General features: G+C 72.1%; 99 protein-coding genes and 1 rRNA gene. 66 read left to right on the plus strand and 34 right to left on the minus strand.

The genetic code is table 11. The annotated features are described in order from the left end of the window. The 3 genes from rrf to AB0I82_RS18930 form a co-directional block, all read left to right on the plus strand. Window positions 1–92: ribosomal RNA gene (gene rrf, locus AB0I82_RS18920) — 5S ribosomal RNA — on the plus strand; the annotation flags it as partial. Window positions 93–365: 273 nt separating this feature from the next. Then, a complete protein-coding gene (locus AB0I82_RS18925) occupies window positions 366–1,571 on the plus strand; it encodes a hypothetical protein (RefSeq protein WP_363259096.1) in 1,206 nt (401 codons plus the stop codon). Continuing rightward, window positions 1,508–2,266 (plus strand): hypothetical protein, encoded by a 759-nt coding sequence (locus AB0I82_RS18930; protein WP_363259057.1) that lies wholly within the window; start codon window positions 1,508–1,510, stop codon window positions 2,264–2,266. Before AB0I82_RS18925 ends, AB0I82_RS18930 begins: the two co-directional genes overlap by 64 nt. Window positions 2,267–2,476: 210 nt before the next feature. Here the strand turns inward: AB0I82_RS18930 and AB0I82_RS18935 are convergent, their stop codons facing one another. The 5 genes from AB0I82_RS18935 to AB0I82_RS18955 all read right to left on the minus strand — a co-directional run bounded on the left by AB0I82_RS18935 (window position 2,477) and on the right by AB0I82_RS18955 (window position 9,117). Further along, window positions 2,477–4,282: an IucA/IucC family siderophore biosynthesis protein gene (locus AB0I82_RS18935; protein ID WP_363258432.1), complete on the minus strand. Its 1,806-nt coding sequence runs from the start codon at window positions 4,280–4,282 to the stop codon at window positions 2,477–2,479. Continuing rightward, entirely contained in the window at window positions 4,279–4,869 is a 591-nt protein-coding gene (locus tag AB0I82_RS18940) for a GNAT family N-acetyltransferase (protein WP_363258433.1), read from the minus strand. Before AB0I82_RS18940 ends, AB0I82_RS18935 begins: the two co-directional genes overlap by 4 nt. Beyond that, window positions 4,866–6,188: a SidA/IucD/PvdA family monooxygenase gene (locus tag AB0I82_RS18945; protein ID WP_363258434.1), complete on the minus strand. Its 1,323-nt coding sequence runs from the start codon at window positions 6,186–6,188 to the stop codon at window positions 4,866–4,868. Before AB0I82_RS18945 ends, AB0I82_RS18940 begins: the two co-directional genes overlap by 4 nt. Window positions 6,189–6,208: 20 nt before the next feature. Next, on the minus strand, window positions 6,209–7,717 hold the full coding sequence (locus AB0I82_RS18950) for an aspartate aminotransferase family protein (protein WP_363258435.1): 1,509 nt from the start codon (window positions 7,715–7,717) through the stop codon (window positions 6,209–6,211). Window positions 7,718–7,857: 140 nt separating this feature from the next. Beyond that, a complete protein-coding gene (locus tag AB0I82_RS18955; protein WP_363258436.1) occupies window positions 7,858–9,117 on the minus strand; it encodes a DUF1015 domain-containing protein in 1,260 nt (419 codons plus the stop codon). 109 nt (window positions 9,118–9,226) lie between these two features. Between AB0I82_RS18955 and AB0I82_RS18960 the strand changes: the two genes are divergently transcribed. Then, complete coding sequence (locus AB0I82_RS18960) at window positions 9,227–10,252, plus strand: HAD-IIA family hydrolase (protein ID WP_363258437.1); 1,026 nt, start codon at window positions 9,227–9,229, stop codon at window positions 10,250–10,252. Between the two features lie 78 nt (window positions 10,253–10,330). Here the strand turns inward: AB0I82_RS18960 and AB0I82_RS18965 are convergent, their stop codons facing one another. Together AB0I82_RS18965 and AB0I82_RS18970 are read right to left on the minus strand one after the other, a co-directional pair. Further along, entirely contained in the window at window positions 10,331–11,200 is an 870-nt protein-coding gene (locus AB0I82_RS18965; RefSeq protein ID WP_363258438.1) for a siderophore-interacting protein, read from the minus strand. A 73-nt stretch (window positions 11,201–11,273) separates the two neighbouring features. Then, a complete protein-coding gene (locus AB0I82_RS18970; RefSeq protein ID WP_363258439.1) occupies window positions 11,274–12,302 on the minus strand; it encodes an ABC transporter substrate-binding protein in 1,029 nt (342 codons plus the stop codon). A gap of 65 nt (window positions 12,303–12,367) precedes the next feature. Between AB0I82_RS18970 and AB0I82_RS18975 the strand changes: the two genes are divergently transcribed. The 3 genes from AB0I82_RS18975 (at window position 12,368) to AB0I82_RS18985 (ending at window position 15,350) form a co-directional block, all read left to right on the plus strand. After that, window positions 12,368–13,411, plus strand: coding sequence for an iron chelate uptake ABC transporter family permease subunit (locus AB0I82_RS18975; protein ID WP_363258441.1), 1,044 nt, complete (start codon window positions 12,368–12,370; stop codon window positions 13,409–13,411). An 8-nt stretch (window positions 13,412–13,419) separates the two neighbouring features. Next, a complete protein-coding gene (locus AB0I82_RS18980; RefSeq protein WP_363259058.1) occupies window positions 13,420–14,472 on the plus strand; it encodes an iron chelate uptake ABC transporter family permease subunit in 1,053 nt (350 codons plus the stop codon). 74 nt (window positions 14,473–14,546) lie between these two features. Beyond that, window positions 14,547–15,350, plus strand: coding sequence for an ABC transporter ATP-binding protein (locus tag AB0I82_RS18985; protein WP_363259059.1), 804 nt, complete (start codon window positions 14,547–14,549; stop codon window positions 15,348–15,350). Window positions 15,351–15,380: 30 nt separating this feature from the next. Here the strand turns inward: AB0I82_RS18985 and AB0I82_RS18990 are convergent, their stop codons facing one another. Further along, window positions 15,381–15,731: a sterol-binding protein gene (locus AB0I82_RS18990; RefSeq protein ID WP_363258443.1), complete on the minus strand. Its 351-nt coding sequence runs from the start codon at window positions 15,729–15,731 to the stop codon at window positions 15,381–15,383. A gap of 71 nt (window positions 15,732–15,802) precedes the next feature. Here AB0I82_RS18990 and AB0I82_RS18995 point away from each other — a divergent pair, with 71 nt between their 5' ends. From AB0I82_RS18995 to AB0I82_RS19020, 6 genes are all read left to right on the plus strand, one after another. Then, window positions 15,803–16,123 (plus strand): hypothetical protein, encoded by a 321-nt coding sequence (locus tag AB0I82_RS18995; protein ID WP_363258445.1) that lies wholly within the window; start codon window positions 15,803–15,805, stop codon window positions 16,121–16,123. A gap of 6 nt (window positions 16,124–16,129) precedes the next feature. Continuing rightward, a complete protein-coding gene (locus AB0I82_RS19000; RefSeq protein WP_363258447.1) occupies window positions 16,130–16,945 on the plus strand; it encodes a TlyA family RNA methyltransferase in 816 nt (271 codons plus the stop codon). Window positions 16,946–17,019: 74 nt separating this feature from the next. After that, window positions 17,020–17,925, plus strand: a complete 906-nt coding sequence (locus tag AB0I82_RS19005) for an NAD kinase (RefSeq protein WP_363259060.1) — start codon at window positions 17,020–17,022, stop codon at window positions 17,923–17,925. A 185-nt stretch (window positions 17,926–18,110) separates the two neighbouring features. Further along, the gene (recN, locus tag AB0I82_RS19010) at window positions 18,111–19,862 is read left to right on the plus strand and encodes a DNA repair protein RecN (protein ID WP_363258448.1); all 1,752 of its coding nucleotides are present in this window, start codon (window positions 18,111–18,113) and stop codon (window positions 19,860–19,862) included. After that, on the plus strand, window positions 19,859–20,644 hold the full coding sequence (locus AB0I82_RS19015) for a hypothetical protein (RefSeq protein WP_363258449.1): 786 nt from the start codon (window positions 19,859–19,861) through the stop codon (window positions 20,642–20,644). Before recN ends, AB0I82_RS19015 begins: the two co-directional genes overlap by 4 nt. Window positions 20,645–20,833: 189 nt before the next feature. After that, the gene (locus AB0I82_RS19020; RefSeq protein WP_363258450.1) at window positions 20,834–21,961 is read left to right on the plus strand and encodes a glycosyltransferase family 4 protein; all 1,128 of its coding nucleotides are present in this window, start codon (window positions 20,834–20,836) and stop codon (window positions 21,959–21,961) included. A 17-nt stretch (window positions 21,962–21,978) separates the two neighbouring features. On the opposite strand, the gene AB0I82_RS19025 is transcribed toward AB0I82_RS19020, so the two are convergent. After that, on the minus strand, window positions 21,979–22,377 hold the full coding sequence (locus AB0I82_RS19025) for an Lrp/AsnC family transcriptional regulator (protein ID WP_363258451.1): 399 nt from the start codon (window positions 22,375–22,377) through the stop codon (window positions 21,979–21,981). A gap of 13 nt (window positions 22,378–22,390) precedes the next feature. Between AB0I82_RS19025 and AB0I82_RS19030 the strand changes: the two genes are divergently transcribed. Then, window positions 22,391–23,038, plus strand: coding sequence for an AzlC family ABC transporter permease (locus AB0I82_RS19030; protein WP_363258452.1), 648 nt, complete (start codon window positions 22,391–22,393; stop codon window positions 23,036–23,038). Further along, entirely contained in the window at window positions 23,031–23,357 is a 327-nt protein-coding gene (locus AB0I82_RS19035; RefSeq protein ID WP_363258453.1) for an AzlD domain-containing protein, read from the plus strand. The genes AB0I82_RS19030 and AB0I82_RS19035 overlap by 8 nt, the downstream gene beginning before the upstream one ends. Window positions 23,358–23,382: 25 nt before the next feature. On the opposite strand, the gene AB0I82_RS19040 is transcribed toward AB0I82_RS19035, so the two are convergent. Next, window positions 23,383–25,008 carry a PucR family transcriptional regulator gene (locus AB0I82_RS19040; RefSeq protein WP_363258454.1) on the minus strand — a complete coding sequence of 542 codons (1,626 nt, stop codon included), beginning with the start codon at window positions 25,006–25,008 and terminating at the stop codon, window positions 23,383–23,385. Window positions 25,009–25,244: 236 nt separating this feature from the next. Here AB0I82_RS19040 and AB0I82_RS19045 point away from each other — a divergent pair, with 236 nt between their 5' ends. Beyond that, a complete protein-coding gene (locus tag AB0I82_RS19045; RefSeq protein ID WP_363258455.1) occupies window positions 25,245–26,762 on the plus strand; it encodes an APC family permease in 1,518 nt (505 codons plus the stop codon). A 12-nt stretch (window positions 26,763–26,774) separates the two neighbouring features. Then, entirely contained in the window at window positions 26,775–28,400 is a 1,626-nt protein-coding gene (locus tag AB0I82_RS19050; protein ID WP_363258456.1) for an NAD(P)/FAD-dependent oxidoreductase, read from the plus strand. Window positions 28,401–28,448: 48 nt separating this feature from the next. Here the strand turns inward: AB0I82_RS19050 and AB0I82_RS19055 are convergent, their stop codons facing one another. Further along, complete coding sequence (locus AB0I82_RS19055) at window positions 28,449–29,498, minus strand: LacI family DNA-binding transcriptional regulator (protein WP_363258457.1); 1,050 nt, start codon at window positions 29,496–29,498, stop codon at window positions 28,449–28,451. Between the two features lie 111 nt (window positions 29,499–29,609). Here AB0I82_RS19055 and AB0I82_RS19060 point away from each other — a divergent pair, with 111 nt between their 5' ends. Further along, window positions 29,610–30,770, plus strand: coding sequence for a beta-1,3-glucanase family protein (locus AB0I82_RS19060; RefSeq protein WP_363258458.1), 1,161 nt, complete (start codon window positions 29,610–29,612; stop codon window positions 30,768–30,770). A gap of 36 nt (window positions 30,771–30,806) precedes the next feature. On the opposite strand, the gene AB0I82_RS19065 is transcribed toward AB0I82_RS19060, so the two are convergent. Continuing rightward, window positions 30,807–32,627 (minus strand): glycoside hydrolase family 15 protein, encoded by a 1,821-nt coding sequence (locus tag AB0I82_RS19065; protein ID WP_363258459.1) that lies wholly within the window; start codon window positions 32,625–32,627, stop codon window positions 30,807–30,809. Window positions 32,628–33,056: 429 nt separating this feature from the next. Here AB0I82_RS19065 and AB0I82_RS19070 point away from each other — a divergent pair, with 429 nt between their 5' ends. The 15 genes from AB0I82_RS19070 (at window position 33,057) to der (ending at window position 49,866) form a co-directional block, all read left to right on the plus strand. After that, a complete protein-coding gene (locus AB0I82_RS19070) occupies window positions 33,057–34,718 on the plus strand; it encodes a CTP synthase (RefSeq protein ID WP_363258460.1) in 1,662 nt (553 codons plus the stop codon). 81 nt (window positions 34,719–34,799) lie between these two features. Continuing rightward, the gene (locus AB0I82_RS19075; RefSeq protein WP_363258461.1) at window positions 34,800–35,426 is read left to right on the plus strand and encodes an NUDIX hydrolase; all 627 of its coding nucleotides are present in this window, start codon (window positions 34,800–34,802) and stop codon (window positions 35,424–35,426) included. Window positions 35,427–35,605: 179 nt separating this feature from the next. After that, complete coding sequence (locus AB0I82_RS19080; RefSeq protein WP_363258462.1) at window positions 35,606–37,705, plus strand: tetratricopeptide repeat protein; 2,100 nt, start codon at window positions 35,606–35,608, stop codon at window positions 37,703–37,705. A gap of 167 nt (window positions 37,706–37,872) precedes the next feature. Beyond that, the gene (gene ald, locus AB0I82_RS19085; protein ID WP_363259061.1) at window positions 37,873–38,988 is read left to right on the plus strand and encodes an alanine dehydrogenase; all 1,116 of its coding nucleotides are present in this window, start codon (window positions 37,873–37,875) and stop codon (window positions 38,986–38,988) included. 354 nt (window positions 38,989–39,342) lie between these two features. Continuing rightward, window positions 39,343–40,506, plus strand: a complete 1,164-nt coding sequence (locus AB0I82_RS19090) for a ParA family protein (RefSeq protein WP_078601149.1) — start codon at window positions 39,343–39,345, stop codon at window positions 40,504–40,506. Further along, complete coding sequence (locus AB0I82_RS19095; protein ID WP_363259062.1) at window positions 40,503–41,081, plus strand: hypothetical protein; 579 nt, start codon at window positions 40,503–40,505, stop codon at window positions 41,079–41,081. The genes AB0I82_RS19090 and AB0I82_RS19095 overlap by 4 nt, the downstream gene beginning before the upstream one ends. A 184-nt stretch (window positions 41,082–41,265) precedes the next feature. Beyond that, window positions 41,266–42,324 carry a segregation/condensation protein A gene (locus tag AB0I82_RS19100; RefSeq protein ID WP_363258464.1) on the plus strand — a complete coding sequence of 353 codons (1,059 nt, stop codon included), beginning with the start codon at window positions 41,266–41,268 and terminating at the stop codon, window positions 42,322–42,324. Between the two features lie 95 nt (window positions 42,325–42,419). Then, window positions 42,420–43,016, plus strand: coding sequence for an SMC-Scp complex subunit ScpB (gene scpB, locus AB0I82_RS19105; protein ID WP_363259063.1), 597 nt, complete (start codon window positions 42,420–42,422; stop codon window positions 43,014–43,016). An 11-nt stretch (window positions 43,017–43,027) separates the two neighbouring features. After that, complete coding sequence (locus AB0I82_RS19110) at window positions 43,028–44,119, plus strand: pseudouridine synthase (protein WP_363258465.1); 1,092 nt, start codon at window positions 43,028–43,030, stop codon at window positions 44,117–44,119. A gap of 92 nt (window positions 44,120–44,211) precedes the next feature. Then, on the plus strand, window positions 44,212–45,219 hold the full coding sequence (locus AB0I82_RS19115; protein ID WP_363258466.1) for an ADP-ribosylglycohydrolase family protein: 1,008 nt from the start codon (window positions 44,212–44,214) through the stop codon (window positions 45,217–45,219). Window positions 45,220–45,329: 110 nt separating this feature from the next. Continuing rightward, entirely contained in the window at window positions 45,330–45,692 is a 363-nt protein-coding gene (aroH, locus tag AB0I82_RS19120; RefSeq protein WP_030266891.1) for a chorismate mutase, read from the plus strand. Continuing rightward, window positions 45,689–46,774: a prephenate dehydrogenase gene (locus tag AB0I82_RS19125; protein ID WP_363258467.1), complete on the plus strand. Its 1,086-nt coding sequence runs from the start codon at window positions 45,689–45,691 to the stop codon at window positions 46,772–46,774. The genes aroH and AB0I82_RS19125 overlap by 4 nt, the downstream gene beginning before the upstream one ends. A 144-nt stretch (window positions 46,775–46,918) precedes the next feature. Beyond that, window positions 46,919–47,644 carry a (d)CMP kinase gene (gene cmk / locus AB0I82_RS19130; RefSeq protein ID WP_363258468.1) on the plus strand — a complete coding sequence of 242 codons (726 nt, stop codon included), beginning with the start codon at window positions 46,919–46,921 and terminating at the stop codon, window positions 47,642–47,644. Further along, a complete protein-coding gene (locus tag AB0I82_RS19135; RefSeq protein ID WP_363258469.1) occupies window positions 47,641–48,333 on the plus strand; it encodes a lysophospholipid acyltransferase family protein in 693 nt (230 codons plus the stop codon). Before cmk ends, AB0I82_RS19135 begins: the two co-directional genes overlap by 4 nt. Window positions 48,334–48,396: 63 nt before the next feature. Beyond that, a complete protein-coding gene (der, locus tag AB0I82_RS19140) occupies window positions 48,397–49,866 on the plus strand; it encodes a ribosome biogenesis GTPase Der (protein ID WP_030266879.1) in 1,470 nt (489 codons plus the stop codon). A 60-nt stretch (window positions 49,867–49,926) separates the two neighbouring features. On the opposite strand, the gene AB0I82_RS19145 is transcribed toward der, so the two are convergent. After that, window positions 49,927–50,211: a hypothetical protein gene (locus tag AB0I82_RS19145; protein WP_363258470.1), complete on the minus strand. Its 285-nt coding sequence runs from the start codon at window positions 50,209–50,211 to the stop codon at window positions 49,927–49,929. 259 nt (window positions 50,212–50,470) lie between these two features. Further along, window positions 50,471–51,286 (minus strand): hypothetical protein, encoded by an 816-nt coding sequence (locus AB0I82_RS19150; RefSeq protein ID WP_363258471.1) that lies wholly within the window; start codon window positions 51,284–51,286, stop codon window positions 50,471–50,473. Between the two features lie 521 nt (window positions 51,287–51,807). On the opposite strand from AB0I82_RS19150, the gene AB0I82_RS19155 reads away from it, so the two are divergent. The 6 genes from AB0I82_RS19155 to AB0I82_RS19180 all read left to right on the plus strand — a co-directional run bounded on the left by AB0I82_RS19155 (window position 51,808) and on the right by AB0I82_RS19180 (window position 56,737). Then, on the plus strand, window positions 51,808–52,425 hold the full coding sequence (locus AB0I82_RS19155; RefSeq protein WP_363258472.1) for a transglycosylase family protein: 618 nt from the start codon (window positions 51,808–51,810) through the stop codon (window positions 52,423–52,425). 145 nt (window positions 52,426–52,570) lie between these two features. Further along, entirely contained in the window at window positions 52,571–53,128 is a 558-nt protein-coding gene (locus AB0I82_RS19160; RefSeq protein WP_363258473.1) for a transglycosylase family protein, read from the plus strand. Between the two features lie 164 nt (window positions 53,129–53,292). Continuing rightward, a complete protein-coding gene (locus AB0I82_RS19165; protein ID WP_363258474.1) occupies window positions 53,293–54,555 on the plus strand; it encodes a glycosyltransferase family 4 protein in 1,263 nt (420 codons plus the stop codon). Continuing rightward, window positions 54,552–55,433: a hypothetical protein gene (locus tag AB0I82_RS19170; protein ID WP_363258475.1), complete on the plus strand. Its 882-nt coding sequence runs from the start codon at window positions 54,552–54,554 to the stop codon at window positions 55,431–55,433. The genes AB0I82_RS19165 and AB0I82_RS19170 overlap by 4 nt, the downstream gene beginning before the upstream one ends. Window positions 55,434–55,523: 90 nt before the next feature. Then, on the plus strand, window positions 55,524–55,694 hold the full coding sequence (locus AB0I82_RS19175; RefSeq protein ID WP_030624574.1) for a hypothetical protein: 171 nt from the start codon (window positions 55,524–55,526) through the stop codon (window positions 55,692–55,694). 86 nt (window positions 55,695–55,780) lie between these two features. Continuing rightward, window positions 55,781–56,737, plus strand: a complete 957-nt coding sequence (locus AB0I82_RS19180; RefSeq protein WP_363258476.1) for a YafY family protein — start codon at window positions 55,781–55,783, stop codon at window positions 56,735–56,737. On the opposite strand, the gene ctaD is transcribed toward AB0I82_RS19180, so the two are convergent. Then, a complete protein-coding gene (gene ctaD, locus AB0I82_RS19185; protein ID WP_363258477.1) occupies window positions 56,706–58,403 on the minus strand; it encodes a cytochrome c oxidase subunit I in 1,698 nt (565 codons plus the stop codon). The genes AB0I82_RS19180 and ctaD overlap by 32 nt on opposite strands. Window positions 58,404–58,847: 444 nt before the next feature. On the opposite strand from ctaD, the gene AB0I82_RS19190 reads away from it, so the two are divergent. Further along, complete coding sequence (locus AB0I82_RS19190; RefSeq protein WP_363258478.1) at window positions 58,848–59,063, plus strand: I78 family peptidase inhibitor; 216 nt, start codon at window positions 58,848–58,850, stop codon at window positions 59,061–59,063. A 128-nt stretch (window positions 59,064–59,191) separates the two neighbouring features. Here AB0I82_RS19190 and AB0I82_RS19195 read toward each other — a convergent pair whose 3' ends face one another. Both AB0I82_RS19195 and AB0I82_RS19200 read right to left on the minus strand, forming a co-directional pair. After that, window positions 59,192–60,223, minus strand: a complete 1,032-nt coding sequence (locus tag AB0I82_RS19195) for a phosphatase PAP2 family protein (RefSeq protein WP_363258479.1) — start codon at window positions 60,221–60,223, stop codon at window positions 59,192–59,194. Between the two features lie 242 nt (window positions 60,224–60,465). After that, on the minus strand, window positions 60,466–61,650 hold the full coding sequence (locus AB0I82_RS19200; protein WP_363258480.1) for a glycosyltransferase family 39 protein: 1,185 nt from the start codon (window positions 61,648–61,650) through the stop codon (window positions 60,466–60,468). Between the two features lie 364 nt (window positions 61,651–62,014). On the opposite strand from AB0I82_RS19200, the gene AB0I82_RS19205 reads away from it, so the two are divergent. Further along, on the plus strand, window positions 62,015–63,640 hold the full coding sequence (locus tag AB0I82_RS19205; RefSeq protein ID WP_363258481.1) for an MFS transporter: 1,626 nt from the start codon (window positions 62,015–62,017) through the stop codon (window positions 63,638–63,640). A 129-nt stretch (window positions 63,641–63,769) separates the two neighbouring features. Beyond that, window positions 63,770–64,957, plus strand: a complete 1,188-nt coding sequence (locus AB0I82_RS19210; protein WP_363258482.1) for an acyl-CoA dehydrogenase family protein — start codon at window positions 63,770–63,772, stop codon at window positions 64,955–64,957. A gap of 52 nt (window positions 64,958–65,009) precedes the next feature. Here the strand turns inward: AB0I82_RS19210 and AB0I82_RS19215 are convergent, their stop codons facing one another. The 3 genes from AB0I82_RS19215 to AB0I82_RS19225 form a co-directional block, all read right to left on the minus strand. After that, complete coding sequence (locus AB0I82_RS19215; RefSeq protein ID WP_363258483.1) at window positions 65,010–65,465, minus strand: cell division protein SepF; 456 nt, start codon at window positions 65,463–65,465, stop codon at window positions 65,010–65,012. Window positions 65,466–65,781: 316 nt separating this feature from the next. After that, complete coding sequence (locus tag AB0I82_RS19220; RefSeq protein ID WP_363258484.1) at window positions 65,782–66,708, minus strand: ABC transporter substrate-binding protein; 927 nt, start codon at window positions 66,706–66,708, stop codon at window positions 65,782–65,784. Further along, on the minus strand, window positions 66,705–67,175 hold the full coding sequence (locus AB0I82_RS19225) for a GNAT family N-acetyltransferase (protein WP_363258485.1): 471 nt from the start codon (window positions 67,173–67,175) through the stop codon (window positions 66,705–66,707). The genes AB0I82_RS19220 and AB0I82_RS19225 overlap by 4 nt, the downstream gene beginning before the upstream one ends. Before the next feature lie 450 nt (window positions 67,176–67,625). Between AB0I82_RS19225 and AB0I82_RS19230 the strand changes: the two genes are divergently transcribed. From AB0I82_RS19230 to AB0I82_RS19280, 11 genes are all read left to right on the plus strand, one after another. Continuing rightward, window positions 67,626–68,498 carry an amino acid ABC transporter permease gene (locus tag AB0I82_RS19230; RefSeq protein ID WP_363258486.1) on the plus strand — a complete coding sequence of 291 codons (873 nt, stop codon included), beginning with the start codon at window positions 67,626–67,628 and terminating at the stop codon, window positions 68,496–68,498. Beyond that, window positions 68,495–70,372, plus strand: a complete 1,878-nt coding sequence (locus tag AB0I82_RS19235) for an FAD/NAD(P)-binding protein (RefSeq protein ID WP_363258487.1) — start codon at window positions 68,495–68,497, stop codon at window positions 70,370–70,372. Before AB0I82_RS19230 ends, AB0I82_RS19235 begins: the two co-directional genes overlap by 4 nt. Continuing rightward, a complete protein-coding gene (locus AB0I82_RS19240; protein WP_363258488.1) occupies window positions 70,356–71,246 on the plus strand; it encodes an amino acid ABC transporter permease in 891 nt (296 codons plus the stop codon). Before AB0I82_RS19235 ends, AB0I82_RS19240 begins: the two co-directional genes overlap by 17 nt. Beyond that, window positions 71,243–72,004 (plus strand): amino acid ABC transporter ATP-binding protein, encoded by a 762-nt coding sequence (locus tag AB0I82_RS19245; protein ID WP_363258489.1) that lies wholly within the window; start codon window positions 71,243–71,245, stop codon window positions 72,002–72,004. Before AB0I82_RS19240 ends, AB0I82_RS19245 begins: the two co-directional genes overlap by 4 nt. Beyond that, complete coding sequence (locus AB0I82_RS19250) at window positions 72,004–73,008, plus strand: ABC transporter substrate-binding protein (protein WP_363258490.1); 1,005 nt, start codon at window positions 72,004–72,006, stop codon at window positions 73,006–73,008. The genes AB0I82_RS19245 and AB0I82_RS19250 overlap by 1 nt, the downstream gene beginning before the upstream one ends. 35 nt (window positions 73,009–73,043) lie before the next feature. After that, entirely contained in the window at window positions 73,044–74,081 is a 1,038-nt protein-coding gene (locus tag AB0I82_RS19255) for an LLM class flavin-dependent oxidoreductase (protein ID WP_363258491.1), read from the plus strand. After that, window positions 74,081–75,394, plus strand: a complete 1,314-nt coding sequence (locus tag AB0I82_RS19260) for an NtaA/DmoA family FMN-dependent monooxygenase (RefSeq protein WP_363258492.1) — start codon at window positions 74,081–74,083, stop codon at window positions 75,392–75,394. The genes AB0I82_RS19255 and AB0I82_RS19260 overlap by 1 nt, the downstream gene beginning before the upstream one ends. A gap of 5 nt (window positions 75,395–75,399) precedes the next feature. Beyond that, window positions 75,400–76,185 (plus strand): DUF1684 domain-containing protein, encoded by a 786-nt coding sequence (locus AB0I82_RS19265; protein WP_363258493.1) that lies wholly within the window; start codon window positions 75,400–75,402, stop codon window positions 76,183–76,185. 297 nt (window positions 76,186–76,482) lie between these two features. After that, window positions 76,483–77,382: a S1 family peptidase gene (locus AB0I82_RS19270; protein WP_363258494.1), complete on the plus strand. Its 900-nt coding sequence runs from the start codon at window positions 76,483–76,485 to the stop codon at window positions 77,380–77,382. Between the two features lie 236 nt (window positions 77,383–77,618). After that, entirely contained in the window at window positions 77,619–78,662 is a 1,044-nt protein-coding gene (locus AB0I82_RS19275; protein WP_363258495.1) for a slipin family protein, read from the plus strand. A 310-nt stretch (window positions 78,663–78,972) separates the two neighbouring features. Continuing rightward, complete coding sequence (locus AB0I82_RS19280) at window positions 78,973–80,040, plus strand: S1 family peptidase (RefSeq protein ID WP_363258496.1); 1,068 nt, start codon at window positions 78,973–78,975, stop codon at window positions 80,038–80,040. Between the two features lie 74 nt (window positions 80,041–80,114). On the opposite strand, the gene AB0I82_RS19285 is transcribed toward AB0I82_RS19280, so the two are convergent. Next, window positions 80,115–80,879: a metallophosphoesterase family protein gene (locus AB0I82_RS19285; protein WP_363258497.1), complete on the minus strand. Its 765-nt coding sequence runs from the start codon at window positions 80,877–80,879 to the stop codon at window positions 80,115–80,117. A 136-nt stretch (window positions 80,880–81,015) separates the two neighbouring features. Then, window positions 81,016–81,609, minus strand: a complete 594-nt coding sequence (locus AB0I82_RS19290; RefSeq protein WP_363258498.1) for a TetR/AcrR family transcriptional regulator — start codon at window positions 81,607–81,609, stop codon at window positions 81,016–81,018. A gap of 176 nt (window positions 81,610–81,785) precedes the next feature. On the opposite strand from AB0I82_RS19290, the gene AB0I82_RS19295 reads away from it, so the two are divergent. Further along, the gene (locus AB0I82_RS19295; protein WP_363258499.1) at window positions 81,786–83,432 is read left to right on the plus strand and encodes an amidohydrolase; all 1,647 of its coding nucleotides are present in this window, start codon (window positions 81,786–81,788) and stop codon (window positions 83,430–83,432) included. On the opposite strand, the gene AB0I82_RS19300 is transcribed toward AB0I82_RS19295, so the two are convergent. Continuing rightward, window positions 83,429–84,070, minus strand: a complete 642-nt coding sequence (locus AB0I82_RS19300; RefSeq protein WP_363258501.1) for a TetR family transcriptional regulator — start codon at window positions 84,068–84,070, stop codon at window positions 83,429–83,431. The genes AB0I82_RS19295 and AB0I82_RS19300 overlap by 4 nt on opposite strands. Window positions 84,071–84,225: 155 nt before the next feature. Here AB0I82_RS19300 and AB0I82_RS19305 point away from each other — a divergent pair, with 155 nt between their 5' ends. Continuing rightward, entirely contained in the window at window positions 84,226–84,996 is a 771-nt protein-coding gene (locus tag AB0I82_RS19305) for an SDR family oxidoreductase (protein ID WP_363258502.1), read from the plus strand. 39 nt (window positions 84,997–85,035) lie between these two features. Here the strand turns inward: AB0I82_RS19305 and AB0I82_RS19310 are convergent, their stop codons facing one another. Continuing rightward, window positions 85,036–86,091 (minus strand): DUF3533 domain-containing protein, encoded by a 1,056-nt coding sequence (locus AB0I82_RS19310; protein ID WP_363258503.1) that lies wholly within the window; start codon window positions 86,089–86,091, stop codon window positions 85,036–85,038. Between the two features lie 204 nt (window positions 86,092–86,295). Between AB0I82_RS19310 and dnaE the strand changes: the two genes are divergently transcribed. After that, window positions 86,296–90,636 (plus strand): DNA polymerase III subunit alpha, encoded by a 4,341-nt coding sequence (gene dnaE, locus AB0I82_RS19315; RefSeq protein ID WP_363258504.1) that lies wholly within the window; start codon window positions 86,296–86,298, stop codon window positions 90,634–90,636. Between the two features lie 77 nt (window positions 90,637–90,713). Beyond that, a complete protein-coding gene (locus tag AB0I82_RS19320; RefSeq protein WP_363258505.1) occupies window positions 90,714–91,811 on the plus strand; it encodes a helix-hairpin-helix domain-containing protein in 1,098 nt (365 codons plus the stop codon). On the opposite strand, the gene AB0I82_RS19325 is transcribed toward AB0I82_RS19320, so the two are convergent. Further along, window positions 91,787–92,449, minus strand: a complete 663-nt coding sequence (locus tag AB0I82_RS19325; RefSeq protein WP_363258506.1) for a pyridoxamine 5'-phosphate oxidase family protein — start codon at window positions 92,447–92,449, stop codon at window positions 91,787–91,789. The two genes, AB0I82_RS19320 and AB0I82_RS19325, sit on opposite strands and share 25 nt — an antisense overlap. Before the next feature lie 281 nt (window positions 92,450–92,730). On the opposite strand from AB0I82_RS19325, the gene AB0I82_RS19330 reads away from it, so the two are divergent. After that, on the plus strand, window positions 92,731–93,633 hold the full coding sequence (locus AB0I82_RS19330) for an alpha/beta fold hydrolase (protein ID WP_363258507.1): 903 nt from the start codon (window positions 92,731–92,733) through the stop codon (window positions 93,631–93,633). A gap of 71 nt (window positions 93,634–93,704) precedes the next feature. On the opposite strand, the gene AB0I82_RS19335 is transcribed toward AB0I82_RS19330, so the two are convergent. After that, window positions 93,705–94,706: a lytic polysaccharide monooxygenase gene (locus tag AB0I82_RS19335; protein ID WP_363258509.1), complete on the minus strand. Its 1,002-nt coding sequence runs from the start codon at window positions 94,704–94,706 to the stop codon at window positions 93,705–93,707. Between the two features lie 136 nt (window positions 94,707–94,842). Continuing rightward, entirely contained in the window at window positions 94,843–95,538 is a 696-nt protein-coding gene (locus AB0I82_RS19340) for a response regulator (RefSeq protein WP_363258510.1), read from the minus strand. Between the two features lie 154 nt (window positions 95,539–95,692). Between AB0I82_RS19340 and AB0I82_RS19345 the strand changes: the two genes are divergently transcribed. From AB0I82_RS19345 to AB0I82_RS19375, 7 genes are all read left to right on the plus strand, one after another. After that, window positions 95,693–96,676 (plus strand): tripartite tricarboxylate transporter substrate binding protein, encoded by a 984-nt coding sequence (locus AB0I82_RS19345; protein WP_363259064.1) that lies wholly within the window; start codon window positions 95,693–95,695, stop codon window positions 96,674–96,676. Continuing rightward, the gene (locus AB0I82_RS19350) at window positions 96,673–97,212 is read left to right on the plus strand and encodes a tripartite tricarboxylate transporter TctB family protein (protein WP_363258511.1); all 540 of its coding nucleotides are present in this window, start codon (window positions 96,673–96,675) and stop codon (window positions 97,210–97,212) included. Before AB0I82_RS19345 ends, AB0I82_RS19350 begins: the two co-directional genes overlap by 4 nt. 3 nt (window positions 97,213–97,215) lie before the next feature. Beyond that, window positions 97,216–98,718 carry a tripartite tricarboxylate transporter permease gene (locus AB0I82_RS19355; RefSeq protein WP_363258512.1) on the plus strand — a complete coding sequence of 501 codons (1,503 nt, stop codon included), beginning with the start codon at window positions 97,216–97,218 and terminating at the stop codon, window positions 98,716–98,718. Between the two features lie 142 nt (window positions 98,719–98,860). After that, window positions 98,861–100,027, plus strand: a complete 1,167-nt coding sequence (locus AB0I82_RS19360) for a methyltransferase domain-containing protein (protein WP_363258513.1) — start codon at window positions 98,861–98,863, stop codon at window positions 100,025–100,027. Between the two features lie 332 nt (window positions 100,028–100,359). Further along, entirely contained in the window at window positions 100,360–100,749 is a 390-nt protein-coding gene (locus AB0I82_RS19365) for a GntR family transcriptional regulator (protein ID WP_363258515.1), read from the plus strand. 194 nt (window positions 100,750–100,943) lie between these two features. Next, window positions 100,944–101,726: a dimethylargininase gene (gene ddaH, locus AB0I82_RS19370; protein WP_363258516.1), complete on the plus strand. Its 783-nt coding sequence runs from the start codon at window positions 100,944–100,946 to the stop codon at window positions 101,724–101,726. A gap of 18 nt (window positions 101,727–101,744) precedes the next feature. Further along, window positions 101,745–102,707 (plus strand): pirin family protein, encoded by a 963-nt coding sequence (locus AB0I82_RS19375; RefSeq protein WP_363258517.1) that lies wholly within the window; start codon window positions 101,745–101,747, stop codon window positions 102,705–102,707. Between the two features lie 189 nt (window positions 102,708–102,896). Here the strand turns inward: AB0I82_RS19375 and AB0I82_RS19380 are convergent, their stop codons facing one another. Then, on the minus strand, window positions 102,897–104,009 hold the full coding sequence (locus AB0I82_RS19380; protein ID WP_363258518.1) for a DUF5925 domain-containing protein: 1,113 nt from the start codon (window positions 104,007–104,009) through the stop codon (window positions 102,897–102,899). A 359-nt stretch (window positions 104,010–104,368) separates the two neighbouring features. On the opposite strand from AB0I82_RS19380, the gene AB0I82_RS19385 reads away from it, so the two are divergent. Then, window positions 104,369–105,577, plus strand: a complete 1,209-nt coding sequence (locus AB0I82_RS19385; RefSeq protein ID WP_363258519.1) for a xylan 1,4-beta-xylosidase — start codon at window positions 104,369–104,371, stop codon at window positions 105,575–105,577. A 61-nt stretch (window positions 105,578–105,638) separates the two neighbouring features. Here the strand turns inward: AB0I82_RS19385 and AB0I82_RS19390 are convergent, their stop codons facing one another. The 6 genes from AB0I82_RS19390 to AB0I82_RS19415 form a co-directional block, all read right to left on the minus strand. Then, a complete protein-coding gene (locus AB0I82_RS19390; protein ID WP_363258520.1) occupies window positions 105,639–109,514 on the minus strand; it encodes a lipopolysaccharide biosynthesis protein in 3,876 nt (1,291 codons plus the stop codon). Between the two features lie 88 nt (window positions 109,515–109,602). Then, window positions 109,603–110,433: a polysaccharide deacetylase family protein gene (locus AB0I82_RS19395; RefSeq protein ID WP_363258521.1), complete on the minus strand. Its 831-nt coding sequence runs from the start codon at window positions 110,431–110,433 to the stop codon at window positions 109,603–109,605. Next, window positions 110,430–111,527, minus strand: coding sequence for a glycosyltransferase family 2 protein (locus tag AB0I82_RS19400; RefSeq protein WP_363258522.1), 1,098 nt, complete (start codon window positions 111,525–111,527; stop codon window positions 110,430–110,432). The genes AB0I82_RS19395 and AB0I82_RS19400 overlap by 4 nt, the downstream gene beginning before the upstream one ends. After that, the gene (locus AB0I82_RS19405) at window positions 111,524–112,336 is read right to left on the minus strand and encodes a glycosyltransferase family 2 protein (RefSeq protein ID WP_363258524.1); all 813 of its coding nucleotides are present in this window, start codon (window positions 112,334–112,336) and stop codon (window positions 111,524–111,526) included. The genes AB0I82_RS19400 and AB0I82_RS19405 overlap by 4 nt, the downstream gene beginning before the upstream one ends. 314 nt (window positions 112,337–112,650) lie before the next feature. After that, window positions 112,651–113,793, minus strand: coding sequence for a GNAT family N-acetyltransferase (locus AB0I82_RS19410; protein WP_363258525.1), 1,143 nt, complete (start codon window positions 113,791–113,793; stop codon window positions 112,651–112,653). Window position 113,794: 1 nt separating this feature from the next. Next, the gene (locus AB0I82_RS19415; protein WP_363258526.1) at window positions 113,795–114,208 is read right to left on the minus strand and encodes a hypothetical protein; all 414 of its coding nucleotides are present in this window, start codon (window positions 114,206–114,208) and stop codon (window positions 113,795–113,797) included. Window positions 114,209–114,287 lie beyond the last annotated feature (79 nt).

Raw genomic sequence — 114,287 nt, forward strand, 5'->3', positions numbered from 1 at the left:
CGCCCGGTTACATTCCGAACCCGGAAGCTAAGCCTTTCCGCGCCGATGGTACTGCAGGGGGGACCCTGTGGGAGAGTAGGACGCCGCCGAACAATCTTTCAGGACCCTTGGTCCCAGCGTGCATGCTGGGACCAAGGGTCCTTTTTGTTTTGCCGAAGCGCGCCGAACTGGTCGGTGCGTGAGAATGACTTGCAGTACCGAAGACAGGAGTCCGTCGATGTCCACCAACTCTCCCGACGACCGATCTGAACGCCGGCCGCGGGGTGGCGGCTACCGCCGCGAGGACCGACGGGACGACCGTCCGCGCGGCCCGCGGGAGGGCGGCGAGCGGGGCGGCTTCCGCCGCGATGACCGCGGTGGCGACCGTGGGGGGTTCCGCCGGGACGACCGGCGTGACGACCGCGGTGGCGAGCGCGGCGGGTTCCGCCGTGATGACCGTGGCGACCGGCGCGACGACCGCCCGCGTGGGCCCCGTCGTGAGGACGACCGCGGGGGCTTCCGGCGGGATGATCGCCGTGATGACCGTGGTGGCGAGCGGGGCGGCTTCCGCCGCGATGACCGTGGGGACCGTGGCGGTTTCCGGGGCGATGACCGTGGCGGCGAGCGCGGCGGCTTCCGTCGGGACGACCGTGGGGACCGTGGCGGTTTCCGGCGGGACGACCGTGGTGGGGACCGGCCGGGCTTCCGGCGCGATGACCGTCGCGACGATCGTCCGCGTGGTCCGCGTCGGGATGACGAGCGCGGGGGTTTCCGGCGTGACGACCGCCGGGACGGCGACCGTGGCGGCTTCCGTCGCGATGACCGTGGCGGCGAGCGCGGCGGGTTCCGTCGGGACGACCGTCCGAGTGGGCCCCGTCGTGAGGACGAGCGGGGTGGCTTCCGGCGCGATGACCGGCGTGACGATCGCGGTGGCGAGCGTGGTGGCTTCCGGCGGGACGACCGTGGCGACCGTGGTGAGCGGCGTGATGATCGGCCGCGTGGCCCGCGTCGTGAGGATGACCGTGGCGGGTTCCGTCGGGAGGGCGGCGAGCGCCCCGGGTTCCGGCGGGACGACCGTCGGGATGACCGGCCGCGTGGGCCGCGTCGCGAGGATGACCGTGGTGGCGAGCGTGGCGGGTTCCGTCGCGATGACCGGCGCGATGATCGCGGTGGCGACCGCGGTGGGTTCCGTCGGGACGACCGTGGCGGGGACCGTGGTGGCTTCCGGCGCGATGACCGGCGTGACGACCGTGGTGGCGACCGCGGGGGCTTCCGCCGCGATGACCGCCGTGATGATCGTGGCGGCGAGCGTGGTGGGTTCCGTCGGGATGACCGTGGCGGGGACCGTGGTGGCTTCCGGCGCGATGACCGGCGTGACGACCGTGGTGGCGACCGCGGGGGCTTCCGCCGCGATGACCGTGGTGGTGAGCGGGGCGGCTTCCGCCGTGACGACCGCCGGGACGACCGTGGCGGTTTCCGGCGGGACGACCGCCGGGATGACCGGCGGGAGCGGGAGCCGATCAAGCGGCTGCCGATTCCGGATGATGTCACCGGTGACGAGATCGACAAGGACGTGCGGCAGGAGCTGCTGAGCCTGCCGAAGACGCTCGCCGAGGACGTCGCGCGCAACCTCGTGATGGTGGCGAAGCTGCTGGACGAGGACCCCGAGCGGGCGTACGGATACTCCCGCGTGGCCCTGCGGCTCGCGTCCCGCGTCGCCGCCGTTCGCGAGGCGGCCGGTTTCGCCGCGTACGCCTTCGGCAAGTACAGCGAGGCGCTGGCGGAGTTCCGGGCGTCGCGCCGGATGACGGGCAGCGCGGAGCTGTGGCCCGTGATGGCCGACTGCGAGCGTGGCATGGGCCGGCCCGAGAAGGCCCTCGCCATGGCCGGCGAGCCCGAGGTGCAGCGGCTGGACAAGGCCGGGCAGGTCGAGATGCGGCTGGTCGCGGCGGGTGCGCGGCGTGACATGGGGCAGGCGGATGCCGCGGTTGTGACGCTGCAGAGTCCTGAGCTGGCGTCGAACGCGGTGCATCCGTGGACTGCGCGGCTGCGGTATGCGTATGCCGATGCGCTGCTGGAGGTTGGGCGCGAGGAAGACGCGCGCGAGTGGTTCGCGAAGGCGCTGGAGGCGGATCAGGGGGGTACGACGGACGCCTCGGATCGGTTGGCGGAGCTGGATGGCGTGGAGTTTACGGACGCGCTGGCGGACGACGCGGAGGATGAGGACGAGGGTGGCGACGAGGGCGTGGCCGAGGCCTCGGACGAGTCGGCCGACGAGGACAAGTAAGCGCCGCGCCGTGGGGGGCTGAGGTGCGGGGGCGGCTTCCCGCCGTGGGGGGTGCCGCTGCGCCCACCCGTGCCGCCCTGCGGCACGATTGCCCGCAGCTGGGTGGAGAAAGCGCTGCCCGCAGCTAAGTTAAAAAGATCGCCCGCCCTGGACCGTCAGGGCGGGCGATCTGCTTTTGGGGCGCCGGGTTCAGGCGGCTGTCGGGCTCTCTCAGGCGGCAGCCGGCTTCGGTGCGTACGGGGCGATGGGGTTCTTCAGGTTGCCGATCAGTTGGAGGGCGCCGGCTGGGTCCTGGAGGTTGACCATCTCCTTGTTGTTGCGCAGCTGGAGGCGGTTCAGGCAGGAGAGGGCGAACTCCTCGGCGAACATGTCGTACTGGGCGAACTTGTCCGCGAGTTGGGGGGCCGACTCCTGGTACTCCGTCACGCACTCGGCGACCGTGCGCCAGAAGGTTTCCTCGTCGACCAGGCCCTCGGTGACGAGGATGCCGTTGAGGAAGCGGAAGAAGCAGTCGAAGACGTCGGTGAAGATGGAGAGGAGCTTTTTGTCCTCGGGGACCTCGGCGCGGATGCGTTCTACGGCCGGGGGGAGGACCGCGTCGGGGTCCATGACCGCGATCTCCTCGGCGATGTCCTTGTAGATCGCGCGCTGCACGACGCCGTTCTCGATGACGAGGATGACGTTCTCGCCGTGCGGCATGAAGACCAGGTCGTAGGCGTAGAAGCTGTGGAGGAGGGGCGTGAAGTACGCCTTCAAATAGCGGCGCAGCCACTCCACGGCGCTCAGGCCGGACTCGCGCATCAGCGCGCCTGCGAAGGAGGCGCCGTCGCGGTCGGTGTGCAGCAGGGAGGCCATGGTGGCGAGGCGCTGGCCCGGTTCGAGGGACGGGACCGGGGACTCGCGCCAGAGGGCGGCGAGCATCTTGCGGTACGGGGAGCCCTTGGTGGTGGCCTCTTCGTACTGGCGGTGGTGGTAGCCGATGGCGGCGCGCTCGCGGATGATCGTCAGGCCGGTTTGCCGCAGGACCGGGTCGCTGTCGATGAGGCCGGCCAGCCAGTCGTTGATGGCCGGGGTGGCCTCCATGTACGCGGCGGAGAGGCCGCGCATGAAGCCCATGTTGAGGACCGAGAGGGCCGTTTTGACGTAGTGGCGCTCGGGGTTGCTCGTGTTGAAGAAGGTCCGGATGGACTGCTGCGCGAGGTACTCGTCGTCGCCGGGGCCGAGGCACACCAGGCGCTGCTGGGCGACCTCGGCGGCGAAGGTGACGGAGAGTTTGTTCCACCACTGCCAGGGGTGGACCGGGAGGAGCAGGTACTCGGCCAGGTCCAGGCCCTGGGAGGACATCATCGATGCGAAGCGGGAGAGCGTCTCCTCGCCGAGCTCCGCGTGCATCAGCGCCTCGTAGTCCAGGCCCGCGCCGGCGGTGAAGGTGGCGCGGTCGCGGCGGGCGGCGAGCCAGATGAGCTGGATCGGGGCCGCGGCCTCGGGGGCGTACGCGCGGTACTCGTGGATGCCGAAGCCGAGGCGGCCGTTGTTGGCCACGAAGCACGGGTGGCCCTCGGTCATGCCGGTCTCGATGTCCTGGAAGCCGGACTTGGCGAGCTCGTCGGCCGGGATGTGGTCCTTGGTGAGCTTGTACGCCGTGCCGGAGAGGGTAGAGCTGATCTCCTCCAGGTAGACGGGGAGGATCTCGTCGCTGAGGCCGAGGGCGTCGCGCAGTTCGATGAAGAACTCGACGGCGTCGAGGGGGAGGTCGGTGTCCTCGCGGTGGCGGGTGATCGAGTCGGCGTCGATCTGCCAGTGGTCGAGGGTGAGGACCTGGGCGGCGAAGCGGTACTCCACGGTGCCGTCGTCGCTGCGGACGGAGTAGCGGCCGTCCAGCATCGGGCGGGGGGTGAGGAGACGCTCGTGGGTGAACTCGGCCAGCGCCTTGCGGATGAGGAGGCGGCCGGCCCGGTCCCACAATTCGGGGGTGAGGTGGGCTACGGCGTCGCTGGGGGTGGTGGCGGCGTTCATCGGGTGGTCACTCCTATCGCCGCAAGGTACTGCTCGCGGGTGCAGGTGCTGAGGTAGGCGTCCTTCTCCGGCTTGGCGATCTGCCGGACGATTTCGAAGCCGACGGCTTCGTTGAGGGCGTGGACGGCCTTGTTGTTCACATCGGGCTCGACGACGACGCGGGCGGTGGCCGGGTCCTCGAAGAGCATCGCCATGACGGTGGTGATGACGGCTCGGGTGAAGCCGTGTACGGGGGTGTCGCTGGGCGCGGTCAGGAAGTGCATGCCGACGTCGCCGGGCTGGGGGTCGTAGAGGCCGACCAGTTCGACGTGGGCCGGGTCGTACCGCTCCATGAGGAAGGCGGGGCGGCCGTTGTGCAGTCCGATGAAGGCGTCGTGGTGCTCGGCGGCGGCGATGCCCATGTACTCGCGCTCCACGTCGGGGAGCGTGGCGTCCTGCATCATCCAGAAGGACGCTTTGGGGTGGGTCACCCAGCCGTGCAGCAGCTCGGTGTCCTTGAGGGGGTCGAGCGTGCGGACGGCGAATTCGCCGAGTGCGGGGTCGGTGCGGGTGAAGAGAATTTCAGTGGCGCTGTTCTTGTCGCTCATCGGACGATGCCTTCCGGTGCTCCGAATTCCTGGAATGCGATGGTCTTCTCGACCGCGTACGGCTGTCGGCCGAGCATCTCGGCGATGATGTACGCGTTGCGGTAGGGGCCCATGCCCAGGTCGGGCGAGGTGATGCTGTGCGTGTGCACGCCGGCGTTCTGCAGGAAAATGCCCTGGCCGCTGTGGTCGACGCTGTAATTGCGGGCGAGGTCGAAGCGGCCCTGGCCGTCCAGGCGGATGCGGTCCTTGACCGGCGTGAGGAAGTCCGGGGTGGTGTAGCGGTAGCCGGTGGCGAGGATCAGGCCCTGGGTCTCCAGGGCGAAGTCCTTCTCCTGCTCCTCGTGGCGCAGGCCCAGCGTGTAGGTGCCGGTGGCCTCGTCGTACGACGCGTCGTTCAGCGCAGTGTTGGTGAACAGCCGGGTCTGGACCGGGCCCTTGAGGTTCTTCTGGTAGAGCAGGTCGAAGATCGCGTCGATGAGTTCGCCGTCGATGCCCTTGAAGAGGCCCTTCTGCTGGGACTCCAGGCGGTAGCGGGTGGCCTCGGGGAGCGCGTGGAAGTAGTCCACGTACTCGGGGGAGGTCATCTCCAGCGTGAGCTTGGTGTACTCCAGCGGGAAGAAGCGCGGGGAGCGGGTGACCCAGTTGAGCTTGTAGCCGTGGACGTCGATCTCGGAGAGCAGGTCGTAGTAGATCTCCGCGGCGCTCTGGCCGCTGCCGACCAGGGTGAGGGAGTCCTTGGCCTGGAGCGCTTCCTTGTTCGGTAGGTAGCGCGAGTTGTGGATCAGGTCGCCGCCCAGGTCCCGGCAGGAGTCGGGGAGGTAGGGCGGGGTGCCGGTGCCCAGCACGAGGCGGCGGGCGCGGTCGGTGCGCCGCTCGCCGGTGGTCACATCGGTGCCGTGGACGAGGTACAGCTCGGCGCTCTCGTCGTACTCGACGGAGGTGACCCGGTAGCCGAAGCGGACGCTGGAGAGCTTTGCGGCGGCCCAGCGGCAGTAGTCGTTGTACTCCTCGCGCAGCGGATAGAAGTTCTCGCGGATGTAGAAGGAGTACAGCCGGCCCGATTCCTTCAGGTAGTTGAGGAAGGAGTACTCGGAGGTGGGGTCGGCGAGGGTGACCAGGTCGGCCATGAACGGCGTCTGGAGGTGGGCGCCTTCGAGGAACATCCCCGAGTGCCACTCGAAGTCGGGCTTGGACTCCAGGAAGAGGCCGTCGAGCTCGTCGAGGGGTTCGGTCAGGCAGGCCAGGCCGAGGTTGAACGGTCCGAGGCCGATGGCGATGAAGTCGTGTGCGGGTGTGGCGTGCGGGGGGTTGGTAGGCACGAGGTCTCCGGTGAGGGCGGTCAGTGAGCGCTGGTGAGTTCCGGCGTGGCCTCTTCGGCGAGGCGGGAACCGGCGTGCTCGGCGATCAGATCGAGGACCGCGGCGATGTCGCCGAGGGTGGTCTCGGGGTTGAGCAGGGTGAACTTGAGGTAGTGGCGGCCGTCGACGACGGTGGAGGCGATGACGGCCTCGCCGGAGGCGGCGAGCGCTTCGCGGGCGTAGAGGTTGATGCGGTCGACGCGCTCGGGGTCCGCGTCCCGGTCCGGTGCGTAGCGGAAGACCAGGGTGCTGAGGGTGGGGCGGGTGACGACCTCGTAGCGGTCGTCCATGTCCAGGAGGCGCCAGCCGTCGGCGGCGCGGTCCACGACGTCGTCGAAGAGCTCGCCGAGCTGGTCGGCGCCCATGATGCGCAGGGTCATCCAGAGCTTGAGCGCGTCGAAGCGGCGGGTGGTCTGGAGCGATTTGTCGACCTGGTTGGGGATGCGCTTCTTCGCCATCCGCTCCGGGTTGAGGTAGTCGGCGTGGTACGTGACGTGCCGCAGGGTGGTGCGGTCGCGGACGATGACGGCGCTGGAACTGACCGGCTGGAAGAAGGACTTGTGGTAGTCCACGGTGACCGAGTCGGCGTTCTCGATGCCGTCGAGGAGGCCGCGGCGCTTCGATACCAGCAGGCCGCAGCCGTACGCGGCGTCGACGTGCAGCCAGACGCCTTCGCGGGCGCAGAGCGCGGCGATCTCGGGGAGCGGGTCGATGGAGCCGAAGTCGGTGGTGCCGGCGGTGCCGACGACGGCCATCGGTATGAGGCCCTCCTCGGCGCAGCGGGTGAGCTCCTTCTCCAGGGCGTCGGTGCGCAGCCGCTTCTCGTCGTCGACGGGGATCGCGATGACGGCTTCGGGGGTGAGGCCGAGGAGGGTGGCGGCCTTCTCGATGCTGAAGTGGCTGACCTGGGAGGTGAGGATGCGCAGGCGGGTGCGGATCTCGGTGTCGTCCAGGTGCGGGTGCTGCTCGCGGGCGAGGCGGCGGGCCTCGTCGCGGGCGAGCAGCATGGCCTGGAGGTTGGACTGGGTGCCGCCGCTGGTGAAGACGCCGTCGGCGTCGTCGCCGAAGCCGATGCGGCCCGCGGTCCATTCGATGAGGCGCTGCTCGATGAGGGTGCCGCCGGCGCTCTGGTCCCAGGTGTCCAGGGAGGAGTTGACGGCGGACAGTACGGCCTCGGCGACCACGGCGGGGATGACCACCGGGCAGTTGAGGTGGGCGAGGTAGCGCGGGTGGTGGAAGTAGACCGCGTCGCGGAGGTAGATGTCCTCCAGCTCGTCCAGGGCGGCTGCGGTGTCGCCGAGCGGGCGCTCCAGGTCGACCTGGTGGACCTCGGGGGCGAGCCGGTCGGCCGTCATGCCGGTGAACGGGCGCTCCGTGGCGGCGAGTTTGGCTGCCACCCGGTCGACTCCGTCGCGTACCGCCTCGCGGTAGTGCTGGAACGTGGCGTCGTTGAGCAAGTGGCTCCGGCTGGCCCTGGCGGGGGCTGTCATGAAGGTGTCCTCCCATATGCGGACATGTCCGCGGTACGGGTGGGGAAATGTCACCACCCGTCGAGCTGGTTAGGTAAGCCTATCCTAAGTTACTCGACGGGTGGCATGGGGGTGCCGGGGCGCGTGGTGAGAGGGGTGTGTCAGACCTCTTCGTCGAGCGTGCGCAGCACGAGCCCTGTCGCCGGCTTCGGGCCGAACGAGGTGGACTTGCGGGGCATCGTCACGCCCTGGGCGGCCAGTTGACGGACCGTCTCCTCGTCGACGGCCCGCATCAGGACCGCCGTACCGCCGTGCTTCGCGGCCCATTCGAGCGCCGCGTCCGTGTCGTGGATGTAGCGGATGCCGTCCGGGTGGTCCGGAATCCGCCACACCTCGTCCAGCAGAACGGAGTGCAGAACGGTGGCATCCAGCCGCCGCCACGCCTCCGGCCGGTCCGTACGGATCGCCCGCTCCAGCAGCTCCGGATCGGGGCTGTCCAGCAGCCGGAAGGAGTCCGGGCCCGAGGCGAGCAGGAAGGCGCTGCCCTGCGCCGCCTCCAGCGCCTCCAGCGCCGCGGACAACGGCCCGGGCACCTCGCGCACCCGGAAGGCGCCGCCCAGCTCCGCCAGCGCCCGCTCCAGCGGCAGATGCGGCAGTACGCGGTGAATGGCCCGCACCCGCAGCGGATAGCGGGCGGTGTCGACCAGCAGCACCAGGCCGCGCGACCAGGGCGAGCCGGCCCCGGCGCTCTGCTCCTCGGCGAGCCGCTGGTACGTCGCCCAGCGGTGATGTCCGTCCGCGATCAGCGCCTGCCGGGCCGAGAGATCCGCGTCCACGGCCGCCAGTTCGGCCGGGTCGGTCACCGCCCACAGCCGGTGCGCGAAGCCGTCCTCGGTCGTGGTGGCCAGCAGCGGCGGCAGCTGCGTGGTGCGTTCGATCACCGCGGTGGCGCCGCTCGCCGTCCCCTCGCCCCGGTACGACAGCAAAAGCGGCTCGAAGTTTGCGGCCGCGGTACGCATCAGCGCGGCCCGGTCCTCGACCACCTCGGCGATCACGTCCTCGTGCGGCAGTACCGGCCCGTCCAGCCCCAGCGCACCGATGATGCCGCGCTGCAGCACATCGCCCCTGCGCTGCTCGTACACGTACAGCGCGGGCTGCGCATCGGGCGCGAGGACGCCCTCGGCGCGCCAGCGGGCGAGCGTGTCGGCGGCCTTGCGGTGCCGGGTCGCCGGGTCCGCGGCGTGCGGCAGGATCAGCCGGACGATGTTGTAAGGATCGGCGGTCTCCAGGTGCCGGACGCCGTCCGGCCGGACCACCACGTCGTACGGGGGCGAGGTGACCGCGGTGAGACTGCTCACCCGGTGGGGTGCGTAGCGCAGTCCGCGAAAGGTGTCCAGGCGCAGGCCGTCGGTGCTGGTCATTGGCAAATGCTATGCCGCACGGGGCGGTGAGGGATGATCGGGGGAGAAGCGCAATGCGGCGGGAAAAGGCCGTTTGCGCGCGATATGGATGGTTAAGGAGCTGGACGGCATGGACGAGCGGGTGCGGACGCGGCCGGAGGGCAGCGCCCGGACGCTGAGCGAGGCGTACGACACGGCACTGCTGGACCTGGACGGCGTCGTGTACGCGGGCGGGTCCGCCGTGCCGCACGCGGTGGAGTCGCTGACCGCCGCGCGCGACGGCGGGATGCACCTGGCGTACGTCACGAACAACGCGGCGCGCACTCCGGACGCCGTGGCCGCGCAGCTGTCCGGGTACGGCCTGCCGACAGAGGCGGGCGACGTCGTCACCTCCGCGCAGGCCGTCGCCCGGCTGATCGCCGGTCAGGTGCCCGAGGGGGCGAGGGTGCTGGCGATCGGCGGCGAGGGCCTGAAGGTCGCGTTGCGAGAGCGGGGCCTGGTGCCGGTGGACTCGGCCGAGGACGACCCCGCCGCCGTGGTGCAGGGCTACGACCCCAAGCAGAACTGGGAGCAGCTGGCGGAGGCGGCCTACGCGGTCGGCCGCGGCGTCCCGTGGTTCGCCGCCAACACCGACCTGACGATCCCGAAGGAGCGCGGCATCGCACCGGGCAACGGCGCGCTGGTGGAGGTCGTACGGATCGCCACCGGCGGCACCCCGCAGGTCGCGGGCAAGCCGCAGCCGCCGATGCACCGCGAGACCGTGCTGCGCACGGGGGCGAAGCGGCCGCTGGTGGTGGGCGACCGGCTGGACACCGACATCGAGGGCGCGTTCAACGGCGGGGTGGACTCGCTGCTGGTGCTCACCGGCGTGACCACGGCGGCCGAGCTGCTGGCCGCGCCGCCCGAGCACCGCCCCACGTATGTGGACGCCGACCTGCGCGGCATCCTCGGGCCGCAGCCGGAGGTGACGGACGCGGACGGCGGGTTCCGGTGCGGCGGTTGGGTCGCCTCGGCGGGCGGTGACGCTTTCGTACTGGACGGCCAAGGCTCCCCCCTGGATGGCCTGCGGGCGCTGTGCGCGGCTGCCTGGACGGCGGCCGGCGACGGGCGGTGCCCGGCCGACGCCGGGAAGGCGCTGGCCCGCATCGGTTTGTAGGCGGCTCGGCTGCCCGCGGATGGTCGGTCCGCGGGCAGGCGTAGGGCCCGCCTGCGGGAAGCAGGCGGGCCCTCGGGGTTACTTCTTCGCGGCGGCGGTCAGCTCGGCCAGCAGCTGTTCCTCGCTCGCGCCGCGCCGCCAGTAACCGGTGAATTTCACGGCCCTGCGGTCGAAGCCGCGCTCCTTGACGAGGTGCCGGCGGAGCGCCTTGACGGTGCCGGACTCGCCCGCGATCCAGGCGTACGGGGTGCCCTCGGGCAGCTCGGCGGCGCCCACCGACGCGAGTACCCGGTCGGTACGGTCGGCCGCCGACTCCTCGCGCACCAGCCAGGTGATGTCGGCATCGGCGAAGGTGGGCAGCTCCTGGCGGTCCGCCGCGTGGCCCACCTCGATCCACACCTTGGCCTTGGTGCCCGGCGTCAGCCAGCCCAGGATGTTCGCGATGGCCGGCAGGGCCGTCTCGTCGCCGCTCAGCAGGATCCAGTCGGTGCCCTGCGGCGGACGGAAGTCCACGCCGCCGTTGTCCTCGACCACCGGGCCCAGGATGCTGATCCGGTCGCCGGGCACGGCGTTCGCCGCCCACCGGCCGGCCGGTCCCGAGGTCCCCTCCTCCGCGCCGTGCAGCGCGAAGTCCACGTCCAGCTCCGGCGCCGGGACCTGGCGCTGCGCGCGGACCGTGTACGTCCGCATGATGCTGCGCTCGGCCGGGTCCTGCGCACGCCAGGCCGCGTACCAGCCGTCGCCCTGGTCGTCGAAGACCGGGACGCTCTGGTGCGCCCGCGGGAAGAAGAGTTTCACCCGCTGGTCACGGCCGCCGGTCAGCAGCTCCGGCAGGCGCGCGCCGCCGAAGGTGATCCGGACCATCGAGGGGCCGAGCCGGCGGGTGCGCACGACGTACAGGTCGAAGAAGCGGAACGGGGCGGTGGCGGGGGCGGCGGTCGTGGTCATGCGGGGGAAGACCTCCCTTGGGTGGAGTCGCGGGTGGGGGCCGGCCGGGGGGTGCGCGGCCGGCCCCGGCGCGTCAGTTGACCTTCTTGGCGTCCTCGATGGCCTTGGCGAGACCCTCGACGAGCGGGGCTGCGCCCGCGTAGGAGAAGCGGGGCTCGCTGGACCAGGGGGCGATCTGGTCCGCCTTGACGGCGGGCAGCTTCGCCCAAGCGGGCTTGGCGGCCAGGTCCTTGGGCTGGAGGGTGGCGGTGCGGTTGTCGAGCAGCAGCACGTCCGCCTTGTACTTGTCGGCGTTCTCCCAGCTCAGCGACTCGAAGTAGCCGCCCTTGTCGAGCTTGTCCGGGACGATCAGGTCCACGCCGAGGGACTTGAAGTACATCAGGTCGGCGTTGATGCCCGGGTTGGAGGCGTAGAAGAGGTCGGGGCTGCCGGAGCAGGCGAGCACCTTGACCGGGTTGGACTTGGCGGCCTTGCGCAGCCGGGCCGCGGCCTTCTCGAAGCGGGCCTTGGCGTCGGTGACCTTCTTGGCCTTCAGGTCGGCGCCGAGGGACTCCGCGAGCTCGGCGTACCGCTCGATGATTTTCACCATCGGGGTGCGGGAGGAGGTGATCGCGACGCTCTTGGCGAGCTTGGTGATCTTGTCCTTGCTCTCCTCCGGCACGAACCACAGGGCGCCCGGCTCGTACATGTTGGTCACGAGCAGGTCCGGGGCGAGCCCGGCGTACTTCTCGACGTTGAACTGGCCGTACGCGTTGCCGATGATGGTGACCTTCGAGATGTCGAGGTCGCCGGCCTGCGGGTCGGGCTTGCCGTTCTTCAGCTTGGTCGGGCCGAAGACGCCGACGATCTGGTCGTCGATGCCGAAGTCGTGCAGCGCGGCGGCGGTGCCGGTGAAGGCGACGATGCGCTGTGGCACAGTCTTCAGGGAGACCTTCTGCTTGCGGTCGTCGGTGAAGCTCCAGGGTCCGCCCTTGCCTTCACTGCCGGCCGGTCCCGAGGCCTTCTCGCTGCCGCATGCGGCGAGCAGGGCGCCGACGCCGACGGCCCCGCCGGCGGCCAGCAGGCCGCGTCGGGACAGGGAAGGTCTGGGGGACATGCTCATAGGGACGCACTTCTCTCTGGGGAGGGCCTGAGTGGGCAACGTGAGGTTAGGCTAACCTAAACGGCGTGTTGGTCGACAGCCCCCCTGAAACAGCCGCCGCGCCCGTGGTGCCCCGGCGACGGCAGGCCACCCGCTCCGCGGGACTCCTTGCCGCCCTCGGCATCCTCGCGGTCATCACCGTCCTCGGAATCGCCGTCGGCTCGAAACAGATACCGGTGGCCGACGTCTGGCACGGCGTCATGCACTACTCCGGTACCGACACCGACGTGATCGTCCGTGACGTCCGGCTGCCCCGCACCCTCCTCGGCCTGCTCGCCGGCGCGGCCCTCGGCCTCGCCGGCGCCGTCATGCAGGCACTCACCCGCAACCCGCTGGCCGACCCCGGCGTCCTCGGCATCAACGCCGGTGCCTCCGCGGCCGTCGTCTCCGGCATCACCTTCTTCGGCGTCACCTCCCTCACGTCGTACGTGTGGTTCGCCTTCGCCGGTGCAGCCCTCGTCTCCGCCGCCGTGTACATCCTCGGCGGCACCCGCAGCGCGACCCCCGTCCGGCTCGCGCTCGCCGGTACCGCCCTCACCGCGGCCCTCACCGGCTACCTCAACGCGGTCAACCTCATGAACACCGCGTCGCTGGACAAGATGCGCTTCTGGACGGTCGGTTCGCTGGCCTCCGCCACCATGCCCACCGTCGAGAAGATCGTCCCCTTCATCGCGGCCGGCGTGCTGCTCGCCCTCCTCGTCGCCCGGCCGCTGAACGCCGTCGCGCTCGGCGACGACCAGGCCCGCGCCCTCGGCGCCAAGCTCACCCGCACCCGCGTCGCCGCCATGGCCGCCGTGACCCTGCTGTGCGGCGCCGCCACCGCCGCCTGCGGCCCGATCGTCTACGTCGGCCTGATGGTCCCGCACGCCGTCCGCGCCATCACAGGCCCCGACATGCGCTGGATCCTGCCGTACTCCGCCGTCCTCTCGCCGGTGCTGCTGCTCGGCGCCGACATCATCGGCCGGATCGCGGCCCGGCCCGGCGAGCTCCAGGTCGGCATCGTCACGGCCGTCATCGGCGGCCCGGTCTTCATCCATCTCGTACGGCGACGGAAGATGGCACAGCTGTGAGCACTCCCATCAAGACCTCCGCGCGCCCGGCCGTGAAGGCCCTGCGCACCGCCGGCGGACTGTCCGTACGGCTGCACCCCCGGGCCGTACTGGCGGGACTGCTGCTGCTCGTCGTGGCGCTCGCGTCCGGCGTCCTGCTCATCGGCACCGGCGACTTCCCGATGTCCTTCGGCGACGTCCTCACCACCCTCAGCGGTGGCGGCAACCCGGGCCAGGAACTGATCGTCAACGATCTGCGGCTGCCCAGGGTCCTGGTCGCGCTGCTGGTCGGCGTCTGCTTCGGGCTGGCCGGCGCGGTCTTCCAGACCGTCACCCGCAACCCGCTCGGCAGCCCCGACGTGCTCGGCTTCGCGCAGGGCTCCTCCGTCGGCGCCCTCGTCGTCATCGTGTACCTGCAGGGCTCCACCGTCGCCATCGCGATGGGTTCGGTGGTCGGCGGCGTCCTCACCGGCGTCGCGATCTTCCTGCTCGCCTGGCAGCGCGGCGTGCACGGTTACCGCTTCGTCCTCGTCGGCATCGGCGCAGCCGCGATGCTCTACGCCGTCGTCCTGTACCTGATGACCAAGGCGAACATCGTCGAGGCGACCCGCGCCACCACCTGGATGACCGGCTCCCTCAGCGGCCGCGACTGGGACCAGGTGTGGCCGCTGGCCGCGGTCTGCGTCGTCCTGGCCCCGGTGATCCTGCTCTGCGGCCGGCCGCTGGCCATGCTGGAGATGGGCGACGACTCGGCCGCCGCGCTCGGCGTCCGTACCGGCCGCGTCCGCATCGTCGCGCTGCTGGCCGCCGTCATCCTCACCGCGTCCGCCACCGCCGCTGCCGGACCCATCGCCTTCGTCGCGCTCACCGCGCCGCAGCTCGCCCGCCGCCTCACCCGCGCCACCGGCCCCAACCTGCTGCCCTCGGCCCTGATGGGCGCGGTCCTGCTGGTCCTCGCCGACCTGCTCTCGCAGCGCGTCTTCGGCGCCGACCAGATCCCGGTCGGCGTGGTCACCGGCGTGCTGGGCGGCGGCTATCTGCTGTGGCTGCTGGCCAATGAGCGCAAGGCGGGCCGGGTATGAGCGCCCCGACCCCGGGCGGCCCGACCGCCACCACCCCGCAACCGACCGGCCGTACCACCCCCAGGAGAGCCGAAGTGAGCCGTCTCGCGGCGCAGAACGTCACCCTCGCCTACGACCAGCGGGTCATCGCCGAGCAGCTCTCGGTCGATATCCCGGACAATTCCTTCACGGTGATCGTCGGCCCCAACGCCTGCGGCAAGTCCACCCTGCTGCGCGCGCTGTCCCGGATGCTCAAGCCGCAGGCCGGCTCGGTCCTGCTCGACGGCTCCTCGATCTCCTCGCAGCCCGCCAAGAAGGTCGCCCGCACCCTCGGCCTGCTCCCGCAGTCCTCCATGGCCCCCGACGGCATCACCGTCGCCGACCTGGTCTCCCGCGGCCGCTACCCGCACCAGGGCCTGCTGCGCCAGTGGTCGGACGAGGACGAGCGCATCGTCCAGGAGTCGATGGACGCCACCGGCGTCGGCGAGCTGGGGGAGCGGTATGTCGACGAGCTCTCCGGCGGCCAGCGGCAGCGGGTCTGGATCGCCATGGCCCTCGCCCAGCAGACCCCGCTGCTGCTGCTGGACGAGCCCACCACCTACCTCGACATCCAGCACCAGATCGAGGTACTGGACCTCTGCGCCCAGCTGCACGAGGAGCAGGGCCGCACGCTCGTCGCGGTACTGCACGACCTCAACCACGCCGCGCGCTACGCCAGCCACATCATCGCCATGCGCGGCGGCGAGGTCGTCGCCGAGGGCGCACCGGCCGACGTGGTCACCGCCGACCTGATGGAGCGGGTCTTCCGCCTCAAGTGCCAGATCATCGACGACCCGGCGACCGGTACGCCGCTGATCATCCCGGCGGCGCGCACGCCCCGTAAGGCCGCGGCGGCCTGATCCTCGGGACAGACGGCGTCACAGGCGTCGTCACAGCAGCGTCCGCAGCCGCAGGAGGTCGCGGAAGCCGGCCTCCAGCTTCACCCGGCCGCTGCCCCACGCCCGCGCGAAGTGCAGCTCGCCGTCGACCATCGCGACCAGGTCGTCGCCGGTCATGGCGAGCCGGATCTGCGCCTTGTCCGGCGGCGGGCCCGGTACGGCCGTGACGTCCATGAGGGTGCCGTCGGACAGCCGCCCGACGAAGGTGACGTCCAGGTCGGTGATGTGGCAGCTCAGCGAGCGGTCCAGCGCGGCGGCACCGCGCACGGCGCCGCTCGCCGACGTCGAAAGGTTCTGTGCCAGCCGGTCCAGGGCCGCTCGGCACTGTTCTAGGGAAGCCATTGCAAGGACGATACCCAGCTCAGGGCCGACTCGTCCGCCGGAGCGCCCGCCGTTCGCGGTAGCGTCGGGGCATGGACGAGCCGAACCCCGGTGCCGAGTGGCCGGAACGGGACCCTGAAGCCGCCGAGGCGCCCGACGAGCCACCCTTCGAAGGCCCCGACGCGCAGCCCGAGGAGCCCGCGGGCCCGCGGCCGCTCGGCGTACCGGTCACTCCGACCGGGCATCCCGAAGTGGACGGCCGGCTGGCCCGGCTCGGTGACGCCGACCACCTCGCCGTCGGCGGCCACCTCGCCGTGTACGAGGATGTCCACCGGGGGCTGCGCACCACGCTGGCCTCCTTGGACCAGCAGCCGGGGCCCCGCCCCGGCGCACAGAACGACATCAGGAGCTGAACCCCGGTGGCAGGTGTGGCACGACGCCGACTCGACGCGGAGCTGGTGCGCCGCAAGATGGCCCGCTCCCGCGAGCACGCGAGCCAGCTGATCGCCGCGGGCCGGGTGACGGTCGGCGGCCAGCCGGCGAGCAAGGCCGCCACCCAGGTGGAGACCAGCGCCGCGCTGGTCGTCCGCGAGGACGAGAACGATCCGGACTACGTCTCGCGCGGCGGCCACAAGCTCGCCGGCGCGCTGGCCGCCTTCGTACCGAAGGGCCTGAAGGTCGAGGGCCGCCGGGCGCTGGACGCGGGCGCCTCCACCGGCGGCTTCACCGACGTCCTGCTGCGCGCGGGCGCCGGCCACGTCGTCGCCGTGGACGTCGGATACGGACAGCTCGCCTGGTCGCTGCAGAGCGACGACCGGGTGACGGTGAAGGACCGCACCAACGTCCGTGAGCTCACCCTGGAGCAGATCGACGGGGTGCCCGCCGACATCGTCGTGGGCGATCTCTCCTTCATCCCGCTCGGCCTCGTCCTGCCCGCGCTGGTCCGCTGCTCCGCGCCGGACGCGGACCTCGTCCTGATGGTCAAGCCGCAGTTCGAGGTCGGCAAGGAGCGCCTCGGCAGCGGCGGCGTGGTGCGCAGCGCGCAGCTGCGGGCCGAGGCGGTGCGGATGGTCGGGGAGCGCGCGGCGGAGCTGGGACTCGGGGCGCTGGGCGTCACCGCGAGCCCCCTGCCCGGCCCGTCGGGCAACGTCGAGTACTTTCTGTGGCTCCGCGCCGGTGCGCCTGCCCTGGACCCGGCGGATGTCGAGCGTGCAGTGGCGGAGGGGCCGCGTTGACCACTTCTGGAACGTCCGAAGCACCGCAGGAACAGCAGGTCCCGCAGGTCAAGGCGGTGTCCGCACCCGCACCCGTGCCGCTCGCCGGCAAGGGCCGCACGGTCTTCCTGCTCGCCCACACCGGCCGCCCCGCGGCCGTCCGCAGCGCCGAACTGGTCGTCCAGGGGCTGCTGCGCAGCGGTATCGGCGTACGGGTGCTGGCGGCCGAGGCCGCCGACCTGCCGCTGCCGGACTCCGTCGAGCAGGTGGCGACGGAACAGTGCGCGGCCGAGGGCTGCGAGCTGCTGGTGGTACTGGGCGGCGACGGCACCCTGCTGCGCGGCGCGGACTTCGCGCGGACGTCCGGCGTCCCGATGCTGGGCGTCAACCTCGGCCGGGTCGGTTTTCTCGCCGAGGCCGAGCGGGACGATCTGGACAAGGTCGTGGACCGGGTGGTGACCCGCGCCTACGAGGTCGAGGAGCGGATGACCCTCGACGTCCTGGTCCGCAACAACGGCACCGTGGTGCACACCGACTGGGCGCTGAACGAGGCGTCGGTGGAGAAGGCCGCGCGGGAACGGATGCTGGAGGTCGTCACCGAGGTCGACGGCCGCCCGGTGTCCCGCTTCGGCGCCGACGGCGTGGTCTGCGCGACGCCGACCGGCTCGACCGCGTACGCCTTCTCGGCCGGCGGCCCGGTGGTCTGGCCCGAGGTCGAGGCCCTGCTGATGGTGCCGATCAGCGCCCATGCGCTCTTCGCCAAGCCGCTGGTCACCTCCCCGGAGTCGGTCCTCGCGGTGGAGGTGCAGCCCAAGACGCCGCACGGCGTCCTGTGGTGCGACGGCAGCCGCTCGGTCGAACTCCCGGCGGGCGCCCGCGTGGAGGTCCGCCGCGGCGCGATCCCGGTCCGGCTGGCCCGTCTCCACCATGCGTCCTTCACGGACCGTCTGGTCGCGAAGTTCGCCCTTCCGGTCGCGGGCTGGCGGGGGGCGCCGCACTAGCGGTGCGACCGCCGGCTGGACGCGTACGGGGCAGCGGTCGTACGCATGTGCCCCGTATGCCTGCGCCTCGCAGGGTGTCGCGGGCGTCCCAAGGTGGGACTTTCCCGGCGGTTCCGTACCGGTTCCGGGGCCGTGCGCAGGGATGACGCGGGGGCGGCCGTCGCGGCGTGGGCCTCGGACCTCGTATGGTCGTATCCGTGTTGGAGGAGATGCGGATCCGGTCCTTGGGCGTCATCGATGATGCCGTCGTCGAGCTGTCCCCCGGTTTCACGGCGGTGACGGGCGAGACGGGCGCGGGCAAGACCATGGTCGTGACCAGTCTCGGCCTGCTGCTCGGCGGGCGCGCCGACCCCGCACTGGTACGGATCGGCGCCAAGGCGGCCGTCGTGGAGGGCCGCATCACGGTCGGCCCCGACGCGCCGGCGGCGGTCCGCGCCGAGGAGGCCGGTGCCGAGCTGGACGACGGGGCGCTGCTGATCAGCCGTACCGTCTCCGCCGAGGGCCGCTCACGGGCGCACGTCGGGGGACGGTCCGTACCGGTCGGGCTGCTGGGGGAGTTGGCGGACGACCTGGTCGCCGTGCACGGCCAGACCGATCAGCAGGGCCTGTTGCGGCCCGCCCGGCAGCGCCAGGCCCTGGACCGCTACGCCGGGGACGCCGTCTCGGTACCGCTGGAGAAGTACACCGCCGCGTACCGCAGGCTCCGCGACGTGGCCACCGAGTTGGACGAGCTGACCACCAAGGCGCGCGAGCGCGCCCAGGAGGCGGATCTGCTCCGCTTCGGCCTGGAGGAGATCTCCGCCGTCGAGCCGCAGGCCGGTGAGGACACCGAGCTGGCGGCCGAGGCCGAGCGGCTCGGCCACGCGGAGGCGCTGGCCTCCGCCGCGACCGCGGCGCATGCGGCGCTCGCGGGCAATCCCGAGGACCCCGAGGGCGTCGAGGCGACGACCCTGGTCGCCGGGGCGCACCGCGCGCTGGAGGCGGTACGCAGCCACGACGCGGCGCTGGCGGGGCTCACCGACCGGCTCGGCGAGATCGGCATCCTGATGTCCGACGTGGCGGGCGAGCTGGCGTCCTACGCCGACGGGCTGGACGCCGATCCGCTGCGGCTGGCGGCCGTCGAGGAGCGGCGGGCCGCCCTCACCGGCCTCACCCGCAAGTACGGCGAGGACATCGCGGCCGTGCTCGCCTGGGCCGAGGAGAGCGCCGCGCGCCTCGCCGAGCTGGAGGGCGACGACGACCGGATCGGCGAGCTGACCGCCGAACGCGACGCGCTCCGCGCCGAACTGGGCGAGCTGGCGCAGGCGCTGACCGACGCGCGCACGGCGTCGGCGGAGCGGTTCGCCGCCGCCGTCACCACCGAGCTCGCCGAACTGGCCATGCCGCACGCCCGGGTGAGCGTCGAGATCAGCCAGACCGAGGTGGCCGAGGACGCGGACGGCGTGCAGGTCGGCGGGCGGAACGTGGCCTACGGGCCGGCCGGTGCCGACGAGGTCGAGCTGCTCCTCGCGCCGCACCCCGGCGCGCAGCCCCGCCCGATCGCCAAGGGCGCCTCCGGCGGCGAGCTCTCCCGTGTGATGCTCGGCATCGAGGTGGTCTTCGCGGGCTCCGATCCCGTACCGACCTATCTCTTCGACGAGGTGGACGCGGGCGTCGGCGGCAAGGCCGCGGTCGAGGTCGGCCGCCGCCTCGCCCGGCTGGCCCGCTCCGCGCAGGTCGTGGTCGTCACCCACCTCCCGCAGGTCGCCGCGTTCGCCGACCGCCAGCTGCTGGTCGAGAAGACCAACGACGGCTCGGTCACCCGAAGCGGCGTCACGGTCCTGGAGGGCGAGGACCGCATCCGCGAACTCTCCCGCATGCTCGCGGGCCAGGAGGACTCCGAGACGGCCCGCGCGCACGCCGAGGAACTGCTGGAGACGGCGAGGACGGGCCGGTGAGCCGGGGCGCGCGGCTCGTGGGGCTGCTCACGGCGGCGGGGGTGGCCCGCGCCGCGTACGAGGGGCTGCGGCGGCGGCCACCGGGCGGCAGTGAACCGTGGCAGCGGAAGAACCACGCGGGCCGCAGCGTCGATCTGTTCGGCGGGCCGGCGGCCGCTGTGGGCGCCGCGGCCGCAGTCGCCGGCGCGCCCGGATTGTCGCTGAAGGCCCGTACCGCAGGCACGCTGGCCGTCCTGGCGGCGGGCGGCTGCGGCGCGTACGACGACGTGGCGGGCGCGGGCGAAGAGCGGCGCGGCTTCTGTGCGCATCTGTCCGCGCTGCGGCGGGGCGAGGTCACCAGCGGCGCGGTCAAGCTCTTCGGCATCGGCGCGGCCGGGCTCGCGGCGGGCGCGCTCCTGAAGGACCGCCCGGCCGACAAGGTCCTGGCGGGCGTGGTGATCGCGGGCTCGGCCCACCTGGCGAACCTGGTGGACGTGCGCCCCGGCAGGGCGGCCGCCGCGGTCCTCGCGCTCGGCGCCCCGGGACTGCTGCGCCGCGGGCCGGGCGCGGTGCTCGCGGCCGCCCCGGTGGGCGCGGCGGCGGCGCTGCTCGCCGACGACCTCGGCGAGCGCACCATGCTCGGCGACACGGGCGCCCACGCCCTGGGCGCGGCCCTCGGCCTCGCGATCGTCGCGGCCAACGGCCGGGCCGGGCTGCTTGCCCACGCCGCCGCGCTGACCGCCGCCGCGGCCTCGGGGGAGAGCGTCAGCCGCGCCGCGGCAGGGGCTGTCCTCACCGGCTGACGCCTGGGGCCCGGAGTGGCGGTACGAACACGGGCATGATCACCCGTGTGAGTGGTCCCGGCGGGCCCCGGCCGCGCAGCCGCAGCACAACGGCTTGTCATCGGTGCCGCACGGACGGCGCGGGCTGGCATGCTGGGCGCATCCCGCCCGCCTCACCGGACCACGCCGACCCAGGAGCCCGACGTACTCGTGAGCAGCACACCCACCCCGCCGACCGCACCGTCGCCGCTGCGCACGGTCCAGGTGCTGGGCCGAGGCAGCGCCGGCAGCGCGGCCCATGTGCACGCGCTGTCGGCGGGGCTCGTCGCGCGCGGGGTACGGGTGACGGTCTGCGCGGCGCCCGACGCCGAGGACACGTACGGCTTCACGGAGGTGGGCGCCGGCTTCGAACGGATCCCGCCACGCACGGACCCCGGGAGCATCACCGCGCTCCGCGCCGCCTGCGCGGACGCCGACCTCGTCCATGCGCACGGTCTGCACGCCGGGCTGCGGGCCTCCCTGGCGCTGCGTGGCAGGCGCGTCCCGCTCGTCGTCACCTGGCACACCAAGGTGCACAGCGAGGGCGCGCGGGCGCAGGTGACGCGGCTGCTGGAGCGCCGGGTGGCGCGGGCCTCGGCGGTCGTACTGGGCTCGTGCGCCGAACTGGTGCGCAGGGCCCGCGAGCGCGGCGCCCGCGACGCGCGCCTGGCGCCCCCGGCGGGGCCGCGCCCGCGCGGCGAGGAGGAGTACGCGCGCGAGCTCGGACGGCGCGAGAAGCGGCGGGCCGAACTGGGCGCGCTCGGGCGCCCGTTGCTGCTCGCCGTCGGCCGGCTGGACGCCCACCAGGGGCACGACGTGCTGCTGGACGCCGCGCACGGCTGGTGCGGCCTGGACCCGCAGCCGCTGCTCGTCGTCGCGGGGGAGGGGCCGCTGCGGACCGCGCTGCAGCAGCGGATCGACGCGGAAGGGCTGCCCGTACGGCTGCTCGGTCGCCGCGAGGACGTCCCCGGGCTGCTCGCCGCCGCCGACCTGGTGCTCGTGGCGGGGCGCTGGGAGGCCCGCTCGGTACTCGCCCAGGAGGCGCTGCGCGGCGGCGTCCCGCTGGTCGCCACGGACACCGGCGGCACCCGCGAACTGGTCGGCCGGGCCGCCGAACTGGTCCCGTACGGCGATGCCCCGGCCCTCGCCCGCACGATCGTGGAATTGCTCGACGATCCGGCCCGGCGGGCGGCTCTCGCCGACGCCGGACGCGCCCAGGCCGCCGACTGGCCCACCGAGGACGACACGGTCGCCCAGGTGCTGAGCGTGTACGACGAGCTGGCGCAGCGTCAGGGCTGAGAGCCTCCCACGGCCTTTCAGTCGTCGGTCTTGATCTTCTTCATGATCAGGTGCGAGTCGACCCGGGCGACGGCGCGCAGCCCCATGATCTTGGTGGTCAGGAACGTCTCGAAGGCGGCCTGGTCCTCGACGGCCACCCGGACGAGATAGTCGGGCCGGCCGAAGAGCCGGTGGAACTCGACGACTTCGTCGTAGGAGGAGATCGCGGTCTCCAGCTCCTCGACGGTCCGCAGGTCGTTGACGCTGATCTCCAGGGAGACCATGACGTCGAAGCCCCGCCCGGCGGCCGCGGGGTCGATGCGCGCCCGGTACCCGGTGATGATCCCGGCGTCCTCCAGCCGCTTGACCCGGCGCAGACACGGCGGCGGGGTGAGGCCCCCTGCCCGGCAGCCGTCCGACTTCCGGGCGGCGCTCACGGACTCCAGCACGGTGGGGCTGGCCCTGTTCCCCCTCGGGATCGCGCTGGGGGTGCTGGTCGTCCACGCGGGCCTGGACTGGTGGTGGGCCACCGCCTTCACCGCTTTTGTCTACGCCGGGTCGCTGGAGTTCCTGCTCATCGGCCTCGTCATCGCCACCACCCCGCTGGCGCAGGTCGCGCTGACCGCGTTCCTGGTCAACTTCCGGCACGTCTTCTACGCCCTGTCCTTCCCGCTGCACCGGGTCGGGAGCCGTCTCGGCAAGGGCTACAGCGTCTTCGCGCTGACCGACGAGGCGTACGCGCTGACCACCGGGGAGGCCGCGCGGTCCTGGAGCGGCCGGCGGATCGTGTGGCTGCAGGCGCTGTGCCAGCTGTACTGGGTCGCCGGGGGCACCGCCGGGGCCCTCCTCGGCTCCGTGGTGCCCGCCCGGCTGACCGGTCTGGACTTTGCGCTGACCGCGTTGTTCGTCGTCCTGGCCGTCGACGCCTACCGGGCCCGGCGCGACATCCCCACCCCCGTACTGGCCCTGGTCTGCGCGCTGGTGGCCCGGTTCGCCGTGCCGGGGGAGCTGCTGCCGGCCGCCCTGGGCCTGTTCACCGCCGGTCTGCTGGCCCGCCACGCGCTGGCGACGAGGACGAAGGGAACGGCCCGTGCCTGACACTCCCTACCTGATAGCCGCGGTGGCCGTCTCCGCGGCCGTCACCTGGGCGCTGCGCGCCCTGCCGTTCGCCGTCCTCGCCCCACTGCGGGCCAGTGCCGCCGTCCACTACCTCAGTGCGCGGATGCCGGTCGGCGTCATGGTGATTCTCACCGTCTACACCCTGCGCGACCTCGCCCCGCCGGACGCGCTGCCCATCGGCCTGTCCCTGGCCGCGACCCTCGCCCTGCACTTCTGGCGGCGCAATGCGGTCCTCAGCATCCTGGGCGGCACCGCGCTCCATGTCCTCCTGGCGGGCACGGTCTTCGCGCCGTCCTGAGCCCCGCCCCCGTATGGCCGTACCGCTAGCCGCGTTCCGTGTGCCGCCGCGCGTGCAGGGCCAGCCGCAGCCCCAGTACGGTCCCCGGGTCGTCGAGGTCCGTGCCGAGCAGCTGGGAGATGCGGGCGAGGCGGTCGTACAGGGTCTGGCGGTTGACGTTCAGGTCGCGGGAGGTCTCGGCCTTGCGGCCTGCGCTGGCGAGGTACGCCTCCAGGGTGGGCAGCAGCGGCTGGCGCGCGGTGCGGTCGTGGGTCAGCAGCGGGCCGATCGCGCGGTCGACGAAGTCCGTGAGCATGCCCTCCTCGCCGTGCTCCCGCATCCGCCACAGGAGGAGTTCGATGTCCAGGCGGCGGGCGTCGTACCAGAGCCGCGGCTCCAGCCCCTGCGCCGCCGCGGCCGCCTCGGCGGCGTGCCGCAGCCCGGGCCCGGTCGCCGCCCAGTCGCCGGCCGCGCCGACCACGACCACCGGGCGCTGCGCCGCCGGGCGGTCCAGCCCGGCCCGGGCGACGCCGGCCCGCAGCGCCTCCGCGATCCGGTCGGCCGCGCCCGCCCGGTCCTGCCCCTCGCGCAGCCCGAACAGCAGCGGGACGCGGCCCTCCACCGGCCGCACACCGAGCAGTACGGGAGCGCCGAGCGCGGACAGTTCCTCGCGCAGCGCCTGGGCGAGGAGCGCCCAGCCGGCCGCGGTGGGCAGTCCGGACGGCAGCCGCATGACCACCGGGAGGAGCGCCGCCGTACCGGGCCGGAAGCCCAGCAGCCGGGCCTGGCCCGGCGCTTCGGCGGCGGAGATCCGGCCCTCCGCGAGGTCGGCGAGGAAGTCGCCGCGGCCGCGCGCCGCCAGCCCCTCCTCCTGGCGGGACTGCAGCATGACGACGGCGAGGAGGTCGGCGGCGCGTTCGGCGGCGATGTGGTGGACGGGCGCGACGGCGCCGTTGACGGGCAGCAGGACGAGCCGGGCCCGTACGGCGTCGGGGCCGTGGCCGCCGCCGGGCACGTCCACCCGCAGCCCCTTCTCGCGCAGCCCCTCCCACGCCTGGAGCGGATCGGCGTCGGCGGCGGCGCCGTCGTCGGGGCCCGCGGCGTACAGCGGGCTGCCGTCCGGGGCCTCCAGGCAGAGCGGGTTGCCGGTGAACGCGGCGAGCAGGCGCAGCACTTCGGGGGCGCCGCCGCCGCGCAGCAGGACGTCCGTGCAGCGGCGCAGCACCTCGTCCGCGCGGCGCATCAGCGTGTAGTGGCTGTTGACGATCTCGGTGTGGATCTCCTCGGTGACCGAGACGTACGGCACCTCGCGGTGCAGCTGGATCAGCGGCAGGCCCGAGGCGCGGGCGCTGTCGACCAGGGCGGTGGGCAGCGACTCGAAGCGGGCGCCCAGCTCCACGACGAGCGCGGCGATCCCGCGCTCGGCGAGCTTGCGGACGAAGGCGCGCTGTTCCGAGGGGCGGGCGCCGAGGCCCAGCCCCGTGGTCAGCAGCAGCTCGCCGCCCTTGAGCAGCGAGGCGATGTTCGGCACCTCACCGGCGTGCACCCAGCGGACCGAGCGGTCCAGTCCGTCCTCGCCGGTGATCACTTCCGGCAGCCCGCGCCGCAGTGCGGGCAGCTCCAGCGCCCTGCGTACCGTGATCTCGGCCTCGACCATCGCTTCCGACCCCATGGCGTCGAACGCTACCCCCAGGAACGGCGGTCTGCCGCCACGGGAGCCTGGTCAGCGGGGCAGTTGCCCCGCGCCCGCCGCTTTCCGCCACGGAATCCGTCGCCGTCCGCCCCGACACCTCGTCGATCATCCGTACTAAAACCGGCTCGGTTGTCGGTTGTGGTGCCCGTCACAGTCCGCCAGGCTGTCGGCTCCACAGACCGCCTGCACGGGCGCCGGACGGAACAAGGGGTGGCATGTCCAGAACAGAAATACCGGAGGCGGCGCACGGCGAGGGCCACGGCGTCGACCGGCTCAAGGCCGGCTCCGTCGGCCTGGTCGGCGTCGTCTTCATGGCGGTCGCGACCGCCGCGCCCATCACCGCGATGACCGGCAACCTCCCGATCGCGGTCGGCGCCGGCAACGGCATCGGCGCCCCGGCCGGTTACCTCTTCGCGACCGTCGTCCTGACCGTGTTCTCCGTCGGATACGTCGCCATGGCCAAGCGGATCACCGCGGCGGGTGCCTTCTACGGCTTCATCTCGCACGGCTTGGGCCGGGTCGCCGGCATGGCCTCCGGGATGCTCGCCGTCCTCGCGTACATCGTCTTCGAGGCGTCGATCGTCGGCGTCTTCGCGTACTTCGCCAAGACCACCGTCGCCGACCAGCTCGGCGCCGACCTGCCCTGGCCGCTGTACGCGGGCGCGATGCTCGCGGTCACCGCCGTCCTCGCGCACTTCGACATCCACCTCACCGCCAAGGCGCTGGGCATCATGCTCGTCGCCGAGATCGCCGTGCTCTTCGCCGTCTCGTTCGCAGTACTGCTGGCCGGCGGCGGCCCGGACGGCATCCCCGCGGCGCCCGTCAACCCCGCCAACGCCTTCACCGGCACCTCCGCCGGGCTCGGCCTCTTCTTCGCCTTCTGGTCCTGGGTCGGCTTCGAGTCCACCGCGATGTACGGCGAGGAGTCCCGCGACCCCAAGCGCGTCATCCCGCGCGCCACGCTCGTCTCCGTCATCGGCGTCGGCCTCTTCTACATCTTCGTGTCCTGGATGACGATCTCCGGGAACGGCCTGGCCGAGTCGGTACGGATCGCGTCCTCGGACACCCCGCTGGACCTCTTCTTCGCGCCCACCCGCTCCTTCCTCGGCGGCTGGGCCGTGGACGCCTTCCAATGGCTGCTGCTCACCGGCTCGTTCGCCTGCGGCATGGCCTTCCACCAGTGCGCCGCGCGCTATCTGTACGCCATCGGGCGCGAGGGGTTCCTGCACCGGGGCCTGGGCCGGACGCACCCCCGGCACGGCTCCCCGTACTTCGCCTCATACGTGCAGACCGCGCTCGCCACCGGCCTCGTCGCCGCCTTCTGGCTGACCGGCCAGGACCCCTACATCCACCTGTACACGCTGCTCGCGATCCTCGGCACGATGGCGATCCTCATCGTGCAGACCCTCTGCTCCTTCGCCGTCATCGGCTACTTCCGGCGCCACCACCCCGAGGACCGGCACTGGTTCCGCACGTTCACCGCACCGCTGCTCGGCGGCGTCGGGATGACCGCCGTGGTCGTGCTGCTGCTGGTCAACATGCGGACCGCGGCCGGTGACGCGGCCGACTCGCTCTTCTTCCGGCTCATCCCCTGGATCGTCGGCCTGGTCTTCTTCGGGGGCCTCGGCCTGGCGCTCTATCTCAAGGCACGCAAGCCCGCACGGTACGAGATCATCGGCCGGATCGTCCTGGAGGACGCGGCCGAGCGCGACGAGGAGAAAACCGCACTCTGAGGAGGCCCGACCATGGCCCGTACACATGCGATGCACGCCCTGCGCAGACTCGCCGCCGAGCACGCGGCAGCACGAAGACTCCGGCTGCCCGCCGCCGACGTACGAGGGCTGGACCGGCGCGAACTCCTGGCGCGCGCGGGCGCGCTGGGCCTCGGCGTCGCGCTCGCCGCCCCGGCCACCACTGCGGCAGCGCAGCCCGCGCGCCCGCCGCGGACCGCCGCCACACCCCGTATCGCCGTCGTCGGCGCGGGCATCGCGGGCCTGACCGCGGCGCTCACCCTCCGGGACGCCGGACTGCCCTGCACGCTGTACGAGGCCAGTCCCGACCGGGTCGGCGGCCGGATGTACACCCAGCGCGACCACTGGGCGTACGGCCAGAGCTCCGAGATCGGCGGCGAGCTGATCGACACCGAGCACAAGAAGATGCACGAACTCTGCCGCCGCTTCGGCCTGCCCCTGGAGGACTTCCTCGGCGCGGGCCCCAACGGCGCGGAGGAGGTCCTCTGGTTCGACGGCACGTACTACCCGCGCGCGCAGGCGGACGAGGACTTCAAGGGCGTCTACCAGGCGCTCCGCCGCGACCTCCAGGAGGCGGGCGAGGTCACCTGGGAACAGAGCACCCCCGCCGGCACGGCCCTGGACAACATGTCGATACGGGAATGGATCGACTCCCGCGTGCCCGGCGGCTTCGCCTCCCCGCTCGGGCAGTTCATCGACGTCGCGTACAACGTCGAGTACGGCGCCGACACCGTCGACCAGTCCGCGCTCGCCCTCGTCCTGCTCATGGGCTACCAGCCCAACCCCGGCCGCTTCAACGTCTGGGGGCTGTCCGACGAGCGGTACCACATCACCGGCGGCAACGACCGGCTCCCGAAGGCCATCGCGGCAGCCCTGCCCGCCGGGACGCTCCGCATGGGCTGGTCCCTGACGGCCGTCACTGCGCAATCCGACGGCACCCAGACCCTCACCTTCAGCGACGGCGGCACCACCCGCACAGTCACCGCCGACCACACCGTCCTGGCCGTCCCGCTGCCCGTACTGCAACGCCTGGACCTCACCCGGGCCGGTTTCGACACCCGGATGACGAACCTGCTGCGGGACGCGCGGATGGGGTACTGCACCAAGCTCAACATGCAGTTCAGCGCCCGGCCCTGGCGCGGCAGCGGGCCCTGGCCGGGCGTCAGCGCCGGTGACTGCTTCACCGACCTGGACGCGCAGCAGACCTGGGACACCACCAAGGCGCAGCCCGGCACCGGCGGCATCCTCATCCAGTACGGCGGCGGCAGCCTCGCCCACGCGCTGACCCCGGCGGGGGCGTTCTCGACGGAGGCCGACCCGTACGTACGGGACCTGGCGCAGCGCCGGCTGACGGACATCGAGCGCTTCTTCCCCGGCACGAAGGCCGCCTGGACCGGCCGGGCGCAACTCTCCGCCTGGCACCGCAATCCGTACGCCCTGGGCGCGTACTCGTACTGGCCGGTGGGCTATCTGCACAAGTACGCGGGGTACGAGGGCGTCCGCCAGGGCAATGTGCACATCGGCGGCGAGCACACCTCGTACGACTTCCAGGGGTTCATGAACGGCGGGGCCACGGAGGGCGAGCGGGCGGCCCGCGAGGTGATCGCCGACGTGACGTGACGTGACGTACCTGACGTACCTGACGTACCTGACGTACCTGGCGTACTGCTAGCTGGAGTCGCGGACGATGAGGGTGGCGGGTGTGACGACGGGGGAGAGGTGCGCGCCGTCGTCCGCCGCCAGCCGGTCCAGGAGCAGCCGGGCCATCAGGCGGCCCATCTCCTGCACGTCCTGGCGGACCGTGGTCAGCGGCGGGTCCGCCCAGGCCGCCGGGGCGAGGTCGTCGTAGCCGACCACCGCGACATCCGCCGGCACCCGCCGGCCGCGCGCCCGCAGCGTGCGCAGCGCACCCGTGGCCATCAGGTCGGAGCAGGCGAAGACGGCGTCCAGGTCGGGGGCCGCGTCCAGCAGCTCGCCCATGGCCCGCTCGCCGCCCTCGGCGGTGAAGCCGCCGTCGGCGATCAGGCGGGGGTCCGCAGGGCGGGGCGCCAGCGCCTCGCGGTAGCCGTCCAGCCGGTCCTGGGCCGAGGTCTGGTCCAGCGGGCCGGTGATCACGGCGATCCGCCGTCGGCCGCGCTGCACCAGGTGGGTGACCGCCTGCCGGGCCCCGTCGCGGTTGTCGGTGTCGACGTACAGCGGGCGGGCCGCACCGGCGTGGCCGTCGTCCGAGTCGTCCGACCGGTCCGGGCGCCCGCCGAAGACCGTGGGCAGCCCCGCGGCCGCGGCCATCGCGGGCAGCGGATCGGCGCGGTGCAGCGAGAACATCAGCGCGCCGTCGACGTGCCCGCCCGACAGATACCGGCCGATGCGCGCGTGATCGCGGTCGCTCTCCACCATCATCAGCAGCAACTGGGTGTCGGCCGCGCCCAGTTCGCGGCCGATGCCGCGCAGCTGCTGGGCGAAGAAGGGGTCGGAGAACACCCTTGCCTCGGGCTCGGCGATGACCACGGCGACGGCGCCGGTGCGGCGGGTGACGAGCGAGCGGGCGGCGATGTTCGGGATGTACCCGAGCTCGGCGACCGCCTGCCGGACCCGCTCGCGGATCTCGGCGCGGACTCCGGTGCCGCCGTTGACGACGCGGGAGACGGTGGCGCGGGAGACACCGGCCCGGGCGGCCACCGCCTCCAGGGTCGGCCGGGAGCCGCCGGGCACGGACATCTTCGAACTCCTTCTGTTTCGCGGTGGGTTGACGGTACCGCCAGAAGTGGGCAGGGTGACCCTACTTCATCTGAGAGCGCTCTCACCCCACCCCCCACAAGGAGCCATCTCGTGATCTCTCGTCGCACCCTGCTCGGCGGCCTCGCCGCGGGCGCCGCCGCTTCCGGATTCGCCCTCGCCGGACACGCGAGCGGCACCCCCGGCCGTACGAAGGCCGCGGGGCTTCCCCTGGAAATCGCCAACGACTCCGGCGAGTTCGGCAATTCCTCGGTCTGGGTCTACATCGTCGGCAATGACGGCACCCAGCAGGTCCGGGTCACCCCCGAAGGAGAGCTGAAGCCCGTCGCCGTGTCCGACAACGGCTCCGACGGCTTCACCGACTACGCGATCCCGCTCGCCGCGAGCGGCACCACGACCCTCACGCTGCCGAAGATGTCCGGGCGGATCTACACCGCGCTCGGCGGCAAGCTGAAGTTCAAGGCCGTCGAGGACGGCAACGGCAAGGCGGCGCTGGCCTATCCGGCCGGCTGGGTGGACTCCGATCCCAACTACGGAGTCCTGCACGACTGCGCGGAGTTCACTTACAACGACGGCGGCATGTACTGCAACACCACCATGGTCGACATGTTCAGCGTGCCGCTGGCGATCCATTTGACCGGCGCGAAGGACCAGACAGCGGGGCTGCTGAAGGACGGCGCCCGGGCGAAGATCTTCTCGGACCTGGCCGGCATCGAGGGCTTCGGCGACCTGGTCGTCGACGACAAGCGGGTCATCGCCCCCGGGCACGGCCTGGACAGCGGCCGGTTCGCCAAGGACTACCTCGCCCCCGCCATCGACGAGGCATGGTCGGCGTACGCGTCCAAGGACCTGAAGGTCACCACCAACGCCGGCACCTTCACCGGCCGGGTCGCCGGGGACAAGCTCTCCTTCACCGGCCCGGCGAGCGTCTCGTTCAGCAGGCCCAGCACCCGCGACGTGCTCTTCTGCGACGGCACCCTCGCCGCGCCCAACGACGGCACCACGGGCCCGGTCGCCGCGATCCTGGGCGCCGCGCTGAACCGCGCCACCCTCACCTCGCACGCCGAGCAGCCCACCACCGACCCCGCCGCCTTCTACCAGCAGCGGCTCGCCAACCACTACGCCCGAGTGATGCACGACGCGACGCAGGACGGCAAGGCGTACGGCTTCGCCTTCGACGATGTCGCCGGCTTCGCCTCGTACATCGAGGACGGCGCGCCCAGCCGGATCAGGCTGACGCTGACGCCGTTCTGACCGGGCCGGACCGCCGCAGGGGCGTGCGGGGGCGGCTCAGCCCCCGTACGCCCCGCTCGCCGTCAGGCGCAGTGCCGTGTCGATCAGCGGGACATGGCTGAACGCCTGGGGGAAGTTGCCGACCTGGCGGCCGGCCTTGGAGTCCCACTCCTCGGCCAGCAGGCCCAGGTCGTTGCGGAGCGAGAGGAGCTTCTCGAAGAGCTTGCGGGCCTCTTCGACGCGGCCGATCATCGCCAGGTCGTCGGCGAGCCAGAACGAGCAGGCCAGGAACGCGCCCTCGTCGCCCTCCAGGCCGTCCAGGTTCTCCTCCGCGGCATCGGCGGAGGTGGGGTAGCGCATGATGAAGCCGTCGGGCGTGGCCAGCTCGCGCTGGATCGCCTCGATGGTGCCGATGACGCGCTTGTCGTCCGGCGGCAGGAAGCCCATCTGCGGGATGAGCAGCAGCGAGGCGTCCAGCTCCTTGGAGCCGTAGGACTGGGTGAAGGTGTTGCGCTCCGGGTCGTAGCCCTTCTCGCACACGTCCCGGTGGATCGTGTCGCGCAGCTCCTTCCACTCCTCCAGCGGGCCCTCGACGTCCCCGGACTCCATCAGCTTGATGGTGCGGTCCACCGCGACCCAGGTCATGACCTTGGAGTGGACGAAGTGCCGGCGCGGCCCGCGCACTTCCCAGATGCCCTCGTCGGGCTCGTCCCAGTGCTTCTCCACCCAGCGGATCAGCTTGATCTGGAGGAGGGAGGCGTAGTCGTTGCGGGCCAGGCCGGTCATGTGGGCGAGGTGCAGCGCCTCGATGACCTCGCCGTACACGTCCAGCTGGAGCTGGTCGGCGGCGCCGTTGCCGACCCGGACCGGCTTGGAGTTCTCGTACCCCGGCAGCCAGGTCAGCTCGTTCTCGCCGAGCTCGCGCTCGCCCGCGATGCCGTACATGATCTGCAGGTTCTCCGGGTCCCCGGCCACCGCGCGGAGCAGCCACTCGCGCCAGGCGCGGGCCTCCTCGCGGTATCCCGTGCGCAGGAGGGAGGAGAGGGTGATCGCGGCGTCCCGGAGCCAGGTGAAGCGGTAGTCCCAGTTGCGGGAGCCGCCGATGTCCTCGGGGAGGGAGGTGGTGGGCGCCGCGACGATGCCGCCGGTCGGCGCGTACGTCAGCGCCTTCAGGGTGATCAGCGAGCGGACCACCGCGTCACGGTACGGACCGTGGTACGTGCACTGCTCGACCCACTCGCGCCAGAAGTCCGCGGTGGCCGTCAGCGAGTTCTCCGGCTCGGGGAGCGGCGGCTGCTCATGATGCGAGGGCTGCCAGCTCATCGTGAAGGCGATCCGCTGCCCGGCCTCGACGGTGAAGTCCGAGTACGTGGTCAGGTCCTCGCCGTGGGTCTCGGCCGTGGTGTCGAACCACACCGAGTCCGGGCCCGCGACCGCGGCCGTGCGGCCGTCGACCTGGTGCACCCACGGCACCACCCAGCCGTAGGAGAACCGCATCCGCAGCGAGGAGCGCATCGCGACCTTGCCGCTGACGCCTTCCACGATGCGGATCAGCTGCGGCGCGCCGTCGCGCGGCGGCATGAAGTCGATCAGCCGGACCGTGCCGTCGGGGGTGTCCCACTCCGATTCCAGGATCAGGGAGTCGCCGCGGTATCTGCGGCGGTCGGAGGCGGGCGAGACGGCCTCCGCTTCGCCTTCCGCTTCCGCGGCCGGGCCCAGCCGCCAGAAGCCGTGCTCCTCGGTGCCGAGGAGGCCGGCGAAGACCGCGGGCGAGTCGAACCGGGGCAGGCACAGCCAGTCGACCGTGCCGTCCCGGCAGACAAGTGCGGCGGTCTGCATGTCGCCGATCAGTGCGTAGTCCTCGATGCGCCCGGCCACGTACATCTCCCGTTCGAACTGGGGTGACGCCCCCCGTGGGACGTGTAGATCTTCCGTCCTGCCCATTGAAAACCCCGCCGGGCTGCTGGTCCGGTATTCGGTTGGGGGTGATGCCGTTTCCGGATGGCCCGATGCGAGTGCCCGAGCAGGATACGACGCGCACGTGACATCCGCGCGACGCTCCGCTTCCCGGGGCTGGGCCGAATGGGTGGCCTGCGTCACGTCGGGGCCCGTATACGGGGAGCGATGTATTCCGGCCCGCGCGGGCGGGCGCGACCACGCTCTGTCGCTGATAGCCTGGTACCCCGTGGACCGGTGGGCCCGGAAGGAAGACCCGGCACCCCCGACCGCAGCGACGGCACCCCTGGAAATCCGGGCTCGCGCCGCTCCGCTCTTTCACTTCGCGACCACGGGAGTTCCGTCTTGGCCATGCCGCCCAAATCCTCGACGACCAAGCACATCTTCGTCACCGGGGGCGTTGCGTCCTCGCTCGGCAAGGGGCTCACCGCCTCCAGCCTGGGTGCGCTGCTCAAGGCCCGGGGCCTGCGGGTCACGATGCAGAAGCTGGACCCGTACCTCAACGTCGACCCCGGCACGATGAACCCCTTCCAGCACGGCGAGGTGTTCGTCACCAACGACGGCGCCGAGACCGACCTGGACATCGGCCACTACGAGCGCTTCCTGGACGTCGACCTCGACGGCTCCGCGAACGTCACCACCGGCCAGGTCTACAACACCGTGATCGCCAAGGAGCGACGCGGTGAGTACCTCGGCGACACCGTGCAGGTCATCCCGCACATCACCAACGAGATCAAGCACCGCATCCGCCGCATGGCGACCGACGACGTCGACGTCGTCATCACCGAGGTCGGCGGCACGGTCGGCGACATCGAGTCGCTGCCGTTCCTGGAGACCGTCCGCCAGGTCCGCCACGAGGTCGGCCGGGACAACGTCTTCGTCGTGCACATCTCGCTGCTGCCGTACATCGGCCCGTCCGGTGAGCTGAAGACCAAGCCGACCCAGCACTCCGTCGCCGCGCTGCGCAACATCGGCATCCAGCCCGACGCGATCGTGCTGCGCGCCGACCGCGAGGTCCCGACCGCCATCAAGCGCAAGATCTCGCTGATGTGCGACGTGGACGACGCCGCGGTGGTCGCCGCGATCGACGCCCCGTCGATCTACGACATCCCCAAGGTGCTGCACACCGAGGGCCTGGACGCCTACGTCGTGCGCAAGCTCGACCTGCCGTTCCGCGACGTGGACTGGACCCAGTGGGAGGACCTGCTGGACCGCGTCCACAACCCCGACCACGAGGTCAAGGTCGCGCTGGTCGGCAAGTACATCGACCTGCCCGACGCCTACCTCTCGGTCTCCGAGGCGATGCGTGCCGGCGGCTTCGCCAACCGCGCCCGCGTGAAGATCAAGTGGGTCACCTCCGACGACTGCCGCACCGCGGCCGGCGCCAAGAAGCAGCTCGGCGACTGCGACGCGATCCTCATCCCGGGCGGCTTCGGCGAGCGCGGCGTGGAGGGCAAGCTCGAGGCGATCACCTACGCCCGCGAGAACAAGATCCCGCTGCTGGGCATCTGCCTGGGCCTGCAGTGCGTCGTCATCGAGGCGGCCCGCAGCCTGGCCGGCGTGGCGGGCGCGAACTCCACCGAGTTCGACCCGGCCGCCGCCGACCCGGTCATCTCCACCATGGCCGAGCAGCTGGACATCGTCGCCGGCGAGGGCGACATGGGCGGCACGATGCGGCTCGGCATGTACCCGGCGAAGCTCGCCGAGGGCTCCATCGTCCGCGAGGTCTACGGCGGCAAGGAGTACGTCGAGGAGCGCCACCGCCACCGCTACGAGGTCAACAACTCCTACCGCGCCGAGCTGGAGAAGAAGGCCGGCCTGCAGTTCTCCGGCGTCTCCCCGGACAACAAGCTGGTGGAGTACGTCGAGTACCCGCGCGAGGTGCACCCCTACCTGGTCGCCACCCAGGCGCACCCGGAGCTGCGCTCCCGCCCGACCCGGCCGCACCCGCTCTTCGCGGGTCTGGTGAAGGCCGCCGTCGAGCGCAAGACCGGCAAGGCCGCCGGTAAGTAATCCACCGGCCGGAAGATACGGTTACCGGGGTGCGGACTTTGCGGTCCGTACCCCGGTTTCTGCTTGTTTGGGAGGACGCGCATGGCCATCAAGGACACCCCCGAGGAGTGGCGGATCACCGCGACGGCGACCCCGTTCACCGGTAACAAGACCAGCGTCCGCACGGACGAGGTCGTCATGCCGGACGGGTCCACCGTGAAGCGGGACTACCAGGTCCACCCCGGCTCGGTGGCCGTTCTGGCCCTGGACGACGAGGGCAAGGTCCTGGTGCTGCGCCAGTACCGGCACCCCGTACGCCACAAGCTCTGGGAGATCCCGGCCGGGCTGCTGGACGTGCCCGGCGAGAACCCCCTCCACGCCGCCCAGCGCGAGCTGTACGAGGAGGCGCACGTCAAGGCCGAGGACTGGCGGGTGCTGACCGACGTCTACACCACCCCCGGCGGCTGCGACGAGGCCGTACGGATCTTCCTGGCCCGTGGTCTCTCCGAGGCGGAGGGCGAGCGCTTCGAGGTCGAGGAGGAAGAGGCCGACATGGAGCTGGCGCGGGTGCCGGTCGCCGACCTCGCGCGCGGCGTGCTGGCCGGCGAGCTGCACAACAACTGCCTGGTCGTCGGCGTGCTGTCGCTGCTGGCCGCGCAGTCGGGTGACGGCCTGGAGGCGCTGCGCCCGGCCGAGGCGCCGTGGCCGGCCCGGCCGTTCGAGGCGTAAAGGAGCAGGCCGGACCGCTTGTCGGGCGGGACCGGACTCCTTCCGGAATTACTGCTTCCATTTTTGTCAGATTTACGCGGTATGTCCGCCGTGATCCACGGCACCTGTGAACTACGCTCGTCGCATCCCGGCCGCAGCGGCGGCCGGCTCGTACGCGCAAGTGAACGGGAGCGTGGCCCGTGGCGGAGCAGGCGGTGGACACCGGCCGGACGGTGACGGCGTCGGGGGCCGGACGAAGAGGAGCGGGCCGGACCGGCGTACCGGCGGCGACCGCCCCGCCGGCCCCCGCCGCCTTCGCCGGCCGCCGCCGCGAACTGGCCGCCCTGCGCAGCGACATCGAACGCGCGGGGCTGGACACCCTCTCCGGCCGCAAGGGCGCCCGCAGCCGGGTGCTGCTGATCGCCGGGCGGCCCGGCTCGGGCCGCAGCACGCTCGCCGCCGAACTGGCCCGGCAGCTGGCCGGCGACTACCCGGACGGCGTGCTGCGCACCTGGCTGTCCACCGCCGACGGCCGGCCCGTGCCCACCGCCGACGTCGCCCGCGACCTGCTCACCCGGCTCGGCGAGCGGGTGCCGGCCGGCGCGGACGAGGACGAGCTGACCGAGGCGCTGCGCACCGCGCTGGCCGACCGGCGCGCCCTCCTCCTGCTGGACGACGCGGCCGGCCCCGAGCAGGTCGAGCCGCTGCTCCCGGACGCCCCGGACTGCCTGGTCCTCGCCGTCTCCGCGGGGCCGCTGACCGGCATCACGGACGTGCGGCCCTGCACGCTCGGCGGCCTGGACACCGCCGCCGGCGTGGAGATCCTGACCCGGTACGCGGGCCCCACCCGCATCACCGTCGACCCGCGCACCGCCGAACAGGTCGTCCAGGACTGCGGCGGCCAGCCCGCCGCGCTGGTACTGGCCGGCGGCTGGCTCGCCGCGCACCCCAAGTCCTCGCTGTCCGACCTGCTGCGGACGCTGTTCCTGCTGCCGCCCGGCGAGGAGGAGGCCGCGCCCGTCCCGCGCCCGCTGGCCCGCGCCTTCCGGCTGGCGTACGAATCGCTGCCGCCGACCGCCGCCCGGATACTGCGACTGCTCTCGCTCGCCCCGGCCGGCCTCGTCGACGCGCACACCGCGTCCGCGCTGGCCGGCTGCTCGGTGGGGGACGCCGAACCCACCTTGCGCGACCTGGGCGCGCGGGGGCTGCTGCGGCCGGTGGAGCCGGAGGTTCCGGTGCCCGGTGGCCCCGACCCGCTGGCCGGGCTGCCGGCGCAGTACCGCGTACCGAACTGCCTGGTGCCGCTGCTCCGCGAGCAGGTACGCGCCCATGAGCGCCCGCAGGAGATCCAGCTCTCCCGGGCCCGGATGCTGGAGCGGACCGTACGGCAGCTGCAGTCCTGCCGGGCGATGGGGGAGCCCGCCGGGTCCCCGGCCCGCGAGCGGATCTCCGGACTGCCGCGGTCGCTGCGCTTCGGATCCGTCCCCGAGGCCGCGGCCTGGCTGCGCAGCCGTCGCCCGGCCCTGCTGGACTCTGCCCGGATCGCCGTCGCGGACGGCGAGCTGGACACTCTGGACCGGCGGCTGATGGCCGCGCTGGTACGGGCGCTGCTCGCCCATGAGGCGCCCGAGGCGGCGGCACCCGACCTGTACGGGCTGCACGGGCTGGTCCTGGAGGTCGCGGAGCGGCGCGGTCTGGCCCGCGAGAAGGCCGCCGCGCTGCTGAACCTCGGCGATCTGGACGCCGAGGCGGGCCGGGCGCAGAACGCGCTGGCCCGGTACCGGGGCGCGCTGGAGTCGGCGCGCGCGGTCAAGGACCCGGTCGCGACCGGGCGGGCGCTGGAGTCGCTGGGCGGTACGTACGCCGAGCTGGGCGACTGGCAGCGGGCCGCCGACTGGTACGGACGGGCGCTGGAGCTGCGGCTCTCCCGCGGGGACGCGGCCGAGGCGGCGCGGCTGCACGGGCGGCTGGGCGCGGTGCACACGTATGCGGGGCGCTGGGCCGAGGCGCTGCGGGAGTGGCGGGCCGCTCACGGCGCGTATCGGAGGGCCGATGACGCGGTCGGGCAGGCGCGGGCGACGGGGGAGATCGCGCGGGTCCAGGAGTACGCGGGACGGCCCGAGCAGGCGCTGCGTACCTGCTTCGAAGCCCTGGAACTGGCCCGGAAGGCGGCCGACGGGCGGCTGGAGGCGGCGCTCCAGCTGCGGATTGCGGACACCTTCGAACGGCTCGGCGACCCTGCGGCAGCAAGGCTGCACCGGGGCCTGGGGGAGCGACTTCTCGCAGATCACCCGGCCTGACCTACGAAATCGGTGGCGGTCCCCGCGAAAGTAATTGCTTTGCAAGGCTAGACAACAAGAGCTCCTTCAATAGACTGGCAGAGCCGCGGTTCTCGCGGTCACATCCGTCATGCGTCTGTATGTATGGATTTTTCTCTGCAAGCACTCATTCAAGGACCGTGATCGACGTGAAGGTCGGCATCCCCCGCGAGGTCAAGAACAACGAGTTCCGGGTGGCGATCACGCCCGCCGGTGTCCACGAGCTCGTCCGCAACGGCCACCAGGTCTTCATCGAGAAGGACGCCGGTCTCGGCTCCTCCATCACGAACGAGGAGTACGTCGGCGCCGGCGCCGCCATCCTCGACACCGCCGACGAGGTGTGGGCCACCGCCGACCTGCTGCTGAAGGTCAAGGAGCCCATTGCCGAGGAGTACCACCGCCTCCGCAAGGACCAGACGCTCTTCACGTACCTGCACCTCGCCGCCTCCCGCGAGTGCACGGACGCGCTGATCGAGTCCGGCACCACCGCGATCGCGTACGAGACCGTCGAGACCGCGGGCCGCCAGCTGCCGCTGCTCGCCCCGATGTCCGAGGTCGCGGGCCGCATCGCCCCGCAGGTCGGCGCGTACCACCTGATGCGCCAGGCCGGCGGCCGCGGCGTGCTGCCCGGTGGCGTCCCCGGCGTCCACGCGGGCAAGGCCGTCGTCATCGGCGGTGGCGTCTCCGGCTGGAACGCCGTGCAGATCGCCGTGGGCCTGGGCTTCCACGTCACGCTGCTCGACAAGGACATCAACAAGCTGCGCGAGGCCGACAAGATCTTCGGCACCAAGGTGCAGACCGTCGTCTCCAACGCCTTCGAGCTGGAGAAGGCCGTCGTCGAGGCCGACCTCGTCGTCGGCGCGGTCCTCATCCCGGGCGCCAAGGCCCCGAAGCTGGTCACCAACGAGCTCGTCGCCAAGATGAAGCCCGGAAGTGTCCTTGTCGACATCGCGATCGACCAGGGCGGCTGCTTCGAGGACTCGAAGCCGACCACCCACGCCGAGCCGACCTTCCAGGTCCACAACTCGGTCTTCTACTGCGTCGCCAACATGCCGGGCGCGGTGCCGAACACCTCCACCTACGCGCTGACCAACGCGACGCTGCCCTACATCATCTCGCTGGCCAACAACGGCTGGGTCGAGGCGCTGCGCCGCGACGCCGCGCTGGCCAAGGGCCTCAACACCCATGACGGCAAGGTCGTCTACGCCGAGGTCGCCGAGGCGCACGGTCTGGAGTCCGTCGAGCTGAGCACCCTGCTGGGCTGATTCGTCAACACGGCGCGTCAACACCGCGCGCACGGCCGGGCCTTGAGACCTTCAGGCCCGGCCGTGCGCGTTTGCGACAGTTTTCCGCGGCCGTCCGAGACCGACCTTCGGCAAGCCCTCATCAACTCGTAACGAACGTTGCCCTTCGCCCCTTTCGCACACCCCCGAAACCTCACGGATGTGCGCCGCGCGCCCTTGACATCGGGGTGTTCCATTGCCGACACATCGTGCCGGGTCCGGTGGATTGTGTTGCTGCGGACGCCCGACACGCCATAGAGTCGCCAACCGTCGGCATGGTGTCACGCTGACCTATCGATAAGTTTCCTGGTCACATCCAAGGAGGTAAGACGACTTGTGAATGAGTCGACATTTACTCCCGGAGGTGGTCGACCAGGAGCGGTTGCACGGGGCCAGGGTCCCTCGGGGCACGAGGCTGTCGGCTCCGTCGCTGTCCACACCTTCGCAGCCCAGAAGAGCATGACGACGACAGCCCACCAGAGCATGGACGGCCATCAAGTGAACGCCACGGCCGGCGACCAGGGCGGCACAGACCAGGCCCGCTTCGCCGACTACGACGACCTGCCCGAGGGGCACTTCTACGATCCGGACGCGGAGTACGAGCCGGATCCGGAGTACGCGGCGACGCTCGCGCCGGACGCCGCGCGCCAGCGCCGCGAGCGCATCGGCCCGACCGGTCGCCCCCTTCCCTACTTCCCGATCCCCGGACCGCTCTCCGAGCACGGCCCGGCGAAGATCATCGCGATGTGCAACCAGAAGGGCGGGGTCGGCAAGACGACCTCGACCATCAACCTGGGTGCCGCGCTCGCCGAGTACGGCCGCCGGGTGCTGCTGGTCGACTTCGACCCGCAGGGCGCCCTCTCGGTCGGCCTCGGAGTCAACCCGATGGAGCTCGACCTGACGGTCTACAACCTGCTCATGGAGCGGGGCATGTCGGCCGACGAGGTCCTGCTGAAGACGGCGGTCCCGAACATGGACCTGCTGCCCAGCAATATCGATTTGTCAGCCGCAGAGGTGCAGCTCGTCAGCGAGGTCGCCCGCGAGTCGACCCTGCAGCGCGCCCTGAAGCCGCTGATGAACGACTACGACTTCATCGTGATCGACTGTCAGCCCTCGCTCGGCCTGCTCACGGTCAACGCGCTGACGGCGGCTCACAAGGTCATCGTCCCGCTGGAGTGCGAGTTCTTCGCGCTGCGCGGCGTGGCGCTGCTGACCGAGACGATCGAGAAGGTCCAGGAGCGGCTCAACCCCGACCTGGAGCTGGACGGCATCCTCGCCACGATGTACGACTCGCGCACCGTGCACAGCCGTGAGGTCCTCGCGCGCGTCGTCGAGGCGTTCGACGATCACGTCTACCACACCGTGATCGGCCGTACGGTCCGCTTCCCCGAGACCACGGTCGCGGGCGAGCCGATCACCACGTACGCCTCCAACTCCGTGGGTGCCGCCGCCTACCGACAGCTCGCCAGGGAGGTGCTCGCCCGGTGTCACGCCGAGTGAGTCTGCCCGGCGCCGACGAACTGTTCCGCACCACCGGGGGGACGGCGCTGCAGTCCTCCTCGCCCCGTAAGCCGGCCAACGGCACGCCCGCGAACGGCGAGGCACCCCGGGTGCCCGCGCCGGGCGGCGAGGCCGACCCCACCGCGCCGCAGCAGGGCAACGCCGCGCAGCGCCGGCCCGAGGGCGAATCGGCCCCGGCGGCGTCCGGGGCGGTGGCGCCCGCGGAGCACAGCGGACGCGACACGGCCGAGGAGGCCGGCAAGGGGCGCCGCAGGCAGGAGCCCGCGGCCGCCGCGGGACCCGGGGCGCAGGCCACCGGGGGCGCCGCGCGGCGGCGCGGCCGGGGCGCGAACCGCCGCCCCAGCGGCCGCGAGCGGCACGACGAGAAGATCACCGTGTACGTCTCCGCCGAGGAGCTGATGGACCTGGAGCACGCGCGCCTGGTCCTGCGCGGCGAGCACGGCCTCGCGGTGGACCGCGGCCGGATCGTCCGTGAGGCCGTCGCGGTCGTCCTCGCGGACCTGGAGTCCCGGGGGGACGCCAGCATCCTCGTGAGGCGTTTGAGGGGCCGCTGAGCGCGTTCTCGGGGCCGTCCTGCGTCTTCGGTGGGGCCAGGCTGCGGAACTCCGGCCGCCCGGGCGGCCGGGTCCGCGCCGCCCGGCGGGTGCCGGGTTAGCCTTCGGACACCGGCGGGTGCCTGCCCGCCGGTGATCCAGCCCGGCGCCGCGCGCGGCACGGGACCGCAGCGTATGGACCACGATGCCGACGACCCACGACGACCCCGCAGCGCTCGCCCCGCGCCGTACCTTGGGCCATGGCCCGGGCGCGACCCCGGAGCCGGAGACCGCCGCGCCTCCTCCGGAGCCGGTCGCGGCAGTACCGGAGCCAGTACCGGCAGCCGTACCGGAGCCCGATGCGGCGGCCCCCGAAGAGGCCGCATCCGGCGAGCCCGAAGAGACCGGGCCCGCCGAGCCCGCGGACGCCACCGTCACCGGGGACGGGAAGTTCACCCTCCACCTGGAGAACTTCGAGGGCCCCTTCGACCTCCTCCTGCAGCTGATCTCCAAGCACAAGCTGGACGTCACCGAGATCGCGCTCTCGCAGGTCACCGACGAGTTCATGGCGCACATCCGGGCCATGGGACCGGACTGGGACCTGGACCAGACGACGGAGTTCCTGGTGGTCGCGGCGACCCTGCTGGACCTGAAGGCCGCGCGGCTGCTGCCCGCCGCCGAGGTCGAGGACGAGGCGGACCTCGCCCTCCTGGAGGCGCGCGACCTGCTCTTCGCGCGGCTGCTCCAGTACCGCGCGTACAAGGAGGTCGCCGACATCTTCAGCCGCCGCCTGGCGGACGAGGCACGCCGGTACCCGCGTACCGTCGGGCTCGAACCGCACCACGCCGAGCTGCTGCCCGAGGTGGTGATCAGCATCGGCGCCGAGGGGTTCGCGAAGCTCGCCGTGAAGGCGATGCAGCCCAAGGCCAAGCCGCAGGTGTACGTCGACCACATCCACGCGCCGCTGGTCAGCGTCCGGGAACAGGCCGAGGTGATGGTGGCGCGGCTGCGCGCGGCGGGCGAGGCGTCCTTCCAGGAGCTGACCGAGGACGCCCCGGACACGCTCACGGTCGTCGCGCGCTTCCTGGCGCTGCTGGAGCTGTACCGGGAGCGCGCGGTGGCCCTCGATCAGCCCGAGGCGCTGGGCGAGCTGACCGTCCGTTGGGCCGGTACGGAGGACGGCGCGGAGCCGGTGGTCACGGACGAGTTCGACCGGCCGCCGGAGCAGCGGGCCGAGGGGAAGACCGAGAAGGAGACAGCGTGACCGAGCCCGGCACCGCCGAAGAGACGTACGACCTCCCCGAGGCGCAGGCCCCCGAGTCCCCCGAAGGGCCGGCCGGCGCCCTCGGGGTCGCGGCGCTGGACCTGAAGCCCGCACTGGAGGCCGTCCTCATGGTCGTCGACGAGCCCGCCACCGAGGAGCACCTCGCCAAGGTGCTGCAGCGCCGCCGCCGCGACGTGGCGATCGCGCTGCGCGAACTGTCGGACGACTACACCCGTCAGGGCCGCGGCTTCGACCTGCGGCTGGTCGCGGGCGGCTGGCGGTTCTACACCCGCCCGGAGTACGCGGACGCCGTCGAGAGCTTCGTACTGGACGGCCAGCAGGCCCGGCTGACGCAGGCCGCATTGGAGACTCTGGCCGTGGTCGCGTACCGTCAACCGGTCAGCCGGTCCCGGGTCTCGGCCGTGCGCGGTGTCAACTGCGACGGCGTGATGCGCACCCTCCTGCAGCGCGGTCTGGTCGAGGAGGCGGGCACGGAAGGCGAAACAGGTGCGATCCTGTACAGGACGACGAACTACTTTCTGGAGCGGATGGGCCTGCGGGGCCTGGACGAGCTCCCCGAGCTCGCCCCGTTCCTCCCCGAGGCGGACGCGGTCGAGGGCGACTCCCGGGAAGGTGTGCCGTCGTTCGACGTAGACGACAGCGGCGACTCCCACACGGGTCAGACGAACTAGACGGATCATTGATGCGAAGCAGCGGCAGGAACAGCAGCGGCGGCGGTAGGGGCAACTACCGGGGCGCCGGCAACCAGCGCGACGACAAGCAGAAGCGCGCGGGCAAGCCTCGTCCCGAGGAGCGCCGCTACGACGTCGGCGGATCCGGTTCGGGCGGCCCCGGTGACGGGCCCCGCAAGGGACGCGGCGCGGCGGCCCGCGGCGGCGCCAAGGGCGGCCCGAAGGCCAGCCCGCGCAGCCAGGAGGGCAAGGGCGCCAAGGGAGCCCGCGGCCGCGGCACCTCTCCGGCCCGCCCCCGCGAGCTGGACGCGAAGATCGAGGAGCGCAACCGCGCCCGGTACGACAAGCCCCAGATCAAGACCCCCAAGACCTTCGGCGACCAGGAGGGCGAGCGGCTCCAGAAGGTGCTGGCCCGCGCGGGCATGGGCTCGCGGCGCGCCTGCGAGGAGCTGATCGAGCAGGCCCGCGTCGAGGTGAACGGCGAGATCGTCCTGGAGCAGGGCGTCCGCGTCGACCCGGAGAAGGACGAGATCAAGGTGGACGGCCTGACCGTCGCCACCCAGTCCTACCTCTTCTTCGCGCTGAACAAGCCGGCCGGCGTCGTCTCCACCATGGAGGACCCGGACGGCCGCCAGTGCCTGGGCGACTACGTCACCAACCGCGAGACCCGGCTCTTCCACGTCGGCCGCCTCGACACGGAGACCGAGGGCATCATCCTGCTCACCAACCACGGTGAGCTGGCCCACCGCCTGACCCACCCCCGGTACGGCGTGCAGAAGACGTACCTCGCCGCCATCCAGGGCCCGCTGCCGCGCGAGATCGGCAGGATGCTCAAGGACGGCATCCAGCTGGAGGACGGGTACGCGCGCGCCGACCACTTCCGGGTCGTGCAGCAGACCGGCAAGAACTACCTGGTCGAGGTGACCCTCCACGAGGGCCGCAAGCACATCGTGCGCCGGATGCTCGCCGAGGCCGGCTTCCCGGTCGAGAAGCTCGTCCGGACCTCCTTCGGGCCGATCTCGCTGGGCGACCAGAAGTCCGGCTGGCTGCGCCGGCTGACCAACACCGAGGTCGGCATGCTGATGCGCGAGGTCGATCTGTAGGCCGTACCGGCTGTCGTACCCGCCGTCGGCAGTTGCGGCAGCGGGGGACCACCCCTTATCGTCACGATGACGACTAAGGGGTGGTTTTTCTCATGTCCGCGAAGGATCCCGCGACCGGCGCACTCATCGGCCTCGCACTCGGAGACGCGCTCGGTTACCCGACCGAGTTCAAGAGCGTGCCGGCGATCGAGGCCGCGTACGGCCCGTGGCGCGGGCTCGACCTGCCCACGCCCGCGTACATCACCGACGACACGCAGATGACGCTCGCGCTCGCCCGCGGCCTCCGTACGGCCATGGAGCGCGGCCCCCTGGACGCCGCGGCCTTCGAGCCCCCCGTACGCAGCGAGTACATCGCCTGGTGGCGCTCCCCGGACAACAACCGCGCCCCCGGGAACACCTGCCTGACCGCCTGCCGCCTGCTGAGCGAGCCGGGCCGCCCCTGGGCCGAGGCCAGCCAGATCGGTTCCAAGGGCTGCGGCGCCAACATGCGCGTCGCCCCCATCGGGCTCGCCCCCGGGCTGACCGCCGACCAGCGGGCGGGCGCCGCCCAGCTCCAGTCGGCGCTCACCCACGGCCACCCCACCGGCCTCGCCGCGAGCGACCTGACGGCGTACGCGATCCACGCCCTCGCCCAGGGCGCACGCCCCGCCGACCTCCCCGCCCTCCTCCGCGCGTACGCCCACGACCAGCGCACTCTCTACCGTGCCGACTGGCTCGGCGACCTCTGGAAGTACGCCCACGACGACTCCGCCCAGGCGTTCATCGCGCGCGGCTGGGACGACTGCCTCGGGGTCCTCGACCGCCTCGACGCGGCCCTGCGCAACCCCGACCCGGAGGCCGACCCCTGCCTGGCCACCGGCGAGGGCTGGATCGCCGAGGAGGCCCTGGCCACCGCCCTGCTCTCCTTCCTGCTCTTCCCCGAGGAGCCCGTCACGGCGCTGCGCCGCGGCGCCGTCACCGGCGGCGACTCCGACTCCATCGCCTGCCTGGCCGGCGCCTTCGCCGGTGCCCACCTCGGCTCCGACGCCTGGCCCGCGGCCTGGGTGGACCGCATCGAGCACCGCGACGAGCTGCTCTCCTTCGGCCGGCTCTGGGACTGAGGCGGCCGTCTCGCAGGGCGGGCGTGGACGGCGGCTGTCAGTGGCAGTCGATACGCTGATCAGGTGGACAGGTGCGGCGGCGCACCGACCGGGAAGCGAGGAGCAGGGACGTGGCGGTACGTGCGGTCCGAGGGGCCGTTCAGCTGGAGCGGGACGAAGCGGAGCACATGCATGAGCAGGTGTCCGAGCTGCTGACCGCCATCCTGGAGCGCAACAGCCTCGTGCCGGACGACCTGATCAGCGTGTGGTTCACGGCCACGCCCGATCTGCACAGCGATTTCCCCGCGGTCGCGGCCCGCAAGCTGGGTATCACCGACGTTCCGCTGATCTGCGCGCAGGAGCTGGAGATCGCCGGGGCCATGCCGCGCGTGGTGCGGATCCTGGCGCATGTCGAGAGCGACCTCAGCAAGGCCGAGATCGCGCACGTCTACCTGGGCGCGGCGGGCGCGCTGCGGAAGGACATCGCGCAGTGAGGACCGCGATCGTCATCGGGACGGGCCTGATCGGCACCTCGGCCGCGCTGGCGCTGAGCGCCCGCGGCGTGCGGGTGCACCTCGCCGACCACGACGCGGCCCAGGCCCGTACGGCGGCGGCGCTCGGCGCCGGGACCGTGGAGGAGCCCGAGGGCCCGGTCGACCTCGCGATCGTCGCGGTGCCGCCCGCGCATGTCGCGGCGGCGCTGGCGGACGCGATGCGGCGCGGCGTGGCCCGCGCGTATCTGGACGTGGCCAGCGTCAAGGCCGGTCCGCGGCGCGAGCTGGAGGCGCTCGGCCTGGACCTCACCCCGTACATCGGTACGCACCCCATGGCGGGCAAGGAGCGGTCCGGGCCGCTGGCCGCGACCGCCGACCTCTTCGAGGGCCGCCCGTGGGTGCTCACGCCGACCCGCGACGGCGACACCGAGGTGCTCAATCTCGCGCTGGAGCTCGTCGCGCTGTGCCGGGCCGTCCCGGTCGTCATGGACGCCGAGGCACACGACCGCGCGGTCGCCCTGGTCAGCCACACGCCCCAGCTGGTCTCCAGCATGGTCGCGGCGCGGCTGCGGGGCGCGGATGAGACCGCCGTACGGCTGTGCGGCCAGGGCATCCGCGATGTGACCCGGATCGCGGCCTCCGACCCCGGCATGTGGATCGACATCCTGTCGGCGAATCCGGGGCCGGTCGCGGACGTGCTCTCCGAGATCGCCGCGGACCTGGACGAGACGGTGCAGGCGCTGCGCGGGCTGCAGTCCGCCGACGAGGCCAAGCGCGGCGCGGGCGCCGGCGGCATCGAGGACGTGCTGCGGCGCGGCAACGCGGGCCGTGAGCGGGTGCCGGGCAAGCACGGCGCCGCTCCCGCCGCGTACGAGATCGTGGCCGTGCACATCGGCGACCAGCCGGGCGAGCTGGCCCGGATCTTCGCGGACGCCGGGCAGGCGGGCGTCAACATCGAGGACGTCCGCATCGAGCACGCGACAGGCCAGCAGGCGGGCTTCATCCAGCTCACGGTCGAACCGTCGGCGGTGCCGGTGCTGACCGCGGCGCTCCGCGAGCGCGGCTGGTCCATCCGTCAGTAAGGGCCGCGGGGAAGTCACGGACGCGGCCGCGGCAAGCGTCACAAACCCCCCACGCCCCTGGGGGGAAAACGTGTCTGCGTGTACCCGGTAACCTTGTCCGAGGCCACATTCGGCCGAGGATCCCCGCCCCGTGCACAAGGAAAGGTGTTCGTCACCGTGGAAACCGCCGCCCGGACCGCCCCGGCAGCAGTGATTGTCGCCATCGACGGCCCCTCCGGCACGGGCAAGTCCAGCACGTCCAAGGCGGTCGCCGCCAAGCTGGCGCTGAACTACCTGGACACCGGTGCCCAGTACCGCGCGATCACCTGGTGGATGCTGTCCAACGGCGTCGACATCCAGGACCCGACCGCCATCGCCACGGCCGCCGCCAAGCCCGCGATCGTCTCCGGCACCGACCCGTCGGCGCCGACGATCACGGTCGACGGCCAGGACGCCGCGGGCCCGATCCGTACGAAGGAGGTCACCTCCGCGGTCAGCGCCGTCAGCGCCGTCCCCGAGGTGCGCAGCCTGATCACGGACCTGCAGCGGACCATCGCGGGCTCCTCCGAGCGCGGCATCGTCGTCGAGGGCCGGGACATCGGTACGACCGTCCTGCCCGACGCCGACCTGAAGATCTTCCTCACCGCGTCGCCCGAGGCGCGTGCCGCCCGGCGCAGCGGTGAGCTCAAGGGCAAGGAGGCCACCGACCTGGCCGCCACCCGCGAGGCGCTGATCAAGCGCGACGCCGCCGACTCCTCCCGCAAGACCTCGCCGCTGGCCAAGGCCGACGACGCGGTCGAGGTGGACACCACGGACCTGACCCTGGAGCAGGTCATCGAGTGCGTGGTCACCCTCATCGAGTCGAAGATCGCGGAGAAGAGCGCCGCGTGACGGATTCCGACCGGCTGCCGAGTGCCGGCGGTGCCGCTGTCGGGCGGCGGATCGGCATCGGCCTGATGTACGGGCTGTGGCGGCCGCGGGTGCTGGGCTCCTGGCGGGTGCCGTCGGCGGGCCCGGTGATCCTCGCGGGCAACCACTCCCACAACATCGACGGCCCCATGATCATGGGCACCGCGCCCCGGCCGGTGCACTTCCTGGTCAAGAAGGAGGCCTTCGCCGGGCCGCTGGACCCCTTCCTGACCGGCATCGGGCAGCTGAAGGTCGACCGGACGGGCACCGACCGGACCGCGATCACCGACGCGCTGGGCGTGCTGGAGCGCGGCGGGGTCCTCGGGATCTTCCCGGAGGGCACCCGCGGCGAGGGCGACTTCGCGTCCCTGCGTGCCGGGCTGGCGTATTTCGCCGTACGCTCGGGGGCGCCGATCGTGCCGGTCGCGGTGCTCGGCAGCGCGGAGCGGGCGGGCCGGGCGATACCGGCGCTGCCGCCGCTGCGCAGCCGCGTCGACGTGGTCTTCGGCGACGCCTTCCAGGCGGGGGACGGCAGCGGGCGGCGGACGCGGAAGGCGCTGGACGAGGCGACCGTACGCATCCAGGAGCGGCTGACCGCGCACCTGACGACGGCGAGGCGGCTGACCGGCCGGCACCGCGTTTCGCCCGGGGAATCCGCAGGGACCCCCTGACACTTTGAGCAGTGGGCGCCGGGACGGCGGCCCACCGACCACGCAGAACGAGGAACGGACTTCATGAACGACCAGATCCCCACCGGCGACGAGCACGTCGAGCACGGCGCGCTGGGCGACGCCGAGTACGCGGAGTTCATGGAGCTCGCCGCGCAGGAGGGCTTCGACCTGGCTGAGGTCGAGGGCGACATCGCGGCGGCCGGGCACGGCCCGCTGCCCGTCCTCGCCGTCGTCGGCCGCCCGAATGTCGGCAAGTCGACTCTCGTGAACCGCTTCATCGGCCGCCGCGAGGCCGTGGTCGAGGACAAGCCGGGCGTCACCCGCGACCGCGTCACCTACGAGGCGGACTGGAACGGCCGCCGCTTCAAGGTCGTCGACACCGGCGGCTGGGAGCAGGACGTGCTCGGCATCGACGCGTCCGTCGCCGCCCAGGCCGAGTTCGCGATCGAGGCCGCCGACGCGGTGGTCTTCGTCGTGGACGCCAAGGTCGGCGCGACCGACACCGACGAGGCCGTCGTGAAGCTGCTGCGCCGGGCCGGCAAGCCGGTCGTGCTGTGCGCCAACAAGGTCGACGGCCCCTCCGGCGAGGCGGACGCGGCCATGCTGTGGTCGCTCGGCCTCGGCGAGCCGTACCCGGTCTCGGCCCTGCACGGCCGCGGCACCGGCGACCTGCTGGACGCCGCGCTGGACGCGCTGCCCGAGGCGCCGCAGCAGACCTTCGGCGCAGCCATGGGCGGCCCGCGCCGTATCGCGCTCATCGGCCGCCCGAATGTCGGCAAGTCCTCCCTGCTGAACAAGGTCGCCGGCGAGGAGCGGGTGGTCGTCAACGAGATGGCCGGCACCACCCGCGACCCGGTCGACGAGCTGATCGAGCTCGGCGGCAAGACCTGGAAGTTCGTGGACACCGCGGGCATCCGCAAGCGCGTCCACCTCCAGGAGGGCGCCGACTACTACGCCTCGCTGCGCACGGCGGCCGCCGTGGAGAAGGCCGAGGTCGCGGTCGTCCTGATCGACGCGAGCGAGTCGATCAGCGTGCAGGACCAGCGGATCATCACCATGGCCGTCGAGGCGGGCCGCGCGCTGGTCATCGCGTACAACAAGTGGGACCAGCTGGACGAGGAGCGCCGCTTCTACCTGGAGCGGGAGATCGAGCGCGACCTCGTGCAGATCCCGTGGGCGATGCGGGTGAACGTCTCGGCGCGTACGGGGCGGCACATGGAGAAGCTCGTGCCGGCCATCGAGACCGCGCTCGCCGGCTGGGAGACGCGGGTGCCGACCGGCCGCCTGAACGCTTTCCTCGGCGAGATCGTGGCTTCGCACCCGCACCCGGTCCGGGGCGGCAAGCAGCCGCGCATCCTCTTCGGCACCCAGGCGGGCACCAAGCCGCCGCGCTTCGTGCTCTTCGCCTCCGGCTTCCTGGAGGCGGGCTACCGCCGCTTCGTCGAGCGCCGGCTGCGCGAGGAGTTCGGCTTCGACGGCACCCCGATCCACATCTCGGTGCGGGTGCGCGAGAAGCGCGGCCGGAAGAAGTAACACAGCAGCGGGACGGGCCCGCTCGCACCGGATGCGGTGCGGGCGGGCCCGTTCGCGTACTCAGTGCCGGTACGGGCGGTTGTCGCGCGGCGCCGGAGGCAGCGCGGCGGGGGCGTGGCCCCGGGAGTGCTGCGGGGGCAGCGGCACCTCGCGGCGGCCGGCCGCCGCCGGGGTGGTGCGCCGCCAGATCCGCCGCAGCACCTCCGGACTCAGCTCGTCCTCGCCCGTGCGGTCCCCGGGCAGGGCCCGGAAGGAGCGGCGGTACTCGGCGTAGAGCGCGTCGTAGATCGGCGTGGCCGAACCACGCTCGGTGTGGTGCGCGGCGGGCTCGTACGACGGGCGCATGCCGGGGATGGAGTGGAACGGGGCGCGGGGGGACGGGTCGTATGGGTGCACGTCTGTGCCAACGACCCGGAGCCCCGCGGGATGCGGCCTTTGGTGGCGAATCGGCTGATCGCGGGCATACGGCCGCTTCCGCGGGGCCCGGAGGCCTGCAGCCGCAGGGGCCACGCCGCCTGTCCGGTGACGCCTCGGACATCCGTACGCGGACGGGCGGCCGCCCCCTCGTGGGGAACGGCCGCCCGTGGGCCCGCCGGACGACGGCTCAGGTGCCGGCCAGCGGCATGGACATCGCGACCAGCTTTCCCTGCGCCGCGGCCTTCTCCAGCGCCTCGCGCATCAGGTCCTCGCGCGGCTGCTGGCCGATCGAGCCGTGCGGTGCCGCGTACACCACCACCGTGCGGGACTTGTTGACCGCGGCGCGCCAGCCGTCGGAGACCGGGAGCGGCTGGTGCGCCTTCCACCAGGCGTTCTGGCCGCCGGTCTCGCCGCCGTCCTGGAGCACGGCGTGCAGCTGGCCCATGGCGAGCAGCACGGACCAGCCCGTCCCGCCGCCCGGCAGCACGGCCACGTCCGCGACCGGGTGGAAGCCCTGCTCCCGCAGCAGTGGCAGGAAGTCGTCGTCGAGACCGGCCGAGCCGGGGCGGGCGATCGGGCCGCTCGGCTCCACCACGAGCGCGGGCCGCAGATCGCCCTCGACCAGGACCAGACCGCAGGTCACGCCGAGGGTCGCCTGGCGCGGGGCCGGCGTCGGCCCGTCGGCGGCGCGCGGCGCGGGCGGGGCCGCCGGGCTCTCGGCGGGGGCCTCGCCGGTGATGGAGCGGACGGCGCCCTTGAGCTGCTCCTCGGCCACCGTGACGACCTGGGAGGGGATGCACGTGGCGTGGGCGAACGCCAGGACGGCGGTCTCCTCGCCGATGAACAGGACGGTGCTGGTGCGCTCCTGTTCGCTGTCGCCCGGGGTGCGGCAGGAGGTGCAGTCGTAAGCGCCGGGGGCGTTGTCGCCGGCCAGCAGGCGGTCGGCCTCCTCGTCGCCGATCTCGGCGCGGACGTCGGCACTGACGTCGAGCATGCGGGGCACGGCTGACTCCTCGATCTGTGTGCGGCTGCCGGGCGGATCCCGGCGTGTAAAAAGACAACGGGCGATCTGTGGCAGGAGTCACGCGCGGGCGCGAACGGAATCGAACCGATCGGCGCACAACGTGAACGTCGCCCCGGAAGCCGTCACTCCCCGCCACCGCGTGTGCGAGCCACGTTTCGGATTCGGGTGAGCTGGCTCACAGGCCGGGAGATCGTCGGGCCGACAAATCCCGATATCCCGGAATCTAGGGGGTGACCGGAACTCGTCGGTACCTTTAGTAACGCACTACTGGCCTGCCGCGACAGTGGATTGGTTGATGCCGGGCCCCGGGGGTTCCTACATTCAGCGGCCGTGTGCACCGAGCACCGCCCGGGGACGCCCGCCGTCCGCAACCGGCAGCACGGCAGTACCGCAGCACGGCAGCACGACTCGCGGCGGGCGGGGCGGAGCGGCGCACGGGCGGGACACCCGCCCGGCGGCGCGCCGCCTGGGGGAGTCCCGGGTTTCCCGAGAGGAAAACCATGCCTTTTCCGAAGGGCTTCAAGCGTCGTGAAACCGCTGCCCTCGCCGGGGCGGTGCTGGTCGCACCGCTCGCACTGCTGGCCGCCACCGCCTCCGAGGCGCGCGCCGCGGACGGCGGGGTCTGGGACCGCATCGCGGCCTGCGAAAGCGGCGGGAACTGGCACATCAGCACCGGCAACGGCTACTACGGCGGACTGCAGTTCTCCGCCTCCACCTGGCGGGCGTTCGGCGGCCACAAGTACGCGCCGAGCGCGCACCAGGCGGGCCGCGACGCGCAGATCGCGGTCGCGACGAAGGTGCAGCAGACCCAGGGGTGGGGCGCCTGGCCGGTCTGCTCGGTCAAGGCGAACGCCGCCGGCAGCGCGCCGGCGGTCGGCGGCGGCGAGGTCTCGGCGTCCCGGAAGAGCGAGGACCGCGCGGTGCGCAGCAGCAGCCACGCCGACCGCAGCTCCCGGGGCGGCGGCAAGGGCGGCAAGTACACCGTCCGGAGCGGCGACACGCTCGGCTCCATCGCCGCGGCCAAGGGCGTGTCCTGGCGGACGCTGTACGGCGCCAACAAGTCCGTCATCGGCGGCGACCCGCACATGATCAAGCCCGGCCAGCACCTCAAGATCTGATCCCCGCCGCCATGGTCCGGGCGTCCCCCGTTCCCGCGGTGCCGCAGTGGTGGCGTGCCCCGCCCGGTCACCCGACCGGGTGGGGCACGGGCCTTCGGGCGCGTGCCGCGCGGCCGGTCCGGCGTACCGCGGCTAGCCTGCGGCGGTGCTCGAACTGTCGGAGTTCTTCCCGCGCCTTGGTGCGGCGGTCCGTCCGCGGCCGCCCCGTACGGAGCGCCGCGCGCGCACCGTTGTCCGTACCGCCCGCAGGCCCGCGCTCACGCTCGCGGTACTGGCGGCCCTGCTGGCGGGGAGCGCGGGGGTGGGCGCGGCCGCCGACGGCCCTCCGGAACCCCGGTCCGCCGGCGTCCTGACGGGAGCGCTGGGCACGGTGACGCACACCGTCCTCGGCGCCGCTGACTGCTCCCGTGACGACTGGCCGTGGGGCTGCATGGCCCAGTGCGAGAGCGGCGGCGACTGGCACGCCCGTACCGGCAACGGCATGTACGGCGGGCTGCAGTTCACCCAGTCGACGTGGGAGGCGGCCGGCGGGCTGGCCTTCGCGCCGCGGCCGGACCTGGCCACCCGCGAGGAGCAGATCAAGGTCGCCGAGCGGGTGCAGGAAGAGCAGGGCTGGGGTGCCTGGCCGGCGTGCGCGCGGCGTTACGGGCTGCGGGCCGGGGTACCCGCGACGGGCGATCCGGACCCCCGTACTCATCCCTGATGCGGATCGGTGGCCCGAGGTTCCCGATCGCGGCTACCGATTTGCTCACGTTTCCGGAACAAAATAGCGAAAGTACCCAACCCGAAACCTCCAAGGGCGGTCTAACCGTTTGGTAGGCGGACGGCAGGCCACGTTCGCGCAAAAACCATGGGATACGGGGACGGATGCATATCTCATTCCTGATTCACAACGCATACGGCATCGGCGGCACGATCCGGACGACGTACAACCTCGCCGACACGCTGTCGGAGCAGCACGACGTCGAGATCGTGTCCGTCTTCCGTCACCGCGACGTGCCGGTGTTCGAGCCCGGGGCGCGAGTCAGGCTGCGGCATCTGGTGGACCTCCGCAAGAACAGCCCCGATTACGACGGGGAGGACCCCGCCTTCCTGCGCGAGGCCCGGATCTTCCCGCGGGCCGAGGGTCGCTTCGGGCAGTACAGCGAGCTCACCGACCGGCGGATCACCGCCCACCTGCGGTCCCTGGAGGCCGACGTCGTGGTGGGGACCCGGCCCGGGCTGAACGTCCACATCGCCCGGCAGGCCCGCCGCGGCGTGGCACGCGTAGGACAGGAGCACCTCACCCTCGATTCGCACGGCAGGGCGCTCGTCCGGCGGCTGCGCGCCGTCTATCCACGGCTGGACGCGGTGACCACGGTGACCGAGGCGGACGCGCGCTCCTACCGCAAGCGGCTGCGGCTGCCCGGCGTACGCATCGAAGCGGTGCCCAACAGCGTGCCCGCGCCCGGCATTCAGCCCGCCGACGGCACCGGCAAATGGGTCGTCGCGGCCGGTCGGCTGGACAAGGTGAAACGGTACGACCTGCTGATCCGGGCCTTCGCCACGGTCGTCGAGCAGCGTCCGGACTGGCGGCTGCGGATCTACGGCGGCGGCGCCGAGAAGGCTGCGCTGCGCGCCCTGATCGACGAGCTGGGCCTGTACAACCACGTCTATCTGATGGGCCCGGCGAGCCCGCTGGACCCGGAGTGGGCCAAGGGCTCCATCGCGGTCGTCACTTCCCGGCTGGAGTCCTTCGGGATGACGATTGTGGAGGCGATGCGGTGCGGGCTGCCGGTGGTCTCCACCAACTGCCCGCTCGGTCCCGGCGAGATCATCGACGACGGCGTGGACGGCCGGCTGGTACCGGTCGGCAAGAAGGACGCCATCGCGGGCGCGCTGCTGGAGCTGATCAACGACGACGAGCGGCGGCAGCGCATGGGCCGGGCCGCCCTGGCCTCCTCCGCCCGCTTCGATCCCGGACGGATCGCGGGACGGTACGAAGCGCTCTTCGGCGACCTGACCACCACCGGCGGGGGGCGGGGCGGACTGCGCGCCACGATCCACCGCACCAGAGGAGCTTTGCTGAGCGGCGCCTACGCCACCAAGGACGCGGCGCGCGCCGCAGTGAGAGGAGTGCGGACGGTATGAGCGCGTCGACGCAACTGCCCGCCACCGGTACCCGGCCGCCGCAGCGGATCGCCCTGCGCGCCGACTGCATCGCGGACTCCGCGGGCGGCCTGACCTTCGACATCGCCGTTCCCGGCGCGGCCGGCGAGGACACCGGCACGGTCTGGGGCGCGGCACTGGTGCTCCGGCTGCGCGGCGGCGAGCCCCCGGCCGACGAGATCCGGCTGCCGCTCGGGCCGAACGGCGCGGGCCGGCTGCGGGCCGTGCTGCCCAGTACGGTCGCGCTGGCCGAGGGCCGCTGGAACGTCTACGCGGACCTCGGCGATGCCGGGGACCCGCAGCGCCTGCTGCCCGGCCTGAACGACCTGCGGTCGCTGGTGGACCGGCAGCCGCTGGCCGCCATCGGCCGGCTCGGCGTCCGGATCCCGTACGCCACCAAGTACGGCAATCTCGCGCTGCGCAGCTGGCTGCGCGGCCCGCACGCGGAATCCGGCGAGATCACCGTGGCGCCCGACGGCATCACCGTCCAGGGACGGCTCTACGGAGCCGCGCTGGAGCCCGGAGCCGCCGCCGAGGCGCGCGCCCGGCACGACGGGCACACGGTCACGATCCCGCTGCACGGCGACGGGCCGGACTTCGCCTTCGTCCTGCCGCACGGCCCGCTGGCCGAGCGGTGGCGGGCCGGCACCGAGCGGTGGGACCTGTGGGTGCGGACCGGCGAGGCCGCCGAGCCCGTGCGCATCTCCCGCATCCTGGACGACGTACCGGACAAGAAGCAGATCTTCACCTACCCGGCGATGCCGATCAGCGCCCCGGGCGCGCAGGTCCGCGTCGGCCCGTACTACACGGTCGACAACGATCTGGCGGTCGCGGTCGCGGGGCCACAGGAACCGTCCTGAGCCACCGGGGGACGCTCCGCGTCCCCCGGCCTCATACCTCCCTGATTGACCCATGACAAATGGGGCACCCGGATGGCGGAGGTGCACATCATGGTTCCTGTCCTGTTGGTCCTGCTGCTCGCGCTGATCCTTTTTGGCGCCGGCTTCGCGCTCAAGGCGTTGTGGTGGATCGCGGTGGCGGTGCTCGTCGTATGGCTACTGGGCTTCCTGTTCCGTTCCACCGGCACGGGAGGCGGCCGAGCGCGCTGGTACCGCTGGTAGCGGCGCGCGTGAACCGATGACGGCGGCGCGGGCGGAGCCGCCGTTCCGGACCATGGCTGTCCGCGACTGGTGCCAGAATCCGGCACATGTTGGAGACCTCGGCACGCCTGCTCCGCCTGCTCTCACTGCTGCAGGCCCACCGTGAATGGTCCGGTGCGGACCTCGCCGACCGGCTGGGCGTGACACCGCGCACGGTACGGCGTGACATCGAACGGCTGCGGGAGCTCGGCTATCCCGTGCACTCGGCCCCCGGCACCGCCGGGGGCTACCAACTGGGTGCGGGCGCCGAGCTCCCGCCGCTGCTGCTGGACGACGAGGAGGCCGTGGCGGTCGCGGTCGGGCTGCGCACCGCGGCGGCCGGCGGCATCGCGGGCATCGAGGAGACCTCCGTCCGCGCGCTCGCCAAGCTGGAGCAGGTACTTCCGGCCCGGCTGCGGCGCCGCGTCTCCACCCTGAACACCTTCACCGTGCCGCTGGTGAACGGCGCGGGGCCGCGCGTGGACGCCGCCGTCCTCACCGAACTGGCCGCCGCCTGCCGGGACAGTCAACAGCTGCGCTTCGAGTACGCCGCGCACGACGGCACGGTCAGCCGCCGCACCGTCGAGCCGCACCGCCTGGTCAGCGCCCAGCGCCGCTGGTACCTCGTCGCCTGGGACACCGGACGCGCGGACTGGCGCACCTTCCGCGCCGACCGGATCACCCCCACCCCGCCGCACGGCCCGCGCGTGGCGCCCCGTACGCCGCCCGCCGAGGACCTGGCGGCCTATGTCTCCGAAGGCGTCTCCAGAGCCGTGTACGCGGTGTCCGCGACCGTCCTGCTGCACGCGCCACTGGAAGAGGCCGCGCAGCGCATCTCTCCTCTTGCCGGGGCGCTGGAGGCGGTGGACGACCGCACCTGCCTGCTGCGGGCCGGGGCGGCGAACCCGGACGCGCTGGTCGTGTTCCTGATGATGACCGGCTTCGACTTCGAGGTCCGCGAGCCGCCCGAACTCCTGGCGTACATACGGGAGATCAGGGACCGCTTGTCCCGGGCGTCGGCCTGAGCCGCGCGTCCTCCTCGGTCAATTCGCTGCGTGCCGTGGCCGGGTGGTGCAGGTCGAAGGCCGGGGACTCGGAGCGGATCTTCGGGATGGTGAGGAAGTTGTGCCGCGGCGGGGGCGAGGAGGTGGCCCACTCCAGGGAGCGGCCGTAGCCCCAGGGATCGTCCATGCCGGCCTTCGGCGCGTACTTGGCCGTCTTCCAGATGTTGTAGAGGAACGGCAGGGTGGAGGCGCCCAGCAGGAAGGCGCCGATGGAGGAGACGGTGTTGAGCGCGGTGAAGCCGTCGGCCGCGAGGTAGTCGGCGTACCGGCGCGGCATCCCCTCCACGCCCAGCCAGTGCTGGACGAGGAAGGTGGTGTGGAAGCCGACGAAGAGCGTCCAGAAGTGGATCTTCCCCAGCCGCTCGTCGAGCAGCTTGCCGGTGAACTTGGGCCACCAGAAGTAGAAGCCCGCGAACGTCGCGAAGACGACCGTGCCGAAGACGACGTAGTGGAAGTGGGCCACCACGAAGTAGGTGTCGGTCACGTGGAAGTCCAGCGGCGGCGACGCCAGGATCACCCCGGTCAGCCCGCCGAAGAGGAAGCTCACCAGGAAGCCGACCGACCACAGCATCGGCGTCTCGAAGGACAGCGAGCCGCGCCACATCGTGCCGATCCAGTTGAAGAACTTCACGCCCGTCGGCACCGCGATCAGGAACGACATGAACGAGAAGAACGGCAACAGCACGGCCCCGGTGGCGAACATGTGGTGCGCCCAGACCATCAGCGACAGCGCGGTGATCGCCATCGTCGCCGCGACCAGCATGGTGTACCCGAAGATCGGCTTGCGGGAGAAGACCGGGATGATCTCGGTGACGATGCCGAAGAACGGCAGCGCGATGATGTAGACCTCCGGGTGGCCGAAGAACCAGAAGAGGTGCTGCCACAGCAGCGCGCCGCCCCACTCCGAGTCGAAGACCACCGAACCGAACCGCCGGTCCGCCTCCAGCACCAGCAGCGACGCGGCGAGCACGGGGAAGGCGACCAGGACGAGGATCGAGGTGAAGAGCACGTTCCAGGTGAAGATCGGCATCCGGAACATCGTCATGCCCGGAGCCCGCATCCCGATGATCGTGGTCAGGAAGTTCACCGCGCCCAGGATCGTGCCGAAGCCGGACAGCGCCAGGCCCATGATCCACAGGTCGTGCCCGATGCCGGGGGAGCGGACCATGGAGTTCAGTGGCGCGTAGGCGGTCCAGCCGAAGGCGGCGCCGCCGGTCGGGGTGAGCAGCGAACCGATCACGATCAGCCCGCCGAAGAGGAAGAACCAGTACGAGAGCATGTTCAGCCGGGGGAACGCCACGTCGGGCGCGCCGATCTGCAGCGGCATGATCTCGTTGGCGAAGCCCGCGAAGGCCGGGGTGGCGAACAGCAGCAGCATGATCGTGCCGTGCAGCGTGAACGCCTGGTTGAACTCCTCGTTGGTGACCAGCTGCATCCCGGGCCGGGCCAGCTCGGCGCGCATCACCAGCGCCAGCAGCCCGCCGAAGAGGAAGAAGCCGAACGACGTGATCAGGTAGAGATGGCCGATCTTCTTGTGGTCCGTGGTCGTCAGCCAGTCCACCACGACCTTGCCGGGGCGGCGGACCGCGACGGGCCCGGCGCTCGTCTCCTGTGCCACTGTCCCCATCCCGCGCCACCTCGTTCGTCGACAGAACGTACTGGTGCCCGCCTCATGATGCGCGCCCCAACGGCCTTCGCGCGAGGGGGCGTCGGCCGGTCCCGGCCGCCGTTGGATGTGCGGGAAATGTGAGCGGAGTGTGTGTCGTCGGCGGATTACGGGACGCCCGATATTGCGTATCGGGTAAGGGGAATGCGAGGCCGTCGGGTGATTGATTTCCGGGGTGCGACGGGAGTTGCGCGGGTGCGTTCGCGGAAACCGATGAGGGGGAAATCGGCCCGGATTTTTCCGTTGCCGAAGTGATACCGGGGCGGCTCGTTCGGGTGACGGAAGTGGCGGTAAACTGGCCTTCGCGGGCTGTGACAGAAGTGTGACCAATGCCGGACCACGGGAACACTCCGGTGTGTCAGGAAGGCCCTTCCGTGCACTGCGGAGGAGGCATACGGTGGCGCCATGGCGCCAGTACCGAACCTTCCGAAAGACCCGGACGACGACCTCGAGACCTATGTCGGTCTGGAGCAGCAGCAGGCCGAGGATCAGGCCCGCGCGCGCGGCTGGAGCACCGTCAGGTCGCTGCCGCCCGGCGCGATCATCACCATGGAGTACCTGGCGGGCCGGCTGAACTTCGAGGTGGAGGACGGCACCGTGAACAAGTCCTGGAAGGGCTGAGCGGCCCGCGCTTTCCCCCGGCACTGCCCCGTACTCCCCGTACGACGACGGCCCCGGCGGCTCCGTGAGTGGAGCCACCGGGGCCGTGGTGTGCGGGGGTGTGCGTACCGTCCCGCACGTCTGCCGCGTCAGCTGCCCTGCGAGCGGCCGCGGACGGTCGTGGTGACCGGTGCGGTGCGCGGGGCACGGTCCGCGTGCGGCGGTCTTCGGCTGCCCGAAGGGGTGACCGGAGTGCGCTCCGAGCGGGTGGTGTGCGGGCGGGCGGGGTGGTGCGGCCAGGTGTCCGGGGAGCGGCCCTGCCGGCCGCCGCCGGCCACCGCCGGCTCGCGGACCAGGACGCCGTCCTCGGCGACCGCCCGCTGGCGGGAGACGCCGGCGGTGACGCCCGCCGGGCTCGCCGGCACCGGGAGGGGCCGCGGCGCGCCGCCCAGCCGGTCCCGCAGCCGCCAGAGGGTCGCCATCAGCCGGGCCTCCGCCCAGGCCATGCCCGGCTCGCACCAGGGCATGGCGAGGAGTACCAGGAGGCCCGCCGCCCAGCCGAGCAGCACGTCGCTGACCCAGTGGGTGCCGAGGTACACAGTGGTCATGCCGACGCCGAGGGCGCCGAGCGCGGCGATCACCGAAAGGATCCTGCGGCGCAGTGGGGTGGTCGCGAGGTACGCCAGGACACCCCAGGTCACCACGGCGTTCGCGGTGTGGCCCGACGGAAATATATCGCCGCCGAGCCACATCTCGTTGGTTCCGATGGCGGTCGCGTAGTGCGGGCCGAGCCGGCCCATGCCGATCTTCGCGGCCCCCACGGTCACGTTGAGCATCAGCAGAGCGACGCCCAGTGCCAGCAGCGGGTGGAGGTTCTTCTGCCGCCAGCATCGCCAGATCAGCCACGCGGCCACCGCGACCGCGGTGGGGCCGCGCTGGCCCAGCACCACGAAGTAGTCGAGGAAGGCGTGGATGTCCGGCCATTGCTTGTACGGCCGGAACAGCATGACCTGCCAGTCGAGGGTGACCAGCCAGGAAGTCGTCAGCACGCCGAGCACGATCGCCGCGTAGACCGCCACGGTGCCGCCGAACAGCCAGTGGCGTGTTCGTGTCATATACGGCCGGGCGGCGCTATCGCTCGGGTGCCCTTCCAGCTGGTCGGGCTTCTCATCGGTACGCACTCAATCGACGTTACCGCGTGTGATGTAGGCGCCTGGTCAAACCGTCCGCTTTGTAATGACGATGTGATGTGGAATGCGTCTCAAACAAGCCATTCGCCAGGGCCCTGCCAAGAGAATTCACTAAATCGCTCTTTCGGCCGCGGGGCATCCGTGTGGCCGCCCGGCCAAGAGGCCGAATGCATTTCCCCGGTCCGTGTTTATCGCGCATTTCCCGGGGTGTTACGGGGTGTTCGCCGGTCCGGTCATGGCGGGCCCGAGCCGTTCAGCCAGATCGCGCCGTACACCGCCGAGCCCGCCGCGAGGACGCCGAGGACGGCCGCGGCGTACCGGCGGCGCCACCGGGCCAGCGCGGCGGCCGGCGGCAGCAGCAGCGGGTACGCGGGCAGCATCAGCCGCGGCTTGGACCCGAAGTAGCCCTTGGCGGTCAGCGCCAGGCCCAGGACCAGGCCGCCGTAGACCAGCAGCGGCACCGGCCGCCCCTGCCGCACGCCGAGCACGTACAGCCAGAGCACCAGGGCGACGCCCACGATCAGCGCGAGCGCGGCGGGCCACGCCGGTCCCGTCAGCAGCCGCCAGGTGAAGGCGGCGAAGGCGAGGCCGCCGTCGAAGCCGTTGTTCCAGCCCGCCTGGACGTCGAGGTAGCCGGTGAGGCTGCCCTCGCGGGCGCCCACCCAGAGGAAGAAGCCGCACCAGCCGAGCGGGGCGAGCGCCACCCCGGCGAGCAGCGGGCCGTGCCGCCGCCAGGTCACCCGGCCCGCACGGGAGCGCTCGCGCCACAGGTGGAGCGCCGCGGCGGCCCACACGGCCGCGACGACCGCGGCGCCCACCGGCCGGGTCAGCCCGGCCAGCGAGGTCAGCACGCCCGCCCACAGCCACCGCTCGGTCAGCACCGCGTACAGCGCCCAGGCCGCGAGCGCGGTGAAGAGCGCCTCCGAGTACGCCATCGACTGCACGATGCCTATCGGGACCGCCGCCCACAGCGCGGCCAGCGTCACCCCGGCCCGCGGGCCGTGCAGCCGCTCGCCCGTGGCGTACAGCGCCCACGCGGCGGCCACCGAGGCGGCCGCGCTGACCAGCAGCCCGGCGCCGGCCGCCGAGATCGGCAGCAGCGCCGAGAGGCCCCGCTCCAGCCACGGCAGCAGCGGGAAGAAGGCGAGATTGGAGTGCACCTCGCCGCCGGGCAGCTGGACGGCGTAGCCGTAGCCCTGCTCGGCGACGCGGGTGTACCAGAGCGAGTCCCAGCGGGCGGAGAGGAGGGTCTGCCAGTCCTTTCCTGCCGCCGCCGACCAGGCGGCGAGGACCACGAGGCCCAGCAGGCGGATCGCCGCGTACGCCGCCAGGGCGGGCGCGGCACGGCGCAGCGCGGCCCCGGCGCCTCTGCCTGCCGCGGCCGGACCCGCGGTGGCGGAGAAAGCGAGATCGGTCATCAATCCGATTATCCAGGTGGGCGGGGGTCCTGGCGGCACGATGGCCGGATCGGAGCGGGCGCCGGGGGTGCGCCGACGCGTCATAGCGAGTGAGGTCCGACGCGTCATAGGGGGTGGGGCCCCCAAAAAATAGGGGGTGCGGAGGTCCCCCGAAGGAGTCGGCGGCGAATGGTAGCCAGTGCCCTGTCCAGTGGGTATGAGAACACCCGGCCCTTGCGATGAGCATCTCATCGTGAGGTGAGCCATGTGTCCCGCCCGGCGACTCGCGTAGGCTTTCTTCACAACTCGCCCGTGCCGCCGGTTCCCCCGGGGTGTTCGTCGTGCCGTCGTGCGCGGCTGCGAGTGCTCGACAGGAGGTGCGTACATGTCCGGGACGACCACGTCCGGCAAGAAGCGGACGACTGGTGTCACCCGGCATCGCGGCGGCGGCGCGAACCGCTGGACCGTGCTGATCGTGCTCTGCGTCAGCCTGCTGTTCGTCGCCCTCGACACGACGATCCTCTACGTCGCGGTGCCTGCCGTCACCGAGGACCTGCGACCGGGTCCGGTCGAACTGCTCTGGATAGTCGACGTCTACCCGCTCATCGCGGCGTCCCTGCTGATCCTGTTCGGGACGCTCGGCGACAGAGTCGGCAGACGCCGGATACTGCTCTTCGGTTACGGGCTGTTCGCGATTGCCTCGGCCGGCGCCGCGCTGGCGCCGAACCCGCAGATCCTCATCGTGGCCCGCGCCCTGCTGGGCGTCGGCGGCGCGATGATCATGCCCGCGACGCTGTCGATCCTGCGCCAGGTCTTCCCCGACCGGCGCGAGCGGGCCGTGGCCATCGGCGTGTGGAGCGCGGTCGCCGCGGTCGGCGCGGCCGTCGGCCCGGTGCTCGGCGGCTTCCTGGTCGAGAACTTCTGGTGGGGTTCGGTCTTCCTCATCAACATCCCGATGATGGCCGTGATGCTGCTGGTCGGCCGCTGGCTGCTGCCGGAGTCCCGGGGCGAGCGGAACGGCCCCTGGGACGTCCTCGGCGCGGTCATCGCGGCGCTCGGCGTGCTCGGGCTGGTACTGGGCGTGAAGCGGATCGGCAGCGGCGAGCATGTCGTGGGCTGGACGACGCTCTGTCCCATGCTGGTCGGAGTGGTGCTGCTGGCCCTCTTCGTGCACCGCCAGCGACGCCGTGCGCACCCCCTGATCGACATGCGGCTCTTCGCCCGCCCGGCCTTCGGCACGTCCGTCGGCTGCATCGTGCTGGCGATGCTGGCCCTGGTCGGACTGCAGCTCATAGCCGTGCAGTACTTGCAGCTCGTGCTCGGCATGAGCCCTCTGGAGACCGGGCTGCGGATGCTGCCGCTGGTCTTCGCCGCGATGGCGGCCGGGCTCACCGGCTCGCGGATGCTGCAGGTGCTCGGCCCGCGGGTGATGGTCTCGGCGGGCTTTGTGCTCACCGCCGTGGCGGTGCTGTGCCTGACCGCGCTGGGCACGCACGACCACCCCTGGCAGCTGTCCGCCGGCTTCGTCCTGCTCGGCTTCGGCTTCCAGTCCACGCTGTTCGGCGCGTACGAATCGATGCTCAGCGAGGCGCCCGCCGAGGCATCCGGGGGAGCGGCGGCCATCGGCGAGACCTCCTACCAGCTCGGCGCGGGCATCGGCGTGGCCGTGCTCGGCAGCGTCATGAACGCCGTCTACGCGCCCGGACTGCACCGCGTCGCCGGTGTGCCGCACCGCGCGAGCCGCGCGGCCGGGCACTCGCTCGGCGAGGCGTACCAGGTCGCCGGCGGCCTCGGGGCGCAGGCGCGGCACGCGCTCCGCGAGGCGGCCCGCGCGTCCTTCGTGCACGGTCTGCACGTCACGCTCGTGGCCAGCGCGGTGCTGCTGCTGATCGGCGCGGCGATAGCGCTGCGGCTGCCGCGGCGGGCGGCCGACGCGGCGGAGCGCGCCGATGGGGAAGTGCCGGGCCCGGGCCACGATGCCGAGCCCGAGCCCGCGGCGTCCGGGCGCTGAGCGCCGCCTCCCTTCTTGTGCGGGCCCGTCGCGGGCCCTCTTGTGGCGCGCCCGTGCGCGTCGTAACGTCTGCCGTGAGCAATAACTACCACTGCTAGTTTTTCGCGCAGCCGCAGGAGGCACATCCTCATGTCCGCATCCACCCTGCCGCCCTTCGACCCGGCCGACCCGCTGGGCATCGACGACCTGCTCACCGACGAGGACAAGGCCGTCCGCGACACGGTCCGCCAGTGGGCCGCCGACCGCGTGCTGCCGCACATCGCCCAGTGGTACGAGGACGGCGAGCTGCCCGGCATCGGGGAGCTCGCCCGCGAGCTCGGCTCGATCGGCGCGCTCGGCATGTCGCTCACCGGCTACGGCTGCGCGGGCGCCTCCGCCGTCCAGTACGGCCTGGCCTGCCTGGAGCTGGAGGCCGCCGACTCCGGCATCCGCTCGCTGGTCTCCGTCCAGGGCTCGCTCGCCATGTACGCCATCTGGCGCTTCGGCTCCGAGGAGCAGAAGCAGCGGTGGCTGCCGGGCATGGCGGCAGGCGAGACCATCGGCTGCTTCGGCCTGACCGAGCCCGACCACGGCTCCGACCCGGCAGGAATGCGCACGTACGCCAAGCGCGACGGCTCGGACTGGGTCCTCAACGGCCGCAAGATGTGGATCACCAACGGCTCGGTGGCCGGCGTCGCGGTCGTCTGGGCCCGCACCGACGACGGCGTCCGCGGCTTCATCGTCCCCACCGACACCCCCGGCTTCTCCGCCCCCGAGATCAAGCACAAGTGGTCGCTGCGCGCCTCGGTCACCAGCGAGCTGGTCCTGGACGACGTACGGCTGCCCGCCGACGCGGTGCTCCCCGAGGTCACCGGCCTGCGCGGCCCGCTCAGCTGCCTCAGCCACGCCCGGTACGGCATCGTCTGGGGCGCGATGGGCGCGGCCCGCGCCAGCTTCGACGCGGCGCTGGACTACGCGAAGACCCGCGAGCAGTTCGGGAAGCCGATCGGCGGCTTCCAGCTCACCCAGGGCAAGCTCGCCGACATGGCGGTCGAGCTGCACAAGGGTGTCCTGCTCGCGCACCACCTCGGACGCCGGCTGGACGCGGGGAAGCTCCGCCCGGAGCAGGTCAGCTTCGGCAAGCTCAACAACGTGCGGGAGGCGATCGAGATCTGCCGTACGTCGCGCACGATCCTGGGCGCGAACGGGATCTCGCTGGAGTACCCCGTCATGCGGCACGCGACGAACCTGGAATCGGTGCTCACCTACGAAGGCACCGTGGAGATGCACCAGCTGGTGCTGGGCAAGGCGCTCACCGGGCTCGACGCGTTCCGGTAAGCGGGCCGGCGCTCTCCTGCGGACCGGCACCCGCCGGTCCGCAAGAGAACCCTTAACTCTGGTTGAAGAACCCGCCCTGGCGGCCGCGGCCCGTGGCCTCGCCGCCGCTCACGATCCGGTAGTCGGGCGGGGTGAGGAGAAAAACGCGGGTCGCCACGCGCTCGATGGAGCCGCGCAGCCCGAAGGTCAGCCCCGCGGCGAAGTCGACGACGCGCTTGGCGTCGGTGGACTCCATGGCCGTGAGGTTCACGATGACCGGCACACCGGACCGGAAGAGCTCGCCGATCCCGCGGGCGTCCCGGAAGCCGTCCGGCGTGATCGTGGCGATTCGCGTGCCCTGCTGCTGCGCGGTCTGGTCGGCCACCCGCACGCGGGGGTCGGTCACCCAGGAGTTGCCGCCCGTCTGTTCGGCCTCGGCTCCCTCGGCGTAGTCGTCGTCGTAGTAACGCTCGTCATCGTTGTCGTCGACGAGGCCAAGCCACGCACTCGCCTTGCGCACCGATCCCATGGACGCCTCCTCTCTCCCGCGGTGTGCTGTCCGCCCCTCTATGGTCGGCCATGACGCGGATGATGTGCCAAGTGGATAGCCGCCGCATGGGGGGTTCGTGACACATCTGGTGCAATGAGGATGGCACAGCGTCAGCTTCAAGGCGACGACCGCGAACTGACTGTGCGAAGGGTGTCACACGGGGTGCGCGCCCCCTTGGCCCCCTCCGGCAGGACAGAGTGAAACATACCGGAAAGAATGGGTCCGTAAGGAGGGGACCAGGGCATATGCGCGTTGACGGGTCAGCCGGCGTGGAGTGCCGTGACGTGAGTGCGCGTCATCCCTTCGCCGGCGGGTTGATCCGGGAGGCGTCGATCGCCGAACTGCTCGTGCCCCACTTCTTCAGGATGCGGTCGTACGTGCCGTCCTTCTTCAGGCGGTTCACCGCGGCCCGGAAGGCAGGCGTGAGCGCGCTGCCCTTCTTGAAGGCGAAGCCCACGTCGAGACGCTGGTACTCGTTGAGGAAGCGCAGCCCCTGCTGCTGCCGCACCGCGTAGCGCAGCCCGTTGATGGTGCTCATGACGACATCGCTGCGGCCCTGCTGGAGGGAGATCCACAGTGCGCCCTGGTCGGCGTAGGTCTTGACCTCGTACGGCTTCTTGCCCGCCCGCGCGCACTTCGGGCGGTTCGCCTCCAGCGTCGCTTCGAAGGTCGTGCCCGCCGAGGTGGCCACGGTCCGGCCGCACAACTGTGTCAGGTCGGTGACCTTCTTCAGCGGGCTGTCGTCGCGGACCGCGAAGCCCTGCCCGTCGTTGATGTACGTGACGAAGTCGACCGTCTTCCGACGCTCCTGGGTGACGCCGAAGTTGCCGGTCCCCAGGTCGTACTTGCCGCTCCCGAGCGCGGGCAGGATCGCTTCAAAGCTCGCCACCTCGCGCTTGAGGCGCAGCCCGAGGACCTTCGCCGTGGCGTCGGCGAAGTCGATGTCCTGGCCGGCCACGGTCTTCCCGTCCGGCAGGTAGGCCGCGCCGGGCGGCGAGCCGACGCTGGTGGCGAGGGTGAGCGTGCCGCGGGTGCGGACGGCCTCCGGCAGCAGCTTCGCGGCGGCCGGGTCCTTCCCGACGTCCTTGATCACATCGGTGGTGGGGATGTCGGCTTCGGATGTGCCGGCCGTGTTCGCCGTCTCCTTCGGCGCGGCGCAGGAGGTCAGTACGAGGGAGATGCCGGCCAGCAGTACGGAGGCTCTGAGGGCGTTCGGGCTCATGGGTGCGGGGTCTCCAGGTACTTCTCGAAGGGCAGCGGGCCGATCGACTCCGGGTCGGCCGTGAGGTCGAAGAGCGGGCGGTAACCGGCCGCCAGGTACAGGCCCTTGGCCTCCGGCTGCCGGGGCCCGGTGGTCAGGTACAGCCGGACGTATCCGCGGCGCGCCGCGTCGGCTTCCAGTGCGCGCAGCACCTGCCGGGCCAGTCCCCGGCGGCGGTGTGCCGAGTCGGTCCAGATCCGCTTGAGTTCGGCGGTGGTGGCGTCGTACTGCCGGTACGCGCCGCCGGCCACCGGTCGGCCGTCCTCCAGGAGCAGCAGGAACGCGCCGCCGGGCGGGGCGAATTCCTCGGGTGGGTACTCCAGATCGAGGTCGACCGGTTTCTCGTAACGGGTGCTGTATTCGTGCGTCAGCTCCGCGAGGAGCGGGCGGGCCAGCGGGTCGGTGACGGTGGTGTGACGCACCGTCAAGTCAGTGGGGTGTGGGGCCAGATCGGTCACGGGCGTCCCAGGGGAGAGCAGGCAAGGGTGCGCCGAGGGGAGGCGCGGAAAAGTGTGTGAAGGCGCGGCGGGATCAGGTCAGGGGAACGGGATCAGGGCCGCGAAACAGCCCGGCCGCAGAAGGCGGCGGGCAGAGGGCAGGGGGTCAGCTCAACAGGACGACGACCACACTCGACCGAAGTCGATGTGGTCGCGTGTGACCAGCCGCTGCCATGAGTACATGCGGCCAAGTGGAGCAGGCATCCGTTTCCGCGTCAACTGCCTGTGAGATTCGATTCCCACAGTGTGGACAGGCTTGACAGGGCGCGGTACCCCCGCCATAGCCTCAAGGGCCGGTCGTGCTGAGGGGCTCGACCGTTGTTGAAGCCTGTGTGAAGGCGTTTCACCCGTGTTCGATCTCTGCATCCACGGAGCCTTCGCATGCCTTCCGTACAGCCGGTCTCCGGCACCCTCGACACCCCTGTTCCGGCACCGCCCGGCCCGCGGCCCGCCCCGGCACCTCGCATCGTCCCGCGCCGCCGCACCGGCCAATGGGCCGCCGCAGCGCTCGTTTTGGCGCTGCTCGCGCTCGCCGCCACCTCCGTCGTCCGCAACGACGCGTTCCAGTGGGACGTGGTCGCCGGTTACTTCCTCACCACGGCCGTGCTGCGCGGCCTCGGCCTCACGCTCTGGCTCACCGCGCTGGTCATGGTGCTCGGCTTCGCGCTCGGCACGCTGCTCGCCGCGATGCGGCTGTCCGCCAACCCCGTGCTCAGAAGCGTCGCCTGGGGCTACGTCTGGCTGTTCCGGTCCATGCCGATCCTGGTGCAGCTGCTGTTCTGGTTCAACATCGGAGCGCTGTACCCGCACATCCTCGGCATCAAGACCGTGAACCTCCTCGGGCCGCTCACCGTCGCCCTCATCGGCCTCACCCTGCACGAGGCCGCGTACGCCGCCGAGGTCGTCCGCGGCGGCATCCTCTCCGTCGACCGCGGCCAGCTGGAGGCCGCGCAGTCCCTCGGCCTGAGCCGGTGGCGGCGCGGCCTGCGGATCGTGCTGCCGCAGGCGATGCGCTCGATCGTGCCGCCCGCCGGAAACATGCTGATCGGCACCCTCAAGGGCACCTCGATCGTCAGCGTCATCGCCGTCCAGGACCTGCTGTACTCCGTCCAGTTGGTCTACCACCGCACCTACCAGGTCATCCCGCTGCTGCTGGTCGCCACCCTCTGGTACGTACTGATCACCTCGCTGCTCAGCGTCGGCCAGTACTACCTGGAGCGGCACTACGCGCGCGGTGCGGAGCGCACCCGATGAGGCCGTCCCTGGTGATCGTGGGAGCCGGGCCGCGGGGGACCGGACTGCTGGAACGGATCGCCGCCAACGCCGCGGAGCTGTACGGCGACCGGGAGCTGGACATCCACCTCGTGGACCCGCATCCGCCCGGCGGCGGCCGGATCTGGCGGCAGGACCAGTCCCCGCTGCTGTGGATGAACTCCACCGCCGAGGACGTCACGATGTTCACCGACGACTCGGTGGAGATGGCCGGACCGGTCCGGCCGGGGCCCACGCTCGCCGCCTGGGCGCAGCAGGTCAGGGACGGCGCCGTCGAGGTGGCGCCCGACTTGGCGGCGGCGGCCGGTGCGCTCGGGCCGCGGGACTTCGCCGGCCGCCGGCTGCAGAGCGGCTACCTGGAGTGGGTGTACGCGCGGGCGGTCGAGGAGCTGCCGCCCGGCGTCACCGTGCACGAGCACCGGCAGCGCGCCGTCCGCGTCGCGGGCCCGCGCGAGGGCCGCCAGCAGGTCTGGCTGGCGGGCCGCCCGGACCCGCTCGTCGCCGACCTCGTCGTGCTCACCCTCGGCCATCTCGGCGCCGAACCACCGCCCGAACAGCGGGCGTTGTCCGCCTTCGCCGCCGAGCACGGACTGACGTACCTGCCCGCGGACTTCACCGCCGACAGCGACCTGTCCGGGCTGCGCGCGGGCGAGCCGGTACTGGTACGGGGCATGGGCCTGGCCTTCGTCGACCTGATGATCCTGCTCACCGAGGGCCGCGGCGGCCGCTATCTGACCCGGCCCGACGGGGAGCTCGCGTATCTGCCCTCGGGCGAGGAGCCGGTGCTGCACGTCGGGTCGCGGCGCGGTGTGCCGTACCACTCGAAGATCGGGTACGGGTGGACCGGCGAACGTCCGCCGCTGCCGCGGTTCTTCGGGCCCGCGGAGGTGGAAGCGCTGCTCGCCCTGCCCGGCGGGCCCGACTTCGCGCGGGACGTGTGGCCGCTGATCGCCAAGGAGCTGGGCTTCGCCCACTACCACCGGCTGTTCACCGCCCACCCGGAGCGCACCGCCGTCCACTGGGCCGACTTCGAGGAGAAGTACGCGGCCACCGACCACGGCAGCGCGGCGCTCCAGGCACTGGTCGCCGCCTCCGTGCCCGATCCCGCCGACCGCCTCGACCTCGAAGCGCTCGACCACCCGCTGGACGGCGTGCGCTTCGCGAGCGAGGCGGCGCTCCAGGAGGGCCTGCGCGCGTACATCCAGGCCGACCTGGACCGCCGCCACGACCCCGCGTACAGCCCCGACCAGGCCGTCTTCCTCGCGCTGCTGTCCGTCTACGGGCAGCTGATGCGGATCGGCGACCGCGGCCCGTGGTGGCACGGCTTCTTCAGTTACCTCGCGTCCGGCCCGCCCGGGCCCCGGCTGCGGCAGCTGCTCGCGCTCTCCCGGGCCGGCGTCGTGAAGTTCCTCGGCGCCGATGTCTCGGTCACCGCCGACGCCTCGCACGGGGTCTACCGGGCCCGGAGCGCGAGCCTGCCCGGCGCCGAGGTCACCGCCCGCGCGCTCGTCGAAGCCCGGCTCCCCGAACCGTCCGTCGTGGACAGCCGGGACGCGCTGCTGCGCGGCCTGTACGCCGACGGTGCCGCCGCCACGCCCGGCGGGCTGCTGCGCGTCGACGCCGCGGACGGCCGGGTCCTGGACCGTACCGGCCGGGCCCATCCGCGCCGCTTCGCGCTCGGCCCGCACACCGACGCCCGCGCTTCGGGCGCCTTCACCCGCCCCGGTACCAATGCCCCCTCCTTCCGTCAGAACGACGCCACGGCGCGCACCCTGCTCGCCTTCCTCGCCGCCGGAACCACCCGCACTGCCCGAACCGCCCGAACGACCAAGGAATCCCATGCCGCTGACCAGTGACCCGCCGCTGAGCGAGGCCCCCGGACGCGCCCGTACCGACGCGCCGGAGGCCGCCCTCAAGATCGTCCCCGTCCGTCACCCGGGCCGCTGGATCGCCTGCGCGCTCACCGCCGTCCTCCTCGCCCAGTTCGCCCACGGGCTGCTCACCAACCCCGGCTGGGAGTGGCCGGTCTTCGCGCAGTACTTCACCGCGGACACCATCCTGCGCGCGGTGGGCACCACCCTCCAGCTCACCGTCTACGGCACAGCGCTCGGCTTCCTGCTCGGGCTGGTCCTCGCCTTCATGCGGCTGTCGGACAGCCCGTTCCTGCGCGCGGTGGCCGTCGGCTACATCTGGATCTTCCGCGCCGTCCCGCTCATCGTCCAGCTGCTGTTCTGGTTCAACCTCGCCTACCTCTACAAGCGGCTCGACATCGGCATCCCGTTCGGCCCCGGCTTCGTCTCCTTCGACACGGCCGGGCTGGTCGGCGCGATGAGCGCGGCCGTCCTCGGGCTCGCGCTGCACCAGGCGGCGTACGCCGCGGAGATCGTGCGCGGCGGCGTGCTGGCCGTGGACGGCGGCCAGACGCAGGCCGCGGCGGCCCTCGGCATCCCCCGGCTGCGGCAGCTCCGCCGGATCGTGCTGCCGCAGGCCATGCGCGGCATCCTGCCCAACGCCGCCAACGAGGTCATCTCCCTCTTCAAGGGCACCTCCATCGTCTCCGTCATGGCGATCGGCGAGCTCTTCTACCAGGCCCAGGTCATCTACGGGCGCAACGGCCGGGTCGTCCCGCTCCTGATGGTCGCCACCGTCTGGTACGTCCTGCTCACCGGCGCCCTCTCCCTCGTCCAGCACGCCATCGAACGACACTTCGCGAAGGGGGCCACGCGATGACCGCGATGGTCGACATCAGGTCCGTGACCAAGAGCTTCGGGTCCGTGGAGGTACTGCGCGGCATCGACCTGACCGTCCGCACCGGCGAGGTCACCGTCGTCCTCGGCCCGTCCGGCTCCGGCAAGTCCACACTGCTGCGCACCATCAACCACCTGGAGAAGGTCGACAGTGGGCAGGTCAGCGTGGACGGCGCGCTGGTCGGCTACCGGAGGTCCGGTGACAAGCTCTACGAGCTGCGCGAGCGCGAAATCCTCAAGCAGCGCACGCACATCGGCTTCGTCTTCCAGAACTTCCACCTCTTCCCGCACCTGACCGTGCTGGAGAACATCACCGAGGCGCCCGTCTCGGCCCTGAAGAAGCCCCGGAAGGACGCCGAGGCCACCGCCCGGCGGCTGCTCGAACGGGTAGGCCTCGCCGACAAGGCCGACGCCTACCCCAAGCAGCTCTCCGGCGGCCAGCAGCAGCGGGTGGCCATCGCCCGCGCGCTCGCCCTGGAACCGAAGCTGCTCCTCTTCGACGAGCCGACCTCGGCGCTCGACCCGGAGCTGGTCGGCGAGGTCCTCGACGTCATCAAGGACCTCGCGCACCAGGGCACCACCATGATCGTCGTCACGCACGAGATCGGCTTCGCCCGCGAGGTGGCCGACACGGTCGTCTTCATGGACGAAGGGCGCGTCGTGGAGCAGGGACCGCCCTCCCAGGTGCTCGACGCGCCGCGCCAGGAGCGCACCAAGTCCTTCCTGTCCAAGGTCATCTGATGCTGCGTCATCGCAAGAGAGGTACCCACGTGAACCGCCACGCCCTGACCGCCGCCCTCGCCCTGGCCGCCGGCTCCCTCCTGCTCACGGCCTGCGGAAGCGGCAAGGCCGAGATCCCGGCCGCCGGCGGTGGTGCGGACAGCAAGGCCCTCAAGGTCAACACCGGCCCCGAACAGCACCGCGTCCATGTGAAGAAGGACCCGAAGATCGCCGCGCTGGTACCCGCCCGCATACGGGAGCGCGGCACCCTCAACCTCGGCCAGAGCACCGGCAGCGCGCCCCCGCTGACCTTCTACGCCACCGATGACCGCACCCTCATCGGCGTCGAGCGGGACATCTCCACGCTGGTCGCCGACACCCTCGGCCTCGAACCGCACATCCAGGCGCTGTCCTGGGAGAACCTCTTCGTCGGCCTGGACAGCGGCAAGCTCGACGGCGTCTTCTCCAACGTCACCGTCACCGAAGAGCGCAAGGAGAAGTACGACTTCGCCACGTACCGGAAGGACGAGCTGGCCCTCGAAGCCGCCAAGGGCAGCGGCTGGAAGGTACGCGGCGCGAAGGACGTGGCGGGCAAGCGCATCGCCGTCGACTCCGGCACCAACCAGGAGAAGATCCTGGTCGACTGGAGCAAGGAGAACAAGAAGGCGGGCCGCGCACCCGTCGACATCAAGTACTACAAGAACCCCTCCGACTACTACCTCGCGCTCCAGTCGGGCCGTATCGACGCCTACTTCGGCCCCAACCCGACCTCCGCCTACCACGCGGCGACCACCGGGAGGACCGAGGTCATCGGCACCTTCTCCGGTGCGGGCCAGGGCGTCCAGGGGAAGATCGCCGCCACCACGAAGAAGGACAACGGCCTGGTCGACGCGTACGCGGCAGCCCTGCAGCACGTCATCGACAACGGCGCGTACCAGAAGGTCCTCAAGCGCTGGGGCCTGGAGAGCGAAGCCGTGCCGAAGTCGGAGATCAACCCGCGCGGACTGCCCAGGACCGCCGAGTGACCACCACGGAGAGCACGCAGAGAAGGAGTACCCCCATGTCCGCACTCCAGCGGCAGCCGCACTTCGCCGTCGCGCTCGACACCCCTGAGTACACCCCCGACGCGCCGGGCCCGTTCGACGCCGCGCACTACACACGCCTCGCCCGGCTCGCCGAGCGCGGCACCCTCGACTTCGTCACGCTCGGCGACACCTTCGCCCGGCCGGGCCCGGACGCCCTCGCCGTACTGGCCCGGGTCGCGCCGCACACCGCACACATCGGGCTGGTCCCGACGGTGACCACCACCCACACCGAGCCGTTCCACGTCGCCACCGCCGTGCAGACCCTGGACTGGGTCAGCCGGGGCCGGGCGGGCTGGCGGGCCGAGGTGTCCCGTACCCCGGCCGAGGCCGCGCTCTTCGGGCGCCGCCCGGCAGCGCCCGCCGACGCGCTGTGGCGAGAGGCCACCGATGTGGCCGACGTGGCGGGCCGGCTCTGGGACAGCTGGGAGGACGACGCGGAGATACGGGACGCCGCCACCGGCCGGTTCATCGACCGCGGCAAGCTGCACTACGTCGACTTCCGCGGCACGTCCTCCACCGGCGAGCCGTTCTCCGTACGCGGCCCCTCCATCGTCCCCAGGCCCCCGCAAGGCCGGCCCGTCATCGTCGTCGACGCCACCGAGGACGCGGCCCGGGAGACCGCGGCGGCCCGCGCCGACATCGCCCTGGTCCGCGCCGAGGACCCGGACACCGCGACGGCGGCCCGTGCCGAACTGCGCGCCCGCGCCGAGGAATTGGGCCGGGACCCGGACCGGCTGCGAGTCCTGGCCTCGCTGCCGGTCGAGCTGCCGGCGCCGGGGGACGCGGCCGGGCTCGCCGAGCTGCTCACCGACTGGCACGGCACCGAAGCGGCCGACGGCTTCCACCTCCGGCCCGCCGATCCCGTACGCGACCTGGCCCGCCTGGTCGACGGCACGGTCCCCGTACTCCGCCGGCGCGGCCTGCTGCGCCGCTCGTACCAAGGCACCACCCTCCGCGACCACCTCGGGCTGGCGCGCCCGGCCAGCCGTTACGCCACCGGAAAGGCCTCCTGATGAGCACGCCACGCAAGCGGCTGCACCTGGCCGCCCACTTCCCGGGTGTGAACAACACAACGGTCTGGCAGGACCCGGAGTCCCGTTCCCAGATCGACTTCTCCTCCTTCGTGCACCTGGCCCGGACCGCCGAACGCGGCCTGTTCGACTTCTTCTTCCTCGCCGAGGGGCTGCGGCTGCGCGAGCACAAGGGCCGCATCCACGACCTGGACGTGGTGGGCAGGCCCGAGTCGCTCACCGTACTGAACGCGCTGGCCGCGGTCACCGAACGGCTGGGCCTGGCCGCCACCGTCAACGCCACCTTCAACGAGCCCTACGAACTCGCCCGGCGGCTGGCCACCCTGGACCATCTCAGCGCCGGCCGGGCCGCCTGGAACGTGGTCACCTCCTCCGACGCGTTCACGGGTGAGAATTTCCGGCGGGGCGGCTATCTGGACCACGCGGACCGCTACACCCGGGCCGCCGAATTCGTCGCCACCGCGCGCGAGCTGTGGGACTCCTGGTCCGAGGACGGGACGCCGCGGCCCTTCGCGCACAGGGGGCAGCACTTCGACATCCGGGGTGAGTTCACCGTGCCGCGCAGCCCGCAGGGGCACCCCGTCGTCATCCAGGCCGGGGACTCCCCGGCGGGCCGCGACTTCGCCGCCTCCGCCGCCGACGTGATCTTCACCCGGCACGGCACCCTGGAGGCGGGCCGCGCCTTCTCCGCCGACGTCAAGGGGCGGCTGGCCGCACACGGCCGGACACACGACTCGCTGAAGATCATGCCGGGCGTCACCTTCGTGCTCGGCGACACCGCGGCCGAGGCCCAGGAGAAGGCCCACCACATCCGCCGCCAGCAGGTCTCCCCGCAGAACGCGCTGCTCACCGCGGAACAGGTCTGGGGCGTGGACCTCTCCCACCTCGACCCCGACGGCCCGCTCCCGGACTTCGACCCCGAGCCCGAGCCGAAGCTCACCCAGGGGCGGACCCGGCTCGGCGACCCCCAGGAGATCGCCGGCCGCTGGCGCGCGCTCTCCGAGGCCAAGGGACTGTCCCTCCGCGAGACCGTCATCGAGGCGACCGGCCGGCAGTCCTTCATCGGCACCCCGGAGACGGTCGCCGCCGAGATGGACGCGTTCGTGACCGCCGGCGCGGCCGACGGCTTCATCCTCGTACCGCATCTCACCCCCGGCGGCCTGGACGAGTTCGTGGACCGGGTCGTACCGCTGCTGCAGGAGCGCGGCGCGTTCCGTACGGAGTACGAGGGCGGCACGCTCCGCTCGCACCTGGGGCTGCCGGAGGCCGCGGCACGTCCGGTATGGAAGGGTTGATGACCATGAGCACGGAAGCAGAGAAGGACTGGCAGGCGTGGCGCGCCGAGCGTGAGCGGAGCGTCTCCCGGCCGTCCGGGCCGCTGGCGCTGACCGGCACCCACTGGCTCGCCGACCAGCCCGGCGGCCGCATCGAGGGCGTGCCCGGACGCTGGGCCGAGGACGGCGACGCGGTACTCCTGACCGCGGACGCGCAGGACGGGCTGAGCCTGGACGGCGTACCGCTCGTGGGCGAGGCGCGGCTCGGCGCGGACGCCGCGCCGGAGACCTCCCGCGTCACGCACGGCGACCGGCGGCTGGTGGTCCTGCGGCGCGAGGGCCTGTGGGCCGTCCGCGTCTTCGACCCGCACTCCGAGGCGCTGCGTGCCTTCGCCGGGATCGACGCCTTCCCGTACGACGCGCGGTGGCGGCTGACGGGCCGGTTCCGCCCGTACGAGCAGGGGCGCACGGTCCAGGTGGAGAACGCCGACGGCCGGGAGCGGGGCCTCGGCCTCGGCGGCGAACTCGCCTTCACCGTCGACGGCGCGGAGCACACCCTGCAGGCCGCGGTGGAGGCCGACGGCTCGCTGTGGGCCGTGCTCGCGGACGCCACCAGCGGCACGGAGAGCTACCGCTTCCGCTTCCTGCGGCCGCCCGCGCCCGCCGCCGACGGCACCGTGACCGTCGACCTCAACCGCACCCTGCTGCCGCCCTGCGCCTTCGCCGACCACTTCATCTGCCCCTTCCCGCCGCCTGGCAACACCCTCCCGTTCGCGCTCCGGGCCGGAGAACGGCAGCTCAGCGGCGGATGAGGCGCGGTATCAGCGGCGGTTGAGGCGCCGGACCCGCCGCGCAGGAACCGGATCGGCGGGCCGCACGTCGAAGATCCGACCGAGGGGGTCGGAACGACGGCCCCGGCAGCAGGAACGGACGCTGCCGGGGCCATCCGTCATGTGCCGGACCGGAAACAGCCTCTTGCGCACCGCGCCCGGAGACTCCAGACTCCCGTCCAGCGCTTGTCAGGGGCACGCGGAAAACGGAACCCGTGCTGCCTGGCTGCGCCTCACGGGCCGCCCACAGGCGACCCCCGATTCCCCTCGGAGGAAGAAGTGAGGAACGAGCGCACCACCCCCCGCAGCGGCGTCACCAGACGCACCCGGCTGATCGCCGTGGCGTCCGGCCTTCTCGTCGCAGGCGCCGTGGCCGTACCCAGTGCCAGCGCCGACGTGCAACCGGCCACCACGTTCAGTGCCACACAGCTGTCCGCGGCCGACGACTCGGTCCGCGCGGCCGATGTCGCGGGTACCGCATGGCGGGTCGACAAGGCGACGAACAAGGTCGTCGTCACGGTCGACAAGACCGTCTCCCAGGCCGAGATAGCGAAAATCAAGAAGGCGGCGGGCGTGAACGCCGGCGCCCTCAGCTTCGAGCGCACGACCGGGAAGTTCCAGAAGTACATATCGGGCGGCGACGCGATCTACACGTCCGGCTCGCGCTGCTCGCTCGGCTTCAACGTCCGCAACAGCAGCGGCACTTACTACGCCCTCACCGCCGGCCACTGCACCGAGGGCAGCTCATCCTGGACCACCGGCAGCGGCGCGCTGATCGGCCCGACCGCCGGCTCCAGCTTCCCCACGAACGACTACGGCATCATCAAGTACACCGGCTCCGTCTCGCACGAGGGCACCGTCGGCGGCCAGGACATCACCAGCGCCGGCACCCCGTCCGTCGGCCAGACCGTCACCCGCCGCGGCTCCACCACCGGCACCCACAGCGGCCGCGTCACCGCCCTGAACGCGACCGTCAACTACGGCGGCGGCGACGTCGTCTACGGCATGATCCAGACCACGGTCTGCGCCGAGCCCGGCGACAGCGGCGGCCCGCTGTACTACGGCACCAAGGCGTACGGCCTGACCTCCGGCGGCAGCGGCAACTGCTCCTCCGGCGGCACCACGTTCTTCCAGCCGGTCACCGAGGCGCTGAGCGCCTACGGCGTCAGCGTGTACTGAGCACGCGCGCCCCGGCCCTTCCCCATGGCCGGATGAGTGTTCTCGGCACTTCGCACGTACTGAGGAATACTGCGCCCCTGGACTGCAGCCAGCAGCAGTAGGCCCCCGCTCGCCGCGGCGAGCGGGGGCCCTTTGACGTGCGGCGCCCGCCCGGGACTCGACCGCCCCGGCAACCGGGCATACCGTGTAACTACGTGCGACTCGGACGGCTGGACAGCTCTGTCTAGGGGGCCGTGATGGTCGAGGAACTGGTCACCACCGGCGTGGCGCTGGCCGCGGCGGGCGCGGTGTACGTCATGGCGGCGGCCCGCGTGGTCAAGCAGTACGAACGCGGTGTGGTGCTGCGGCTCGGGCGGCTGGCCTCGGCCGTACGCGAACCGGGATTCACCATGATCGTCCCGGGCATCGACCGGATGCGCAAGGTCAACATGCAGATCGTCACGATGCCGGTGCCGGCCCAGGAAGGCATCACCCACGACAACGTCACGGTCCGGGTGGACGCGGTGGTCTACTTCAAGGTCGTGGACGCCGCCGACGCGGTCATCCAGGTCGAGGACTACCGCTTCGCCGTCTCCCAGGTCGCCCAGACCTCGCTGCGCTCGATCATCGGCAAGAGCGACCTGGACGATCTGCTCTCCAACCGCGAGAAGCTCAACCAGGGCCTGGAAGTCATGATCGACAGCCCCGCGCTGGGCTGGGGCGTGCAGATCGACCGGGTGGAGATCAAGGACGTCTCGCTGCCGGAGACCATGAAACGGTCGATGGCCCGGCAGGCGGAGGCGGCCCGCGACCGGCGCGCCCGGGTGATCAACGCCGACGCCGAGCTGCAGGCCTCCAAGAAGCTGGCCGAGGCCGCCCAGCAGATGTCCGACCAGCCCGCCGCGCTCCAGCTGCGACTCCTGCAGACCGTCGTCGCGGTCGCCGCGGAGAAGAACTCCACACTCGTCCTGCCCTTCCCCGTCGAACTGCTCCGCTTCCTGGAGCGCTCCGGCCTCCAGGCCCAGGCGCAGACGGAGGCGTACGAGCGGGCGCGCGGCGGGAGTGAACAGGCGCCCGAGGACGCGGCCCCGGAAGGGCCGCGCAGAGAGCGCATGGTCCGGGAGGACACGGCCCGGGAAGCCGTGAGCCGCGAGGAGATCCCGCTGGACGCGGCGGAGGACGAGCTGCCCGGCATCGAGCCCGGCATCGATCTGCCGGGAGTGGAGGTACCCGGCATCGAGATCCCTGAGGTGGAGGTGCCCGGGGACGAGGGGACGCGCCGGGACGGTACGTCCACGTAACGCACGTCCAAGTAACACTCCGTGGTCTCCCTATACCGGACAGGGGACGGGCATGCACAGATATCGGTGTGCAGAACCCGTGGACGAACGGTGAATCGTCGTACGCAAGACCGGGACCCGGTCTTGTGCACGCATGTGGCGGGTGGGAATACTCGGCGTCGCGCATTGGCATGGACGCGACTGTCGGTCCGTACACGCCGTGTCCCGAACCACGTCCGTGTCCGGAACCTCGGGCGCAGACTCTCACCCCTCAGGGCCCGCTGCTTCCCCCACGATTCGGCGGGCCCTTCCCCCCACGGGAGGTCTTGAGTTGAAGCACCGACGCATACCCAAGCGCCGCGCCGCACTGGCCGGAGCGGGCGCCCTCGCCCTCGCCGCCACCGCCGGCTTCGCGCTCAGCGCCAACGCCACCCCCGCGCCCACCGCCAAGCCGCTCTCGCTGACGCCCACCGCGGCCGGCAAGCTCGCCGCGCAGCTCACCGACGGCACCGCCGGTTCGTACTACGACACCAAGGCCAAGAAGCTGGTCGTCAACGTCGTGGACGAGGCCGCGGCCGACACCGTACGGGCCAAGGGCGCCGAGCCCAGAATCGTCCAGCACACCCTCGCCCAGCTGAACGGCGCCCGGCAGACCCTGAAGACCAAGGCCACCATCCCCGGCACCTCCTGGGGCATCGACCCCAAGACCAACAAGGTCGTCGTCACCGCCGACCGCACGGTCAAGGGCGCAAAGCTCGCCAAGCTCAACAAGGTCGTCGACAGCCTCGGCAGCAAGGTGAAGCTCACCCACAGCAAGGGGGAGTTCAAGCCCTTCATCGCCGGCGGCGACGCGATCTGGGGCGGCGGCTCGCGCTGCTCGCTCGGCTTCAACGTCGTCAAGGACGGCCAGCCGTACTTCCTCACCGCAGGGCACTGCGGCAACGCGGTCCAGAGCTGGTCGGACTCCCAGGGCGGCGGCGAGATCGGCGCCACCGAGGACTCCAGCTTCCCCGGCAACGACTACGCGCTGGTGAAGTACACCGCCGACACCGACCACCCCAGCGCCGTCAACCTCTACAACGGCAGCGCCCAGGACATCACCGCCGCGGCCGAGGCCACCGTCGGCGAGAACGTCCAGCGCAGCGGCTCCACCACCCAGCTCCACGACGGCACCGTCAAGGCCCTGAACGCCAGCGTCAACTACCAGGAAGGCACCGTCGACGGGCTGATCCAGACCGACGTCTGCGCCGAGCCGGGCGACAGCGGCGGCGCGCTGTTCGCCGGCGACAAGGCCCTCGGCCTGACCTCGGGCGGCAGCGGCGACTGCTCCTCGGGCGGCGAGACCTTCTTCCAGCCGGTCACCGAGGCTCTGCAGGCGTACGGGGCGCAGATCGGCTGACCTTTCCCTGCACTGCCGGCGTCACGGCCCGGCTCCACGGCCCGGCTCCCTTTCGGGAGCCGGGCCGCTCGCCGTCAGCGCCCGTCCAGCGGCCCGAAGGCGGCCAGCGCTTCCTCGGCGGTGTGGGTGTGCCGTACGTACATCTCCGCCCACCGGGCGGCGCCCGGGAAGCCGGACTCCCGGGCGATGCGGGCGCACGCCGCGTCCCGGTCGTAGCCCGTCCGGCGCAGCGCGACCGCGTCGCCGCCGGGGCCGAGCAGCGCCCAGTGCGCGCCGGGCCGCCCGTACGGCATTCCGACGCTCCCCGGGTTGACCACCAGCCGCCCGTGCGCGATCCGGACGAACGGCATGTGGGTGTGGCCGCAGACCACGGTCCGTACGCCGTCCGCCACCCCGGCCAGTACCTCGGCGAAGCGCTCCGGCCGGGAGTCGGCGAGCAGCACCTCGGTGTCGTCGCGCGGGGTGGCATGGCAGAAGAGCACCGCGCCCAGGCCCGGCACGTCCAGCGTCACGGTCGCCGGGAGTGCGTCGAGCCGCTCGATGTCGGCGGGGGAGAGCTGCCGGGCCGCCCAGGGCGTGATCGCGTCGGGGGCCGGTGCGCGGTGATCGCGGTGGCTCGCGATCAGCTCGCGTTCGCCGTTTCCGGCCAGCCACACAGCGCGGTCGCCGAGGCCGCGCAGCAGGTCGAGGGTCTCGCGGGGGAGCGGCCCGGACAGCAGGTCGCCGGTGAGGACGACGGTGCGCGCCGCGCGCACGTCGGGCTCGGACAGTACGGCTTCCAGCGCGGGGGCGACTCCGTGGATGTCGGACAGGACGGCTACCGCGGCGGTATCGGTCATGGGGGAGAGGGTGGCAGGGGCGTGCGGGTGCGGGAGGCGGTTCGGCTGTGAGCTGAGGGCGGCGCGGGAGGCGGTTCGGGTGTGGGCTGTGGGTGGCGCGGGAGCGTTCGGGTGTGGGCTGTAGGCGGCGCGGCGGTCAGACGCGCTCGACCAGCCGGGCCGCGGCCGACTTCGCCGTGGCCAGGGCCGTGGCCCGGTCCGCGCCGTGCTGGCCCAGCACCACGCGCGTACTGAGCCCGTCCAGCAGCGCGAGCAGTTCGGAGGCGCGGCCCGTGCAGTCCCCGGCGGCGAAGCGGCCCTGCGCGACGCCCTTCGCCAGCAGCGCGGCCAGATCGTCGCGCCAGCCCCGGTCGAGCTCCTCCTGCGTCTCGCGCAGCGGTTCGTTGGCGACCGTACGGGCCCACAGCTCGATCCACAGCATCCAGCGCGGGTCGCGCGGCCCGCGCGGCAGGTAGAGGCCGACGAAGGCGTCCAGCATCCGCACGGCGCCGAGCCGTCGGGCGAGCAGCGCCCGGCGCTCCTCGGCGAGCTTCGCCTCGCTGAACCGCAGCGCCTCCAGCAGCAGCCGGTCCTTGCTGCCGAAGTAGTACAGGATGTGGCCGCCGCTCGTGCCGAGCCGCCGGGCCAGCGCCGACATGGTGAGCGCCGCGAGGCCGCCCTCGGCGATGGCCTCCATCGCCTCTTCCAGGATCCGGTCGGCCGCGACCTGCCCGTCCCGCCGTCGTGCCACCGCCCCGACCTGCCCTTCGTCCCGTTCCGCGCGTCCGTCGTCCCGACCTTATCCCGGGGGATTCGCCGCGAGGTCTTGACCTGCGCGGGGCGTCGGGCGCATTTTGAATGCCGTTCAAGTAATTAGAACACCGTTCAAAGTCTGGCACGCCGTTCACAGCCCACAGGAGTCGCAGTATGTCTCGCCCGCCCGCCGACCTCGTCCTCCGCAACGCCCGCATCCACACCGTGGACCCCGCGCTCCCCGAGGCCGGGGCGCTGGCCGTGCGCGACGGCCGGATCGCCTGGCTCGGCCCGGACGCCGAGGCCGCGGAGTGGATCGCCGGCAGTACCCAAGTGCTCGACGCCCACGGCAAGTTGGTGCTGCCCGGCTTCATCGACGCGCACAACCACGTACGGCTCGGCTCCGACGACGCCTGCGTACAGCTGGCCGGGGCCCGCACGCTCGACGAGGTGCACGACCGCATCCGTACCTGGCGCGACGCCCACCCCGACGCCGAGTGGATCGAGGCCGAGGCGCTGGACTACTCGGCGCTGCCCGGCGGCCGGATGCCGCGCGCCGCCGACCTCGACCCGGTCACGGGCGACACCCCCGCCTTCGTCCTCAGCTACGACGTGCACACCGCCTGGCTCAACACCGCGGCCCTGCGCCGCCTCGGCATCACCAAGGACCGTACGGACCTGCCGTACGGGCGTGCCGAGACCGACCCGGAGACCGGCGAACCCACCGGATTCCTCAAGGACTTCGCGGTCCGCGGGCTCTCCCGGGACGGCCACCGTGCGCTGCGCGACCTCGGCGTGCCGTGGGCGTCGCCCGAACGGCAGTACCGGCGGCTGGCCGGCAGTCTCGACGACGCGATCCGCTTCGGCATCACCACGGTCGTCGAGCCGCAGAACTCCCTCGACGACCTGGCGCTGTTCGAGCGCGCCCGGGCGGAGGGCCGACTGCGCTCCCGCCTCGTCGCCGCCCTCTTCCACCCGCGCGGCACCACCGGCGCCGACCTCGTCGAGTTCGCCCGCGCCGCCGAGAAGTACGACGACGACCGGCTGAGCGTCGGGCCCCTGAAGCTCTACATCGACGACGTGGTCGAGCCGCGCACCGCCGCGCTGCTCGCGCCGTACGCGGGCTGCCGCCACCACCGGGGCGAGACCTTCTACCCGCCCGAGGAGTTCGCCGAGCTGCTGACCGAACTGGACTCCCTCGGCTTCCAGTGCTTCGTGCACGCGACGGGTGACCGCGGCATCCGTACGGTCCTGGACGCGGTCGAGCGCGCCCGGGAGTTCAACGGGCCGCGCGACGCCCGCCACCAGGTCGTCCACGTCGAATGCCTCGACCCGGCCGACACCCCGCGCTTCGCCGAACTGGGCGTGGTCGCCTGCATGCAGCCGCGGCACGCCGCCCCCGAGATCGCCGGCCCCGGCCAGGACTGGGCGGAGAACGTCGGCGCCGACCGCTGGCACAAGGCATGGCCGCTGCGCAGCCTGCAGGAAGCAGGCGCGGTCCTGGCCTTCTCCAGCGACTGGAACGTCGCCGAGATGGACCCGATGATCGGCATCTACACCGCCGTCACCCGGCAGCCACTGGGCGGCGGCGACCCCTGGGGCCCCCAGGAAACCATCGACATCGAGACCGCCGTACACGGCTACACAATGGGCTCCGCATACGCCAACTTCCTCGAAAACGAACGCGGTTCCCTGACCGTGGGCAAACTGGCGGACTTCGTCATCCTCTCCCGCGACATCCTGCGCACCACCCCGGAGGAAATCCCGGGGACGGTGGCGGAGGTGGTTGTGGTGGGGGGAGAGGTGGTGCACTCACACTAGGCGCGCCGCGGCTCCGCGAGCCACGGCAGGCCCGCCGCCACCGTACGGAGGGCACGTCCGGCCAGCTCCGCCGGAGGCGCATCGCTCTCGCCCGCCGCCCACACCTCGACCGCGGACCGCAGTGCGCCGTCCGCCGCGGCCGCGGTCAGCCGTACCTCCAGCGGTCCGGCCGTCGTCGTCCGGGTCAGTACGTCGATCAGCGCCAGCTCGGACTCGTGGTGCGCACGGTGCCAGACGGCGCGCAGGGCCGGATTGTCCTGCATTGCGTGCAGCAGGCCCCGGGTCCACTCCAGCGCCTCCTCGGCGCGCGCGTCGGCGGGTGTCAGCGCCTCGCGGGCCGCCCGCTCCAGTACCTCGCCCAGCGGCAGCTCCGGCTCCCGCGCGGCCAGCTCGGCCAGTCCCTCGGCCCAGTCCCGTACGCCGCCCGTCAGCAGCGGCGCGACCGCGTCCTCCTTGGTGCGGAAGTAGCGGTAGAAGGTGCGCGGCGCGACGCCCGCGGCACGGGCGATGTCCTCCGCGGTGACGGCGACGCCGCGCTCGGCGAACAGCGCCGCCGCGGTACGGGCGATCTCCAGCTCGGTCGCGGCCTTGCGCCGCTCGGTGAGGGTGGACGGACGGGAGGGAGGTGCGGTGGGCATGGCCGGAGTCTACGCCGCGGTACTGCCGAGGTGGCATGAGGTGCAAAGATGGCACAGTGTGCCATTGAGGCGTACGGTGCCTCATGGGCGCGGCTGCGGCTCAACGGAGAGCCGCGCACCGAAGAAGCCGCGCACCGACGAGAACGGAGAACGCCATGAACCGCTATGAGGGCCGCCGCGTACTGATCACCGGCGGCGGGTCCGGTATCGGACAGGCCACCGTCCACCGGGTCCTCGCCGAGGGCGGCCGGGTCGTGGCGGCGGACGTCAGCGAGGAGGGCCTGAAGGCCACCGCCGAACGCGCCGCCGCGGACGGTGCGGGCGACCGACTCACCACCGCGGTCCTGGACATATCCGACGAGGCCGCGGTCGTCGCCGGCGTGGCCACCGCCGTGGAGGCGCTCGGCGGCCTGGACGTGCTGGTCAACGCGGCCGGCATCCTGCGGTCCGAGCACACCCACAAGACCACCCTGGACTTCTGGAACAAGGTCGTCTCCATCAATCTGACCGGCACGTTCCTGATGATCCGCGAGTCGCTGCCCGCCCTGCTGGCGGGCGAGAAGCCGGTGATCGTCAACTTCAGCTCGACCTCGGCCTCGTTCGCGCACCCGTACATGGCGGCGTACGCGGCGAGCAAGGGCGGCATCCAGTCGATGACCCACGCGATCGCGAGCGAGTACAGCAAACAGGGACTGCGCGCGGTGTGCGTCGCGCCGGGCTCCATCGCCAGCGGCATGACGACGGGCCGCGGGCCCGGCCTGCCCGAGGATGCCGACATGAGCCTGTTCATGAAGCTCGCACCCGCCATCGGCGAGGGCTTCGCGGGCCCGGAGACGGTCGCGGGCGTCATCGCGATGCTGGCTTCCGAGGACGGCGCCTTCGTCACGGGTACGGAGATCCGGATTGATGGCGGTACGCATATGTGAGATATGCGAGTGAGCCGTGCGGGGGCGGGTGTGCGGGGGCTACTGGCGCGGCTCGCTCCGGTCGATCGCGCCCCGCCCCACGGAGAGGGCCGCGAAGAGCAGCGTCAGTACCGCCGCGAGCACCGCCCAGGCGGCGAGCACCAGCAGCGGCCCCGCCATCGCCCGCCCGTCGAAGTACGCGATCGACCGGGCCGCCCAGGTGCCCGCGCCCGGCGGCAGCGCGGGCCCGATGGCGTGCCAGAACGGTGGCAGCAGCGGATACGGATAGGCGCCGCCCGCGCTGGGATTGCCACCGATCACGACCACGAGGATGGTCAGCCCGATGCCGAGGATCCCGGCGATGCCCTGGAAGGCGAAGGTGGTCGCGCCCACCGCGAACACGATGAGCGCGCCCAGCCCCCACAGCGCCACGACGCTGCCCGGCAGCGCGCCGAGTGCAGGGCCGATGACGAGCGCACCGGCCAGCCCGGCCAGTACGGAGTACACCAGCAGCGTCCCGAGCCGGATGACGGCCCGCCTGCCGTTGGTGGGACGGGCCCCGTAACTGATCGCGAGGATCGCGGCGCACAGGTAACCGCCCACGCACCACCCCACCACCAGGTAGAACGACGACAGCCCGCGGGCGTCCTGCGGGTCCGTCGGGGCCACGTCGGTCGTCCGGACCGTGCGCCCCTCCGCCTGCTCCGCCTTGGTGAGGACCTTCTGCAGCGCGTCGGAGAGCGCGCTGCCGCTGCCGCCGGCGACCAGCAGCTCGTCCTGCTTGCCGCGCGGGTCGGCCACCAGCGCGCCGTCGATCTCCCGGTCCTTCAGCTGCCGTACGGCCTCGGCCCGCGACCCGGCAGGGCGCGCGTCGAGCGGCGAGCCCCGCAGCCGGTCCAGCTTCGCGACGAGCTGCCCGCGCGCCTGCGGGGGCGCGACCACCGCGAACGCCACGTCCCGGGGCTTGGGGGAGTGGAAGGCGCCCGCGTACGAGGCGATGAACGCGGCCGTCAGGGCCAGCACTCCGACGATCAGCAGCGCGGCCCGCGCCGACACGGCGTCCTTCAGCTCTTCGGTGAAGGTGGTGCGGGTGCCGTCGCCGTCCGCTGTGGCCATGTGGCGCTCCTCGTATTCGTGGCTATTCGTCCCATATCTTCCGTTTCGCATGGGAGATATGCGGCCGGGTGAGCGCGTCCGGCGCGTCGCGCGAACACGTCCGTACGAATGTGTTCGCACGGACGTTCGAAGAAAGCGTTATGGTGTGAGTGGGGCGGGGGATGCAAGGTCAGTCAGGGGGTGCTCAAGCGGTAGGAGGTGCGAATGTCCCGGTTCACGCACCTGCACACCGCATCGGGATTCTCCGTGCGGTACGGCGCCTCCCACCCGGAACGGCTCGCCGAGCGGGCGGCCGAACGCGGCATGGACGCCCTCGCGCTCACCGACCGCGACTCCCTCTCCGGCGCCGTACGCTTCGCCAAGGCCGCCGCCGAAGCCGGCATCCGCCCGCTGTTCGGCACCGAGCTGGCGATCGCCGAACGACAGCCGGACCCCACCCCCACGACCCGCCGCCGCACCCCCGTACGCGGTGGCGCCTTCATCGACGAATCGGCCCCCCGCGCCGTCTTCCTCGCCCGCGACGGCGCCCGCGGCTGGGCCACCCTCTGCCGCCTCGTCTCCGCCGCCCACGCCACCGACCGCGAACGCCCCGTACTCCCGTGGGAAGCGCTGACCGGTGCCGCGACCGCGGGCGAGGTACGCGAAGCCGCGGCCCGCCTCGGAGACCCCACCGACGGCATCACCGTCCTCCTCGGCCCCGACTCCGAAGTCGGCCGCGCACTCGCCGCCGGCCGCCCCGACCGCGCCGCCCGCCTCCTCGCCCCCTGGCGCGAGCTGTACGGCGACGCGCTGCGCCTCGAAGTCGTCCACCACGGCCGCACCGGCACCGGCCCCGGCTCCCTCCGGCTCGCGGCCCGCACCCTCGGCTTCGCCGTCGACCAGGGAGTACGCGCCGTCCTGAGCAACGCCGTCCGCTACGCCGACCCCGGCCAGGGCCCGGTCGCCGACGTCCTGGACTCCGCCCGCCGCCTCGTCCCCATCGACCGCCACCGCCCCGAAGCCCGCGACAGCGGCGAACGCTGGCTCAAGGACGCCGACACCATGGCCCGCACCGCCGAACGGATCGCCGAGGCCGCCGGCCACCGCCGCGACACCGCCCACCGGCTGCTCGCCATGACCGAGGAGACGGCGGGGGAGTGCCTCGTCGACGCCCAGGACGACATCGGACTCGGCACCGTCCACTTCCCCGAACCCCGGCTCGTCGGCGCGGAGCACCGTACGGCCTCCCGCGTACTCCGCTCCCGCAGCGCCGCCGGAATGGTCCGCCGCGGCTACGACCGCGACCCGGCCGCCCGTACGTACTGGGAACGCCTCCACCGCGAGCTGGACATCATCGACCACCACGGCTTCGCGTCGTACTTCCTCACCGTCGCCCAGGTCGTCGAGGACACCCGGCGCCTCGGCATCCGCGTCACCGCACGCGGCTCCGGCGCCGGCTCCCTCGTCAACCACCTGCTCGGCATCGCACACGCCGACCCCGTCGAGCACGGGCTGCTGATGGAACGCTTCCTCTCCAAGCGCCGCGCCGTCCTCCCCGACATCGACATCGATGTGGAGTCGGCCCGCCGCCTGGAGGTCTACCACGCGATCTTCGACCGCTTCGGCGCCGAACGCGTCGCCGCCGTCGCCATGCCCGAGACGTACCGGGTACGCCATGCCGTACGGGACGTGGGCGCCGCCCTCGGCATGGACCCCGACGAGGTGGACCGGCTCGCCAAGTCCTTCCCGCACATCCGCGCCCGCGACGCGCGGGCGGCCGTGGAGGAGCTGCCGGAGCTGCGAGGAGTACGGGACAACCCGCCGCCCCCGCCGTTCTGGGACCTGGTGGAGGGCCTGGACGCGCTGCCCCGCGGCACCGCCATGCACCCCTGCGGTGTCCTCCTCTCCGACGCCACGCTCACCGCACGCACCCCCGTGGTGCCCACCGGCGGCGAAGGCTTCCCCATGTCCCAGTTCGACAAGGACGACGTCGAAGACCTCGGCCTGCTCAAACTCGACGTGCTCGGCGTACGAATGCAGTCCGCGATGGCACACGCCACCGCGGAGATCGGCCGTGCCACGGGGCGGCCCGCGCCGGACCTCGACGACCCGGCGCAGGTGCCGCCGGGCGACCCCGCCACGTACGGCCTGATCCGCTCCACCGAAACCCTCGGCTGCTTCCAGATCGAGTCGCCGGGCCAGCGCGACCTGATCGGCCGGCTCCAGCCCGCCACCTTCCACGACCTGGTCGTGGACATCTCGCTCTTCCGCCCCGGCCCGGTCGCGGCCGACATGGTGCGGCCCTTCATCGACTCCCGGCACGGCCGCCGGCCCGTCCACTACCCCCACCCCGACCTGGCGGAACACCTGCGCGAGACCTACGGCGTCGTGGTCTTCCACGAACAGGTCATGCACATCCTGAACCGGATGACCGGCTGCGGCCTGGACGAGGCCGACCGAGTACGCCGCGGCCTGTCCGACCCCGAGTCGCAGGGCCGCATCCGCGTCTGGTTCGCGGAACGGGCCGCGCGGCGCGGCTACTCCTCCGAAGACATCGCCCGCACCTGGGAGATCATCGAAGCGTTCGGTTCGTACGGCTTCTGCAAGGCGCACGCGGTGGCCTTCGCCGTACCGACCTACCAGTCCGCCTGGCTCAAGGCCCACCACCCGGCCGCCTTCTACGCCGGCCTCCTCACCCACGACCCCGGCATGTACCCCAAACGCCTCCTCCTCGCCGACGCCCGCCGCCGCGGCGTCCCGATCCTTCCCTTGGATGTGAATCGGTCGGATGTTGCTTATCGAATCGAACTGGTGTCTGGGGGTAGTGGGGTGAAGGGGGATAAAAGTGTTGGGGGCGCGGGGGCTGCCGCGGCTTCCGGCTCTCCCGGCTCCTCCAGGGCTTCTGGGATGTCCAGGGGGCCCAGGGCGTCCGGGACTCCCGGGGTGCCCGGAACATCAGTGACTCCCGGCACTTCCGGGGCTTTCGGGGCTTCCGGAACGTGGGGGCTGCGGCTCGCGCTCTCCGAAGTACACGGCATCAGCGAGGCCGAGGCCGAACGCATCGCCGCCGGCCGCCCCTACTCCTCGCTCCAGGACCTGTGGCGCCGGGCCCACCCGGGCCGCCCGGTCCTCGAACGCCTCGCCAGGGTCGGCGCGTTGGACGCCTTCGGCGCCAACCGCCGCGACCTGCTGCTGCACATCGCCGAACTCCACCGCCAGCACCGCGGCGCACCGGCCGACACCCAACTCCCGCTGACCGCCGCGGCATCGGCACCGGCCGGCCTGCCGGACCTGAGCGACGCCGAACGGCTCAGCGCCGAGCTGGGCGTACTGGGCATGGACGCCTCCCGGCACCTGATGGGCGACCACACCCAATTCCTGAACGAACTGGGCGTACTCCCGGCCAAGCGCCTGCGCGAGGCCCGGCACGGTGACACCGTCCTGGTCGCCGGCGCCAAGGCGGCCACCCAGACGCCGCCGATCCGCTCCGGCCGCCGGGTCATCTTCACCACCCTCGACGACAGTACGGGCCTGGTCGACTGCGCCTTCTTCGACGACAGCCACGAGACCTGCGCCCACACCGTCTTCCACTCCTGGCTGCTCCTGGTACGCGGCACGGTCCAACGCCGCGGCCCCCGCAGCCTCAGCGTGGTAGGCACCGCGGTCTGGAACCTGGCGGAACTGGCGGAGCTGCGCCGGCGGGGCGGCCTCCGCGCAGTAACCTCCCACCTGTCCTCCTCCCCTCCCCTCCCCCCACCCCCCACCACCACCACCTCCACCACCCCAACTACTGCCCCCGCCCCCACGCTCACCTCCACCCCCACACCCACCCCCACGCCCACCTCCACCCCCGTACCGGCAGCTGCCGCGAACACCACCCCAGGGACCGCCTCACCCTCCAAGACAACCCAGCCCCCCGCGCCCGCCTCGGCCCCCGCGCCCGCCTCGGCCACCGCGTCTGCCTCGGCCTCGGGAGTGCCGGCTTCGGCCTCGGCCTTCACGGATTCCGGGACTCCGACCTCAGCCCCCGCGTCCGACCCGGCCTCGGGGTCCCTGGCGTCGGAGCCCCTCACAGCCCCTGCCTCCGCCACGGCACACGCCACCGCAGGGCGCAGCCCGGGTGCGCGCGTCACCGGGCACCCCCACAGCCGGAGCGGCTCCGCCGACCGTGAGCGGTACGCCGCCGCGGAGGCCGGCACCGGCACGGCACCCGGCGGGGACGGCACTCCCACCTCGCCTGCCGACTCGCTGTCACCTCCCGACTGGTCGACGCCGGGCGACTCGGCGATACCGGGCGACTCGGCAACGCCTGCCGGCTCGGCGACGCCTGCCGACTGGCCGATGCCGGGCGACTCACCGACGCCTGCCGACTGGTCCACGCCTGCCGACTCGACAACACCTGCCGGCTCCGCGACGTCGGACGACTCGGCCGCAGCCGACGACGAGCGGGTCATTCGCCTGCCCACCGGCTACACCCTGCACCCGTGGGCCGACCTTCAGCCCGCGGGCGAACGCGCCGCCACCGGTCGCAAGCTGTGGCACGCCAGCCCAGGGAGCGCAGGATGACTTACCAAAAGCCCCCTTCCTCACCTCCTTCCGGTCACTCTCCGACGGATGCCGCCGGTGCTCCGGGCCGGGGCCGGATGCCCAGGACCGGGGTCGCGCTGTACGTACGGTTCCGACCGGCCGCGGCGGCCGGAGCGGGGGCCGCCTCGCCCCTCGGAGAGGAGACGTACGAGCGGCTGATCGCACTGCTGGGGGAGTTCACCCCCGTGGTCGAGGCGCTGCCGCCGGACGCCGCGCTCGCCGACGTACGCGGTGCGCAGCGGTACTTCGGCCGGGATGCCGCCGGCATCGCCGAGCTGCTCCGGCTGCGTGCCCTGGCCTGGTACGACACCGAGTGCGTCATCGGCATCGCCGGCAACCCCCTGCTCGCCCGGATGGCCGCCCAGGACGCGGCGCCCGGAGAGGTACGCGTCGTCCCCGGGGACCCCGAGGGTGTCGCGGCCTTCCTCGACCGCAGGCCCGCCGCCGCCCTGCACGGCATCGGTCCCGCCGCGGCCCGCGCCCTGTGCTCGTACGGGCTCGACAGCGTCGGCCGGATCGCCGCAGCGCCGCCCGCGACCCTGCAACGCATCCTCGGCGCGAAGGCCGGCCGCCGGGTGTCCGAGCGGGCCCGCGGCATCGACCCGACGCCGGTGACCCCGAACGCACCGGCCCGCTCGATGGCCGCCGAACACCGCTTTCCCCACGACGAGTTGGACGAGGAACGGCGCCGCAGGGCGCTGCTCTCCCTCGCGGACGAGCTCGGCTCCCGGATGCGCAGCGGCGGTCAGGTGGCAGGCGCGCTCACGCTCACCGTCCGCTACGCCGACCGCACCACCACAACCCGCACCCGGAGGCTGGCCGAGCCGACCGCGCACGGGCCCGCGCTGACCGAGGTCGCCTACGCGCTGCACACCGCGCTCGGACTGCAACGCGCCCGCGTACGGGCGGTGGCGCTACGGGCCGAGGACCTCCGCCGGGCCGAACGCGCCGCCCGCCAGCTGACGTTCGATACGGCGGACGACAAGGCCCGCCGTATCGAAGCCGCCGTCGACCGTGCGCGCACCCGCTTCGGTCCGCACGCTGCCCGTCCCGCCGCGGCCTCCGCCGCCCCCGCGCCGGCCGCGGGACGTCAGCCCCACGGTCAGTCGTACAAGCGGTCGGCTTATGGTCAGCCGTACAGACGGTCGGCGTAACGCGGGCCGTAGTGCGCCTCGAGGGCTTCGAGCGGGAGGTCAGGGGCCTCCAGCGCCTTGCATATTCGGGCCCGGGTGGGGAGGGCTTCGGGATTCCAGGTCTCCGTGCGCCACAGACCGGACCGCAGGAACGCCTTGGAGCAGTGGTGGAAGACCTCTTCTATCTCCACGAGCAGCGCGAGCGCCGGACGGTGGCCCTTGACGACCAGTTCGTCGAAGAAGGGGGCGTCGCGCAGCAGCCGGGCCCGTCCATTGATGCGCAGGGTGTCGCCGCGGCCGGGCAGGACGTACGCCAGACCCACGTGCGGGTTGGTCAGGACGTTGCGGAAGCCGTCCACGCGCTTGTTGCCCGGGCGGTCGGGGATGACGATCGTCGTGTCGTCCAGTACGAGCGTGAAGCCCGCGGGGTCGCCCTTGGGCGAGACGTCACAGCGGCCCTCGGCGTCGGCCGTGGCGAGCAGGCAGAACGGGGAGTTGGCCAGCCATTGCCGGTCCAGCGCGTGCAGCGCGGGGCGGGTCTTGTGGGCGGCGTGGGCGCTCGGCTCGCCGACCAGCTCGCGCAACTCCGCCTCGGATGTGACCTCTACCAGGCCCTCCAACGGCTGATCGGCCGTCGGCTCCGCTGATGCTGTACTCATTGCCGTTTCCCCCTGTCACGGCGGGCCCGCGCGGCTCGCGAGCGCCACGACAACGACTTTACGCCGGACCACCGACAGCGGCCGGAGCCTGTGGATAACCCGTACGTCCGGTGAGAATCGTGTGCCACTTTTTTCACTGTCACACGGCTGGACCTTCGAGCTTACTCGGCCGTAACTTGACGAACCATCACAGTGTTGAGCGTTGAGCCATGCGGTCCGGATCGCAGGTGATGACTCGGCGAGCACTTCGGAGTCCCCTCACCTCCCGCAAGGAGCGTCGCATGAACACGACCACGCACCGAGCGCTGCCCTGGAGACGTGCGGCCACTGCCGTCTCCGCCCTCGCCCTCGCCTTCGGCGCCGCCACCGCGGCCACCCCATCGGCGGCAGCCGCCACCGCGCCGGCCGCCACCGCGCCGGCCGCCACCGTCTCCGCCGGCTGGAACGACTATTCCTGCAAGCCCTCCGCCGCCCACCCCCGGCCCGTCGTCCTCGTCCACGGCACTTTCGGCAACTCCGTGGACAACTGGCTAGCCCTGGCGCCGTACCTGGTCGCCCGCGGCTACTGCGTCTTCTCCTTCGACTACGGGCAACTGCCCGGCGTCCCCCTCTTCCACGGTCTCGGCCCGGTCGACAAATCGGCCGAGCAGCTCTCCGCGTACGTGGATCGCGTACTGACCGCGACCGGCGCGCCGGAGACCGACCTCGTGGGTCACTCGCAGGGCGGCATGATGCCGCGTTACTACCTCAAGTTCCTCGGCGGCGCGGCGAAGGTGAACGCGCTGGTCGGCATCGCGCCGGACAATCACGGCACCGACGTGAACGGGCTGACCCGGCTCCTGGACCAGTACCCGGGCGCCAAGAAGTACCTCGACGCGTTCACACCGGGCCTCAACGACCAGATCGTCGGCTCGGACTTCCTCACGCGCCTCAACGAGGGCGGCGACACTGTGCCCGGCGTGCGTTACACGGTCATCGCGACCAAGTACGACGAGGTGGTCACGCCCTACAAGAGCCAGTTCCTGAACGGCCCGGACGTGCGGAACGTACTGGTCCAGGACCTGTGCCCGGCCGACTTCTCCGGGCATCTGGTCATCGGTCTGGCCGACCGGGTCGCCTTCCACGAGACGGCCAACGCCCTGGACCCGGCCCACGCGACGCCGACGACCTGCGCGTCGCGCTGACCGCATCGCCGTGCGGTGCGCTGCTCCCTGAGAGCAGCGCACCGTCGACCTAACCGTACTGTCGCCCGGTCTCAGCCCCCGTTCCGGGCGGCCTTGCGGCGGGCGGCGGCGAAGAGCAGCGAGGCGCCCAGCGCCAGCACCGCCGCGCCGCCGATGGCGAGCGGAGCGGTCGAGTCGTCGCCGCCGGTCTCGGCGAGCTGCGTGGTCACCGCCTTGCCCGACGAGCCGTCGGGGCGCACGCCGTCCGCGCCGGCGTGCGCGTCCGTGTCCGCGTCAGGGTCCGAGTGCGCGTCAGGGGCCGAGTGTGCGTCAGCGTCCGAGTGCGCGTCCTTGCTCGTGCTCCCGTGGTGCACGTGTTCCATCGAGGACTTGTCCGCGCCGGCCGCGAGCTGCCGCTCGGTCGGCGCGGTGGCCGCTGCCGTATCCGTGCTGTCGCCGGCCTTGCCGAAGACCACGTCCGAGCAGGTGTAGAAGGCTTCGGGGCTGTCCGAGCGCTGCCAGATGCTGTAGATCAGGTGGCGGCCGGTGCGGGCCGGCACCTTGCCCTCGAAGACGTAGTCGCCGTCGGTGAGGGTCGGGTCGGTGACCTTCGCGAACGGCTTCGCCTCCAGGTCCGACCACTTCAGGGGCTTGCGCGGGTCGTAGCCGTCCTTGGTGAGGTACAGCTCGAACGTGCCCTTGTGGGGCGCGGTGGCCTTGTACCGGAACGTGTGGGCGCCCGCCTTCATCGGGCTGGCCGGCCAGTCGTCCCGGGCCAGGTCCAGGCCCTTGTACTCCTCGCTGTTCGCGCTGCAGAGCTTGCCGTCCGGTATGCGGGTCCTTGACTGGCCGCCCGCCGCGCCGTCCCGTACGCCGTTCCAGTCGTACAGGGCCTGTACGCCGCCGGCCGCGACTATCGCCTTGCAGGCCGCGGAGTCCGGTGACTCCGGCCCCTCGGCGTAGCACGCGGAGATCCGGCTCACCGGGTCCGTCATCGAACCGTGCGCGGACGCCGGGCCCGCGGCGAGCGCGGTGAGGGCGAGCGGGGCGAGGGTGGTGAGGGCGAACGCTGCGGCCTTGCGACGAGCGGTCATCGTGGGGGGTCTCCTTGGCTCATGGAAGCGGAGCCGGCGGCTGCGGCCGGCGGGCAGCACGCTAGCCCCGCCGACCAGCGAATTCGCTGCCCGGAGCGGACCCTTGGCGATCTTTATGGGTGGCTTAAGGAACCGCTCAGCGGTGGTTAATTCCCGGGGAGGCGACCCACCGGTAGCACCGCTCCGGACGGCCGGTGCCGCCGTACCGGAGTGAGACCTCGGCCTGCCCGGTGCCCGTGAAGTACTCGAGGTAGCGGCGCGCGCTCACCCGAGAGAGCGCGCCCGCCGCCGCGCACTCCGATGCCGAGAGGCCGTCCTCGTGCTGTCGCAGGGTGCGTTCGACCAGATCCGCCGTATGGGCGGCGAGACCCTTGGGCAGACCTCTGGAGGCGCGCGGGCGGGTGCCGAAGATCTGGTCCACGTCCTCCTGGCTGGCCTCGCCGAGCCGTTCCAGGCGGGTGCGCAACGCGGCCACGTGCCGCAGCTGCTCCTGAAGGGAGGACTTGTCGAACGGCTTGATGAGGTAGTGCAGCGCACCGGCCCGCAACGCGTCCCGTATGACGTGCGCATCGCGCGCCGCCGTAACGAAGAGCGCGTCGGCGTGCGTCCCGCCCTCCAGGGCCCGCAGGCGGCGCAGCACGCTGATGCCGTCCATGTCCGGCAGGTAGATGTCCAGCAGGAGGAGGTCGGGGCGGAGCCGTTCGGCTGCGCGCAGTGCCTCGGCACCCGTATGTGCCACGCCGGCCACAGAGAAGCCCTCGGTGGCGTTCACGTAGTGGCTGTGCAGCTTGGCGACCATGAAGTCGTCGTCGACGACCAACACCTTGGTCATCGAACGATCCCTTCCGCGACCACAACGTTCACAACGACCCTTAATACCGGAAGCGAGACGCGGAGTTAACCCCCGGGCAACATGTGGCCCTCACCACGATCTCCCCCCCCCACAGAGCCACGAAGCCACACGTAAGAGAAGGGTGGTGTCATCTGTGCGTGCGCGCACACCCCTCGCCCTCCTGGGGGCGGTTCTGATCGTCCTCCTCGGCCCGCCCCTGCTGACATCGGGCAGCGGGGCCGACACCGGGACCCGGATCCCGGGCCTGCAGTTCATGGTGCCCAACACGCCGGGCGGTGGATACGACATCACGGCCCGTACGGCGGCGAAGAGCATCGAGGACGCCGGGCTCAACCACAATGTCGAGGTCTTCAACCTCCCTGGCGCCGGCGGCACGGTCGGCCTCAGCCGGATGGTCAACGAGCACGGCAACGGCAAGCTCGCGATGTCCATGGGGCTCGGCGTCGTCGGCGCCGTCCACACCAACCACTCGCCCTCCGGGCTCGGCGACACCACGCCCATCGCGCGGCTCACGGAGGAGCCGGACATCGTGGTCGTCGCCAAGGACTCCAAGTACAAAACGTTCGAGCAGCTGCTCGCCGACTGGAAGAAGAACCCCCGCAAGATGCCGGTCGGCGGCGGCTCCTCCGCCGGCGGACCCGACCACCTGGCGCCGATGCTGATGGCCAAGGCCGCCGGGATCACACCCAAGTCCGTCAACTACGTGCCCTTCGATGGCGGGGGCGAGCTGCTCGCCTCCGTACTGGGCGGCAAGGTCGCCTTCGGGGTGTCCGGCGTCGGCGAGTACCTCGACCAGATCAAGTCCGGGGAGCTGCGGCTGCTGGCCGTCACGGGCCCGGAACGGGTCAAGGGCCTGGACGCGCCCACCCTCAAGGAGGCCGGCGTCGACACCGAGTTCACCAACTGGCGCGGCATCGTGGCGCCCCCGGGGCTCACGGACGTCGAACGGCAGAAGCTGACCGCCCTCTTCACCGAGCTGCACGGCTCCCCGCAGTGGAAGGACGCGCTCAAGCGCAACGGGTGGAGCGACGCCTTCATGACCGGCGACAGGTTCGGCCGCTTCCTGGACGCCCAGGACCGGCGCGTCGACACCGTACTGAAGGAGCTGGGGCTGTGAGCACCGGTACCGAACCCACCGCGCCCCCGAAGAGCAGCGGGCTGCGCGCCTCCTTGCGCGGCCGCTCCGAACTGGGCGTCTGCCTCATCCTCCTGGTCCTCGGCGTCCTCGTGCTCACCGACGCGGTCACGATGGACACCGACATCACCCAGCGCGGCCCCATCGGGCCCACCACCGTGCCGATCGTCGTCGGGGTGCTCCTCCTGGTCGTCGCCGTGCTCCTCGCCGTCGACGTCCTGCGGGGCGGCCGCGGCGAGGCCGAGGGCGGCGAGGACATCGACCTCTCCGAGCCCGGCGACTGGCGCACCGTCGCCCTGCTCGCCGGCGTCTTCCTCGCCAACGCCGTCCTCATCGGCCCGCTGGGCTTCCCGATCTCCGGCGCGCTGCTCTTCTGGGGCTCCGCATACGCGCTGGGCAGCCGCAACCTCACCCGGGACCCGCTCATCGCGGCCGTCCTGTCCCTGGTGACCTACGTCGTGTTCAACAATCTGCTGGGTGTGCCGCTGCCCGGCGGCCCGCTCATGGGGGTGCTGTAGACGATGGACTCCCTGTCCTCACTCATCGACGGCTTCGGTACGGCGCTGACACCGATCAACCTGCTGTGGGCCGCCATCGGGGTGCTGCTCGGCACCGCCATCGGAGTACTGCCGGGCATCGGCCCCGCCATGGCCGTCGCCCTCCTCCTCCCCGTCACCTACGGGCTGGACCCGACCGGCGCGTTCATCATGTTCGCCGGGATCTACTACGGGGGCATGTTCGGCGGCTCCACCACCTCCATCCTGCTCAACACGCCCGGTGAGAGCGCGGCGGTGGTCGCGGCCATCGAAGGCAACCCGATGGCGCGTGCCGGGCGCGGCGCGCAGGCCCTGGCGGCCGCTGCCGGCGGGCACTTCGCAGGCGGCATGATCGGCACGATCCTGCTGGTCGTGCTCGCGCCCACGGTCGCCGCGCTCGCCGTGGACATCGGTGCGCCCGACTACTTCGCCATCATGGTGCTCGCCTTCATTGCCGTGACATCCGTGCTCGGCAGCTCCCGGATACGCGGCTTCGCCTCGCTGCTCATCGGCCTCACCCTCGGGCTCGTCGGCCTGGACCAGATGACCGGGCAACAGCGGCTGACCTTCGGGATCCTCGAACTCGCCGATGGCATCGACGTCGTCATCGTCGCCGTCGGACTGTTCGCCATCGGAGAGGCGCTGTGGGTGGCGGCGCATCTGCGGCGTACGGCAGGGGAGTCGATCCCGGTGGGCCGCCCCTGGCTGGGCAAGGGGGAGCTGCGCCGCACGTGGAAGCCGTGGCTGCGCGGGCCGCTCATCGGCTTCCCGTTCGGCGCGATCCCGGCCGGCGGCGCCGAGATCCCCACCTTCCTCTCGTACGTCACCGAGAAGCGGCTCTCCAAGCACCGCGACGAATTCGGCCGCGGCGCCATCGAAGGCGTCGCCGGGCCGGAGTCGGCGTCCTCGGCGTCGGCGGCCGGCACGCTCGTGTCGATGCTGACCCTCGGCCTGCCGACGACCGCCGTCGCCGCGGTGATGCTGGCGGCCTTCCAGCAGTACGGCATCCAGCCCGGGCCGCTGCTCTTCGAACGCGAACCGGAGCTCGTCTGGGGCCTCATCGCCTCGCTGTTCGTCGGCATGGTGCTGCTCCTCGTCCTCAATCTGCCGCTGGCGCCCGTCTGGGCGAAGCTGCTGCGGATTCCGCGCCCGTACCTGTACGCCGGGATCCTCTTCTTCGCCGCGGTCGGCGCGTACGCGGTCGGCGGAGAACCGCTGGACCTGGTCATCCTGCTGATCATCGGGCTGATCGGGCTGGGCATGCGGCGGTACGGGCTGCCGGTGCTGCCCGCCGTCATCGGGGTCATCCTCGGCCCGGCCGCCGAACAGCAGCTGCGGCGGGCGCTGCAGATCAGCGACGGCAGCGTCACCGGCCTGATCAACACGCCTTTCTCGGTCACCGTCTACGTCGTGATCGCGGTGCTGCTGGCCTGGCCGTGGATCAAGCGGGTACTCCCGCGCGGGCGTTCCGCGCGCGCGGAGGACTGAGAGCGGGACAGGAGCCGGGCGGGGGCGGGACACGGCGGGACGGCGGTCGGCGTTCCGCCCTCCGCCCGACCGGCATCCGGGCGAAAAACCGGGTTATCCACAGGCCAGAGCGATTGTCAGTGGCCCCTGTCACTATCTGTGCATGACTACCGACACGCCGGTCACCGACGCCGGTTACTGGAATTCCGCCGCCGAGCGGTTCGACGACGAGCCCGATCACGGGCTGCGCGATCCGGCGGTACGAGCCGCATGGGGGGACCGGCTGCGGGACTGGCTGCCGGCCGGGCCGTCCGACGTCCTCGACCTCGGCTGCGGCACGGGCAGCCTGGCCCTGCTCGCCGCCGAGCAGGGCCACCGCGTCACGGGAATCGACCGCTCGCCGCGGATGGTGGACAAGGCCCGCGCCAAATTCGCGGCGGCGCGGTTCGGGGACCGGACGCCGGCCGGGCGGCTGATGGTCGGCGACGCGGCCGAACCACCGGTGGGGGAGCGGCAGTTCGACGTGGTACTGGTCCGGCATCTGCTGTGGGCGCTGCCCGATCCGGAGGCGGCGCTGCGCCGCTGGATCCGGCTGCTGCGGCCCGGGGGCCGGCTGGTGCTGATCGAGGGCCGGTGGGGCGAGTCCGACCCGATCGGCATCACGGCCGCCGAGCTGGAGCGGCTGGCCGCTCCGCTGGCCCGCCGCACGCACCTGGAGAGACTCGCGGGTGACCCCGTGCTGTGGGGCAGGGAGGTGCGGGACGAGCGGTACGCGATGGTGGTCCACCCCGCGCCGCCGGCCCGCCATACGGAGGTGGTCGATGTCCATCTGATCCTGCGCCGCGGGGACGAGGTACTGCTCGCCCGGCGCGCGAACACCGGATACGCCGACGGGCTGCTGCACGCACCCAGCGGGCACGCCGAGGACGGCGAGGACGTCCGGGAGGCGATGATCCGGGAGGCGGCCGAGGAGACCGGGCTGCGGCTGACCGCGTCGGACCTGCGGGTCGCGCTGGTCATGCAGCACCGCGCGTCGGACGGGCGGCCGCGGATCGGCTGGTTCTTCGAGGCGACGTACGGCGCGGGCGGCGAGCCGGTCAACCGCGAGCCGGAGAAGTGCTCCCAGCTCGCCTGGTTCCCGCTGGACGCGCTCCCGGACGACATGGTCGCGTACTGCAGGGCGGGCCTGGACGCGTACCGCACGGGCCGACGCTTCGTCCTGCACTGGCACCGGCCCGGCGACTCCGTCGCATACGGCCCAGCGGGCCCGGACCGCGCGGTACCACTGCCGCCGAGCACGGGCGGCGGGGTTTTGGAAACGGGGGGATGAGGGTGAGGGGGATGAGGGTGAGGAGGAGAGCGGGGACGGTCACGGTGTCGGCGACGGTGCCTTGGCGTCGGAGGGACGGAACGCGCGAACGGTGAGCGACATGCCGCGGGACGCTACGCCGCGCCCACCCCACCCGCCTCCCAATTTCGGGGGCCTGCGGGGGCGGTCGGGGACAGCGCCTCGGTCGGGGCAGCCGCCTCGGTCGGGGCAGCCGCTTTGGTCGGGGTCGGTGCCTCGGCAGGGGGCGTGTGGTGTGAAGCGTGGTGGGTGGGGGCGGAGCAGAATGGGTGGGGCGAAGGTTTTGTTGCCTCACCTCTACTGGGAGTTTCATCGTGGCCCTGCACCCTCTGCAGCTTGTCGTCGATCCGGAAGCGGCGGACGCGCCGTATGAGCAGGTCCGCACCCAGATCGCCGAGCAGGCCCGGAGCGGGCGGCTGCCGGCCGGGTTCCGGCTGCCGACGGTGCGCGGGCTGGCGGGGGAGCTGGGGCTGGCCGCGAACACCGTGGCCAAGGCGTACCGGGCGCTGGAGAGTGACGGGGTGATCGAGACGCGGGGGCGTAACGGTACGTTCATCGCGGCTGCCGGGGACGCGGGTGCTCAGCAGGCCGCGGAGGCCGCGCTGGCCTTCGCCCAGCGGGCGCAGCGGCTCGGCCTCGACCACCAGGCCGCGCTGGCCGCCGCGGTGACGGCGCTGCGCGCCACGTATGGCGAGGACGGGTGACCCCACCCACCGGAGGAGGGGTGACCACCCATCAGGGACGGGCCCATCGGTAACGGACCCGTCAGGGGCGGGTGACCATCCACCAGGGACGGTGACCACCCACCAGGAGTCGAACGGCTCGTCGTGAGCCGGTGCCCCGCGTAAGGTGGGCTTGCTAACTCGTCGTTCAGTAACGAACCAGAGGTAGGTGCGGCATGGCCAGCAAGAAGGCGCTTGTTCGGCGGCCGAGTTCGCGGCTTGCGGACGGGCTGGTTACGCATATTGAGCGGCGGCCGGTGGAGGCCGGGCCGGCGTTGCGGCAGTGGGAGGCGTATGTCGGGGCGCTGCGGGCGCACGGGTGGGAGACCGTTGAGGTGCCGCCCGCCGATGACTGCCCGGACGGCGTTTTCGTCGAGGACACCATGGTGGTGTACCGCAACGCGGCGCTGATCTCGCGGCCCGGCGCGGACGAGCGGAAGCCGGAGACCGCGGCGGCCGCGGAGACCGTCGAGGCGCTCGGCTGCTTCGTGGGCCGGGTCCGCGCGCCCGGGACGCTGGACGGCGGGGACGTGCTGAAAATCGGCGACACGGTGTACGTGGGTCGGGGCGGGCGCACCAATGGGGACGGAGTGCGCCAAATTCGGGCTGCTTTCGAGCCATTGGGGGCGCGGGTCGTCGCCGTACCGGTCAGCAAGGTACTGCACCTGAAGTCGGCCGTTACCGCACTTCCCGACGGCACGGTCATCGGATACCCGCCGCTCGTCGACGACGAGGCGCGCGCACTCTTCCCGCGCTTCCTGGCCGTACCGGAGGAGAGCGGGGCGCACGTCGTGCTGCTGGGCGGTGGAAAACTGCTGATGGCGGCCAGTGCGCCGAAGAGCGCCGAGCTGTTCGCGGACCTCGGGTACACGCCGGTGCTCGTCGACATCGGCGAGTTCGAGAAGCTGGAGGGGTGTGTGACGTGTCTGTCCGTACGCCTGCGGGAGCTGCCCGCATGACCGCCATATCGTGACCGCATGAGCAACCTCGATCTCAAGCCCGCGGCCAGTCTCTGCGGGGGCGGAGGCCGGACCGGACCGGTCCGTGACGTCCAGCCAGGCAAGCAGGTTCCGCTGGGGGAGTCCACGCTGGTCCGCAGACTGCTGCCGAACCTCGGGCGCAGGATGGTGGGCGCGTGGTGCTTCGTGGACCACTACGGTCCGGACGACATCGCCGGGGAGCCGGGGATGCAGGTGCCGCCGCATCCGCACATGGGGCTGCAGACGGTCAGCTGGCTGCGCGAGGGCGAGGTGCTGCACCGCGACAGCCTCGGGTCCCTGCAGACCGTACGGCCGCGGGAGCTGGGCCTGATGACCTCGGGCCGGGCGATCGCGCACTCGGAGGAGTCGCCGCGCGACCACACCCGGGTACTGCACGGCGCGCAGCTGTGGGTCGCGCTGCCGAACGAGCACCGGGGGAAGGCGCCGTCGTTCGAGCACCACGCCGAGCTGCCGGTGATCACCGGGGGCGGCGGGCTGAGCGCGACCGTGATCCTTGGGGAGCTGGCGGGCGCGCGGTCGCCCGGCACGATCCATACGCCGCTGGTCGGCGCGGACATCACGATCGGCGCGGGGACTCATGTACGGCTGCCGCTGGAGAGCGACTTCGAGTACGCCGTGCTGACGATCGAGGGGGAGACCGAGGTGGACGGCGTACGGCTCGGGCCCGGCTCGCTGCTGTACCTCGGGTGCGGGCGCGGCGAGCTGCCGGTTCGCGCGGATGTCCACAGCAGCCTGATGCTGCTGGGCGGGCTGCCGTTCGAGGAACGGATCGTCATGTGGTGGAACTTCGTCGCGCGCAGCGGTGAGGAGGTGGCGGCGGCGCGGGAGGCGTGGATGGCGGGGGAGCGCTTCGGGACGGTGCACGGCTACGACGGGCCGCCGCTGCCGGCCCCGGCCCTGCCGCCGGTGCCGCTCAAGCCGCGGGGGCGCCAACGGTGAGGCGGCCGGCCCGCACCGACACGCGTACGGGCCGCCGCACCGCCACCACGGCGAGACGTGCCGCTGACGGCGCGAGCCGCGCCGCCGAAGGCGCGAGCCGCAGGGCCAACGGCCCAAGCCGCACCTCCACCCGCACAGCCCGCACCGTCCCACGTACGGCCCGCACCGCCACAACCCCGCCTCAACCCCTCACAAATACAACCCCGCATCAGCCCCCGAATCCTGCGTGGGGACCGCGGCCGGGCGGGTGCCGCGGCGGAGGGCGTACAGTTCGGCGAGGCTTGCGCCGTCGCGGCCGATGCCCTCGTCCGAGCCCAGCCAGCCGGTCGCTTCCGTACGCGTGAGCGGGCCGACCTCGATACGGGCCAGGCAGCGGCCGGGCCGGACCACCGCAGGGTGCAGCCGCTCCAGGTCCTCGTTGGTCGTCACGCCCACGAGGACGTTGCGGCCCTGGCCCAGCAGGCCGTCCGTGAGGTTGAGGAGCCGGGAGAGCGCCTGCCCGGCGGTGTGCCGGGCCTCGCCGCGGATCAGCTCGTCGCAGTCCTCCAGGAGCAGCAGCCGCCAGCGGCCCCGGCCCGTCACGTCGTCCTCGCCGATGGCGATGTCCATCAGATAGCCGACGTCGTTGAAGAGCCGCTCCGGGTCCAGCACGCAGTCGACCTGGCACCAGTCGCGCCAGGAACGCGCGAGCGTGCGCAGCGCGGAGGTCTTGCCCGTGCCCGGCGGGCCGTGCAGGAGCAGCAGCCGGCCGGCGATCTCCTCGGGGGTGACCTTCATCAGGCCGTCCAGCGCGTCGGCGACCGGTGCCGTGTAGTTCGGCCGGATCTCCTCCCAGGTGCCGGCGGAGATCTGCCGGGTGGTGCGGTAGGGGCCGCGGCGCGGGGAGTAGTACCAGAAGCCCATGGTGACGTTGGCGGGCTGCGGCTCCGGCTCGTCCTCGGCGCCGTCCGTGGACTGGCCCAGCACCTTCTGGGCCAGCTCGTCGCTGACCGCCGTGACCGTGATGTCGGCGCCGCGGTTCCAGCGCGAGACGAGCAGCGTCCAGCCGTCGCCCTCGGCGAGGGTCGCACTGCGGTCGTCGTCGCGCGCTGAGCGCAGTACTTCGGAGCCCGGCGGCAGCAGCGTCAGGCCCGGCTTGACGCGCTCCAGGGAGCGGCTGCGGGCGTACGGCTGGCGTCCGTTGGCGAACCGCCCCAGGAAGAGGGCGTCCACCACATCGGACGGGGAGTCGCTGTCGTCCATCGTCAGACGGATCGGGAGCGACTCCTCGGCGGCGGCCGGCGGCAGGTGATCGGCACACATGGCGGCCATGATCCGGCATGACCCGCGTGCCGTACACGGAATTACGGGATTACCCGGGCCGGACCGGAGGTGTACGCGGGCTTGACCGGCACTTGACAGGCGGGGTGGTAGTTCTGTCCGCAGGGCAACCGTTACGCGGTAGTGCGGCCCAACAGCCGGGATTCTGGCTAGGCTTGCCCGTTGTGGGACGTCATGGGGGGTTACGGGTGGCAATACCGGGGCGCACGCGGTGGGCGATCACCGCGCTTCTCGGCACGGGGGTGACAGTTCTGTCGTTACTCCTGGTCATGTGCGGGTTTCCGCCGGGGGGACAGGAAGGCAGGGGCGCGAACAACGGAGTGTTCGGCAGTGCGAACCCGATGGCTCAGCTGGGCTGGGGGTTCACGCACACCGAGTTCAGCGCCGACCGCGGTGCGGACACCGCCAAGGTGGCGGCCGACCGGCTGCTCACCGGCGACCCGATGCCGCAGAATCAGCACATCATGGGCTGGGGGGCGCGCAATCCGGAACCGAGCCCCGGGAAATACAACTTCCGCGACCTGGACCGGCGGCTGGCGCTGATCCGGAGCACCGGCGGCACGCCCGTCCTCACCCTGTGCTGTTCGCCGGACTGGATGAAGGGCGGCAAGGCCGGGAAAACGGACTGGGGTGAGCTGGAGAAGGCGCCGAGCCCGGAGCACTACGAGGACTTCGCGAAGCTGGCGGGGAAGATAGCGAAACGCTATCCGGAGGTCCGGCACTTCATCGTCTGGAACGAATTCAAGGGTTTCTTCGACGAGGACAAGAACCGCTGGGACTACGAGGGTTACACACGGTTGTACAACCTCGTGTACAAGGAGCTGAAGAAGGTCGATCCGGGAATCCAGGTCGGCGGTCCGTACATCGTGATGGACAGCTACGGCCCCGGGGAGGACTCCTACGCGTCCGACCTCGCGGGACCCTGGGGCTCGGTCGACCAGCGGGTTCTCGATGCGGTGTCGTACTGGAACGAGCACAAGGACGGGGCGGACTTCCTGGCCGTCGACGGCTCCAGCTACACCAAGGACGATGAGTACGCGCCGGACGAATTCCGGGCGACGGAGAAATTCGGCGACGTGACGCGGTGGCTGCGCCAGGAAACCGGGCTGCCGGTGTGGTGGACGGAGTGGTACGTCGAGGTCGCGGACGAGAACGACGACCGGAACGGCTGGAGCGAGCCGCACCGTACCGCCGTCCAGGCCGCCGCGATGATGGAGATGGCGCGGGGCGGCGTGGCCACCGCGCTGTACTGGAATCCGCAGAACGAGGGCGAGGACTGCCCCGGCTGCCTGTGGCGCAGCACGCAACTGGACGACGGCGGCGGCGAATTGCCGATGATGAAACTGCTCGGGAAATTCGGGAAGGAATTCCCGCCGGGGACCGACTTCCGGTCCGTTTCCGTCGCGCCGGAGGACCGGCCGAATGTACGGGTGCTCGCCGACGACGACTCCGTGCTGGTGATCAACACCCTCGACCGGACCATCCAGGCCAAGATCGACGGCCGGACCTTCGACATGCCGGCCTACGGGCTGCGCTGGCTGAAGCGCTGAAGGGCGCTGCCTTCGCCCCGTACTCGTACGGAGCGAAGGCAGCACCTATGGAGGCCAGCCCCTACGACAGCGTGACGAAGCGCTGCACGAGAGCCGCCAGGAAGACCAGCAGGAGCGGCAGCGAGAACCAGAAGGAGCCCTGGATCCAGCGCTGATTGGCCACGCTCGGCGGCAGCGCCACCCGCGTGATCTCGCGGGTGCCCAGCAGTAGGAGCAGCGCCACCACCGCCAGGCCGCCCGCCACCGACCACGGCGTCCAGGTGACCTTCGGGCCCGCCGGGCCGGGGGCGGGCTGCGGTACCGGGCCGGCCGGCGGATCCTTCAGCTCGTACAGCACGGCGTCGTCGTTGACGAGCACCCGCCGCAGGTCGGGGCGGCTGTCCAGGTTCGCGCGCAGCCGCCGCTCCCAGCTGTCCGGGTAGCCGCCGTCCAGCCGCAGCGCCTCGGACTGGCCGCGGCCCACGATCAGGTACGACCGCGGCCCCGCGTCCTTCAGCGCCTTGACGAGCGGACCGACGAGCACGGGGTCGCGCGGCGCGAGGGTCGGCTCGTACTGGACGCGCTCCATGTCCTTGGCGCCCCACGGCATGTCCGGGGTGACGTTGTCGACCGGGTCGTCGGTCAGCCACAGCAGCCGTACGGTCGGCTCGTCGTGGGCGTACACGTACTCCATCGCCGCGACCTCGCCGGACCGGGTCCGCTCGAACGGCTCGTTGCCCCAGCGGGCCACGAGGAAGCCGAAGACCAGCACCAGGCCCGCCAGCAGGGCCGCGAGCGGCCCGAGGCCGCGCCGGCGGGCGGCAGGGCGGTCGGTGGCGGGACGGTCAGCGGCGGGACGGTCAGCGGCGGGGTGGTCGGCGGCGGGGCGGTCGGCTGTCGGGCGCGGGAAGAGCGCGAGCGCGCCGAGCACACACGCGCCGGGCAGCGCGAACATGAAGACGCGCAGCGCCATCTCGCCACCGTAGGACTGCATCCCGAAGGCGAGGAACGGCACGAAGGCGAGCACCACCAGAGAGCGCTCGGCGAAGCCCGCCATGCGCCGCCGCAGCACGCCCCAGCAGGCCAGCGCGAGCACCGAACCGGCCAGCAGGACCCGGGTGTACAGGACGAGCTTGTGGGTGCTGCTGCCGCCCTCGATACGGCCCGCCACGGACGAGGTCACGTTGGAGCCCAGGCCGCCGATGCCGCCGAACAGCTCGTCGAAGTGGCCCGACCAGTAGGGCTCGGCGAGGAAGCCGATCCAGAAGACGACCAGCACGCCGAGCAACAGAGGCAGCCCGCGCAGCGTCGAACGGCGCACGAGCACCAGGAAGACGAGCACGCCGAGCATCACGAAGGGCGTGAGCTGGTGGCCCGCCACGGAGACCGTGAACAGCGCGATCAGTACGGCGAGCAGGACCGCGCGCTGTCCGCGGCTCGCCGGGCGCACCTCGGCCTCACCGGGACGCAGCTTGCCGCGCAGCACCCGGGGGTCGCGGAACCACACCAGGAGGACCGCGACGAAGACGAGGTAGAGCAGGTACGTGAAGCCCTGCGGCGAGAAGTAGTCCTGGCCGACCCAGCCGCACAGCGCGAACAGCCATGCCGCGCTCCACTTCGCGCGCCAGTCCGCCCGTACGGAGCGCAGCAGCAGGAACACGGGGGCGAGGTACAGCAGTTGGATGGTCAGCGGCCACCAGCGGATCAGCGCCTCGAAATCGGTGACGCCGCACGCCTCGGCGAGGAACTGCGCCCCGGCGAAGAAGCCCGGCCAGCTCCAGCGCGCGTCCAGGTCCGGTACGGCGGTGCCGGTGCGGCCGATGTAGTCCAGGAAGCCCAGGTGCTGCCAGGCGGTGGCGAAGCGCGGCTCGGTCTCCAGGACGGCGGGCAGCGCGTGCAGCGCCACGGCCGTCAGGAGGAGCGTCGCCGCCAGCAGGACCCGGCGCGGCCGGGAGAGCCACAGGGCCGCGGCGAAGGCCACGGCGAGCAGGGCGGCGCCGACAAGTGTGGCGACCGGCAGGACGGAGATCAGGCCGAGCCCGCCCATCCGGTCCAGGTCGGCGTCGCCCATCCCGCGCAGCGGCAGCCAGAAGAGCGCGAGCGCGGTGCCGAGCAGGGCCCAGACGCCGAGGTCGGCACGGGCGGCGAGCCGGGCGGCCACGCCGCCGCGCGCGACCGGGGACGCGCCGCTGGTGCCGCTGGTGCCGCTCGCGCCGACCGCCTCGCCCGCCGCGGCAGGAGCGGCAGGAGCCGCCGGGGTGACCTTCGGCAGCCGCACTGTGTGCGCCTCAGAAGCGTTCTGCGGGGCGACGACGGGCAGGGGGAGCGTCTGTGCCTCCGCGGGTTCGCCAGGCTCCTGTGCGGCCTTCTGCGCCCACGACGGCCTCCCGACGGCGGGTGGCGCCGACTCCACCACCGGCTCCTCCGTCAGCGGCGGCCGCACATCCGGGCGGCGTTCCATGTGGTCGAAGTCCACATGCACGCCCAGCGGCATCGTGTCCACATCGAGCCGGGCGCGCTGCGCCCATGAAGGCGCGCGTACCGCGTCGCCCAGGTCGCCGTGCATCGCCAGGTCCGCCAGGTCGCCGTCGGGCGCCACCCCGTCGGCCGGCGTCTTGGCCAGCGGCGCCACCGGGCGGCCCCGGACCACGCCGTACAGCTTCACCGTCGCGATCGTGGCGATCACGGCCAGGCTGCACACCTCGGCGACGCCCGCGCCGGCCAGTCCCATCTGCGGCAGCAGGAGCAGCGTCAGGCCGAGCACGAGGAAGCACAGCAGGCCCTGGAGGTATGCGAGGCCCGAGGTCCGGCTCTGCGCGCGGAGCACCGCGAAGTACGTCTCCATCACCACGCGCAGCAGCGCGCCGACCGCGAACCAGCGCAGCAGCGGCGTCGCGGCGTCCGCGTACCCCTTGCCGAACACGCCGAGGATGTACGGCGCGCAGACGAAGAGGAAAACGGCGACCGGGAGCATGATGCGGGCCATCCGGCGCAGCGCCGCGCGGGTGTTCTCCGCCAGCCGCGCGGGGTCGTGCGAGCCCTCCACGGTCAGTGAGGCGCCCATGTTGATGGCGAGCAGGTTGACCGTGCCGCCGATGGTGGTGGTGATGTAGAAGTACGCATTGTCGGCCGCGCTGACCTGCGAGGCGACGATGACCGGTACGAGGTAGACCACCGCGAGCGAGAAGAGGGAGCCGGTGTAGTCGCCGGCCAGGAAGCGGCCCATCTCGCGCAGCGAGGGCGGCCGTACGGTGCGCGCGGTGGCGGCGATGTGGCGCGGCACGAGGCGCCGGAAGACGAGCCAGCCCAGCGGGATCACGGACACCGCGATCGCCGCGACCCAGGAGACGAAGACGCCCGCGGTGGGGATGGCCGCCGCGATCGCCACCAGTAGGGCCAGCTTCACCGCCGAGAAGACCAGATTGCCCACCGGCACCCACAGGGCGCTGCGCAGCCCGGTAAGTACCCCGTCCTGCAGGGTCAGTAGTGACCAGGCGATCACCGCGACTATGAAGCCCAGCCCGTTGAGGGGCCCGTGGAGGAAGCGGTACGAGGGTCCCCAGAGGTCCAGCGTGAGCAGGAAGATGCCGGCGGCCACCGCCACGATCAGCGAACTGCCCGCGTACGTACGGAAGACCAGCCGTCCCGTCGCCCGCCCGGCGACCGGGATGAAGCGGGCCAGCGCGCCCGTCAGCGTCAGCGCGGTGAGCCCGGCCAGCAGCTTCATCGCGGCGATCGCCGCCGAACCCTGACCGACCGCGGACTCGGTGTAGTAGCGCGCGGCGACCAGCCAGAAGCCGAGGCCCAGCAGCCCGGATATGCCCGTGTTGAGCATCAGCGCGTAGGCGTTGCGGAAGAGCGGCGTGCCGCCGCCGCGCCCCGGGAACCGCAGCTTGCGCCCGTCCGGTGCCTGGTGGTCCCGCGTGTGTTCCTCGGTCCGGGTGGTCGTTTCGGACACTGGCTCGGGTTCCCTTTCCTGAGGCCCGGCACTGTGTGTCACCGGGCCCCACTGACGGCCTTACGTCGGCGCTGCAGCGCGCGCGGGGTCAGCCCCCGGGTGTGCAGAGCCGGATCGCCTGACGCGATCTGCGGAGCAGGGCGTAGCCCTTGGTGAGGACGCGGTCCTTCGCGAAGGTGCGGCCGATGGCCTCCCCGGCGACGATCCGGCGGAACTCCGCCAGGTCCGTGCCGCGCCGCACGGTCAGCCGGCGCAGCGCATACGGGCCCTGCCGGTAGCCGGCCAGGTCGTTGCCGACGGCCAGCGACTGGTGGAAGCCGGCGGCGCGCACCGTGCGCCGCACCCGCCGGCTGGAATAGCCGTACGGGTAGGCGAAGGACACCGGGGCCGCGCCCAGTTGCTCGGCGACGATCGCCTTGCAGCGCAGTACCTCGGACCAGAGCCGGTCGTCGGCGAGCTGGTCCAGCTGGGGGTGGGTGTGGCTGTGGCCGCCGATCTCCACCCCGGCGGCGGCCAGCTCCCGCACCTGCTCCCAGCCGAGCATGGTGTCCAGCGCCCCGCCGGTGTCGTACGGCCCCGGCAGCCAGCCGGTGGAGACGAACAGGGTGGCCGGGAAGCCGTACTTGGCCAGGGCGGGCAGCGCGTGCCGGTGCACGCCTTCGTAGCCGTCGTCGAAGGTGATCAGGACCGGGCGGTGCGGCAGCGGGCCGCCGTCCCGCCAGGCCGCCGCGAGCTGCGCGGTGGTCAGCGGGGTGTACCCCTCGCCGTCCAGGACCGCCATCTGCTCGGCGAACGCGCCGGGCGCGACGGACAGGGCATGCGTCGCGGGGGCCGGTTTGTGGGCGACCGCGTGGTACATGAGGATCGGCACGGGGGAGAGGGCGGAACCCTCCAGGCCGGTGCCTTCGGGGCCGGTCATGCGACCGCCCCCTCGTCGCCGCGCAGCGAGGCGGGACCGTCGCCGCGTACGGGCTTATCGGCCCGTACGGTCAGCCGCACGGGCTCGGCCGGCGGCGGCTCGCTCCCGGTGTCCGGCGCCGGTCCCGGTACCGCCGCGATCACGAAGCCGCCCCCGGAGCGGCGGGTGCGGGCCGTGCCGACCAGATAGCCGCCCGCCGCGGCCGCCACCCCCGCGACGATCGCGCCCGCCCGCCCCGCGCCGCCCGGCCTGCGCAGCAGCGCGTCCCGGACGCCGCGCGCCACCCCGGCGGGCAGTACGCGGGTGGTGTAGCGGCGCTCCGTGGCCAGGCCCTCCTGGGTGCCGACGCTGCGCGCGACCAGGGCCTTCGAGAGGCCCTCGGCGTAGGCGCGGGTGCGGAAGTACGCGAAGCGTTCGCGGCCCGCGGGCACCCGGTGGTGGATCACCGAGCGGTCGTCGATGAGCAGCACGGCGTCCGGGCAGGCGCGGGTGAGCCGGATGCACAGCTCGGTCTCCTCGCAGCCCAGCGGCCGCTTGTCGCCGTCCCGGCCGATGCCGGTGGCGAACCCGCCGGCGAGCTCGAACGCCTCGCGGCGGAACGAGGCGTTGCCGCCGAGGACGTTGCGCACCCGGGTCCGGCCCGGTGGCAGGCCGAGGTAGGTGCAGCCGACGACCCAGTCGAACTCCCGGGGGAACCACGCGGGACGGCGCCCGGAGGCCCAGACCGGTTCGGTGCGGCCGCCGATCGCCATCACCTTGGGGTCGGCGTACCCCTCGGCGAAGTGCAGCAGCCACTCGCGCTCGGCGACCGCGTCGTCGTCGAGGAAGGCGATGACCTCGCCGGTGGACTCCGCGACGCCGGTGTTGCGGCCCGCCGAGAGCCCTCTTGGACCGGCGTTGGGCAGCACGCTGATATCCGTGGCCCCGGCGAACTGTGTGCGCAGCCGTGTCAGCAGGGCCGGGTTGTGGTCGACGACGAGCAGGATTTCGTGTGCCGGGTGCAGCTGGTCACGCACCGAGGCCGCCGCGGCGAGAATGTCGCCCCAGCGGTCCTCGGTGTACACGCAGATCACCACGGAGATGCGGACGCTCAAGACACCTCTCCCGTGATCATGGCGGGCCGCACCGCGCGCTTACGGGTACCGCGTTCGCGCAGGATGACCTTCAGGACGCGGATGCCGTCCCGGACCGCGCGCAGGTTGCTGACGCCGTGGATGCGGTTGTACTCGTGGCTGGGGATCTCCTGGACGCGCAATCCGGCCTTGACGACGCGGATGTTCATCAGCGTCTCGACCTCGAAGCCCGCGCAGTCCAGCGCGATCTCGTCCAGGCAGTGCCGCCAGAAGGCGTTGTAGCCGTAGCACAGGTCGGTGTAGCGGGCCCCGAACTTGGTGTTGACCAGGGTGGTCAGCACACGGTTGCCGAGCTTGCGGATGGGCGTCATGTCGTCGGTGCCGCCGCCGTTGGCGAAGCGGGAGCCCTTGGCGAAGTCGGCGCCGCCGACCAGCGCGGAGACGTAGGAGACGATCTCGCCGCCGTCGGCCGAGCCGTCCGCGTCGATCATGACGATGATTTCGCCGGTGCACGCCGCGAAGCCGCTGATCAGGGCATCCCCCTTGCCCTTGCCGCGCTGCTTCACGACCGTGACGTCCGGCCACAGGTCCCGCGCCACCTGCACGGTGTCGTCGGTGGAATTCCCGTCCACCAGGACCACTTCATGGATCCAGTCCGGAAGCGTCTTGAAGACGTACGGGAGATTTTCCGCTTCGTTCATCGCCGGTATCACCACGCTGACCGGCGGAGCAATCGCCAAGTGCGAGGAAACGGGCCGATATTGCGCCTGTGCGGGAATCCGCACGGCGGATTCCTGATCCGTCTCCGCAGGGCGAAGGAACGAGCTCATGAGTCTTTTTCCCTCTCGTCCGGTAGGCCGCCCACCCCCGGGCGGCCCGGATGTGTTTCCGGTTCGAAAGGGGGGTTCACACTCTGCTCAGAGCGGCGTGGAACACCGGACGGACAGAGCGAGCTGGCATGCGTGTTTCCGCGGCTCGTGGCTCGACGCTGACACACGTATCGAGCACGGCACCCCCCTACCGCGCCCCGCATCGGGCCCCGTCGCGGCGCTTGAGCCCTCCCCTAGAGCCGCTGCATGACGATCCGTTGCGGGTGGAATGTACGACCGTATTGATGTTTGACACTCTATGGCAAGAGTCAGAACTACAAGTCCCCCTTTGTCTTCTCGGCGGAAAGAGAGCGGGCCGCTCCGAGTTCTCCGGTACGGATTCGGCCCATCCGTTTGAGCAGTCGGTCGGCCGGCTCGAACAATTCCGGCCGGGTCACCACGGTGTTCCGCAGTGCTTTTACCGGCGCGCGCCGCGCGCGATGTCCCAGCGCCACCGGATGGCGCCGCGTCACCCACCCCTCCAAAACCTGAATTTCCCGTGTCTTGAACGAGTCCTTGTACTCCTTCTCGCCGCGACCGAGATCCAGGTACGCCATGGAATCCGCGGCGGCCCCCTCGGCCATCCGCAGATGCAGGATCAGCCCCGGCGAGAATTTCGCGAACTCCGGGTCGTAGGCGGGGAACCAGCACGCCAGCACCCGCTCCGAACGCAGCCCGAAGTGCGCGGCGACCGGCCGCTCGCCGGCGTACAGGACCGACAGCACGCCCGCGAAGGAGTCGGTGCGGGTGTGGAACAACTGCTCCACCAGGTGCGTGATCCATGGCCGTGCGAAGCGGTCGCTGCGTCCCGTTCTTCGGTACTGCGCCGATTTCCAGTCGATGAGTCTGCGCAGAACGGCCGGATCCCGCTCGTCGTGGACGTACCGCACCTCGCCCACGTCCCGCCCGAGCTTGCGCTCCTTGGCGAGGGTGGTGCGGGTGAACTTCGGCGACTGCTTCCGGAGCCGGGCCAGGTACGCCTCGAACCCCTGGTCCACGTCGATCACCGGGGACGGGAACGACTGCAACGGCTGCGCCTCGAAGGGCTTCTGGCCCTCGACCAGGTGGTCGAACTCCAGCACCGCCAGCCCGCACGCGTACAGCAGCTCGCGCGCGTCCCACTGGAAGCCGGGCCGGTGCACCAGGCCCTGGGCGTCCGAGACGCCGAGGCCGATCGCCCGACCGACGCCCAGCGCGGACCGCTGGAAGGGCAGGAACGCGGCCGGCTCGCCGTCCTCCCTGATCACCGCGATCCGTACGCCGCGGCGGCAGCGGCCCACCGCGAGCGCGAACTCCGGGGCCAGGAAGGGGTTCGCCAGGACCGGTGTGCCCAGGAGATGCGCCTGGGACTGCACGGCGGTCCACGCCGCCCGGTCGGCGCCGCTCAGCTCGCCGGGGCGGTACACGCTGATGTCCACTTCAGTCCGTCCGTGCCTCTGGCGCGGACGCACCCCGGCGCCGCACGCTCGCCAGCAGAAAGAGGGTGCCGCTGATCGCCGCCACGGCCACGACCCCGCCGCGCGCCGACCACACGTGCAGCGACAGCATCGTCTGGGCGACCAGCATGTCGACCGCGAGCGCCCCCGCGCCCGCGACCACCGTGCGGCTGAGCGGGTCCAGGCGTCCCAGGGCGGCGGCGATGGCGGCCGCCGGCGCGCCGAGCAGGAAGAAGAGCGTGAAGGGTGCGCGCAGCGGCGAGTCGAGGTCGGCGAGCGCCAGTACGGCACCCACGCCCCCCACCGCGACGGCGGCGCCCGCGAGCAGCGGCATCGGCTCCCCCCGGGCCGGTCTGCTGCCGCTCGATCTGTTGCTGTTGATGGTCTTGGTCTGCATTGGCAGCTTTGCCCCCCATAAAGCGGCCTGATGCTCATAAGCACCCGATGCCGGGCTTCAATGTGGCCCGGCTGCCGGG

Origin of the sequence: Streptomyces sp. NPDC050315, assembly GCF_040655775.1 — a bacterium.
In the GTDB taxonomy this organism is placed as follows: domain Bacteria; phylum Actinomycetota; class Actinomycetes; order Streptomycetales; family Streptomycetaceae; genus Streptomyces.

What these genes read in the sequence shown, in the direction of transcription:
- AB0I82_RS18935 (WP_363258432.1), bottom strand. Translation starts at nt 4,282, where the DNA reads ATGAACGCCGCCACCACCCCCAGCGACGCCGTAGCCCACCTCACCCCC.
- AB0I82_RS18940 (WP_363258433.1), bottom strand. Translation starts at nt 4,869, where the DNA reads ATGAGCGACAAGAACAGCGCCACTGAAATTCTCTTCACCCGCACCGAC.
- AB0I82_RS18950 (WP_363258435.1), bottom strand. Translation starts at nt 7,717, where the DNA reads ATGACAGCCCCCGCCAGGGCCAGCCGGAGCCACTTGCTCAACGACGCC.
- AB0I82_RS18955 (WP_363258436.1), bottom strand. Translation starts at nt 9,117, where the DNA reads ATGACCAGCACCGACGGCCTGCGCCTGGACACCTTTCGCGGACTGCGC.
- AB0I82_RS18960 (WP_363258437.1), top strand. Translation starts at nt 9,227, where the DNA reads ATGGACGAGCGGGTGCGGACGCGGCCGGAGGGCAGCGCCCGGACGCTG.
- AB0I82_RS18965 (WP_363258438.1), bottom strand. Translation starts at nt 11,200, where the DNA reads ATGACCACGACCGCCGCCCCCGCCACCGCCCCGTTCCGCTTCTTCGAC.
- AB0I82_RS18970 (WP_363258439.1), bottom strand. Translation starts at nt 12,302, where the DNA reads ATGAGCATGTCCCCCAGACCTTCCCTGTCCCGACGCGGCCTGCTGGCC.
- AB0I82_RS18990 (WP_363258443.1), bottom strand. Translation starts at nt 15,731, where the DNA reads ATGGCTTCCCTAGAACAGTGCCGAGCGGCCCTGGACCGGCTGGCACAG.
- AB0I82_RS18995 (WP_363258445.1), top strand. Translation starts at nt 15,803, where the DNA reads ATGGACGAGCCGAACCCCGGTGCCGAGTGGCCGGAACGGGACCCTGAA.
- recN (WP_363258448.1), top strand. Translation starts at nt 18,111, where the DNA reads ATGGTCGTATCCGTGTTGGAGGAGATGCGGATCCGGTCCTTGGGCGTC.
- AB0I82_RS19040 (WP_363258454.1), bottom strand. Translation starts at nt 25,008, where the DNA reads ATGGGGTCGGAAGCGATGGTCGAGGCCGAGATCACGGTACGCAGGGCG.
- AB0I82_RS19045 (WP_363258455.1), top strand. Translation starts at nt 25,245, where the DNA reads ATGTCCAGAACAGAAATACCGGAGGCGGCGCACGGCGAGGGCCACGGC.
- AB0I82_RS19050 (WP_363258456.1), top strand. Translation starts at nt 26,775, where the DNA reads ATGGCCCGTACACATGCGATGCACGCCCTGCGCAGACTCGCCGCCGAG.
- AB0I82_RS19055 (WP_363258457.1), bottom strand. Translation starts at nt 29,498, where the DNA reads ATGTCCGTGCCCGGCGGCTCCCGGCCGACCCTGGAGGCGGTGGCCGCC.
- AB0I82_RS19070 (WP_363258460.1), top strand. Translation starts at nt 33,057, where the DNA reads ATGCCGCCCAAATCCTCGACGACCAAGCACATCTTCGTCACCGGGGGC.
- AB0I82_RS19075 (WP_363258461.1), top strand. Translation starts at nt 34,800, where the DNA reads ATGGCCATCAAGGACACCCCCGAGGAGTGGCGGATCACCGCGACGGCG.
- AB0I82_RS19100 (WP_363258464.1), top strand. Translation starts at nt 41,266, where the DNA reads ATGCCGACGACCCACGACGACCCCGCAGCGCTCGCCCCGCGCCGTACC.
- AB0I82_RS19110 (WP_363258465.1), top strand. Translation starts at nt 43,028, where the DNA reads ATGCGAAGCAGCGGCAGGAACAGCAGCGGCGGCGGTAGGGGCAACTAC.
- AB0I82_RS19115 (WP_363258466.1), top strand. Translation starts at nt 44,212, where the DNA reads ATGTCCGCGAAGGATCCCGCGACCGGCGCACTCATCGGCCTCGCACTC.
- der (WP_030266879.1), top strand. Translation starts at nt 48,397, where the DNA reads ATGAACGACCAGATCCCCACCGGCGACGAGCACGTCGAGCACGGCGCG.
- AB0I82_RS19145 (WP_363258470.1), bottom strand. Translation starts at nt 50,211, where the DNA reads ATGCGCCCGTCGTACGAGCCCGCCGCGCACCACACCGAGCGTGGTTCG.
- AB0I82_RS19155 (WP_363258472.1), top strand. Translation starts at nt 51,808, where the DNA reads ATGCCTTTTCCGAAGGGCTTCAAGCGTCGTGAAACCGCTGCCCTCGCC.
- AB0I82_RS19165 (WP_363258474.1), top strand. Translation starts at nt 53,293, where the DNA reads ATGCATATCTCATTCCTGATTCACAACGCATACGGCATCGGCGGCACG.
- AB0I82_RS19170 (WP_363258475.1), top strand. Translation starts at nt 54,552, where the DNA reads ATGAGCGCGTCGACGCAACTGCCCGCCACCGGTACCCGGCCGCCGCAG.
- AB0I82_RS19175 (WP_030624574.1), top strand. Translation starts at nt 55,524, where the DNA reads ATGGTTCCTGTCCTGTTGGTCCTGCTGCTCGCGCTGATCCTTTTTGGC.
- AB0I82_RS19180 (WP_363258476.1), top strand. Translation starts at nt 55,781, where the DNA reads ATGTTGGAGACCTCGGCACGCCTGCTCCGCCTGCTCTCACTGCTGCAG.
- ctaD (WP_363258477.1), bottom strand. Translation starts at nt 58,403, where the DNA reads ATGGGGACAGTGGCACAGGAGACGAGCGCCGGGCCCGTCGCGGTCCGC.
- AB0I82_RS19190 (WP_363258478.1), top strand. Translation starts at nt 58,848, where the DNA reads ATGGCGCCAGTACCGAACCTTCCGAAAGACCCGGACGACGACCTCGAG.
- AB0I82_RS19200 (WP_363258480.1), bottom strand. Translation starts at nt 61,650, where the DNA reads ATGACCGATCTCGCTTTCTCCGCCACCGCGGGTCCGGCCGCGGCAGGC.
- AB0I82_RS19205 (WP_363258481.1), top strand. Translation starts at nt 62,015, where the DNA reads ATGTCCGGGACGACCACGTCCGGCAAGAAGCGGACGACTGGTGTCACC.
- AB0I82_RS19210 (WP_363258482.1), top strand. Translation starts at nt 63,770, where the DNA reads ATGTCCGCATCCACCCTGCCGCCCTTCGACCCGGCCGACCCGCTGGGC.
- AB0I82_RS19215 (WP_363258483.1), bottom strand. Translation starts at nt 65,465, where the DNA reads ATGGGATCGGTGCGCAAGGCGAGTGCGTGGCTTGGCCTCGTCGACGAC.
- AB0I82_RS19220 (WP_363258484.1), bottom strand. Translation starts at nt 66,708, where the DNA reads ATGAGCCCGAACGCCCTCAGAGCCTCCGTACTGCTGGCCGGCATCTCC.
- AB0I82_RS19230 (WP_363258486.1), top strand. Translation starts at nt 67,626, where the DNA reads ATGCCTTCCGTACAGCCGGTCTCCGGCACCCTCGACACCCCTGTTCCG.
- AB0I82_RS19235 (WP_363258487.1), top strand. Translation starts at nt 68,495, where the DNA reads ATGAGGCCGTCCCTGGTGATCGTGGGAGCCGGGCCGCGGGGGACCGGA.
- AB0I82_RS19240 (WP_363258488.1), top strand. Translation starts at nt 70,356, where the DNA reads ATGCCGCTGACCAGTGACCCGCCGCTGAGCGAGGCCCCCGGACGCGCC.
- AB0I82_RS19245 (WP_363258489.1), top strand. Translation starts at nt 71,243, where the DNA reads ATGACCGCGATGGTCGACATCAGGTCCGTGACCAAGAGCTTCGGGTCC.
- AB0I82_RS19250 (WP_363258490.1), top strand. Translation starts at nt 72,004, where the DNA reads ATGCTGCGTCATCGCAAGAGAGGTACCCACGTGAACCGCCACGCCCTG.
- AB0I82_RS19255 (WP_363258491.1), top strand. Translation starts at nt 73,044, where the DNA reads ATGTCCGCACTCCAGCGGCAGCCGCACTTCGCCGTCGCGCTCGACACC.
- AB0I82_RS19260 (WP_363258492.1), top strand. Translation starts at nt 74,081, where the DNA reads ATGAGCACGCCACGCAAGCGGCTGCACCTGGCCGCCCACTTCCCGGGT.
- AB0I82_RS19265 (WP_363258493.1), top strand. Translation starts at nt 75,400, where the DNA reads ATGAGCACGGAAGCAGAGAAGGACTGGCAGGCGTGGCGCGCCGAGCGT.
- AB0I82_RS19275 (WP_363258495.1), top strand. Translation starts at nt 77,619, where the DNA reads ATGGTCGAGGAACTGGTCACCACCGGCGTGGCGCTGGCCGCGGCGGGC.
- AB0I82_RS19285 (WP_363258497.1), bottom strand. Translation starts at nt 80,879, where the DNA reads ATGACCGATACCGCCGCGGTAGCCGTCCTGTCCGACATCCACGGAGTC.
- AB0I82_RS19295 (WP_363258499.1), top strand. Translation starts at nt 81,786, where the DNA reads ATGTCTCGCCCGCCCGCCGACCTCGTCCTCCGCAACGCCCGCATCCAC.
- AB0I82_RS19300 (WP_363258501.1), bottom strand. Translation starts at nt 84,070, where the DNA reads ATGCCCACCGCACCTCCCTCCCGTCCGTCCACCCTCACCGAGCGGCGC.
- AB0I82_RS19305 (WP_363258502.1), top strand. Translation starts at nt 84,226, where the DNA reads ATGAACCGCTATGAGGGCCGCCGCGTACTGATCACCGGCGGCGGGTCC.
- AB0I82_RS19310 (WP_363258503.1), bottom strand. Translation starts at nt 86,091, where the DNA reads ATGGCCACAGCGGACGGCGACGGCACCCGCACCACCTTCACCGAAGAG.
- dnaE (WP_363258504.1), top strand. Translation starts at nt 86,296, where the DNA reads ATGTCCCGGTTCACGCACCTGCACACCGCATCGGGATTCTCCGTGCGG.
- AB0I82_RS19320 (WP_363258505.1), top strand. Translation starts at nt 90,714, where the DNA reads ATGCCCAGGACCGGGGTCGCGCTGTACGTACGGTTCCGACCGGCCGCG.
- AB0I82_RS19325 (WP_363258506.1), bottom strand. Translation starts at nt 92,449, where the DNA reads ATGAGTACAGCATCAGCGGAGCCGACGGCCGATCAGCCGTTGGAGGGC.
- AB0I82_RS19330 (WP_363258507.1), top strand. Translation starts at nt 92,731, where the DNA reads ATGAACACGACCACGCACCGAGCGCTGCCCTGGAGACGTGCGGCCACT.
- AB0I82_RS19335 (WP_363258509.1), bottom strand. Translation starts at nt 94,706, where the DNA reads ATGACCGCTCGTCGCAAGGCCGCAGCGTTCGCCCTCACCACCCTCGCC.
- AB0I82_RS19340 (WP_363258510.1), bottom strand. Translation starts at nt 95,538, where the DNA reads ATGACCAAGGTGTTGGTCGTCGACGACGACTTCATGGTCGCCAAGCTG.
- AB0I82_RS19355 (WP_363258512.1), top strand. Translation starts at nt 97,216, where the DNA reads ATGGACTCCCTGTCCTCACTCATCGACGGCTTCGGTACGGCGCTGACA.
- AB0I82_RS19360 (WP_363258513.1), top strand. Translation starts at nt 98,861, where the DNA reads ATGACTACCGACACGCCGGTCACCGACGCCGGTTACTGGAATTCCGCC.
- ddaH (WP_363258516.1), top strand. Translation starts at nt 100,944, where the DNA reads ATGGCCAGCAAGAAGGCGCTTGTTCGGCGGCCGAGTTCGCGGCTTGCG.
- AB0I82_RS19375 (WP_363258517.1), top strand. Translation starts at nt 101,745, where the DNA reads ATGAGCAACCTCGATCTCAAGCCCGCGGCCAGTCTCTGCGGGGGCGGA.
- AB0I82_RS19380 (WP_363258518.1), bottom strand. Translation starts at nt 104,009, where the DNA reads ATGTGTGCCGATCACCTGCCGCCGGCCGCCGCCGAGGAGTCGCTCCCG.
- AB0I82_RS19385 (WP_363258519.1), top strand. Translation starts at nt 104,369, where the DNA reads ATGGCTCAGCTGGGCTGGGGGTTCACGCACACCGAGTTCAGCGCCGAC.
- AB0I82_RS19395 (WP_363258521.1), bottom strand. Translation starts at nt 110,433, where the DNA reads ATGACCGGCCCCGAAGGCACCGGCCTGGAGGGTTCCGCCCTCTCCCCC.
- AB0I82_RS19405 (WP_363258524.1), bottom strand. Translation starts at nt 112,336, where the DNA reads ATGAGCTCGTTCCTTCGCCCTGCGGAGACGGATCAGGAATCCGCCGTG.
- AB0I82_RS19415 (WP_363258526.1), bottom strand. Translation starts at nt 114,208, where the DNA reads ATGCAGACCAAGACCATCAACAGCAACAGATCGAGCGGCAGCAGACCG.